General features: G+C 53.7%; 105 protein-coding genes, 1 tRNA gene and 3 pseudogenes (1 of these 109 running past the window's edge). 41 read left to right on the top strand and 68 right to left on the bottom strand.

The window, feature by feature from the left end:
* From COO59_RS12725 to eptB, 3 genes are all read right to left on the bottom strand, one after another.
* Nucleotides 1-302 (bottom strand): peptidoglycan-binding domain-containing protein (locus COO59_RS12725; protein WP_133158606.1); only part of this gene is annotated, 302 nt, incomplete at its 3' end.
* 283 nt (nt 303-585) lie between these two features.
* A tRNA-Pro gene (locus tag COO59_RS12730) sits at nt 586-662 on the bottom strand.
* Between the two features lie 107 nt (nt 663-769).
* Entirely contained in the window at nt 770-2461 is a 1692-nt protein-coding gene (gene eptB / locus COO59_RS12735; protein ID WP_103060169.1) for a kdo(2)-lipid A phosphoethanolamine 7''-transferase, read from the bottom strand.
* Nucleotides 2462-2915: 454 nt separating this feature from the next.
* Between eptB and COO59_RS12740 the strand changes: the two genes are divergently transcribed.
* Nucleotides 2916-3500: an HD domain-containing protein gene (locus COO59_RS12740; RefSeq protein WP_103060170.1), complete on the top strand. Its 585-nt coding sequence runs from the start codon at nt 2916-2918 to the stop codon at nt 3498-3500.
* 164 nt (nt 3501-3664) lie between these two features.
* Here COO59_RS12740 and COO59_RS12745 read toward each other — a convergent pair whose 3' ends face one another.
* Entirely contained in the window at nt 3665-3961 is a 297-nt protein-coding gene (locus tag COO59_RS12745; RefSeq protein ID WP_103060171.1) for an HTH-type transcriptional regulator, read from the bottom strand.
* Between the two features lie 539 nt (nt 3962-4500).
* On the opposite strand from COO59_RS12745, the gene COO59_RS12750 reads away from it, so the two are divergent.
* From COO59_RS12750 to COO59_RS12770, 5 genes are all read left to right on the top strand, one after another.
* Entirely contained in the window at nt 4501-5217 is a 717-nt protein-coding gene (locus tag COO59_RS12750) for a DUF3053 domain-containing protein (protein WP_103060172.1), read from the top strand.
* A gap of 494 nt (nt 5218-5711) precedes the next feature.
* Nucleotides 5712-7631 carry a PTS mannitol transporter subunit IICBA gene (locus COO59_RS12755; protein ID WP_103060173.1) on the top strand — a complete coding sequence of 640 codons (1920 nt, stop codon included), beginning with the start codon at nt 5712-5714 and terminating at the stop codon, nt 7629-7631.
* 70 nt (nt 7632-7701) lie between these two features.
* Nucleotides 7702-8850 carry a mannitol-1-phosphate 5-dehydrogenase gene (gene mtlD / locus COO59_RS12760; RefSeq protein WP_103060174.1) on the top strand — a complete coding sequence of 383 codons (1149 nt, stop codon included), beginning with the start codon at nt 7702-7704 and terminating at the stop codon, nt 8848-8850.
* Nucleotides 8851-8918: 68 nt separating this feature from the next.
* Entirely contained in the window at nt 8919-9464 is a 546-nt protein-coding gene (mtlR, locus tag COO59_RS12765; RefSeq protein ID WP_205960869.1) for a mannitol operon repressor MtlR, read from the top strand.
* Nucleotides 9465-9525: 61 nt separating this feature from the next.
* Nucleotides 9526-9888 carry a YibL family ribosome-associated protein gene (locus COO59_RS12770; protein ID WP_103060175.1) on the top strand — a complete coding sequence of 121 codons (363 nt, stop codon included), beginning with the start codon at nt 9526-9528 and terminating at the stop codon, nt 9886-9888.
* Nucleotides 9889-9906: 18 nt separating this feature from the next.
* On the opposite strand, the gene COO59_RS12775 is transcribed toward COO59_RS12770, so the two are convergent.
* The 3 genes from COO59_RS12775 to fdhD form a co-directional block, all read right to left on the bottom strand.
* Nucleotides 9907-10860 carry a VirK/YbjX family protein gene (locus COO59_RS12775; protein WP_103060176.1) on the bottom strand — a complete coding sequence of 318 codons (954 nt, stop codon included), beginning with the start codon at nt 10858-10860 and terminating at the stop codon, nt 9907-9909.
* A 217-nt stretch (nt 10861-11077) separates the two neighbouring features.
* On the bottom strand, nt 11078-11695 hold the full coding sequence (gene sodA / locus COO59_RS12780) for a superoxide dismutase [Mn] (RefSeq protein ID WP_103060177.1): 618 nt from the start codon (nt 11693-11695) through the stop codon (nt 11078-11080).
* Between the two features lie 724 nt (nt 11696-12419).
* Complete coding sequence (fdhD, locus tag COO59_RS12790; RefSeq protein ID WP_409371601.1) at nt 12420-13223, bottom strand: formate dehydrogenase accessory sulfurtransferase FdhD; 804 nt, start codon at nt 13221-13223, stop codon at nt 12420-12422.
* A gap of 420 nt (nt 13224-13643) precedes the next feature.
* On the opposite strand from fdhD, the gene fdnG reads away from it, so the two are divergent.
* From fdnG to COO59_RS12820, 6 genes and pseudogenes are all read left to right on the top strand, one after another.
* The gene (fdnG, locus tag COO59_RS12795; protein ID WP_103060180.1) at nt 13644-16694 is read left to right on the top strand and encodes a formate dehydrogenase-N subunit alpha; all 3051 of its coding nucleotides are present in this window, start codon (nt 13644-13646) and stop codon (nt 16692-16694) included.
* A 12-nt stretch (nt 16695-16706) separates the two neighbouring features.
* Complete coding sequence (fdxH, locus tag COO59_RS12800; protein WP_103060181.1) at nt 16707-17609, top strand: formate dehydrogenase subunit beta; 903 nt, start codon at nt 16707-16709, stop codon at nt 17607-17609.
* A pseudogene (fdoI, locus tag COO59_RS12805) lies at nt 17606-18255 on the top strand (formate dehydrogenase cytochrome b556 subunit). The gene fdxH and the pseudogene fdoI overlap by 4 nt, the downstream one beginning before the upstream one ends.
* Nucleotides 18255-19184 carry a formate dehydrogenase accessory protein FdhE gene (fdhE, locus tag COO59_RS12810; RefSeq protein ID WP_103060182.1) on the top strand — a complete coding sequence of 310 codons (930 nt, stop codon included), beginning with the start codon at nt 18255-18257 and terminating at the stop codon, nt 19182-19184. The pseudogene fdoI and the gene fdhE overlap by 1 nt, the downstream one beginning before the upstream one ends.
* A gap of 76 nt (nt 19185-19260) precedes the next feature.
* Nucleotides 19261-19872, top strand: a complete 612-nt coding sequence (locus COO59_RS12815; RefSeq protein WP_103060183.1) for a glutathione S-transferase — start codon at nt 19261-19263, stop codon at nt 19870-19872.
* Nucleotides 19873-20256: 384 nt separating this feature from the next.
* Complete coding sequence (locus tag COO59_RS12820) at nt 20257-20922, top strand: hypothetical protein (RefSeq protein WP_133158607.1); 666 nt, start codon at nt 20257-20259, stop codon at nt 20920-20922.
* Between the two features lie 375 nt (nt 20923-21297).
* Here COO59_RS12820 and yfaU read toward each other — a convergent pair whose 3' ends face one another.
* The 6 genes from yfaU to glyQ form a co-directional block, all read right to left on the bottom strand.
* Nucleotides 21298-22104, bottom strand: coding sequence for a 2-keto-3-deoxy-L-rhamnonate aldolase (gene yfaU / locus COO59_RS12825; RefSeq protein WP_103060185.1), 807 nt, complete (start codon nt 22102-22104; stop codon nt 21298-21300).
* 22 nt (nt 22105-22126) lie between these two features.
* Nucleotides 22127-23416: an MFS transporter gene (locus COO59_RS12830; protein WP_103060186.1), complete on the bottom strand. Its 1290-nt coding sequence runs from the start codon at nt 23414-23416 to the stop codon at nt 22127-22129.
* 55 nt (nt 23417-23471) lie between these two features.
* Nucleotides 23472-24677, bottom strand: a complete 1206-nt coding sequence (gene rhmD / locus COO59_RS12835; protein WP_103060187.1) for an L-rhamnonate dehydratase — start codon at nt 24675-24677, stop codon at nt 23472-23474.
* A gap of 14 nt (nt 24678-24691) precedes the next feature.
* Complete coding sequence (locus COO59_RS12840) at nt 24692-25474, bottom strand: IclR family transcriptional regulator (RefSeq protein WP_103060188.1); 783 nt, start codon at nt 25472-25474, stop codon at nt 24692-24694.
* A gap of 226 nt (nt 25475-25700) precedes the next feature.
* The gene (gene glyS, locus COO59_RS12845) at nt 25701-27770 is read right to left on the bottom strand and encodes a glycine--tRNA ligase subunit beta (RefSeq protein WP_103060189.1); all 2070 of its coding nucleotides are present in this window, start codon (nt 27768-27770) and stop codon (nt 25701-25703) included.
* 9 nt (nt 27771-27779) lie between these two features.
* The gene (glyQ, locus tag COO59_RS12850; protein ID WP_103060190.1) at nt 27780-28691 is read right to left on the bottom strand and encodes a glycine--tRNA ligase subunit alpha; all 912 of its coding nucleotides are present in this window, start codon (nt 28689-28691) and stop codon (nt 27780-27782) included.
* Nucleotides 28692-28915: 224 nt separating this feature from the next.
* Between glyQ and COO59_RS12855 the strand changes: the two genes are divergently transcribed.
* Complete coding sequence (locus COO59_RS12855) at nt 28916-29914, top strand: acyltransferase (protein WP_103060191.1); 999 nt, start codon at nt 28916-28918, stop codon at nt 29912-29914.
* 5 nt (nt 29915-29919) lie between these two features.
* Here the strand turns inward: COO59_RS12855 and COO59_RS12860 are convergent, their stop codons facing one another.
* From COO59_RS12860 to xylA, 8 genes are all read right to left on the bottom strand, one after another.
* Nucleotides 29920-30519 (bottom strand): KpsF/GutQ family sugar-phosphate isomerase, encoded by a 600-nt coding sequence (locus COO59_RS12860; RefSeq protein WP_103060192.1) that lies wholly within the window; start codon nt 30517-30519, stop codon nt 29920-29922.
* Nucleotides 30516-32153 carry an FGGY-family carbohydrate kinase gene (locus COO59_RS12865; RefSeq protein ID WP_103060193.1) on the bottom strand — a complete coding sequence of 546 codons (1638 nt, stop codon included), beginning with the start codon at nt 32151-32153 and terminating at the stop codon, nt 30516-30518. Before COO59_RS12865 ends, COO59_RS12860 begins: the two co-directional genes overlap by 4 nt.
* 16 nt (nt 32154-32169) lie before the next feature.
* Nucleotides 32170-33123, bottom strand: coding sequence for an ABC transporter permease (locus COO59_RS12870; RefSeq protein ID WP_103060194.1), 954 nt, complete (start codon nt 33121-33123; stop codon nt 32170-32172).
* Between the two features lies 1 nt (nt 33124).
* Nucleotides 33125-34111 (bottom strand): ABC transporter permease, encoded by a 987-nt coding sequence (locus COO59_RS12875; protein WP_103060195.1) that lies wholly within the window; start codon nt 34109-34111, stop codon nt 33125-33127.
* Nucleotides 34104-35612, bottom strand: a complete 1509-nt coding sequence (locus COO59_RS12880) for a sugar ABC transporter ATP-binding protein (RefSeq protein WP_103060196.1) — start codon at nt 35610-35612, stop codon at nt 34104-34106. Before COO59_RS12880 ends, COO59_RS12875 begins: the two co-directional genes overlap by 8 nt.
* Nucleotides 35613-35720: 108 nt before the next feature.
* Nucleotides 35721-36704 (bottom strand): autoinducer 2 ABC transporter substrate-binding protein, encoded by a 984-nt coding sequence (locus tag COO59_RS12885; RefSeq protein ID WP_103060197.1) that lies wholly within the window; start codon nt 36702-36704, stop codon nt 35721-35723.
* Nucleotides 36705-37098: 394 nt separating this feature from the next.
* Nucleotides 37099-38565 carry a xylulokinase gene (xylB, locus tag COO59_RS12890; protein ID WP_103060198.1) on the bottom strand — a complete coding sequence of 489 codons (1467 nt, stop codon included), beginning with the start codon at nt 38563-38565 and terminating at the stop codon, nt 37099-37101.
* Nucleotides 38566-38586: 21 nt separating this feature from the next.
* Entirely contained in the window at nt 38587-39906 is a 1320-nt protein-coding gene (gene xylA / locus COO59_RS12895; protein WP_103060199.1) for a xylose isomerase, read from the bottom strand.
* Between the two features lie 362 nt (nt 39907-40268).
* Here xylA and xylF point away from each other — a divergent pair, with 362 nt between their 5' ends.
* The 4 genes from xylF (at nt 40269) to xylR (ending at nt 45280) form a co-directional block, all read left to right on the top strand.
* Nucleotides 40269-41261 carry a D-xylose ABC transporter substrate-binding protein gene (gene xylF / locus COO59_RS12900; RefSeq protein ID WP_103060200.1) on the top strand — a complete coding sequence of 331 codons (993 nt, stop codon included), beginning with the start codon at nt 40269-40271 and terminating at the stop codon, nt 41259-41261.
* Nucleotides 41262-41306: 45 nt separating this feature from the next.
* Entirely contained in the window at nt 41307-42839 is a 1533-nt protein-coding gene (locus COO59_RS12905) for a xylose ABC transporter ATP-binding protein (protein WP_103060201.1), read from the top strand.
* On the top strand, nt 42832-44010 hold the full coding sequence (gene xylH, locus COO59_RS12910) for a xylose ABC transporter permease XylH (RefSeq protein WP_103060202.1): 1179 nt from the start codon (nt 42832-42834) through the stop codon (nt 44008-44010). Before COO59_RS12905 ends, xylH begins: the two co-directional genes overlap by 8 nt.
* Before the next feature lie 91 nt (nt 44011-44101).
* Nucleotides 44102-45280, top strand: a complete 1179-nt coding sequence (gene xylR / locus COO59_RS12915; RefSeq protein ID WP_103060203.1) for a D-xylose utilization transcriptional activator XylR — start codon at nt 44102-44104, stop codon at nt 45278-45280.
* 656 nt (nt 45281-45936) lie between these two features.
* On the opposite strand, the pseudogene COO59_RS21275 reads toward xylR, so the two are convergent.
* The 4 genes and pseudogenes from COO59_RS21275 to COO59_RS12935 form a co-directional block, all read right to left on the bottom strand.
* Nucleotides 45937-46068, bottom strand: a pseudogene (locus COO59_RS21275) (ROK family protein); the annotation flags it as partial.
* Nucleotides 46069-46087: 19 nt separating this feature from the next.
* Nucleotides 46088-47530 carry a PTS N-acetylmuramic acid transporter subunit IIBC gene (murP, locus tag COO59_RS12925; RefSeq protein WP_103060205.1) on the bottom strand — a complete coding sequence of 481 codons (1443 nt, stop codon included), beginning with the start codon at nt 47528-47530 and terminating at the stop codon, nt 46088-46090.
* Nucleotides 47531-47532: 2 nt separating this feature from the next.
* The gene (gene murQ / locus COO59_RS12930) at nt 47533-48441 is read right to left on the bottom strand and encodes an N-acetylmuramic acid 6-phosphate etherase (RefSeq protein ID WP_103060206.1); all 909 of its coding nucleotides are present in this window, start codon (nt 48439-48441) and stop codon (nt 47533-47535) included.
* A 153-nt stretch (nt 48442-48594) separates the two neighbouring features.
* A complete protein-coding gene (locus COO59_RS12935) occupies nt 48595-49680 on the bottom strand; it encodes a porin (protein ID WP_476738905.1) in 1086 nt (361 codons plus the stop codon).
* 227 nt (nt 49681-49907) lie between these two features.
* Between COO59_RS12935 and COO59_RS12940 the strand changes: the two genes are divergently transcribed.
* Nucleotides 49908-50765, top strand: a complete 858-nt coding sequence (locus COO59_RS12940) for an SIS domain-containing protein (RefSeq protein ID WP_409371600.1) — start codon at nt 49908-49910, stop codon at nt 50763-50765.
* Between the two features lie 10 nt (nt 50766-50775).
* On the top strand, nt 50776-51858 hold the full coding sequence (locus tag COO59_RS12945; RefSeq protein WP_103060209.1) for a LacI family DNA-binding transcriptional regulator: 1083 nt from the start codon (nt 50776-50778) through the stop codon (nt 51856-51858).
* A 114-nt stretch (nt 51859-51972) separates the two neighbouring features.
* On the opposite strand, the gene COO59_RS12950 is transcribed toward COO59_RS12945, so the two are convergent.
* Both COO59_RS12950 and COO59_RS12955 read right to left on the bottom strand, forming a co-directional pair.
* A complete protein-coding gene (locus tag COO59_RS12950; RefSeq protein WP_133158608.1) occupies nt 51973-52257 on the bottom strand; it encodes a hypothetical protein in 285 nt (94 codons plus the stop codon).
* Nucleotides 52238-52753 (bottom strand): DUF2778 domain-containing protein, encoded by a 516-nt coding sequence (locus COO59_RS12955; RefSeq protein ID WP_103060211.1) that lies wholly within the window; start codon nt 52751-52753, stop codon nt 52238-52240. Before COO59_RS12955 ends, COO59_RS12950 begins: the two co-directional genes overlap by 20 nt.
* A gap of 351 nt (nt 52754-53104) precedes the next feature.
* On the opposite strand from COO59_RS12955, the gene COO59_RS12960 reads away from it, so the two are divergent.
* A complete protein-coding gene (locus tag COO59_RS12960; RefSeq protein WP_103060212.1) occupies nt 53105-56203 on the top strand; it encodes a beta-galactosidase in 3099 nt (1032 codons plus the stop codon).
* Between the two features lie 160 nt (nt 56204-56363).
* Here the strand turns inward: COO59_RS12960 and fliR are convergent, their stop codons facing one another.
* The 13 genes from fliR to fliF form a co-directional block, all read right to left on the bottom strand.
* Complete coding sequence (gene fliR / locus COO59_RS12965; protein ID WP_103060213.1) at nt 56364-57149, bottom strand: flagellar biosynthetic protein FliR; 786 nt, start codon at nt 57147-57149, stop codon at nt 56364-56366.
* A 1-nt stretch (nt 57150) separates the two neighbouring features.
* On the bottom strand, nt 57151-57420 hold the full coding sequence (gene fliQ / locus COO59_RS12970) for a flagellar biosynthesis protein FliQ (RefSeq protein WP_103060214.1): 270 nt from the start codon (nt 57418-57420) through the stop codon (nt 57151-57153).
* Nucleotides 57421-57431: 11 nt separating this feature from the next.
* Nucleotides 57432-58145, bottom strand: coding sequence for a flagellar type III secretion system pore protein FliP (fliP, locus tag COO59_RS12975; protein ID WP_103060329.1), 714 nt, complete (start codon nt 58143-58145; stop codon nt 57432-57434).
* A gap of 38 nt (nt 58146-58183) precedes the next feature.
* Nucleotides 58184-58540, bottom strand: a complete 357-nt coding sequence (gene fliO, locus COO59_RS12980) for a flagellar biosynthetic protein FliO (protein WP_103060215.1) — start codon at nt 58538-58540, stop codon at nt 58184-58186.
* Between the two features lie 25 nt (nt 58541-58565).
* On the bottom strand, nt 58566-58970 hold the full coding sequence (fliN, locus tag COO59_RS12985; protein ID WP_103060216.1) for a flagellar motor switch protein FliN: 405 nt from the start codon (nt 58968-58970) through the stop codon (nt 58566-58568).
* Entirely contained in the window at nt 58963-59976 is a 1014-nt protein-coding gene (fliM, locus tag COO59_RS12990) for a flagellar motor switch protein FliM (RefSeq protein WP_103060217.1), read from the bottom strand. Before fliM ends, fliN begins: the two co-directional genes overlap by 8 nt.
* Before the next feature lie 5 nt (nt 59977-59981).
* On the bottom strand, nt 59982-60491 hold the full coding sequence (gene fliL, locus COO59_RS12995; RefSeq protein ID WP_103060218.1) for a flagellar basal body-associated protein FliL: 510 nt from the start codon (nt 60489-60491) through the stop codon (nt 59982-59984).
* Nucleotides 60492-60630: 139 nt separating this feature from the next.
* Nucleotides 60631-61737 carry a flagellar hook-length control protein FliK gene (locus COO59_RS13000; protein ID WP_103060219.1) on the bottom strand — a complete coding sequence of 369 codons (1107 nt, stop codon included), beginning with the start codon at nt 61735-61737 and terminating at the stop codon, nt 60631-60633.
* A complete protein-coding gene (gene fliJ, locus COO59_RS13005) occupies nt 61734-62183 on the bottom strand; it encodes a flagellar export protein FliJ (protein WP_103060220.1) in 450 nt (149 codons plus the stop codon). Before fliJ ends, COO59_RS13000 begins: the two co-directional genes overlap by 4 nt.
* The gene (fliI, locus tag COO59_RS13010; RefSeq protein WP_103060221.1) at nt 62180-63568 is read right to left on the bottom strand and encodes a flagellar protein export ATPase FliI; all 1389 of its coding nucleotides are present in this window, start codon (nt 63566-63568) and stop codon (nt 62180-62182) included. Before fliI ends, fliJ begins: the two co-directional genes overlap by 4 nt.
* Nucleotides 63565-64266, bottom strand: a complete 702-nt coding sequence (locus COO59_RS13015; RefSeq protein WP_103060222.1) for a flagellar assembly protein FliH — start codon at nt 64264-64266, stop codon at nt 63565-63567. The genes fliI and COO59_RS13015 overlap by 4 nt, the downstream gene beginning before the upstream one ends.
* Nucleotides 64259-65245, bottom strand: coding sequence for a flagellar motor switch protein FliG (gene fliG / locus COO59_RS13020; protein WP_103060223.1), 987 nt, complete (start codon nt 65243-65245; stop codon nt 64259-64261). The genes COO59_RS13015 and fliG overlap by 8 nt, the downstream gene beginning before the upstream one ends.
* On the bottom strand, nt 65242-66906 hold the full coding sequence (fliF, locus tag COO59_RS13025; RefSeq protein WP_103060224.1) for a flagellar basal-body MS-ring/collar protein FliF: 1665 nt from the start codon (nt 66904-66906) through the stop codon (nt 65242-65244). Before fliF ends, fliG begins: the two co-directional genes overlap by 4 nt.
* Before the next feature lie 297 nt (nt 66907-67203).
* Here fliF and fliE point away from each other — a divergent pair, with 297 nt between their 5' ends.
* The 8 genes and pseudogenes from fliE to COO59_RS13065 all read left to right on the top strand — a co-directional run bounded on the left by fliE (nt 67204) and on the right by COO59_RS13065 (nt 74418).
* The gene (gene fliE / locus COO59_RS13030; RefSeq protein ID WP_103060225.1) at nt 67204-67533 is read left to right on the top strand and encodes a flagellar hook-basal body complex protein FliE; all 330 of its coding nucleotides are present in this window, start codon (nt 67204-67206) and stop codon (nt 67531-67533) included.
* Between the two features lie 201 nt (nt 67534-67734).
* A complete protein-coding gene (locus tag COO59_RS13035; RefSeq protein ID WP_409371599.1) occupies nt 67735-68574 on the top strand; it encodes a CheR family methyltransferase in 840 nt (279 codons plus the stop codon).
* Nucleotides 68571-69620 carry a protein-glutamate methylesterase/protein-glutamine glutaminase gene (locus COO59_RS13040; RefSeq protein ID WP_103060227.1) on the top strand — a complete coding sequence of 350 codons (1050 nt, stop codon included), beginning with the start codon at nt 68571-68573 and terminating at the stop codon, nt 69618-69620. The genes COO59_RS13035 and COO59_RS13040 overlap by 4 nt, the downstream gene beginning before the upstream one ends.
* A gap of 59 nt (nt 69621-69679) precedes the next feature.
* The gene (cheY, locus tag COO59_RS13045; RefSeq protein ID WP_103060228.1) at nt 69680-70069 is read left to right on the top strand and encodes a chemotaxis response regulator CheY; all 390 of its coding nucleotides are present in this window, start codon (nt 69680-69682) and stop codon (nt 70067-70069) included.
* 5 nt (nt 70070-70074) lie between these two features.
* The gene (gene cheZ, locus COO59_RS13050; protein ID WP_240614136.1) at nt 70075-70716 is read left to right on the top strand and encodes a protein phosphatase CheZ; all 642 of its coding nucleotides are present in this window, start codon (nt 70075-70077) and stop codon (nt 70714-70716) included.
* A gap of 24 nt (nt 70717-70740) precedes the next feature.
* Nucleotides 70741-71886 carry a flagellar biosynthesis protein FlhB gene (gene flhB, locus COO59_RS13055; protein ID WP_103060230.1) on the top strand — a complete coding sequence of 382 codons (1146 nt, stop codon included), beginning with the start codon at nt 70741-70743 and terminating at the stop codon, nt 71884-71886.
* Nucleotides 71886-73993: pseudogene (gene flhA, locus COO59_RS13060) on the top strand (flagellar biosynthesis protein FlhA). Before flhB ends, flhA begins: the two are co-directional and overlap by 1 nt.
* On the top strand, nt 73990-74418 hold the full coding sequence (locus COO59_RS13065; RefSeq protein WP_240614137.1) for a flagellar protein FlhE: 429 nt from the start codon (nt 73990-73992) through the stop codon (nt 74416-74418). Before flhA ends, COO59_RS13065 begins: the two are co-directional and overlap by 4 nt.
* 53 nt (nt 74419-74471) lie before the next feature.
* Here the strand turns inward: COO59_RS13065 and COO59_RS13070 are convergent, their stop codons facing one another.
* The 3 genes from COO59_RS13070 to fliD are packed head-to-tail and all read right to left on the bottom strand — an operon-like array spanning nt 74472 to nt 76754.
* Nucleotides 74472-74810, bottom strand: a complete 339-nt coding sequence (locus COO59_RS13070) for a flagellar protein FliT (RefSeq protein WP_103060231.1) — start codon at nt 74808-74810, stop codon at nt 74472-74474.
* Between the two features lie 13 nt (nt 74811-74823).
* Entirely contained in the window at nt 74824-75210 is a 387-nt protein-coding gene (gene fliS, locus COO59_RS13075) for a flagellar export chaperone FliS (protein WP_103060232.1), read from the bottom strand.
* A 59-nt stretch (nt 75211-75269) separates the two neighbouring features.
* Nucleotides 75270-76754 (bottom strand): flagellar filament capping protein FliD, encoded by a 1485-nt coding sequence (gene fliD, locus COO59_RS13080; protein ID WP_103060233.1) that lies wholly within the window; start codon nt 76752-76754, stop codon nt 75270-75272.
* Nucleotides 76755-77260: 506 nt separating this feature from the next.
* Between fliD and COO59_RS13085 the strand changes: the two genes are divergently transcribed.
* Nucleotides 77261-78361, top strand: a complete 1101-nt coding sequence (locus COO59_RS13085) for a FliC/FljB family flagellin (protein ID WP_103060234.1) — start codon at nt 77261-77263, stop codon at nt 78359-78361.
* A gap of 371 nt (nt 78362-78732) precedes the next feature.
* Here COO59_RS13085 and cheW read toward each other — a convergent pair whose 3' ends face one another.
* The 19 genes from cheW to flgB all read right to left on the bottom strand — a co-directional run bounded on the left by cheW (nt 78733) and on the right by flgB (nt 97139).
* Nucleotides 78733-79236: a chemotaxis protein CheW gene (gene cheW, locus COO59_RS13090; RefSeq protein WP_103060235.1), complete on the bottom strand. Its 504-nt coding sequence runs from the start codon at nt 79234-79236 to the stop codon at nt 78733-78735.
* Between the two features lie 11 nt (nt 79237-79247).
* Complete coding sequence (gene cheA, locus COO59_RS13095) at nt 79248-81215, bottom strand: chemotaxis protein CheA (protein WP_103060236.1); 1968 nt, start codon at nt 81213-81215, stop codon at nt 79248-79250.
* Between the two features lie 21 nt (nt 81216-81236).
* On the bottom strand, nt 81237-82160 hold the full coding sequence (gene motB / locus COO59_RS13100; protein ID WP_103060237.1) for a flagellar motor protein MotB: 924 nt from the start codon (nt 82158-82160) through the stop codon (nt 81237-81239).
* Nucleotides 82157-83044 carry a flagellar motor stator protein MotA gene (motA, locus tag COO59_RS13105; RefSeq protein WP_103060238.1) on the bottom strand — a complete coding sequence of 296 codons (888 nt, stop codon included), beginning with the start codon at nt 83042-83044 and terminating at the stop codon, nt 82157-82159. The genes motB and motA overlap by 4 nt, the downstream gene beginning before the upstream one ends.
* Nucleotides 83045-83187: 143 nt before the next feature.
* On the bottom strand, nt 83188-83724 hold the full coding sequence (gene flhC / locus COO59_RS13110; RefSeq protein ID WP_103060239.1) for a flagellar transcriptional regulator FlhC: 537 nt from the start codon (nt 83722-83724) through the stop codon (nt 83188-83190).
* Between the two features lie 14 nt (nt 83725-83738).
* A complete protein-coding gene (gene flhD, locus COO59_RS13115; RefSeq protein ID WP_103060331.1) occupies nt 83739-84086 on the bottom strand; it encodes a flagellar transcriptional regulator FlhD in 348 nt (115 codons plus the stop codon).
* 480 nt (nt 84087-84566) lie between these two features.
* Nucleotides 84567-85289, bottom strand: coding sequence for an RNA polymerase sigma factor FliA (locus tag COO59_RS13120; RefSeq protein ID WP_103060332.1), 723 nt, complete (start codon nt 85287-85289; stop codon nt 84567-84569).
* Nucleotides 85290-85457: 168 nt separating this feature from the next.
* Nucleotides 85458-87119, bottom strand: a complete 1662-nt coding sequence (locus tag COO59_RS21500; protein ID WP_103060240.1) for a methyl-accepting chemotaxis protein — start codon at nt 87117-87119, stop codon at nt 85458-85460.
* A gap of 82 nt (nt 87120-87201) precedes the next feature.
* Nucleotides 87202-88125, bottom strand: coding sequence for a flagellar hook-associated protein FlgL (gene flgL, locus COO59_RS13130; RefSeq protein ID WP_103060241.1), 924 nt, complete (start codon nt 88123-88125; stop codon nt 87202-87204).
* 52 nt (nt 88126-88177) lie between these two features.
* The gene (flgK, locus tag COO59_RS13135) at nt 88178-89821 is read right to left on the bottom strand and encodes a flagellar hook-associated protein FlgK (RefSeq protein WP_103060242.1); all 1644 of its coding nucleotides are present in this window, start codon (nt 89819-89821) and stop codon (nt 88178-88180) included.
* A 102-nt stretch (nt 89822-89923) separates the two neighbouring features.
* The gene (gene flgJ / locus COO59_RS13140; protein ID WP_103060243.1) at nt 89924-90853 is read right to left on the bottom strand and encodes a flagellar assembly peptidoglycan hydrolase FlgJ; all 930 of its coding nucleotides are present in this window, start codon (nt 90851-90853) and stop codon (nt 89924-89926) included.
* The gene (locus tag COO59_RS13145; RefSeq protein WP_103060244.1) at nt 90853-91974 is read right to left on the bottom strand and encodes a flagellar basal body P-ring protein FlgI; all 1122 of its coding nucleotides are present in this window, start codon (nt 91972-91974) and stop codon (nt 90853-90855) included. Before COO59_RS13145 ends, flgJ begins: the two co-directional genes overlap by 1 nt.
* A 10-nt stretch (nt 91975-91984) precedes the next feature.
* Nucleotides 91985-92653, bottom strand: a complete 669-nt coding sequence (locus tag COO59_RS13150) for a flagellar basal body L-ring protein FlgH (protein ID WP_240614140.1) — start codon at nt 92651-92653, stop codon at nt 91985-91987.
* A 157-nt stretch (nt 92654-92810) separates the two neighbouring features.
* Nucleotides 92811-93593 carry a flagellar basal-body rod protein FlgG gene (flgG, locus tag COO59_RS13155; protein ID WP_103060246.1) on the bottom strand — a complete coding sequence of 261 codons (783 nt, stop codon included), beginning with the start codon at nt 93591-93593 and terminating at the stop codon, nt 92811-92813.
* Between the two features lie 22 nt (nt 93594-93615).
* Nucleotides 93616-94365: a flagellar basal body rod protein FlgF gene (locus tag COO59_RS13160; RefSeq protein ID WP_103060247.1), complete on the bottom strand. Its 750-nt coding sequence runs from the start codon at nt 94363-94365 to the stop codon at nt 93616-93618.
* Between the two features lie 12 nt (nt 94366-94377).
* Complete coding sequence (gene flgE / locus COO59_RS13165; protein ID WP_103060248.1) at nt 94378-95601, bottom strand: flagellar hook protein FlgE; 1224 nt, start codon at nt 95599-95601, stop codon at nt 94378-94380.
* A gap of 43 nt (nt 95602-95644) precedes the next feature.
* Nucleotides 95645-96304: a flagellar hook assembly protein FlgD gene (locus COO59_RS13170; RefSeq protein WP_103060249.1), complete on the bottom strand. Its 660-nt coding sequence runs from the start codon at nt 96302-96304 to the stop codon at nt 95645-95647.
* Between the two features lie 11 nt (nt 96305-96315).
* Nucleotides 96316-96720: a flagellar basal body rod protein FlgC gene (gene flgC, locus COO59_RS13175; RefSeq protein ID WP_103060250.1), complete on the bottom strand. Its 405-nt coding sequence runs from the start codon at nt 96718-96720 to the stop codon at nt 96316-96318.
* Nucleotides 96721-96725: 5 nt separating this feature from the next.
* Nucleotides 96726-97139 carry a flagellar basal body rod protein FlgB gene (gene flgB / locus COO59_RS13180; protein ID WP_103060251.1) on the bottom strand — a complete coding sequence of 138 codons (414 nt, stop codon included), beginning with the start codon at nt 97137-97139 and terminating at the stop codon, nt 96726-96728.
* A 403-nt stretch (nt 97140-97542) separates the two neighbouring features.
* On the opposite strand from flgB, the gene flgA reads away from it, so the two are divergent.
* The 6 genes from flgA to lldD all read left to right on the top strand — a co-directional run bounded on the left by flgA (nt 97543) and on the right by lldD (nt 102868).
* Nucleotides 97543-98085: a flagellar basal body P-ring formation chaperone FlgA gene (gene flgA, locus COO59_RS13185; protein ID WP_165786517.1), complete on the top strand. Its 543-nt coding sequence runs from the start codon at nt 97543-97545 to the stop codon at nt 98083-98085.
* Nucleotides 98086-98163: 78 nt separating this feature from the next.
* Nucleotides 98164-98460, top strand: coding sequence for a flagellar biosynthesis anti-sigma factor FlgM (gene flgM / locus COO59_RS13190; RefSeq protein ID WP_103060253.1), 297 nt, complete (start codon nt 98164-98166; stop codon nt 98458-98460).
* An 11-nt stretch (nt 98461-98471) separates the two neighbouring features.
* The gene (locus COO59_RS13195; RefSeq protein ID WP_103060254.1) at nt 98472-98915 is read left to right on the top strand and encodes a flagella synthesis protein FlgN; all 444 of its coding nucleotides are present in this window, start codon (nt 98472-98474) and stop codon (nt 98913-98915) included.
* A 349-nt stretch (nt 98916-99264) separates the two neighbouring features.
* A complete protein-coding gene (lldP, locus tag COO59_RS13200) occupies nt 99265-100917 on the top strand; it encodes an L-lactate permease (protein ID WP_103060255.1) in 1653 nt (550 codons plus the stop codon).
* On the top strand, nt 100902-101687 hold the full coding sequence (lldR, locus tag COO59_RS13205; protein WP_240614138.1) for a transcriptional regulator LldR: 786 nt from the start codon (nt 100902-100904) through the stop codon (nt 101685-101687). Before lldP ends, lldR begins: the two co-directional genes overlap by 16 nt.
* Nucleotides 101684-102868 carry an FMN-dependent L-lactate dehydrogenase LldD gene (gene lldD / locus COO59_RS13210; protein ID WP_103060256.1) on the top strand — a complete coding sequence of 395 codons (1185 nt, stop codon included), beginning with the start codon at nt 101684-101686 and terminating at the stop codon, nt 102866-102868. Before lldR ends, lldD begins: the two co-directional genes overlap by 4 nt.
* Nucleotides 102869-102916: 48 nt before the next feature.
* Here the strand turns inward: lldD and COO59_RS13215 are convergent, their stop codons facing one another.
* The 6 genes from COO59_RS13215 to COO59_RS13240 all read right to left on the bottom strand — a co-directional run bounded on the left by COO59_RS13215 (nt 102917) and on the right by COO59_RS13240 (nt 109560).
* Complete coding sequence (locus COO59_RS13215) at nt 102917-104857, bottom strand: methyl-accepting chemotaxis protein (RefSeq protein WP_103060257.1); 1941 nt, start codon at nt 104855-104857, stop codon at nt 102917-102919.
* A gap of 317 nt (nt 104858-105174) precedes the next feature.
* Nucleotides 105175-106086, bottom strand: coding sequence for a bestrophin family protein (locus COO59_RS13220; protein ID WP_103060258.1), 912 nt, complete (start codon nt 106084-106086; stop codon nt 105175-105177).
* A complete protein-coding gene (locus tag COO59_RS13225) occupies nt 106086-107321 on the bottom strand; it encodes an MFS transporter (RefSeq protein WP_103060334.1) in 1236 nt (411 codons plus the stop codon). The genes COO59_RS13220 and COO59_RS13225 overlap by 1 nt, the downstream gene beginning before the upstream one ends.
* A 207-nt stretch (nt 107322-107528) precedes the next feature.
* Nucleotides 107529-108269: a replicative helicase loader DnaC gene (dnaC, locus tag COO59_RS13230; RefSeq protein WP_103060259.1), complete on the bottom strand. Its 741-nt coding sequence runs from the start codon at nt 108267-108269 to the stop codon at nt 107529-107531.
* Nucleotides 108269-108811 (bottom strand): primosomal protein DnaT, encoded by a 543-nt coding sequence (gene dnaT / locus COO59_RS13235; protein ID WP_103060260.1) that lies wholly within the window; start codon nt 108809-108811, stop codon nt 108269-108271. Before dnaT ends, dnaC begins: the two co-directional genes overlap by 1 nt.
* 101 nt (nt 108812-108912) lie before the next feature.
* Entirely contained in the window at nt 108913-109560 is a 648-nt protein-coding gene (locus COO59_RS13240; RefSeq protein WP_103060335.1) for a hypothetical protein, read from the bottom strand.
* Nucleotides 109561-109700: 140 nt separating this feature from the next.
* Here COO59_RS13240 and COO59_RS13245 point away from each other — a divergent pair, with 140 nt between their 5' ends.
* The 6 genes from COO59_RS13245 to COO59_RS13270 form a co-directional block, all read left to right on the top strand.
* Nucleotides 109701-110267, top strand: coding sequence for a DNA-3-methyladenine glycosylase I (locus COO59_RS13245; RefSeq protein ID WP_103060261.1), 567 nt, complete (start codon nt 109701-109703; stop codon nt 110265-110267).
* Between the two features lie 107 nt (nt 110268-110374).
* Nucleotides 110375-111037, top strand: coding sequence for an OmpA family lipoprotein (locus COO59_RS13250; protein WP_103060262.1), 663 nt, complete (start codon nt 110375-110377; stop codon nt 111035-111037).
* A 133-nt stretch (nt 111038-111170) separates the two neighbouring features.
* Nucleotides 111171-112196, top strand: coding sequence for a LacI family DNA-binding transcriptional regulator (locus COO59_RS13255; RefSeq protein ID WP_103060263.1), 1026 nt, complete (start codon nt 111171-111173; stop codon nt 112194-112196).
* Nucleotides 112197-112389: 193 nt separating this feature from the next.
* On the top strand, nt 112390-113115 hold the full coding sequence (locus COO59_RS13260; protein WP_103060264.1) for a sugar phosphate isomerase/epimerase family protein: 726 nt from the start codon (nt 112390-112392) through the stop codon (nt 113113-113115).
* 3 nt (nt 113116-113118) lie between these two features.
* The gene (locus COO59_RS13265) at nt 113119-114078 is read left to right on the top strand and encodes a sugar kinase (protein ID WP_103060265.1); all 960 of its coding nucleotides are present in this window, start codon (nt 113119-113121) and stop codon (nt 114076-114078) included.
* Nucleotides 114079-114161: 83 nt separating this feature from the next.
* A protein-coding gene (locus COO59_RS13270) for an MFS transporter (protein ID WP_103060266.1) crosses the window boundary here: on the top strand, nt 114162-115343 show its 5' portion. 105 nt of this gene lie beyond the right edge of the window; 1182 of the gene's 1287 nt are visible here — the first part of the coding sequence; it begins with the start codon at nt 114162-114164; its stop codon lies beyond the right edge, outside the window.

Here is a 115343-nt window from a genome sequence, read left to right on the forward strand (position 1 = left end):
TGCGGCCGGTTATAGGGCGACATCGCTTTTAACGCAGCCATAAAGTAAACGGAAAGAGGCGTAACCAGGCCGGAAGGAGAAAGGTTAAGCAGGCGCTGATACCAGCGTATCGCTTCCAGCGTCTGATTACCGCAAATGCCATCAATAGCCAGCCTGCGTCCGGTAGCGAGCGTATAGCCCGCGTTCATTACCATACGCTGCAGTTTTTTCACTTCACCGGCCTGATTGGTGCCGCAGGTCCCCACCGAAGTGAACAGACGATTGGGATGCAGCACCAGGGGATCATGATATTTTCTGCTCATTGGAAGCCTTTTCTATGCTGTCCGCCACCCGCGTTATTTGATACAAAACGAAGCAAAAAGGCGTTATCGCAGAGAGAGAAAACAGAGAACGTGACGGAAGAAAAAAAGCGGTGGTTTTGAGCCAGGTCTTATAAAGTTTGCCAGCGGCGAAAGCATCATAACAACCCGCGTTTTCTGCCGGATGGGAAAGAGAGGAAGCCTGGAATTGCGGTTTTGCCAGATGCCGAACCCGAATGGCCTGAAACGCAAAAACCCCAGTCATTGCTGACTGGGGCTGGGAATTTGGTCGGCGAGAGAGGATTTGAACCTCCGACCCACACGTCCCGAACGTGTTGCGCTACCAGGCTGCGCTACTCGCCGATGGGGGCGCATCTTACTGAGGTCGCCGCCAGGCGTCAATGACTTTTTCATGCAGCGCGCAACAATTGCATGAAAAGCATTCACCCAGGCGGGATGCGGCCTCCGCGTTAACTTTTGCCGGCCGCTGCGGTCTCAGGCGCCTGACACCAGTTGTTGGCCGCCTTGATACCGCCATCCGGCGAGGTATAACCCAGGCAGCCAAGAATAGTATCGAAGAACTCAACGTGACGATGGGTTTTCCCAACGCGCTGCTGCGCCTGCAAACGTTCAAAAGCCTGCTTGTTGTGCGGGTCCGCCAGATATTTATCGGACGCCCAAACGATCATCGGCACGCGGAACTGCTCCGGCGGCGCCATTTCACGCGGCGTACCGTGCAGATGCATATTATCGCTGATCGATTCCCCGTGATCGGAAGCGTAAAACACAATCGCTTTCTTATCGCGTAGCTGATCATAAACGCTGTCCAGCACGGTATCGGTATACAGCACGGAGTTATCAAAAGCGTTAATCAGCTGAGCTTTGCTGCACTCATCATCCACGCCCATACATTCCGGCGTATAGCGCGCATAGCTACGCGGATAACGCTGGGAATAAAGATAGTGCGAGCCTTTGGTATGCAGCACTACCAGATGTTTACCGTTCGGATGGCGATCGAGAGAGGCTTTCAGCTCCGGGATCAGCAGCATATCATCCACAGCCTTGCCCTGGTTACGCGGCTCTGAGCCAATCTGCTCGCGGAAAGCGAAATTATCGGCATGGGTATTATCGTAAAACCACACCTCGCTCTGCATGGCGAACAGCTCTGAACTGAAGCCCAGCGATTTCAATACGGCAAAAATATTCTCTTCTTTCAGCGTCCGGCCAGGGTTATCCATGGTGCCGCCTTCGCGTACAAACATACAGCGCAACGAGAGCTTAGTTGCGGTATCGCAGGACTCACCGCGAAAGGCCACCAGATTCTTTTCATGAGAGAGCTTAGGCGTGGTATCGCGCTGATAGCCCAGCAGGCCCATATGATCCCAGCGGGTAGTCTCGCCAATCACAAACACCACGTAAGTGTCATCAATACCCGGCGGGGCAACGTAGGTAAATTTTTTCGCCGGATCGAGCAGCTCTTGCCCGTCAATGGTTTCATCGATACGCGTCCAGGCAAACAGCCCCAGCGCCGACAGCCAGTTAGACGGTAAATAAGAGTGCGCTACTACGCCGCCGTAGCTGGGCAGATCGATATTAGTGATTTCTTCGTTATCTTTTTGCAGCTTGTCAAAATAGCGAATCGGCAGCCAGACCAGCGCGACCGCCAGCAGCATAACGGTCACCGGTTTGAGCCGCTGGCCCGGTGTTTTAAGCTGCTCGATCAATGTCAGGCTCAGCCTGTTACGCCAGATCATCAGCAGCGGCAGCGCGCTGACCAGCATCATCCACAGGATAAACTGGTAGCCCACCACTTCTTTAGAGAGATCGGTATCGGTGGTCATCACCGAAGCCACGATGCCGTAGCCGATCACCACATTAAAAAAGGCCATATAGTAGCCAGCGGCCACCGAGATCAGCACCAGCATAGTGGCCAGAATACGGTAAAACAGTTTCCCGCCCAGCGACAGCAAGCGCATCAGGAAGAAAGTAAGCAGGACGATAGCAACGACTTCTGCCACGGCTGACAGCCAGTCGGAGAAACTAGACTTGCTGAGAAAAGGATCAAAACGACGATAAAAAATAGGGAGATTCAGCAAAATGCCGATGTAGAGCGACAGCAAAAGAGAGAGCTTTTGCTGAGTAAGCGATTTTATGTAATTCATTCGACCTTCTATATTCCCGGCGTAACAGTTACTTTACAAGCTTTCTTCAGACCGCTTCGTTGCGCCAGAGTTCTTATCGGTAATCGCATTATTCATACTGTGTAATGAACAAGAGGATTCTGAACGGAAAAAGGAACCTTTCCCGGTGAAGCGCTGCCAGTTAATCACAGATAGTCGGTAAGATCAGCGAAATTTCGCCATCGTCACGAGAAAGCGCGCCGTTGGTGAGCAATAACGGTTGGGAAACAGCAGGATGGGCGCACAAACAGGCGCGAGCACTGGCGCAGCCCTGCCACCTCCAGCCATTTTTACAGCGCAAAACCGCTCTGGCTTGCCAGCAACAGTGGCGCACCCGACGCTTTTTTGTCATTTTAATATGTACCCATGCGTGACTATGTAAATAGTGCACTACTTAATTGCAGGCGATATTTAAACCAGGCCAGGGGAGGTAGAGATGCAATCATTGGAAGAACGAGCAAGACGCTATGCCACTGAGGTACATGCCGCTGACGGTCAGCGCCGCAAATATACCGATGAGCCTTATATTGTTCATCCTGCGGCGGTCGTAGAGCTGGTGCGCAGCGTTACGGGCAATGAAATTATGCTGGCCGCCGCCTGGCTGCATGACACCGTTGAGGATACCGACACCACGCTTGACGATATTGCGCAGCAGTTTGGCGCTGAGGTGGCCTCGCTGGTGGGCATGCTGACCGACCGCCAGCAGCCGCAGGTAAGCAATCGCGCGGCACGTAAAGTCGCTCACTTTCGTCATACCGCCGCCGCCGCGCCGGACGCGCAGACCATTAAGCTGGCGGACATTATCGATAATACGCGCGCCATTGTGCAGTACGATCCGCATTTCGCCCGAATCTATCTGGTGGAAAAGCAGGTGCAGATTGACTTGCTACAGCAGGGCGACGCCACGCTTTGGCAGCAGGCGCAGGAGACCATTGCACAGGGTATAGCGCAGCTACGTCAGCGCCCTTACAACGTTCCGGAAACCTGGTTTGCGCGTCAGGCGGCGAAATATGCGATCTGACAGCAACAGCTATGCGCAAACAAGCGTCCGGCAAACGTTATGGCAGTGGCCACGGCGATAAAAAACCCTCTCTCACCGTCAATCTCATCCCAGCCGTGCAAAGCCCGTTTAACGCCGCGCATAAAAAAACCCGCCAGTCGGCGGGTTTTTTACTGTCAGCGCATTCAGTCAAGCAGCTGTCGCCCCAGATAGGGATTGGAGTGCAGCAGTTGCATGAGCTTTTGGGCACTACCTGATGGGCGGGTGCGTCTCGCTTCCCAGCTTTTCACTGAAGAGACGCTCACGCCCATCACGCGGGCAAATTCATCAATTTTCATACCGGTCATTTCGCGCAGACGTTGTGGTTCTGGCACTGAAACAGTTTTTTCTTGCTGCGCTAAAGGGGCACTGACGACATTCCGTGTTAATACAATTTGTTCAAGACTGCTAAGTAACTCAACCATGGGATCTTTTACTTCCATAGCAAACTCCTAAAACTCACTTTGAACAACGTGAAGGAAGACAGAGATAAGAGCCTGAAGACCAGACTCAGAAAGCCGGTTTGTTGCAGATTGAAAGGGGCCAGAGCTGTGCAACATAAATCGGGAATTTAATTATTAGATGATTGCTGGCGTTTTGCCGCCCGTTTTATAAAAATTTTTCGATCTTGCTTCCGGCTTTTAATCTTGCCGCCAGCGGGTGCTTTACCTGGCCCGTATCCTGCTTAAAAATAGCGTGCCGCGAGCGGAAACGGCTAACTTCACGATAATTCGCGATTAATTCATTAAGCCCATATTCAGCCTAATCGCTTTGATCTATGCTTTATACCCGTCATACTTCAGGTTGCCGGTGTGTTGGCTGCACTCAGTCACCCGAATCACTTACCTGTGTAAGCTCATCGGGATTCCTTCCTTTGCCGCCTGCCTGCAACCCGAATTATTTAGGGTACAAGCACCTTAAAAAGGCGGCGAGATGCGGCCTTATTAAACAGAAAGTTTGTTAATTTACAGGAGTAAACGCTATGGCGACCGGAGTTTCCCGCGTCTGGACGCGTCTGTGGCTGCCGCTGGCAGCGATGCTGGTCATTCTGCAGCTTACCGGCTGCGGTGATAAAGAAGGTGAGCAGCGTAAGGCCTTTAGTGACTTTTTACAGAATACCGTAATGCGCAGCGGTGAACATTTGCCTGCGCTGAGTGAGGATCAAAAACAGCGCTTTGGTAACTATGCCAGCGATTACGCCATCATTTATGGCTTTTCACAGCAGGTAAACAAAGCGGTGGAGCAAGGTTTGCGTCCGGTGGTGGATGAGCTTTCCGCACTCCGTGTGCCGCAGGATTATCTCACGCGTCGCGATGCGCTGCGCCAGGCGAGCGGTACGCTGAGCGTGCTGGCGCAGCAGCTGCAAAACGCGAAAAGCCAGGCGGACAGCAGCAAAGCCGCGCTGCAACAGCCGGACGATCTGAAGCCGGTTTACGATCGGGCTTATACCCAGGTGGTAACACAGCCAGCGGCTTCGCTGCTGCCGCTGCTGCCAGCGCTGCAATCGCTGAGTCAGGATGTGGTGCAGGCGGGTGATTATCTGCAACAGCAGGGAACCCGCGTTTCCTTCAATGATAACGGCGTGCAGTTCCCCACGCAGGAACAGGCCAGCCAGTACAATACGTTAATGAGCAACGTTTCGGCGAAAGCGCAGGCGCTGACGCAGGCGCAAAGCGCCGTACAGGGCGAACGCCAGTAAAACCGCAGCGGGTGCCGTAACAACCACGGCGCCCGCGTTTCTCTTCCTTTGGTTTACCCTTCTTAACCGCATAGCATGCTTTTTATTTTGGCTGGCGCTTCCGGCTAATTTCCGCCGCCAGGTTTCGGGCCAGGAGAAAGTGTGATCCGCCGCATTTTTATACAAACATTTATTGTGATCAATATCACAATTTGGAAACAAACCCACGCCGACAAAATGTGACTTTCATCACATAAAAGAGCGTTACTACGGCGATAATTTCAGCACGGTCGTTTTCAATAAGCCCTTTTATGTGACTTGTATCACAAAAAACAACCTTTCCCCTCCCTATAAAGCGTGATCTCTCTCACTTCAGGTGGCTCACTACGCAGCATCATAAACGCGTGCTAGAGTCCGCCTGCATACAGTAATTCGACGGTTCCCCGCCGAAACGTCTTAACGAAATCACGCGCTCTCTTATTTGTCAGCGCGTAACAATAAGGGGTGTGTTTTTTATGTCCTCAACAGTCAAGGTCAAGGTTCAAAGCTTTGGTCGCTTTCTAAGTAATATGGTGATGCCCAATATCGGTGCGTTTATCGCCTGGGGTATTATCACCGCGCTATTTATTCCAACCGGTTGGATGCCTAACGAAACGTTAGCTAAACTGGTTGGCCCAATGATTACTTACCTGCTGCCGTTGCTGATCGGTTATACCGGCGGCCGTCTGGTGGGTGGCGATCGCGGCGGCGTGGTCGGTGCTATTACCACCATGGGCGTGATCGTCGGCGCAGATATGCCGATGTTCCTCGGTTCGATGATTGCCGGTCCGCTGGGCGGCTGGGCGATTAAAACTTTTGACCGTGCGGTAGACGGTAAAATTAAAAGCGGTTTCGAGATGTTGGTTAACAACTTCTCCGCCGGTATTATCGGCATGCTGCTGGCTATTCTGGCGTTCCTCGCCATTGGTCCGCTGGTAGAAGGTCTCTCCCATATTCTTGCCGCCGGCGTGAATATCATGGTGCAGAACAACCTGCTGCCGTTGACCTCTATCTTTGTTGAACCGGCGAAAATCCTGTTCCTTAATAACGCCATTAACCACGGCATCTTCTCGCCGCTGGGCATTCAGCAGGCCAGCGAAGCCGGGAAATCTATTTTCTTCCTGATTGAAGCGAACCCAGGCCCAGGTATGGGCGTGCTGGTTGCCTATATGTTCTTTGGCCGTGGCAATGCTAAACAGTCCGCTGGCGGCGCAGCCATTATTCACTTCCTGGGCGGCATCCACGAAATTTACTTCCCGTATGTCTTGATGGCACCACGCCTGCTGCTGGCGGTGATCCTCGGCGGTATGACCGGCGTCTTCACCCTAACGCTGCTGCACGGCGGCCTGGTTTCTCCGGCTTCACCGGGCTCGATCCTCGCGGTGCTGGCGATGACGCCAAAAGGCGCCTACTTCGCCAATATCGCCGCTATTCTGGCTGCTTTTGTCGTCTCCTTTGTCGTTTCCGCCATTCTGCTGAAAACCAGCAAAGTAAAAGAGGAAGACGATATTGAAGCGGCAACCCGCCGTATGCAGGATATGAAAGCGCAGTCTAAAGGTCAGGCGGGCGCGCCTGCCGCTGCCGCCATGAACGGCGACCTGAGCCACGTGCGTAAAATTATCGTTGCCTGCGATGCCGGTATGGGTTCCAGCGCTATGGGCGCAGGCGTGCTGCGTAAAAAAGTACAGGATGCCGGGCTGACGCAGATTTCCGTCACCAATACCGCCATCAATGCCCTGCCGGGCGATGTTGACCTGGTGATCACCCACCGCGACCTGACCGAGCGCGCCATGCGCCAGGCACCGCACGCACAGCATATCTCGCTGAATAACTTCCTCGACAGCGGTCTGTACAACGATTTGACCGCGCGTCTGGCGGAAGCGCAGCGTAGCGCCGTCCATCGCGAAAAGGTGAGCGCCACCCTGAGCGACAGCTACGACAGCAACAACGAGCATCTGTTTAAGCTGGGCGCCAACAACGTTTTCCTCGGTCAGCACGCCGCCAACAAAGAAGAGGCGATCCGCTTTGCCGGTGAGCAGCTGGTGAAAGGCGGTTATGTTGAGCCAGAATATGTCGGTGCGATGCTGGAACGTGAGAAACTGACGCCAACCTATCTGGGCGAATCCATTGCGGTGCCGCACGGAACGGTGGAAGCGAAAGATCGCGTGCTGAAAACCGGCGTCGTGTTCTGCCAGTACCCGCAGGGCGTACGCTTCGGCGAAGAAGAAGATGACATCGCCCGCCTGGTGATTGGTATTGCCGCCCGTAACAACGAGCACATCCAGGTGATAACCAGCCTGACCAACGCGCTGGATGATGAAAGCGTGATTGAGCGTCTGGCTAACACCACCAGCGTGCAGGAAGTGCTGGATCTGCTGACCGGCCAGCCCGCCTGATCTGTCACCTACGTTGAGGGGCCGCGTTGACCGGCCCCTTATCCTTTTCTTGTTTGAAGGTTTAGCAACGATGAAAGCATTACATTTCGGCGCCGGTAATATCGGTCGTGGTTTTATCGGCAAGCTGCTGGCGGATGCCGGTATTGAACTGATTTTCGCCGACGTCAATCAGGCAGTGCTGGACGCGCTGAACGCACGTCATCAGTATCCGGTTCACGTCGTCGGCGAGCAGGCGCAGGTGGAAACGGTTACCGGCGTGAGCGCAGTTAACAGCAGCAGCGACGAGGCGATCGCCCTGATTGCCGAGGTTGATATCGTTACCACGGCGGTTGGCCCACAGATTCTGGAACGCATCGCTGGCAGCATCGCGCGCGGCCTGGCCAAACGCAGTGATAGCGCTAATTCCCGCCCGTTAAATATTATCGCCTGTGAAAATATGGTGTGCGGCACCAGCCAGCTGAAACAGCATGTGCTGGCCGCGCTGCCGGAAAATTACCACGCCTGGATTGAGCAGCACGTCGGCTTTGTCGATTCCGCCGTGGACCGTATCGTGCCGCCGGGCGAAGCGGGCAGCAACGATCCGCTGGAAGTGACCGTTGAAACCTTTAGCGAATGGATTGTGGATAAAACCCAGTTCAAGGGCGAACTGCCGACGATCCCTGGCATGGAGCTCACCGACAACCTGATGGCGTTCGTTGAGCGTAAGCTGTTTACCCTGAACACCGGCCACGCCATTACCGCCTACCTGGGCCAGCTTGCCGGACATCAAACCATTCGCGACGCCATTCTCGATCCGGCGGTACGCGCGGTGGTAAAAGGCGCGATGCAGGAGAGCGGTGCGGTACTGATCAAGCGCTACGGCTTTGATGCGGAAAAGCATGCCGCCTATATCGAGAAGATCCTGGGCCGCTTTGAAAATCCTTATCTGAAAGATGACGTAGAACGCGTCGGTCGTCAGCCTCTGCGTAAGCTCAGCGCCGGTGACCGTCTGATTAAGCCAACGCTGGGCACGCTGGAGTATCAGCTGCCGCACGATAATCTGGTTACGGGCATCGCCGCCGCCATGCATTATCGCAGCGCGCTGGATCCGCAGGCGCAGGAACTGGAAGCGCTGTTGAACTCAGTAGGGCCGCAGGCCGCACTGGCACAGGTTTCTGGTCTTGATGCCAATAGCGAAGTCGTTGCCGCTGTGGTTAAGGCCTATGCTGTAATGCCATAATGCGCACGCTGCCGATGCGGTTTAACGGCGAGCAACAAGGGCACAGCCAGGCTGTGCCCGTGCGCAGAATGATAAATGTACAGGCAACAATGGAAGAGAAGCAGGCTTTTGAAAATCGGGTGCTGGAGCGCCTGAATGCCGGACGCTCGGTAAGAAGCTTCCTGATTGCCGCCGTCGAGCTGTTGACCGAAGCGGTCGATCTGCTGGTGCTTCAGGTGTTTCGCAAGGATGATTATGCGGTGAAATATGCCGTTGAGCCGCTGCTGTTGGGCAACGGCCCGCTGGGCGAAATGTCAGTAAGACTGAAGCTGATTTACGGCCTTGGCGTGATTAGCCGCCACGAATATGAAGACTGCGAGCTGTTGATGGCGCTGCGTGAAGAGCTGAACCATGACGGCAACGAATATCGTTTTAGCGATGATGAGATTCTGGGGCCGTTCAGCGAGCTGCACTGTGTGAACGCCTGGCCGCCTCGCCCCGACTTCTCCAGTGATGATGAACAGCTGCGCGCTATGCAGCAGCAGCGTTATCAGCAGGTGCTGCGCTCAACGATGGTGCTCTCGCTGACCGAACTGATTTCCCGCATCAGCATGAAGCAGGCCTTTAAAAAGTAGCCCCGCGTCCCGCACACTTTTCGTGTATCCTGTTGGTTATTCATCAGTACAGGTAATCGTCATGAAAGAGCAGGAAAAAGCCGAAATCAAGCGCCTCAGCGATCTGCTGGATGCGCTCAATCGTAAAGAGCCGATGTTGCTGGAATCGGGCGATGCGGAGAAGCTCGGCGCGCTGCTGAAAGAAAAAGAAGCGCTGATAAAAGAGATCGAACGTCTGCGCGACGTGCGCGATCAGAAGCTGAGCAAAGAAGCACAGAAGCTGCAAAAATTGCCTTTCCGCCGGGCTATCACCAAAAAAGAGCAGGCGAATATGGGCGCGCTGAAAAAAAGCGTGCGCGGCCTGGTGGTGGTGCATCCAATGACCGCGCTGGGTAAAGAAATGGGCCTGGAAGAGATGACCGGCTTCGCGCCCAAAGCTTTTTGAGCCTGATGGCCGGGTGGGTTAAGCCCGGCCTGATGCGCTACCCGCCGCCACCTCCGCCAGCTGCTGTTCCAGCGTATCCATAAACTTATAACGCCGACGGTATTCCGCACGTTTTTTACTGGCGATCTCCTCCAGCGATTTACGCGGCATCGTCAGCGGCAGCTGATACAAACCATTCGGCAGCGCTTTCCCATTCAACGACAGCCAAAATTCACTGTAGCTGGCGTGAAATACCTCTTTTTTGCTGTGGCGATAGCGCAGGCTGCGAAAAACGTGCGTATCATCGCCCACCGCCTGAATTTGTTTAATCTGACAGTGCGCAGCAAGGCAGAACAGCGTTTCCATTAATACGCGTTTAGGGAACAGGCCGTGGCTGGCTTTTGTTGCCTCGCGGATCATATCGGCGTTTACCGTTTTACGCGGTCCCTGCAGCCCCCCAATTAATAGTGCCGGCTGGCCCTCCTGCTCAATAAAAGAGAAAGAGAGCGAGGCAAGGGTAACCGCGTTATACAGCAGCGCCAGCGTTATTTCGCCTTCACGATCGTAGCGCCCGGTACTGCAAACTATATCAAACCGTTCGTTATTTTTACCCTGCAGGCGCGCCATGACCTGATCGACCGGCGACAGAAATAGCTTATACAACGCATGCGGCAACCGTTGTACGGTGCCGTAATGCGCCAGCAGCGCCTGTGCCCGCTGCTTAACGCTAAACCTGGAGCAGAGGTAAGGACGATGGATTTTCGCTGGCAGCAGGCCCTGAATAAGTAACGCCTGACGCATGGCCGGTAGCTCAGTTAGCTGTTCCATATAGGAAAACGTGGTTAACGGATAAGCCAGCGAGCGCAGCAGGAACTTCAGCCGAAAGCGTCGGCACTCCCAGAGTTTATCTGGCTTATAGTTACCGCGGCTGAGCTGGAAAAATAACCAACCCGTCGATATTCTGGACGTTGGCCTTTCAGTAATAATCGACATAATATTTATCAGGATTGGCGGATCATGTGTCGATATTACGGCAGCGAATATAAACAGGTCGTTAATAGTGCGCTAATAAAGTTAATACATCGTGGAGTTTATTTATTCATGGCGCCAGGAGCATACGTTTATTAAACGGCAGCTCAATAAATCTTTATTTTAAATAAAAAACGGCGGACATCTGCCCACCGTTTCATTATTATATTTCAGCCTGAGCTTATTTTGCGTTAGCAAAACGCGCTGCAGCTTCGTCCCAGTTAACCACGTTCCAGAATGCTTTGATGTAGTCAGGACGTTTGTTCTGATATTTCAGATAATAAGCATGTTCCCATACGTCCAGGCCCAGAATCGGATAGCCGGAAGCGCCGGAAATGGCTTCGCCCATCAGCGGGCTGTCCTGGTTAGCAGTAGAAACTACCGCCAGCTTATCGCCTTTTTTCACCAGCCAGGCCCAGCCGGAACCAAAGCGGGTTGCCGCTGCTTTTTCAAACTCTTCCTGGAATTTTTCAACGCTACCGAAATCTTTTTCGATAGCGGTTTTCAGTTCACCCTGCAGCGTAGTGCCGGTTTTCAGACCTTTCCAGAATAGGCTGTGGTTGTAGTGGCCGCCCGCGTTATTGCGCAGTACGGTTTTTTTCTCTGCCGGAACCTGATCCAGTTTGGTGATCAGCTCATCAACCGGCAGATCAGCGAATTCGGTGCCTTCCAGCGCCGCGTTGGCGTTGTTGACGTAGGTCTGGTGATGTTTAGTGTGATGGATTTCCATCGTCTGCTTGTCGAAATGCGGTTCCAGTGCGTCATATGCGTAAGGCAAGGATGGCAGTGAATAACTCATGTTCATCATCTCCATTTATTGTAGGAGCGGCACTTTTTAGTTGTAAGCACCGCGTAAGCAGTCGGATCATTATAGTTAAATAAATGATCGGGAAAAGGATTATCAATGCCCTTCTCTTGATAAGGTTATAACAGATTTCGCTAACAACCGTGCTGGTTGCTGGCGCAAGGAAAAGTCACCGAATGGACTGCCTGCATATCCTCCGGCGAGCGAACCTACAACCGCACATGCTACACCGCCCGCTCCCGCTGTAGCGATGCCTATAGCGGTGCAAACCCAATTCCGGTTCCAGAAGTTGATTACGTTTATTAAACAGGTTAGCGCCAGGGGTGCGAGTATCACGGAAAAGCGGCCTGGCCTGAAAAACCAGTGAGCCAGGTTGATCCGCAATACAATATCCGGGGTAAATATTACGCGCCATGAATCCATTCTCTATGAATATTATGAAATTTCCGTAATGTTAATAATCCGTGGAAAAGCCACCGCTATCAACGATAATTTAATAAGTACGTTCCGTAAACTTTCTGCCGTTAACTGTTGCCAGTAGTATATATCAACTCTGTCACGAATAAGCACAAAACAGCAGTTACCTGATAGCAGGTAGCCGTCGGGCTGAACGAGTAGCGCAATTAAGCGAATAGCTAAGCTGGATAAAATAAAACTGCCCTGAATATTTTCGGGCAGTTTATGTTAATTCCTGAACGACTATTTCAACGCTTTATTTTTAATCCTGCGAATATATTAGCCGCTGAGGATGCGTATAAACCGTCGCGCGCCCAGGCTTACTGAAACCGACCAGCGTCAGGTTACTGCGTTCAGCCACTTCCACCGCCAGCCTGGTGGCGGCCGAAACGGCAAATAAAATTTCCACGCCGCACATCGCCGACTTCTGCACCATTTCATAGCTGGCACGGCTGGAAACCAGCGCCGCGCCGCGTGCCCAGCCCTGGCGGCTGCGATAGCCCAGCAGTTTATCCAGCGCGACGTGACGTCCAACATCCTCACAGCCGCCCGCCAGCTCGCCCGCTGCCGTTATCCACGCCGCCGCATGGGTACAGCCGGTCAGCTGCCCGACCGGTTGATAATTGTTCAGCTGACGCAGCGCGTTATCCAGCAGGCGTAAATCAAATATCTGGGTGAACGGCAGCGGCTGAATCGGTTTGCCGATCTCATTTAACTGCTCTACGCCGCACACGCCGCAACCGGTGCGTCCGGCCATTGCCCGGCGCTGAGCCTTCAGCGCCATAAAACGGCGGCTGGAAAGCTCAATTTGCACCTCAATTCCGTTACAGCCCGGCACCACATCCATGCCGTAAATATCTTCCGGCGCGGCGATAATCCCCTCCGATAATGAAAAGCCGAGCGCAAACGCCTCAAGATCTTTCGGCGTACTCATCATGACGACATGAGAAATACCGTTATACACCAGCGCCACCGGCACCTCATCAGCCAGCCAGTCGCTGCGTGACTCCGCCAGCGCATCGCGCTGCCATACCTGCACTTCGCTTATGCCGGCGAGAGGCGTTATCGTCCCGGCATTTTGTTGAACTTCAGTTTTCAATTTACGTTTACCCGGTTGTAACAACCACACAAATCAAGTGTGTATCTTAGGCCGCGATGAATGTGGGATTCGTCCCGCAATTCTGAACCTGCGGCCTGCGCATGGCAAAAAAATCGCTGCACATAAAATGCGGATCGCTGAAACGCCTCGCTTTAAATGAAATATTTAAACCGGAGCAACTATGTTAAAAAATTTCAGAAATTTCGCACTCAGTTCCATTTATTTAATGAAACCATTAAATAGTCCGATTTATGATATATACCTCTTTATAATTAAGCATTTAAAAAACATAACAAAATAATTACTTATTGATGATTATCAAAAAAATTAACAAGGAGAGTGTTATTTTCTGGGGTTCTGGCAATGTTTTGAGCAAAAAATAATACTATGCATATTAACAGACGCAGTTTTTTTAAAATCTGTGCGGGTGGCATGGCAGGGACTACTCTAACATTATTAGGCTTTACGCCCTCTGCTGCTCTCGCAAACGTTAGAGAATATAAATTACTTCGGGCAAAGGAGACCCGAAATAACTGTACCTACTGTTCCGTTGGCTGCGGAATGCTGATTTACAGCCGAGGTGACGGCGCCAAAAATGCCGTTTCCTCTATTTATCATATTGAAGGCGATCCCGATCATCCGGTAAGCCGGGGCTCGCTCTGCCCGAAAGGGGCTGGCGTTCTGGACTATATCCATAGCGAACAGCGGCTTAAATATCCCGAATATCGTGCGCCAGGCAGCGATAAATGGCAGCGTATCAGTTGGGAAGAGGCGTTCGATCGTATCGCCCGGCTGATGAAGGCCGATCGCGACGCTAACTTCCAGCAAAAGAATGCGCAAGGCACGACGGTAAACCGTTGGACGACAACCGCCATGCTCTGTTCTTCCGCAGCCAGTAATGAAACTGGCCTGCTCGATCATAAGTTCGCCCGCGCTTTAGGCATCCTCGCCCTGGAAAACCAGGCGCGACTTTGTCACGGCCCAACGGTGGCGGCCCTGGCACCCAGCTTCGGTCGCGGCGCGATGACCAATAACTGGAATGACATTAAAAACGCCAATGTCGTTATGATCATGGGCGGCAACCCGGCGGAAGCCCATCCGGTAGGGTTTAAATGGGTTATCGAGGCCAAAACCCATAATAAAGCCAAAGTTATCGTGGTCGATCCGCGCTTTAACCGCTCGGCTGCGGTGGCGGATACTTATGCCCCGCTGCGCGCCGGCAGCGACGTGGCCTTTTTGATGGGCGTGGTTAACTACCTGCTGGAACATAACCATATCCAGCATGAATATGTCAAAGCCTATACTAACGCCTCACTGATCGTCAGCAAAGGCTACCGCTTCGAAGAGGGCTTGTTCAGCGGCTACGATGAAGCGACGCGGAAATATGATAAAACCAGCTGGCATTATGAGCTGGATGAAAACGGCGAGGCCAGGCGCGACAATACGCTAACCCATCCGCGCTGCGTGTTGAGCCTGCTGAAAAAGCATGCCAGCCGCTATACGCCGAAAATGGTCAGCCGCCTGTGCGGCACGTCGCAGGAAGAGTTCCTCACCATTTGCCAGACGCTGGCCAGCACCAGCGTACCCAACCGCACCGCGACGATCCTCTACGCGCTGGGCTGGACGCACCACACCAACGGCGCGCAAATCATTCGTACCGCAGCGATCGTGCAGCTGCTTCTGGGCAACATCGGCATGCCCGGCGGCGGAATTAATGCTCTGCGCGGCCACTCAAACGTACAGGGCTATACCGATCTCGGCCTGCTGGCGCAAAGCCTGCCTGGCTACCTGCCGCTGCCTTCTGAAAAACAAACCACGCTGTCCCAATATTTGCAGCAGGCGACGCCTTCTTCCCCGCTGCCCGGCCAGGTCAACTACTGGCAGAACACCGATAAATTTTTTGTCAGCCTGATGAAAAGCTTTTATGGCGATAATGCCACGGCGGACAACCAGTGGGGCTACGACTGGCTGCCCAAATGGGACAAGAGCTATGACTGCATGGCGCAGGCAGAAATGATGGAGAAGGGGCAATTTAACGGCTACCTTATCCAGGGCTTTAATCCTCTGGCTGCTTTCCCCAATAAAAACAAAGCCTTTCGCGCCTTATCCCGCCTGAAATATATGGTGGTTATCGATCCTCTCAGCACCGAAACGGCCAGCTTCTGGCAGCACCACGGCGAGTTTAACGATGTCGATCCGGCTAAAATCCAGACGGAAGTGTTTCGCCTGCCCTCTTCCTGCTTCGCGGAGGAAAACGGCTCGGTAGCGAACTCTTCCCGCTGGCTCCAGTGGCACTGGGCCGCCGCCGAGCCGCCGGCAGAAGCGCTGCACGACGGTAAAATCCTCGGCAATATTTTCCTGCGCCTGCGCGAGCTTTACCGTCAGGAAGGCGGCACCGCGCCGGAACCTTTGCTGGCGATGAACTGGGATTATACCGACCCCTCCAATCCAGAGCCGGAGGAGGTGGCACGCGAAAACAACGGTCAGGCGCTGGCCGATATTTATGATGATAACGGCAAGCTGTTGTTGAAAAAGGGCCAGCAGCTTAACTCTTTCGCTGAACTGCGCAATGACGGCACGACCGCCAGCGCCTGCTGGATCTATGCCGGTAGCTGGACGCCGGAAGGCAATCAGATGGCGCGCCGCGATAACGCCGATCCTTCCGGCCTTGGCGCAATATCCGGTTGGGCATGGGCATGGCCCGCTAACCGCCGCATCCTTTATAACCGCGCCTCCGCCGATCCACAGGGCAAAGCCTGGGACCCTGACCGTAAGCTGATTGAGTGGAATGGTCAGCGCTGGCAGGGCTATGACGTACCGGATTACCCGTTAACCGCGGCGCCGGAAAAACAGGTCGGGCCTTTTATTATGCTGCCGGATGGCATGGGGCATTTGTTTGCGCTGGATAAGCTGGCCGACGGTCCTTTCCCTGAGCACTATGAACCAATGGAAAGCCCTACCGGTACTAATCCGCTGCATCCAGCCCAGGTCCACAGCCCGGTGGTGCGTATTTTCCAGCACGATGCCGATACGCTGGGCCAGGCCGATAAATTCCCCTACGTAGCAACGACCTACTCTATTACCGAGCTGTTCCGCCACTGGACCAAGCATGCGCTGCTGAACGCTATCGCCCAGCCTGAACAGTTTGTTGAAATTGGCGTTGAGCTGGCGGCCGATAAAGGTATTAAGGCCGGAGATGAGATCAAAATCAGTTCACAGCGTGGCTATATCAAAGCCAAAGCGGTGGTCACAAAACGCCTGCGCCGCCTGACCATTAACGATAAGCCGGTAGATACCGTCGGCATCCCCTGTCACTGGGGCTTTGAAGGAGCGACTAAAAAGGGCTTTTTAGCGAATACCCTGACCCCGTCGGTTGGCGATGCCAACTCACAGACGCCTGAATATAAAGGCTTTTTGGTTAACATTGAAAAAGTGTAACGGAGAACGATTATGGCTTATCAGTCGCAAGACATTATTCGTCGCTCCGCGACCAACGGTTTAACGCCGCCGCCGCAGGCGCGTGACCATCAACTGGAAGTGGCGAAGCTTATCGACGTAACGACCTGCATCGGCTGCAAGGGATGTCAGGTCGCCTGTTCGGAGTGGAACGATATTCGTGATGAACCCGGTTATAACGTCGGGGTGTACGATAACCCGATCGATATGACCGCGAAATCCTGGACGGTAATGCGCTTCTCGGAAGTGGAAGAGAACGGCAGGCTGGAGTGGCTGATCCGCAAGGATGGCTGTATGCACTGCGCCGATCCGGGCTGCCTGAAAGCGTGTCCGGCGGAAGGCGCCATCATTCAGTACGCTAACGGCATCGTCGATTTTCAGTCGGAACATTGCATTGGCTGCGGCTACTGCATTGCGGGCTGTCCTTTCAACGTGCCGCGTATGAATAAAGAGGATAACCGCGTTTATAAATGCACCCTGTGCGTCGATCGCGTTACCGTCGGCCAGGAGCCCGCCTGCGTGAAAACCTGCCCTACCGGCGCTATCCACTTTGGCAGCAAAGCGGAAATGCAGGAGCTGGCAGCAGAACGCGTCAATGAGCTGAAAACGCGCGGCTATGAAAACGCCGGTCTTTACGATCCGGCAGGCGTCGGCGGTACGCACGTTATGTACGTGCTGCATCATGCCGACAAGCCGCAGCTGTATCACGGCTTGCCGGAAAATCCCGCCATCAGCCCGACGGTAACCTTCTGGAAAGGGATCTGGAAACCGCTGGCGGCCGTTGGCTTCGCGGCGACCTTTGCCGCCTCGGTCTTTCATTACGTGGGTATCGGCCCGAACCGCGTCAGCGAAGATGAGGATGAAGAACAGCAGGAAAAAGAGGATCGGAAATCATGAAAAAACGCGACCTGATCGTGCGCTACAGCGCACCGGAGCGCATCAACCACTGGATTGTGGCGTTCTGCTTTGTGTTCGCCGCCCTCAGCGGCCTGGGCTTTTTCTTCCCATCGTTTAACTGGCTATTAAACCTGCTGGGCACGCCGCAGCTGGCGCGCATTCTGCATCCCTTTATCGGCGTCGCGATGTTCCTGGCCTTTATGCTGATGTTTTTCCGCTACTGGAAGCACAACCTGATTAACCGTGACGATCTGGAGTGGGCAAAAAACATCCATAAAGTTGCCATGAATGAGGAGGTAGGCGATACCGGCCGCTATAATTTTGGACAGAAGTGTGTATTCTGGGCTGCTATTATCAGTCTGCTGCTGCTGCTGGCGAGTGGTATTGTCATCTGGCGTCCTTACTTTGCCGCTGCCTTTCCCATTCCGCTAATCAGGCTGGCATTACTGGTGCATTCGGTGTCGGCAGTGGGCCTGATCGTGGTGATATGGTGCATGTTTACGCCGCGCTGTGGGTAAAAGGCACGCTGACCGCAATGGTGGAAGGCTGGGTTACGCCGCTGTGGGCGAAGCACCATCATCCGCGCTGGTATCGCGCTGTTCGTGAACAGCAGAGCCAACCGACAAAACAGGAAAAACGTCCCTGATGACTATTCGCATCATCCCGCAAGAACAGCTGGAGAAGAGCGACAAAACCACGGCGGATATGATTCCGCCGTTACTTTTCCCCAGGCTGAAGAATTTATACAGCCGCCGCGCCGCACGTTTGCGTCAGCTGGCGGAAAAAAATCCACTGGGCGATTATCTGCGCTTTGCCGCTTTTATTGCCGAAGCGCAGGAAATCGTGCTTTACGATCATCCGCTGCATATGGATCTTCATGCGCGCCTGGTCGAGACCGCCGCCAGCGGGAAGCCGCCGCTGGATATTCATACTTTACCGCGCGATCCTCACTGGCAGCGCCTGCTGCATTCGCTGATTGCGGAACTGAAGCCGGAAATGACCGGTCAGGCGCTGGCGGTGCTGGAAAATCTGGAAAAAACGTCTGCGCCGGAGCTGGATGCGTTGGCCTCCGCCCTGCTTGAGAATGATTTTGCCCAGGTGAGCAGCGACAAAGCGCCCTTTATCTGGGCGGCGCTGTCGGTTTACTGGGCGCAGATGGCGGCCTTAATTCCCGGCAAGGCGCGCGCCGAGTATGGCGAACAGCGGCAGTTTTGCCCGGTTTGCAACAGCGTGCCGGTATCCAGCGTGGTTCATATGGGCACCCAAAGCGGCGGGCTGCGTTATCTGCACTGCAACCTGTGTGAAAGCGAATGGTATGTGGTGCGCGCCAAATGCACCAACTGCGAACAGACGCGCGATTTGCACTACTGGTCGCTGGAGAGTGAACAGACGGCGATAAAAGCGGAAAGCTGCGGCGACTGCGGCACCTATCTGAAAATGCTGTGGCAGGAGAAAGATCCGGCGGTTGAGCCGGTGGCTGACGATCTCGCCTCGCTGGTGCTGGATGCGCGCATGGAGCAGGAAGGTTTTGCCCGCAGCAGCCTTAATCCATTTTTGTTTCCTGGCACCGATTAATCGCTTACGCCAGGCCGATGCTGTTGACGGCAACGGTCTGGCCATCTCAACCATTCGATAGCAGGAGATCACCGTAATGAAACTTATCGGCAATTATACCAGCCCCTATGTGCGCAAAATCTCCGTTATCCTACTGGAAAAAGGCCTTGTCTTTGGGTTTATTAACGAATCGCCCTGGACCGAAGAGAGCCACGTTCCGCAGTACAATCCGTTAGGCAAAGTTCCGGCGCTGGTCGATGATAACGATGAGTGCTGGTATAACTCGTCGATTATCGCCGCGCGGCTGGAAACCCTGCCGCAGACGCCAAAGCTGTTGCCGGACGATGCTTTTCAGGCGGTAAAGGTAAGGCAGCTGGAGGCGCTGGCTGACGGCATCTGCGACGCGGCGCTGATTATCGTGCGTGAGCAGCTGCGCCCGGTCGAGCAGCAATCGCCTGAGGAAATGCTACGCCAGCGCCATAAAATTCAGCGCGGGCTGGATGCGCTGGAGCGCGAAGCGGCCAGTAAAGTGTGGCTTAACGGTGAGCAGCTAAACCTTGCTGATATTGCCGCCGCCTGCGCCATCGGCTACCTTAATTTTCGCCATGTAGCGCCGAACTGGTGCGTTAATCGCCCGGCGCTGGTGGAAATGGTAGAAAAGCTGTTTCAGCGCGAAAGTTTTGCCCGCACGGTGCCGCCAGCCGCCTGAGTGCAGGAATGCCGGGAGCAGGCTTATTAGCCCGCTCGCGGTTATTGATTGCCTGCCGGTTCCCGCCTCTTTATTAATGTCTGTTTTCTGGTTATCAAATTACGTTTCTTGATAACTGTGATCCGGGTAGCTTATCGGGTTAATGAGGTAACTATTTTTAATATTCTCATAAAAATAATTTTACTCTTTTTGTTTAGCGTTATCTGTTAATTAATGGGTTTACTTATTTCCTTATAACTCCCTCCAATAAAGTATGATCTTGCCATATCTCATCACATATATTTTGCAAGGGACTTGCCTCTCTATATAAAGAATTGTATAAGCTCCCTTTATTGGTTTTTTAAACAGGGACATGCCGTTATGAACAGGGAGTTCTTAAGAAGAATGGAATCTGACAGAGTGCTTGCAGGATGTCTGGAAAGGGGGTATGAAGCTTTTAATAATAAATCCAAATATACAATAGAGAACCTATGCTCTGGTTTGCAGCGAATGATATGGTATACCTCCTGTGCGCTGGACGATTACAAACATGTATGCTCTGAGTTGACACACGAAGATATCAGAGCCTTAAAAAACATTAGTTACCATTTTAACCACAGCGACGCTTACTTAAAAACCATTGAGCTATTCTTTGCTTTTTTAATTAAAGGTTTATCTCCCCTACAACTCAATATATTAAAAAGCAAGCTTAAAACTGGCGCCATCAAGGCGCTTATCGGGGTGGCGAGTAGCTATGCAACTACGGGCGCGACAAACAGGGCATTGGTATATGGATTAGCTAGCGCAGCGTCTACGCGTGGGAATTTTGGTGCCCATATTATCCCTTCTCTTAGAAGTATCAACTTGCTAAGCTTAGTTGAACACTATGGTATGTTACAAAAGCGGCTTCAGGCTGCCCATCGATTAGAAAAGCTGGATCCAATTTTCTATAAAGCCCTGTATCATTATAAATTAGAGGGTTTATATTATTACGCCGAACCAAAAATAAAAAAATACCCAAGCGCTGGCAGGCCTCGCTCTGAGCAAGAAGTGTATCAGGCAATAAAATAGATTTTATCATGAGATTATTGAAGAGAATTTTAAAGGATATATGGGCTGATTTATCCGTTTATATAATGATAGGGTTAGTGGCGCTTGTCGCATGGGTTGCAGGGATATTATTACCATATTATGTAGGCATCGTAATATTGATATCTATTGTTGTAGTGATATTTGTTTTTTATAAATATTTAATCAAGTAAGTTAACCTTACGCCATGCTGAAAATATGGCGTTAATAGAATAGCGTTTTCTTTTTTCAGCTATTCGGTAGCAACCTGGGCAGCTTAACGGCCTGACGCCAGGCATTGCCGCTAAAAAAATGCGCCAACAGGGCGTCGGCGCGAGTAGGTTAGCCGCCGCCAGCAACGCTGCCGGCGGCGCTTATTTAATAACTGCCATGATTTTTTTGCGGCGACGCAGAGCTTGGTTTGAACAGCGCCAGCCGACGATCCAGCGCCTCGCTATAGAGCATGGTATCCACCCCGACCGCAATAAAATTGGCGCCCCACTCTAAACATTTTTGCGCCATCGCAGGGTCAACGGCCAGGAAACCGGCGGCCTTCCCGGCGGCACGGATACGCCCAAGGCTTTCTTTAATAATCCGCTGTACCTCCGGATGCCCGGCATTATCCGGATAACCCAACGATGCAGATAAATCCGCCGGCCCGATAAAGATGCCATCAATGCCCTCAACGTCCAGAATGGCATCCAGATTTTCCAGCGCGGTTTTACTCTCCACCTGAACCAGCAGGCAAAGCGACTCGTTGGCCTGCGCCATATAATTTTCAACTCTTCCCCAACGCGCGGCGCGTGCGACGCTGGCGCCCACTCCGCGTTCGCCCACCGGCGGATAACGCATGGCGGAAACCACCTGACGCGCCTGTTCCGCCGTATCCACCATCGGAATCAACAGCGTCTGGGTGCCAATATCCAGCGCCTGCTTAATTAAACTTTTGCTTCCCTCAATCGGCCTGATAACCGGATGGCTGGCATAAGGGGCTACCGCCTGCAGCTGATGATAAAGATCCTGCACGGTATTCGGCGCGTGCTCGCCATCAATCAACAGCCAGTCATAGCCTGCCGTTGCTGCAATCTCAGCCATATAGGAGGTGGTTGAACTTAGCCACAGGCCGATCTGTGTTTCTCCCTGGCGTAACTTTTCTTTAAACGGGTTCGATAATAGGGTTTTCATAATGCTCCTTACAGCCTGAAGATTAACGATGCGCTGCGCCCACCGCTGACGGATGGCGATGAACATTCAGCGTGAAGATAATTAATGTCCCGATAACGGCTATTCCGGCCAGCGTCAGCAAGCCTGCGGAGCCACTGGCAAACAGGGTTTCTGCTTTGACGCGCAGAATAGGCGCCACAAAACCGCCGATGGCCCCGAAGAGGTTGATAAAACCGATGCCAGCCGCCAGCGCCCTGCCGGACAGCAGCTGCCCAGGCATGGTCCAGAACACCGGCTGAACGGCAATAAGCCCGGCTGCGGCGACGCAAAGCGCGATAATCGCCAGCACTGGCGAAACCAGCCCGGAAAGCCCAACGCCAATTCCGGCGGCCAATAACGTCAGCGCGGCAACGTTACGCCGGTCGCCCGTACGGTCGGAATAGCGCGGGATAAGCCAGGTAGCCAGCAGCGCCGCAATCCACGGGATCGCGGTTACCACCGATGCGGCAAAGCCCACTTTAGTGCCGAGCAACGCGGCGACCTGCGTCGGCAAAAAGAAAATCAGGCCATAAACGGCGATCTGGATCGTCAGATAGATAATGGCCAGCTGCCAGACATGGCCGCTGCGTAAGGCATCAGCGAGGCGCAAGGTCATTTTCTTCTGCTCTTCACTCGCCAGCTGCCCCATCAGCACCGCCTTTTCCTCGTCGCTTAAAAAACGCGCCTGCTGCGGCGTATTATCCAGCCAGAAAAAGGTGAAAATCCCGGCGGCGATCGCCAGCAGCCCTTCAATAATGAACATCCAGAACCAACCCGGATGCCCCATAAAACCGTGCATTTCCAGTAGCGCGCCTGAAAGCGGCGAACCCAGCGTTAAGGCCAACGGCGCGCCCATGTAGAACAGCCCCATAATGCTGGCGCGCGTGCGCTGCGGAAACCACTGTGAAGTGAGATAAATCATGCCGGGGAAGAACCCGGCTTCAGCAGCGCCAAGTAAGGTACGAATAATCAGAAATTTGGGCTCGGTATCCGCCCAGGCCATTGCGGCAGACAGCCCGCCCCACAGCAACGTTGTGATACCAATCCAGTTCCTTGCGCCAAACCTGCGCATCAGTAAGTTGGCCGGAACGCCGAGAAAGGCATATACCACAAAGAAAATGCCCGCTCCCAGCGCATAGGCCTCATTACTTAGTCCGGTATCAATCTGGTAAGTCTCCTTCGCGAAGCCAATATTAGAGCGATCGAGAAAGGCCAGAACGTACAGCGCCAGCATAAAGGGAATCAAACGCGCGCGATTCTTCTTAACTACCACATCAAGCAAAGTCATATTCATTGCAGGATCCTCACGGAAATGAGGGCGCCGCCGTAATCAGGCGGCACACAGGCCGTTAGTGGCTATAGGGACGTTGCAGTTGGCAATCCCGGTTGAGTTCCACACCAAAGCCGGGCTTATCAAGCACGCTTTTATGAATGCGGCCCGCTACCGGAACCGGCTCATCCAGCAAAATGGGATCAAACTGCGGGCGCAGCGATGCACAATCCGGGCTGGTCATTAAAAATTCGCTGAACGGCGTGTTGGTGAACGTAATTACCGCATGATGCGAATAGACGGAGGAGCCGTGCGGTACCACCAGCTGTCCACGCGCTTTGGCAATGGCGGCAATTTCCACTAATGTCGTTAAACCGCCGCACCAGCCCACGTCAGGCTGCATAATATCGATCCCGGTTTCCGCCAGAGTGCGGAAAGACTGAAGCGTGCCGTGGTGTTCACCGCTGGTGACCATCATGCCCGGCGGAACGCTGCGCTTCAGCTCCCGGTAGCCTTCATATTGCTGAGGAGGCAGACATTCTTCGATCCATTTGAGGTTAAACGGCGCGCAGGCGTGGGCCAGCTTCGTGGCATAATTCACATCCTGACTCATCCAGCAGTCGAGCATCAGCCAGAAATCGGGACCACATTTCTCACGGAATTCCGCCACCATTGCCGCATCTTTTCGGATGCCCGCATCACCGTCATGCGGCCCCCAGTGGGTTGGCATTTTCCCGCCGATAAATCCCATTTCCTTAGCCAGGTCGGGCCGTGCGCCGGTCGCATAAAATTGAATTTCATCACGAACCGCGCCGCCCAGCAGCTTATAAACCGGTAATCCCACCACTTTGCCAAACAGATCCCAAAGCGCCAGATCAACGCAGGAGACGGTGTTCATCACCAGGCCCCCGGAGCCGGAATAGTACATCGTCGCGCCCAGCATCTGGTCGTGGATCAGCTTTATATCGCTAACGCATTTTCCTTCAATAAAGCGGCTCAGGTGTTTTTCCACTATAAAACAGCCCATTTCGCCAGCGGTTGAGACGGCGAATCCTGTCTGACCGTTATCCGCTTCGACTTCAACAATCAGGGTTCCCAGCACATTAATCCCAAAGGACTGGCGCGACTGTTCATATGCGCGATATTTACTCATCGGCGTAGCAATATGATCGTCAATCCAGTGGTTTTTCCCCTGGTCGTGATAGTCACCGCCGCCTGCGCCTTTATCCGCCGTCGCACCGCCGGTAAACCAGGCACGAATATGTTTAATTTTGGGTAGGGTCATGATGTTCTCCGTAATTAAGAGGCAAGTAAATCGAAGGGGCTTTTCCATCCCAACAGTCGCGAAATATCTTTAGCGCAGGCAATGGCTTTACCGGCCAGATAATCGCGGTTCTCTTCGTTTATTTGTAAGCAGGTGCCGACAACAGAAATGGCTGCCGTCAGTTTATTGTTTGCATCAAACACCGGCGCTGCGACGCAGCGGACATCGGGGTAATCTTCGCCGTTATCGAAGCTCCATCCGCGTTGACGAATACGCTCAAGCTCCTCGCGTAGCTGCTGCGGATGACGGATGGTGGTCGCGGTGGCGGGTTGCCAGTCAAGCTGGTCGATAATGGCGTCGCGCACGGCCGCCGGCTGCCAGGCCAGCAGGCATTTGCCGATGCCTGAGCGATACAGTGACAGGCTTTTTCCCTCATGAGAGCGCACGCTGATGGTCGATGAGGACTCAACCTTCAATATGTAGTAGGCGTTTTCATGATCGAGGATGCCGAGATGGCATAAAAAGCCGGTCTCATCCATCAGCTGCGTCAGACGCGGCCGCGCCAGCTCGCGCAGATCCAGTTTGCTCAGCGCATGCTCCGCCAGCTCAACTAACTTAATCCACAGACAATAGTTTTCCTGCTGGTCGGTGCTGATAAGCCGTTGCTTTTTCAGTTCGTTCAGCAACAGATAGGCGGTGCTTTTGGGGATGCCCAACGTCTCAATGATGGTTGACGCGCTGCACGGGCCGATACGCGCAATAAGATTAATAATGTCCATCGCCCGTGTCAGGGCGGGCACTTTGCTTGATTCCGACATACTGGACTCCAGTCTTAAATACTGGAATCAGTGTTATCGTTCGCGTCGGCTGGAAATGTGAAGGGCGTCAAATCCCGGCCCGTTTCCAACCAAATGGAAAAGTAACGGCCAAAAGCGTGAGGAAACGCACTAATTATTCTGATTCGAGTACAGCTGGCTGGACTAAAAACGACAACGCCGGGCAACCTGTAAAGATTGCCCGGCGTAAATGATGACAGAACGGCGATTACTGCAGCAGGGAAATATCCGCGACCTGCAGGAACAGCTGACGCAGTTTCGCCAGCAGCGTCAGGCGGTTAATCCGCACCGCCGCATCGTCGGCGTTAACCATCACCTTGTCGAAGAAGTTATCTACCGCTTCGCGCAGCTGCGCCAGCTCGATCAGCGCATCCTGATAACGCCCTTCAGCGAACCACGGCTGTAGCTTGCTTTCCAGCGCGGTCACAAAGGTCGCCAGCTTGATCTCTTCATTCTCTTTCAGCAGCGAAGCCTGCACCTTGTCATTCAGCGGCTCGGTGGCTTTTGCCAGAATGTTAGAGACGCGCTTGTTGGCTGCGGCAAGCGTTGCGGCCTCTTCCAGCGTGCGAAAATGCGAAACTGCCTTCATGCGCGCATCGAAATCGGCCGGACGGGTTGGACGACGCGCCAGCACCGCCTGAATCGTATCAACGCTGTGGCCCTCTTCCTGATACCAGGTGCGGAAGCGACCCAGCATAAAGTCGATGACCTCCTCCACCACCTTCTCGTTGCTCAGCTTGCTGCCATACAGGCGCACCGCTTCTTCGGTCAGGGTCTGCAGGTCAAGCGGCAGATGCTTCTCAACGATAATACGCAGCACGCCCAGCGCAGCGCGACGCAGCGCAAACGGGTCTTTATCGCCTTTCGGATGTTGTCCAATACCGAAGATACCGGCCAGCGTATCCATCTTATCGGCGATAGCCAGCGCGCAGGCTACCGGGCTGGAAGGCAGATCGTCACCGGCGAAACGCGGCTGATACTGCTCATTCAGCGCCACGGCGACCTCTTCCGCTTCGCCATCATGGCGCGCGTAGTGCATGCCCATTACGCCCTGGGTGTCGGTAAATTCAAACACCATATTGGTCATCAGGTCGCATTTGGAAAGCAGACCGGCACGGGTCGCCAGGTTCACGTCGGCACCGATTTGGCCAGCAATCCAGCCCGCCAGCGCCTGAATACGGTCGGTCTTGTCGCGCAGCGTGCCCAGCTGCTGCTGGAACAGCACGGTTTCCAGACGCGGCAGATTATCTTCCAGGCGTTTTTTACGGTCGGTATTAAAGAAGAACTCGGCATCGGCCAGACGCGGACGCACTACCTTCTCGTTACCGGCGATAATCTGCTGCGGATCGCTCGATTCCACGTTAGCGACAAAAATAAAGTGCGGCAGCAGTTTGCCGTCGTTGTCGTAGACCGGGAAATATTTCTGGTCGCCTTTCATGGTGTAGACCAGCGCTTCCGCCGGCACCGCAAGGAATTTTTCCTCGAAGGTTGCCGTCAGCACCACCGGCCATTCGACCAGCGAGGTGACCTCTTCCAGCAGGCTATCGCTCAGATCCGGGTTGCCGCCGATCTGACGTGCCGCCGCTTCGGCGTCCGCTTTGATTTTGGCCTTACGCGCGTCGTAATCCGCCATCACTTTGCCGCGCGTTTCCAGAATCTCAGGATACTGGTCAGCGTGATCGATAGTGAACTCCGGCTCGCCCATAAAGCGATGCCCGCGCAGCGTGCGGCCTGATTCGATACCCAGAATGGTTGCCGGGATCGGCTCGTCATCCAGCAGCAGCGTAACGGTATGCACCGGACGCACAAACTGTACATCGCTGTCGCCCCAGCGCATCAGCTTCGGCACCGGCAGCTTCGCCAGCGCCGTGGCGATCATGCCCGGCAGCAGTTTCTGCGCGCTTTCGCCCTGCACCTGGGCGCGATATAGCAGCCATTCGCCCTTATCGGTTTTCAGACGCTCCGCCTGATCGACGGTAATGCCGCAGCCGCGTGCCCAGCCTTCCGCGGCTTTGGTCGGCGCGCCGCTGGCGTCAAAGGCCGCGGCGATGGCCGGGCCACGTTTTTCAACTTCGCGATCCGGCTGCGCCGCGCTCAGGTTGGCCACCTTCAGCGCCAGGCGACGCGGGGCGGCATACCACTTCACCTCACCGTGGGCGAGACCCGCGCTATCCAGTTCGGCGGTCAGCTGAGCGGCAAAAGATTCCGCCAGGTTACGTAGCGCTTTTGGTGGCAGCTCTTCGGTGCCGATTTCCACCAGAAAAGTTTTGTCAGTCATGGCTGCCTCTTATTTGTTGTTATTGCACATCGGGAAGCCCAGCGCCTCGCGGGTGGCGTAGTAGGCTTCCGCCACGGCTTTGGTCAGGGTGCGAATACGCAGAATATAGCGCTGACGTTCGGTTACCGAGATCGCTTTGCGCGCATCCAGCAGGTTAAAGCTGTGCGCCGCTTTCAGAATGCGCTCGTAGGCCGGCAGCGGCAGCGGTTTTTCCAGCGCCAGCAGCGTCTGCGCCTCTTTTTCATACTGCTCAAAGCAGGTGAAAAGGAAATCCACGTCGGCGTATTCGAAGTTATAGGTGGACTGCTCGACTTCGTTCTGATGGAACACGTCGCCGTAGGTGGTTTTACCCAGCGGGCCGTCGCTCCAGACCAGATCGTAAACGCTATCGACGCTCTGGATATACATCGCCAGGCGCTCCAGGCCGTAGGTGATTTCACCGGTAACCGGTTTGCACTCCAGGCCGCCAACCTGCTGGAAATAGGTAAACTGCGTCACTTCCATGCCGTTCAGCCAGACTTCCCAGCCGAGACCCCAGGCGCCCAGCGTCGGGTTTTCCCAGTTATCTTCAACAAAGCGGATGTCATGAACGCCAGGATCGATGCCCAGCTCTTTCAGCGAGCCAAGATAGAGCTCCTGAATGTTGTCCGGCGAAGGCTTAATGATCACCTGGAACTGGTAATAGTGCTGCAGACGGTTCGGGTTTTCCCCGTAGCGCCCGTCGGTGGGACGGCGTGAAGGCTGCACATAGGCAGCGGCGACAGGCTCCGGGCCCAGCGCGCGCAGGCAGGTCATCGGGTGAGAAGTGCCAGCGCCTACTTCCATGTCCAGCGGTTGGACAATGGTGCAGCCCTGACGCGCCCAGTAATCCTGCAAGGTCAGGATCAGGCCCTGAAAGGTCTTGGTATCAAACTTTTGCATGTTGAATTCGCACGCGATACGGGTGAGTTAAAAAAGTGTGCGTCAGTATACCCTTTGACCGGGCGTTATGCAGCCTGTGATCTCGTCTGGCCGCCGCTTTGTTTCGACGCGGTTAAAAGGCGGGCGGTGGCGGGATGAAATCTGATTCCTGACGGCAGGAAGTTGTTGAAGCGCGGTGGCCTGGCTACCCTCATAAACGTAAGTGCACGCTTTATGAGGAAAAAATGTCGGCGCAAAAGATTGGCTGGATAGATAATTTACGCGCGGTGGCCTGCCTGATGGTCATTATGATCCATACCACCACCTGGTATATCACCAACAGCGACCGGGTCGCGGAATCCGCCTGGGATAGCGCTAATCTGCTGAACTCCGCTTCACGCGTCTGCGTACCGCTGTTCTTTATGATTTCCGGCTACCTGTTTTTCGGCGAACGCAGCGCGCAGCCGCGGCATTTTCTGCGCATTGTCCTGTGCCTGCTGTTTTACAGCGCCGTCGCGCTGATTTACATCAGCTGGCTAACGCCGATCAGCGAAAAACTTTCGCTCCTGCATCTGCTGCAAAAGCCGGTGTTTTATCACCTGTGGTTTTTCTTTGCGATTATCACTATCTATCTGTTTTCGCCGCTGATTCAGGTGAAACCGACCACGGCGCGCTACCTCGTCGTGATGGTTCTGGTGGTTGCGGTGCTGGCGAATCCGAATACCGCCGACCAGACAACGGGCCGCTTTCAATGGCTGCCGATTAATCTCTATATCAGCGGAAACAGCATCTATTATCTGCTGTATGCCTTACTGGGCCGCGCGCTTGGCACCATGAATACCGACCGGCGCGGCGTTAGCTGGCTGGCAGCGCTGCTGTTTATTGCCTGCGTGGCGGGCATCTCGGTCGGCACTAAAAAAGAGCTGCATATTAACGGCGCGTTTTCCGATCTCTGGTATCTCTACTGCGGGCCGTTGGTGTTTATCGGCGCGCTGAGCCTGTTTGTCTGGTTTAAAAACTGCCTTAACCAGCGGCCTTTGCCGGGACTGGCGCTTATCTCGCGCCACTCTCTGCCGATTTACGGCTTTCACGCGCTGCTTATCCACTTTATGCGTACGCACTATCTGGACCATAAACAGTGGCCACTGCTGGATATTACGCTGGTTTTTACCGTTACGCTGGCGGGCAGCCTGCTGCTGGCGCTGGCGCTGCGCCGCCTCGATCGGCACCATCTGGTGAGTTAATCAGGCTACTTTTTCTGACTTAGCGTTAACCCCACATCGCCGCCCGGATGCACCGCCAGCAGCGTCTCTTTCGAATAGCCGCTCTCGCTCATCAGGCAGGCGCAGGCCGCATCGAAAATCGCCAGCACCAGAATAATAGAGGTGGTGGCCAGCATATTTAGCGGATCGGCTTCGCGCTGCACGCCAGTTGAGATAACCAGCCTGGAGGCGCGGGCAATCGCCGAATCGGCGTTTTCGGTTACGCTGAGCAAGGGGATATTTTTGGCTGCCAGACCAGGCAGCAGCCGGGTCAGTTCATCAGAATTACCGCCGCGAGAAATCATAATAAGCAGATCGTCGGCGCGTAAAAAACCGAGATCGCCATGCGCGGCATCGGTGGCGTTAAGGTAAATAGCCGGGCGCTCGACGCAGGCCAGCATATGGGCGATTTTCCGCGCCGCGATGCCGGAGGTTCCCACCCCCGTCACCACAATCTTGCCTTTGCAGCTGCGCAACTCCGCCAGCAATGACGCCCAGAGCGGCTCATTTAAATGCTGACCAAGCGTATTTAGCGCTTCGCTGTAGATGCGCCACGCGCCGGTGGCCTGCTGCCACGAGCTGTTCATGCCTCCTCCTGCATAAGCTGGCGGTACTTCATATGATCCTGGTACATCTGATGAAAGACCTGATACTTGCGATCGTAGTAACGCTTGATGTGGTTAGTCTGCGGCGTAACCGTTTTACCAATACGGCTCATTACCGACATCGCCTCCGGGAAGGAGTCGAAAAAACCTGCCGCAACGGTGCCCATCATCGCGCTGCCAAGCAGCATCGCTTCGCTCTCCTCCGGCAGAAGCATGGCGCAGCCGGTGGCGTTGGCATGTTCCTGCACAAACACCGGATTTTTGGTGCCGCCGCCGCTGGCCATAATAGTGTCAATGGTGTAACCGCTTTGGTTCATGGTTTCAATAATATGGCGTGTTCCCAGCGCGATAGCCTGAATGGTCGCCAGATAGTGCAACGCCATATCTTCCGGCGTTCGTGACAATTTAAGGCCGCTAATGACGCCAGTTAAGGTGGGATTCGCGCGCGGCGAGCGATTGCCGTGGAAATAAGGCAGGATATGAATATCGCGGGTCAGGAAGGCAATTTTTTCCGGTTCTCCGGCCATCTTGCGCAGCAGCGCGTTGAGCAGTTCGTAAATGGTTTGTCCCTGGGTTTTTGCCTGCGCCAGCAGCGTGTCATAGCAGGGATGAGACTGGATAATATGATCGATTAACGCGCCGGTGGCCGACTGCCCGCCCTCATTGAGCCAGTATTCCGGCAGCACCGCCGAGTAGTATGGTCCCCAGACGCCGCTGATAAAGCGCGGCTGCTGTGAGATAGCCATATGGCCTGTCGAGGTGCCGCCAATCAGCGCGACACGGCGGTCGAAATCCGCCACCTCGCCAGAGACGCCGCAGGCGCCAAGCGTGCCGAGCGTGCCGGCATGGGCATCGATAATCGACACGCTGACCGCCGTGCCGGGAATCAGCCCCATTTCGCTGGCGGCACGCTGCGTCAGTCCGTAGCCGAGCGGTTCACCCATCGTTTTTACGTAGCGGCCAATTTTTTCCGCATCATGCTCCAGCAAATCCTCCAGCCCAATCTGGCGAAAATAGCTGGCGTCCCATTTATCTTCGTGGCCCATATAGGTCCACTTACAGACGGTAGAGCAGAGCGATCGCGTATCGTCGCCCGTGGCGCGCCAGGTGAGAAAGTCCGGCAGGTCAAAATAGTAACCGGCGTTTGCCCAGGTATTCGGCATATGCTGTTTCAGCCACAGCAGTTTCGGCGTCTGCATTTCCGGCGAGATAATGCCGCCGACGTAATCCAGCACCCGATGATGCAGAGCGTTGATGCGATCGGCCTGGGTAATGGCCCGGTGATCCATCCAGACGATAATGTTCTGCTCACTGCGCCCGGAAGGGCTGATGGTCAGCGGCTTGCCCTCTTTATCCAGCACCACCAGCGAACAGGTCGCGTCAAACCCCAGCCCTTTCACCTGAATCGGGTTAATATCCGCCTGGTTTACCGCATCACGCACCGCATTACATACCGCCTGCCAGATATTGTCGGAAGATTGCTCTACGTAATCAGCCTGCGGACGATAAATTTCAATGGCCCGGCTGGCCTGACCGACCATTCTGCCGTTCAGATCAAACACGCCAGCGCGGGCGCTTCCGGTTCCCACATCCACACCAATGAAGTAACTCGCCATATTTTTTCTCCTGAAATCAGGCTTTACGATTCTGTAATGCGATAAAAAGAATGAGAACGGTGCCCCAGAGCGCCATCGTCAGATAGCTGCTGATCCCCAGCAGATTAAAGCCGCTCTCCAGCATCTGCAGCACAATAAGCGCCAGCACCAGGCCGACGATGCGGCCAAATCCGCCGTCGGGGTTGATGCCACCGAGTACCGACGCGAGGATGGTCACCAGCAGATACGATTCGCCATAGCCAGCTTTCGCAGAATTGAATTTCGCCATCATCAAAATGGCGGCGACCCAGCCGAGCAGGGCGGAAATGACATACACCGCAATCTGAACGCGCACGGTATTCACGCCGCTGTAACGGGTCGCCTGTTCATTAGAGCCGACCAGATAGAGGCTGCGGCCCAGCGTCGTATGTTCCAGCAATACCCACAGCAACACCGCCACCAGTAAAAAGAGCAGCAGCGCGACGGGAATACCGGCTACCGTCGCGTTACCGAGAAACTGGATCGCCGCCGGGAAACCAGAAATAACCGTCCCGTCGGAAAGCAGAATGTTAAGGCCGGAGATCAGCGTCATAGTGCCAAGCGTGGCGAGGATCGGCGAGACGCCTACCCAGGCGATCAGCGCCCCATTCAGCGTGCCGATGGCGACCGCTACCGCGATCCCTGCCAGCAGGGCCAGCAGCAAAAAAAGCGGGTTATCGGGATGGCTCACGATAATCGCCGCCATCACCAGCGAGCAGCTGTTAGCCCCGGCGATAATCGACAGGTTAATGCCGCCCGTCAGCATGGTCATGCCCATTCCCAGCGCCAGCATCCCGAGGATCGGCAGCTGCGAGCCGATAGACTGAAAATTGGCGACGCTAAAAAAGCGGTTGCCCAGCAGTAACGAAAAGGCCAGCGCAACCACGATAATAATCACGCACTGCAGGCGGATGATGGCATCACCGGGCAAAAATCTGGCGAACGATTTCATCTCAAAGCTCCCTTGCAAGTTTGCGTTTTTCATTCCAGGCCGTGGCGCTGATACTGACCAGGATAATGGCGCCGCTGAATACGGTATGCCAGTAAGAGGAGACGCTAAGCAGCGTCAGACCGTTTTGCAAAAAGGCCAGCAGGATGACGCCGAGCAGCGTGCCGGTCAGGGTTCCGCGACCGCCGGTCATGCTGGTGCCGCCAAGCACCACCGCCGCCAGCACCGTCAGTTCAAAGCCGATCAGCGAATTCGGCGCGACAGACTGGGTAATCTGCGCCTGCACCACGGCGGCGATCCCTGCGAGAATGCCCATATAGCCGTAGACGTAAAAGTGCAGCCTGCGCAGGTTCAGCCCCAGGCGCGAAGCCGCGTCGCGGTTGCCGCCCATCGCGTAGATTTGACGGCCGAGGCGGGTGCAGTTCATCAACAGAGCGGTAAAGATAATGGTGGCCGCCAGACACAGCAGAGGCAGGGTGAGGCCATAGTCGTAGCCGTCAGCGGCGGTGAATGACAACCAGTTGATGCCATTCATAAACCAGTCCGGAAAGCCATACAGCCAGACGCCCCTGGTGGCGTAGACCAGCAGCCCGTAATAGACGTTCAGCGTGGCGATGGTAATGATAATCGCCGGAACACGCAGCCAGTAGACCAGAAAGCCGTTGATCAACCCAAGCAGCAGCCCAACGGCGATGGAAATGACCAGCGCCAGGGCGAAATTGCCGCCGTGGGCGATAATCCAGCTCGCCATCGCATACTGGGCAATGGCCGTTATGGCCGGAAAAGAAATATCGATCCCCCCGGAGATCAGCACCACAAACAGCCCGCAGGCGAGGATGCCAAGAATGGCGTAGCTGGTGGCGACATCCGTCAGGTTACCCAGCGAGAGAAACTCATCGGTGCTGACGCTCAACCCGACGGCAAGGGCAATGACCAGTAGTCCAAGCCAGAACTCATGTTGTCCGACTAAGCGAGAAAGGCGGTTATTCATGGATCACCTCCACCACTTCAGCAATCTCCTGTTCCGTGCAGCGATGAGGATTAAACTCCGCCACCAGTTCGCCGCGACGCATCACCAGCACGCGGTGGCTGTTGTAATAGGCCTCCGGGATTTCATCGCAGATCATCAGCACCGCCATACCCTGCTCCGCCAGGTCGCGGGCGATCTGGTAAATCCCCTCTTTGTTAGCAATATCTACGCCGACCGTTGGCGAATCGAGAATTAAGATGCGCGGGTTAGTTGCCACCCATTTGGCAATGGCTATCCTTTGCGCGTTACCGCCGGAGAGCGTTTTTACCGGCAGCTGCGGGTCGGAAACTTTGATATTCAGTCCCCTTATCAGGTCGGCCACCAGAGTGTGGGCTTTGCGGTGATCGAGCAGGCCGCTGCGGGTGTGGAGCCGATCAAACACCGTAACAATGGTGTTGTCGTAGATCGACTGCTCCATGATCAGCCCCTGCGTCAGACGATCTTCTGAGACGTAACCGATCCCATGCTTTATCGCATCGTGATTGTTGCGCAGCGTGACCGGCTGGCCGTTAATGCGCATTTCACCGCTTTCCGGCTGCGTCATGCCAAACAGGCTCAGACAAAGCTCGGTACGTCCCGCTCCCAGCAGACCGACGATGGAGACAATCTCTCCGCTACGCAGCGACAGGTTGATATTGTTGTAGTTTCCTTTGCGGCTCAGGTTGCGCAGCTCCAGCATCGGCTCCTGCTCGATAGGCGGTTTTTCCGGCAGCGGGCTGTAGTGGAAGCGTTGGCCGGTCATCAGGAACGCCAGCTCATGGCTGTTCAGCTCCGGGGCCGGAAAAGTACCCACCAGCCTGCCGTCGCGCATTACGCTGATACGATCCGCCACTTCCATCACCTCATCCAGACGGTGGCTGACAAATACCACGCAGATGCCTGCCGCCTTCAGTTCGTTAACCACCCTCAGCAGGCCGTTAACCTCCTGCCGCGTCAGCGAGGCGGTCGGCTCATCCATAATGACCAGACGGGCATCGGCGGCAATGGCGCGGCAAATGGCGACCAGCTGGCGATCGGCAATGGAGAGTTTTTCTACTTTTTTGTCGGGGTCGAGCCTTATCCCGATGCGTTGCATCGCCGCCAGCGCCTGCTGTTTCATTGCGCCGCGGCGCACCCAAATATCGCCGCCCGGCAGATAGCGGTTAACCGCGATATTCTCCGCCACGCTGAAGTTGGGAAACAGCGAGAGATCCTGATAAATCACCTGGATGCCGTAATGGCTGGAAAGCTGCGGCGTGAGATGATGGAACAGTTTGCCATCCAGCAGTATCCGCGCCCCTTTTTCGGGATGATAAACCCCGGAGATCACTTTAATAATGGTGCTTTTGCCGCAGCCATTCTGCCCCGCCAGACAGTGAACTTCGCCTTTTTGCAGCGTCAGATTGACATTATCCAACGCCAGCACGCCTGGAAATTGCTTGCTGATATTTTCAAGAGTGATAAATGCGGTGGTGTCTGTCATAGACAATACCCCTGCGAGCGCCCATTTGGCCGCTAAAATGCGTCTTTATGATATTGCCGGCCAGACGGCCGGCGTTACGGTTCGGGGGTCGTTGACTAAGGGAAAGCCTTAGAAACCGAGTGATTTCGCGTTATCTTTCGTGACTTCGAGGATTTTATTAAAACGGATCACTTTCTTCTCCATATCGACATCCGCTTTCCCTAAACCGTCAATGGTCAGATCGGACGTCACCTCTTTACCCTGGAGCAGTTGGTCAGCAATGGTTACCAGCGCGTATCCTGCATCTTTCGGGTCCCACAGCAGCGCTTTTTTAATATCGCCGCGCATCAGATAGGGCGCTGCCTGTCCTGGCATAGCGATACCCACCACGGCCATTTTCTCTTTTGCGCGTTTCTTCTGCACCGCCTGGCCTGCGCCAATAGGGCCGAGCGATCCAAAGCCGATAATGCCCTTCATCTGCGGATAGGTTTTCATCAGATCCAGCGTGGTGGCGTAGGATTTATCGATACTTTCCGCCACCGGCAGACGTGAGGTGACTTCAAACATCTGCGGGTATTTTTCTTTCTGGTATTTAATGGCGTAATCAGCCCAGGCGTTATGCAGCGGCACGGTTAATGAGCCAACGTAAATGGCGTAGCCGCCTTTACTGCCCATATCCTTCGCCAGCTCATCCATGTTGGCCTGGGCATATTTTTCACTGTCGATGGTTTCAATATCCCACTGACCAATTTGCTGGTCGGGAGATTCGTGCGTCAGCACGACAATGCCTTTATCGCGCGCTTTTTTCAGCACCGGCTCCAGCACTTTGGCATCGTTTGGCACCACGATGATGGCGTTAACATTCTTGGCGATGAGATCTTCAATCACTTTCACCTGCTGCGCCGGATCTGGCGTGGAAGGGCCGGTTTGATAAGCGTTAACATCCAGTTTTTTAGCGGCTTCGTTGACGCCGGTTTCCATACGGTTAAACCAGGGAATACCGGTAACCTTAGCGACCACGGCAATTTCATATTTTTCCGCCGCAGCGGACGTACCGGACAACATGCATGCAGAAACCAGGGCTGCGCTGATCAGGGCAAGTTTGAATTTCATAGTGTTACCTTTTTTAGGGACCGAGGCATGTCATGGAAAGGAGGTTATCAACGAAGGGAAGAGAGGATGAATTTCAATTGTATGAAATGTGATCGTTGTTTATTTTTGTTAAATTACATCATCTATTTTGTTAATTTTAAGTTAAATTAGACGACTGTATCATACTTATCCTTGATATAAATGTTAAATAACGGCCATTTATTAACTTATATTTAACTTCTAATTATCATTTGCCGTGGATTCGTCCGCTAAATTGTGGATCTTCATTCAACAGTTCGGCAGTTAAATTGCTGGAGTGTGAGCTGAAACGATAAACGAGAAAGAAAACATCGCTACGGAGGCTGTTAGCTTGCTGCGCAACCTATTCCGTTAAGCCTCCGTAGCGGGTAAGGCATTACAACGATTCAGTCGCCATCAGCGGCGCAAGCTGCTGATAAAGCCTGGCGAAATGCGCACGCCGCGCCTGATAGCGTTGATGGCGTTGCGCATCGGGCTGATGGCGCTGCGCTAAAGGCAGAGTGGGCAACAGCGCCTCAGGCGGCCGGTTCGGATGCAGCGCCAGCCGCGCCAGACGCGCGGCGCCCAATGCCGGACCGACGTCGCCGCCGTGGCAGTAATCCAGCGTTTGTCCGCTAATATCCGCCAGCATCTGCCGCCAGTAAGCGCTGCGGGCGCCGCCGCCGATCAGCATAATGCTGGATGGCCTGATACCGCAGGCGTGAACCGCATCCATACCCGCAGCCAGCGCATAGCCCACGCCCTCCAGCACCGCCTGCGCCAGCTCCGCCCTGCCGTGCTGATGCGTCAGCCCAAAGAACACCCCTTTCGCCTGCGGATTATTGTGCGGCGTACGCTCGCCGGAAAGATAGGGCAGGAAAAACAGCGGCGGCACGTCCGCTCGCGCCCGTTCGGCTTCCGCCAGTAGCGCGGGTACATCGGCGCAGCCGGTTAGCGCGGCGGCCCAGTCCAGACAGACGGCGGCGCTGAGCATCACCGACATCAGATGCCAGCGATCCGGCAGCGCATGACAAAAGCTATGTACCGCGCTTTCCGGGTTCGCCAGAAAGCCGTCGCTTACCACGAAGTAAACGCCGGAGGTGCCCAGCGACAGCATGCCCTGCCCGGCGTTAATCATCCCGGTGCCGACGGCGCCTGCGGCATTATCGCCGCCGCCCGCCACCACCGGTACGCTTTCCATTCCCCAACGCTGCGCCAGCTGCGGCTGCAAATAGCCGGTAATCTGGTTGCCTTCAAACAGCGTCGGCATCTGCGCCGAGGTCAGTCCGCAGGCGTTAAGCAACGTCTCGCTCCAGCAGCGCTGCGCCACATCCAGCCACATCGTGCCTGCCGCGTCGGACATATCGCTGGCGAAATCGCCGGTCAGCCGCCAGCGCAGATAATCTTTTGGCAGTAGCACTTTAGCGATACGCGCAAAAATCTCCGGCTCATGCTGCTTCACCCACAGCAGCTTCGGTGCGGTAAAGCCTGGCATCATCAGATTGCCGGTAATTTTCCGCGCCTCAGGCACCGCCTCTTCCAGCTGCTGACACTGGGCCAGGCTGCGGCCGTCGTTCCATAAAATAGCCGGTCGCAGCGGCTGATGCTGCGCATCCAGTAGCGTCGCGCCATGCATCTGACCGCTCAGGCCAATGGCCTGAACCTGGCTCAGCGAATGCTGCTGACGCAGCGCCTGCATCGCCTTATCGGTCGCCTGCCACCAGCTATCGGCATCCTGCTCACTCCACAGCGGCTGCGGACGGGAAACCGTTAGCTTTTCCGTCTGGCTCGCCACCACCTCGCCCTCGTCGTTCAGCAACACCACCTTAACGCCGGAAGTGCCTAAATCGATGCCGATAACCATGCTGCGGTTCCCTTTGATTAATTAACGATACAGCCAGCCGTTCACCAGGTTTTCCAACTGCTCCTGACGCCCGCTCTGATGCTGTGGATTAAACTGATGCTGCTCCGCATGCGAAGCCAGCGCCGCCAGCGACATTTCGCCCTGCAAAATCTGCTGGCCCAGTTCGCCGTTCCAGCCGCTGTAGCGCTGCGCTACGCGACGATCCAGCTCGCCGGCTTCAATCATGCGCGCCGCAACCTTCAGCGCCAGCGCCATCGTATCCATCGCCCCGATATGGCCATAGAACAGATCGTATTTATCGGTGCTTTGACGCCGCACTTTGGCATCAAAGTTCAGCCCGCCGGTAGAGAAGCCGCCCGCCTTGACGATCTCATACATCACCAGCGCATTTTCTTCGACGCTGTTAGGGAACTGATCGGTATCCCAGCCCAGCTGCGGATCGCCACGGTTGGCGTCTACCGAACCGAATATGCCCAGCGCAATGGCGGTGGCAATTTCATGATGGAAGCTGTGGCCCGCCAGGGTGGCATGGTTCGCTTCCACGTTAACTTTAATCTCTTTTTCCAGACCAAACTGCTTCAGGAAGCCGTAAACCGTGCCCACATCGTAGTCGTACTGATGTTTGGTCGGCTCCTGCGGCTTCGGCTCGATCAGCAGCGTGCCCTGGAAACCGCTTTTATGTTTATGCTCCACCACCATTTGCATAAAGCGGCCCAGCTGCTCGCGCTCCTGACGCAGATCGGTATTCAACAGGGTTTCATAACCTTCACGCCCGCCCCACAGCACATAGTTTTCTCCACCGAGCTGATGCGTCGCCTGCATGGCGCTGCAAACCTGGCTGGCGGCCCAGGCGAACACTTCCGGATCGGGATTCGACGCGGCGCCCGCGCCGTAGCGTGGATGGGTAAAGCAGTTGGCGGTGCCCCACAGTAGCTTAACGCCGGTTTGCTGCTGTTTCTCCTGCAGCACCTCGGTCATCAGCGCCAGATTGCGCTGATAGCTTTTTATCGAATCGCCTTCCGGCGAGACGTCAATATCGTGGAAACAGTAAAAAGGCACGTTCAGCTTATAGAAAAATTCAAAGGCGACGTCTGCCTTACGCTTCGCCATCTCCAGCGCATCGCCCGCCTTTTGCCACGGGCGATCGAACGCCCCGACGCCAAACATATCCACGCCGGTCCAGCAGAAGGTGTGCCAGTAGCAGGCAGCGAAGCGCAGATGGTCCGCCATGGTTTTGCCCAGCAGGATCTCCCCAGGATTATAGTGACGAAACGCCAGCGGATCGCTGCCGTCCGGCCCCTGATAGCTAACGCGTTCAATCTGATCGAAATAAGCCTGCATCGTTTACTCCTTAACAAGTTGACCGGAAATGGTCAGCGAAGATGGCTCTATTCTGATAAGCGTCCGCGTCTCTCTCAATTACGTTATTTCACACCGCAATTAAGATAATTATTAACTGTGCGTCGCGTCGCAAAATAAGGCGTCCCGTTATTTTTTCCTCGCGTCAATACGCAAAAAATAACCTTTTTCAATGTCGTTATCGTTAAAAAATCGATCGCCATCATAAAACCAGCAATAAACCAAAAAACGTAACGCCGGGATAAAAATCAGTAATTGAAGAAAACATGCGGTCAGGTCAAGAATCCAACAGCCCGTTCAGGAACGTTCTGATAAAAAACACCTCAACCTACAGGGTAATGATAATGAAAATGAAACATACTTTACTGGCCGTTTGCGCCGCGCTGGCTCTGTTTAGCCAGGCCGGCAACGCTAAAGAGGTAAAGATCGGCATGGCGATTGACGATCTGCGCCTTGAGCGCTGGCAAAAAGATCGCGATATTTTCGTCAAAAAGGCCGAATCGCTGGGCGCCAGCGTATTTGTCCAGTCTGCCAACGGCAACGAAGAAACCCAGATGGCGCAAATTGAAAATATGATTAATCGCGGCGTCGATGTGCTGGTTATTATTCCTTACAACGGCCAGGTATTAAGCAATGTGATTGCCGAAGCTAAGCAGGAAGGAATTAAAGTGCTGGCTTACGACCGCATGATTAATAATGCCGATATTGATTTCTATATCTCTTTTGATAATGAGAAAGTCGGCGAGCTTCAGGCGCAAAGTATTGTTAAGCAGGTGCCGCAGGGGAATTATTTCCTGATGGGCGGCTCGCCGGTGGATAATAACGCCCGCCTGTTCCGCGCAGGGCAAATGAAAGTGCTTAAGCCGCTGATTGATCAGGGCAAAATCAAAGTAGTGGGCGATCAGTGGGTAGACGCCTGGCTGCCAGAAAATGCGCTGAAAATTATGGAAAACGCCCTGACCGCTAACAATAACCATATTGATGCGGTAGTCGCTTCAAATGACGCCACCGCCGGCGGCGCGATTCAGGCGCTTTCCGCGCAGGGGCTGGCGGGCAAAGTGGCTATTTCCGGGCAGGATGCCGACCTGGCGGCTATCAAGCGCATTATGAACGGTACGCAAACCATGACGGTATATAAACCGATCAGCAAGCTGGCCGACGACGCTGCGAAAATCGCCGTTGAATTGGGTAATGATAAACAGCCCCAGTCCAACGCCACGCTAAATAACGGCAAAAAAGAGGTTCCCGCCTGGCTGTTAACGCCTGTTCCGGTTGATAAAAGCAATATCGACAGCACCGTCGTCGCCGACGGCTTCCATAAAAAGAGTGAACTCTAAGCTCGCTGCCGCCGCCCGGCGGCAATTCCCTCGCTGGAGAGTGTGATGACGACGCTACTGGAAATGAAAAACATTACCAAGCGCTTCGGTGCCGTAAAGGCCGTAGACGATATTTCTTTGCGCCTTGAGCCGGGCGAAGTGGTATCGCTGTGCGGCGAAAACGGTTCCGGTAAATCGACGCTGATGAAGGTGCTGTGCGGCCTTTATCCGGCGGGCGATTACCAGGGCGAGATCCTGTTTTCCGGCGAGCCGCTGCGCCCCGCCAATATCCGCGATACCGAGCGCAAAGGCATCGTAATTATTCACCAGGAGCTGGCGCTGGTCAGGCAGCTCACGGTGCTGGAAAACATCTTCCTCGGCAGTGAAATCAGTCGGGGCGGCGTGGTGGATGACGAGACCATGGCGCTACGCTGTCAGCGGCTGCTGAAACAGGTGAAGCTGGATATTTCGCCGCATACGCGCGTCGGTGAGCTGGGTATTGGTCAGCAGCAGTTAGTAGAGATCGCCCGCGCGCTGAATAAACAGGTGCGCCTGCTGATTCTGGATGAGCCGACCTCGTCGCTTACCGAGCAGGAAACCGGCGTGCTGCTGGAGATCGTCAGGGATCTGCGCGATCACGGCATCGCCTGCGTTTATATCTCGCATAAGCTCAACGAGGTTAAAGCGATCTCCGACACCATCTGCGTTATTCGCGACGGTAAGCATATCGCCACCTGCCCGGCGGATGGTCTGAACGAGGACGATATTATTACCATGATGGTCGGACGCGAGCTGACCGCGCTGTACCCGCGTGAGCCGCATGAACAGGGCGCGGAGATTTTACGCGTGGAGAATCTTACCGCCTGGCATCCGGTTAACCGCCATCTGCGGCGGGTTAATAATGTTTCCTTTACGCTGCGGCGCGGGGAAATTCTCGGTATTGCCGGGCTGGTTGGCGCCGGACGCACCGAAACCGTGCAGTGCCTTACCGGTCTGTGGCCGGGACGCTGGGAGGGCCAGGTCACCATCAAAGAGCATCGGGTTAACCCGCGCCGCTGGGACTGCCAGCAGGCGATCCGTCACGGCATCGCGATGGTGCCGGAAGATCGTAAAAAAGATGGCATCGTGCCGCTGCTGGGCGTGGGGAAAAATATCACCCTTGCGGCGCTCGGCCAGTTTAGCAGCCCGTTTTCCGTACTGGATGAGGCGCGCGAACAGGTCGCCATTAATCAGTCTATCCGCCAGCTGCGGGTGAAAACTTCCTCTGCGGAACTGGCGGTGGGCCGTCTTAGCGGCGGCAATCAGCAAAAGGCGGTGATCGCTAAATGCCTGTTGCTTAACCCGCAAATTCTGATTCTGGACGAACCCACGCGCGGCATCGATATTGGCGCGCGCGTCGAAATCTACAAGCTGATCCACCAGCTGGTGCAACAGGGCATCGCCATTATTGTGATCTCATCCGAGCTGCCGGAAGTGCTGGGGCTAAGCGATCGCGTACTGGTGATGCACGAAGGACAAATCAAAGCTGACTTGCCGAACCATAACCTGACGCAGGAACAGGTGATGGAAGCGGCCCTGCGGAGTGAACATTATGCTTAAAACCAATACCGCTATACTGCCCGCCAGCGGCGGCGGCGGCGCGCCGGGTAAGCTGCGCCTGCTTAACCTGCAGGTGCTGGTGATGCTGGCCGCTATTTTATTGATTATGCTGTTTTTTACCTGGATGACCGACGGCGCTTATCTGAGCGCGCGCAACGTCTCTAACCTGCTGCGCCAGACGGCGATTACCGGCATTCTGTCGGTGGGGATGGTTTTTGTCATTATCTCAGCGGAAATCGACCTGTCGGTTGGCTCAATGATGGGGCTACTGGGCGGGGCGGCGGCTATTTTTGACGTCTGGCTGGGCTGGCCGCTGCCGTTGACGATTGCGGCCACCCTGGTGCTCGGCCTGCTGCTGGGCGCCTGGAACGGCTGGTGGGTCGCCTACCGTAAAGTTCCCTCTTTTATCGTTACGCTGGCCGGGATGCTGGCCTTTCGCGGCGTGCTGGTCGGGATTACTAACGGCACCACGGTCGCGCCCACCAGCCCGGCGATGTCGCAAATCGGTCAAAGCTACCTGCCGGACGGCATCGGCTTCGGCTTTGGCGTTATCGGCCTCGGCCTGTTTATCGCCTGGCAATGGCGGCTGCGGCTGCGTCGTCAGCAGATGGGGCTGGAGCAGCAGCCTGCCCGCAGCGCGGTATCACGCCAGACCCTTACCGCTCTGCTGGTGCTGGGCGCTATCTGGCTGTTGAACGATTATCGCGGCGTCCCTACGCCGGTGCTAATCCTGGCGTTGCTGATGCTGGCCGGTATGTTTATGGCGACCCGCACCGCCTTTGGCCGACGTATTTACGCGATTGGCGGCAACCTTGATGCGGCCCGCCTTTCCGGCATCAACGTGGCGCGCAACAAAATGATGGTATTCGCCATTAACGGCCTGCTGGTGGCCGTGGCGGGGTTGATCCTGAGCTCGCGCCTGGGCGCGGGTTCCCCTTCGGCCGGTAATATCGCGGAACTGGACGCCATCGCCGCCTGCGTAATTGGCGGTACCAGCCTGGCGGGCGGTATCGGATCGGTAGCGGGCGCGGTAATGGGCGCGTTTATTATGGCCTCGCTGGACAACGGCATGAGCATGATGGATGTGCCGACGTTCTGGCAGTATATCGTTAAGGGCGCCATTCTGCTGCTGGCGGTATGGATGGATTCCGCCACCCGGCGGCGCGTGTAATCATCGAAGCAGATCACAGGGCTCACTAATTTTTTTCTGCAGCTGGTTTCACTGTGGTAATCAAGATGCAGAATAAAATCCAGGAGTGATCATGTTTGAGAAGCGTTTTCGCATCAGCCTGCTGTTTAATGCCAATAAAATCTATGACCGTCAGGTGGTGGAGGGTGTCGGTGAGTATCTGCAGGCATCACAAACCGACTGGGATATTTTTATTGAGGAAGATTTTCGCTGCCGTATCGATAACATGCACGAATGTCTCGGCGACGGAGTGATCGCCGACTATGACGATAAAGCCATTGAGGCGCTGCTGCACAACGTGGATGTGCCGATCGTTGGCGTGGGCGGCTCTTATCATCGGCCAGAAGATTACCCGCCCGTACACTATATCGCTACCGATAACGCCGCGCTGGTGGAAAGCGCGTTTTTGCACCTGAAAGAAAAAGGCATTAACCGCTTTGCTTTTTACGGCCTGCCCGCCTCCTGCGGCAAACGCTGGGCGCAGGAGCGGGAATATGCGTTTCGCCAGCTGGTGGCGAAAGAGCGTTATCAGGGCGTGGTTTATCAGGGAATGGAGACGGCGCCCGCCTACTGGCAGCATGCGCAAAACCGCCTTGCCGACTGGCTGCAAACCCTACCGCAGCAGACCGGCATTATCGCCGTTACCGATGCGCGCGCGCGCCATCTGTTGCAGGTGTGCGAACATCTGAAAATCCCGGTGCCGGAGAAGCTGTGCGTGATCGGCATCGATAACGAAGAGCTGACGCGCTATCTGTCGCGCGTGGCGCTCTCATCGGTAGCACAGGGCACCCGGCAGATGGGCTATCAGGCGGCTAAGCTGCTGCATCGTCTGCTGGATCAACAAACGTTGCCGCTGCAGCGCATACTGGTGCCGCCGGTCAAGGTTATCGCCCGGCGCTCAACCGATTTTCGTTCACTGCACGATCCGGCGGTTATTCAGGCGATGCACTATATCCGCTTTAACGCCTGTAAAGGGATCAAGGTTGAGCAGGTGCTGGATGCGGTAGGCATGTCGCGCTCCAACCTGGAGAAGCGCTTCAAGGATGAAACCGGCGAGACCATTCATACCATCATCCACAGCGAGAAGCTGGAGCGGGCGCGTTCGCTGCTGGTCTCCTCTTCCATGCCGATTAATGAGATTTCGCAAATGTGCGGCTACCCTTCGCTGCAATATTTCTACTCGGTGTTTAAGAAAAGCTACGCCAGCACGCCAAAGGAGTATCGTCAGCAAAACGCCGAGGTGATAAGTTAAACAAGGCGATCGCCAGAGCGCTAATATGAGGGAAGTCTGGTCCGATAAGGAAAATATCAGGAAGATAAGCGCGGATTTAGCCGATCATCAGACTGTTTACCGCAGCATAAAGGCTCAACGAAGCCGGGGCGGTACTCTGCGCCTCACCTTAGGGTGAGGCTATTTTCTCCGATGAGGCGGCCGGACTTCAAACCCTTTTCTGGATGCCAACCGTGAGAGAACGGTCAGGCTGTTTTAGTTTTCTCAAATCAATAACGCATTAAAAATCACGAAAAGATAAATATTAAAATTCCCCGGCAGGTTTATTGCCAGAGGATAAAACCGGGTTCCTGACGTCCTATTGTGTTGAAAAATATTATATTTCTGTATATCAGGACAAAGCATATGGCTACCACATTGCGAAATAAAATAAAAAATCATTACAACAATCCAGGGATAACTTTTATCCGGATAAGGTAAGTGGTTAATAATGCTTTTCCGTTATTGCCGGTTTAATGAAATTTCTCATCATCTTACGCTAATAAATTTATGTGAATTTTAAACTTTAAAAACTAATTCTGGCTAATTATTCAGTACGGTTAGAAGCTTTACAAAGCTAACTCAATTTCAGGCTCCGCTTATTTCCGCACCCGCCTGCTCAGGTAATTTGCGTCTCGTTGCGATTTTAGCCAGTTACGCGGCTGTTTTTTCAGATAGCTGAACGAGGCGACCGTTTCCAGGCCGCCATAACGTCCGCAGTCGCAGGGCAATCCGTTCGGATTGACAAAGGAATGGCCAATCTGATCGCTGCGTACAGCCTGCCCTTTTTTAATCCAGATCAACGCCTTTATAACCGAATAGCCAGGTTACGCTAAACCCTGCCAGATAGGAAATAACTACGCCCGTGGCGTAAACCACCATCCCGGTATAAATCCCTTCTCCTGAAGTCATCAGCGGCAGTGACACCAGACCCGACGGGCCAAACACGGTATTCAAACCGATCGGCAGGCCGAACCAGGCCACCAGACCAATAAAGAAACCGCCGCAGGCGCCGCCGATGCAGGCGGTCACAAAAGGCTTCACGCGCGGAAGAGTCACTGCGTAGATCAGCGGCTCCCCAACGCCCAGCAGGCCAGGAATAATTGCGCCCTTCACCTGATTACGCGTAATCGAACCGGGCGCAGAGCGGAAGTAGAGCGCCAGTGCCGCACCAACCTGTCCGCCGCCCGCCATCGCCAGGATCGGAAAGAGTGAGTTGAAGCCCTGAACGTCCATCAGCGCAAAGTAGACGGGGATAAAGCCCTGATGAACGCCAAACACCACCGCAATCAGGAACAGACCGGCAAGAATGGCACAGCCAAGGGGATTACCGTTAAGGTGCAAAAACAGCCAGGACATCCCTTTAAACAGTTCGCCTCCAAAAGGCATGATCAGCGTAAACGTCAGCGCACCCGTAATAAGCAACGTAAGCATTGACGTCAGGATCATATCCAGACTATCAGGGATGACCTTACGCAGCTGGCGCTCGATCCAGGCGCCCAAAATTGAGGCGATCAGGACGCCGATAATATTCCCGCGCGGCTCAATTCCCATACCAAAGAAGTTTTCAATACCGGAGAAATAACCCGTTGTCGCTTCCGGGTTGTATCCCAGCAGGAACAGAGAGGCAATAATTGCACCGTTTACCCCGGAACCGCCAAACGCTTTCTGGGCGTTATAGCCAATCAAAACGGGCAGAAAGGTAAAAAGCCCTTTGCCAAAAAGCTTCATATAACCAACGATATGCACAATTGCGGTATTTTTCTCAGCGGCGTTGGTCAGCAGGCTCTGTTCAATTAAGGTGGCAAAACCCAGCAACATCCCTGCAGCAATGAAACCCGGTATCAGCGGCGTAAAGATGGTGGCAAATTTGGCAAGGAACTGATGTACCGGGCTGGTTTGTTTGGCCTTCATCTTTTGTTTGGTATCACTGGCAACCGAGGCAGCCGTCTGCGGATCGGTGGCCGTGGATGCGCCATTTGCCAGCATAGCATTCATCATTTCAGCGGCCGTTTGCGCTTTACCGGGGCCGAGAACGATCTGTAGCTGATCGTCGCCGTTAACGACGCCCAGCACGCCCGGCAGCGCCTTCAGCTTATCCTGCTGGATCAGCCGGGCATCATTGAGCGTCAAACGCAGGCGAGTCATACAGTTACCGCAGGCCTGGATATTATTTTTATTACCAACCAGTTGCAGGATTGAGGCAATCAATTGTTCAGTGATTTTGGCCATGGTTAAATCCCCGCCTTTATCAGCGCCTGGCGAATAAACCCACCGCTGGCGTGCAGGCATTGTTTTGCCTGTTCTGCGTTCAGGTTTGCCAGCACCATGACAATCGCGGTTTTACAATGGCCGTCACACGCTTCCAGCGCTTGTGCTGCCGTTTGCCGATCGCAATCAGCCGCCTCCATAACGATATTGATTTGGCGCTGCACCAGCTTCTGGTTAGTCGCTTCAACATCCACCATCAGGTTGCCGTAGACTTTACCGATACGGATCATCGCGCCCGTAGTCAGCATATTCAGCACCAGCTTTTGTGCGGTGCCCGCCTTCATGCGAGAAGAACCGGTTATAACTTCTGCGCCTACCATCGGTACAATCGCAATATCGGCAATTTGCGTTATCTCGCTGCCTTCGTTGCAGGCCAGCGCAACGGTGGTCGCCTTCAGACTTTTGGCATAATTCAGTGCAGCAATCACATAGGGAGTGCATCCACTGGCCGCAATGCCGACCAGGACATCGTTTGCGTTGAACTGATGATTTTTCAGGTCGTCTTCGCTCGCGCTCAGGCTATCTTCGGCATTCTCAACCGCCTGCAGGATGGCCTGTTGGCCGCCGGCAATTAATGCCACTACCTGCTCCCTCGGCGTACCGTATGTCGGCGGGCATTCGCTGGCATCTAAAATACCCAAACGCCCGGAGGTTCCGGCGCCGCAGTAAAACAAACGTCCGCCCTGCTGAAAAGCCGTCACGATGGCGTCAACGGCCTGAGTGATGGCCGGAATAACTTTCTCAACCGCCAGCGCCACTTTCCGATCTTCGTGGTTAATAACGCGCAGCATCTCTTCTGTCGAGAGCATGTCAATATTCGCACTCTGACTATTGCGGCTTTCAGTGGTAAGCGTGGATAAATCAATTTTCATTAGGGTAATGTCTCCGCTATTTATTGCTGTCGCCAGGCACTTAACGCTCCCTCCCCAACGCAAAGCTGTTTTGCGTTAGGAAGGGAGCCAGGTTTTAACAGTTAACCTAGTACCGTGCCTGACGGCGTCGTTTATTCCTGAGCGGCTGCGTGATTAGAATTCATAACGAAGCCCTAAATGGTAGAAACTTTCTGCGGCGGAGCTACCGCCAAACGATACGCTGCGACCGGTAAGCAGGTTCTGGCCATCATGGCCGTTACGCAGGATCCAGGCGCTGTAGACAGAGCTGCGTGGCGTCAGCCTGTACTGCGCTTCAAAGGTGGTATCCCGCAGCTCCAGCTTGTCGCCGCCCTGGTTGTTGAGATAACGGTAGCCTGCCCGCACCGTCCAGTCGCTATTGATGTCATAAACTGCGGTAAATTCATGATTCTTGTCTTTGCTGTCTGCATTGCCGTTGCTGTAGGTCACCGTATCCTGCGAATAGAGATAACCCAACATCAGTGAGCCAAGATAATAACGGGTGCCTATACCGCCATAGGTGAAACTCTCTGCGCCGTTGGTGCGGCTATTGACGCTCAGTTCGGCGCGCGTTTTCTGGAAAGCGATAACCGGCGCCAGCTTGCCTGCATCGCCCATATCCAGCGTATAGCGCAACGCCGCGTTATAGCCGTAATCCAGATCGGAGGTATTGTTGCCTATGATATAAGCGGTAGAGAAATCCAGCTGACCAAAGCTGTTCTGATATTGAACGGTGCCGTCCTGACGGAAAACCTGCACCGCCGTAGGATCGATATGCCGTGCCTGACGACCGGTGGAAACATCCGAACTGGCAAAGACATCGCCAATATCAGTAAACATGATCAAACCTGATGACACGCGCCCGCCGGTGATCTTGCCATATTCGGCCATATCCAGCCCTGCCCAAACATAGCGGGCAGTCAGGCTGTCATTTTCACCTTCCACATTGTTGGCATACTCAGCGGAATTTACCTGATACTGCGCAAGGCCAATCAATGATAACGTGTCATTCACCGGCTGACGGCCGCTGACGCCAAGCCGTCCATCAAAGTCGCCCTGCACATCACCCGTTTTTTTGTCGGAGATATTGAAGCCCAGACGGCCATAAATATCGACGGCTGAGCCATCTTTTCCTTTATAAACTTCTGCGGCCTGCGTCATAGCTGGTGCCAGAAAAGCCAGCATTAAAAGCATGCAATTCCTTGTTTTCATTATCATCATTTCCTTTGCTTAAGAGTTATCAGAACTAAATTCAGATAAATAATCTATTATTTAGATTTAAATAAAAAGGAATAATTTATTCATTGTAAATAAATGTGACAACCTTCAAAGGCTGGAGCAGACGAAGGGCAACGTGGGCGGGATTCAGGAGTTATCACGCCAGGCGGTTGCCTTTCTGCCCGCAGGAAGAGATGATCGATGAGGATTTTTTGTGGAGAACCATTCTGGTGCTATACCGACAAAAATTGATTGAAAATCTGGAGCGTTTTACGCCCGGAGAGCGCAAAATCGCTGACTTCATTATTGCCAGCCCCGATCTGTTAAAAGAGCTCTCTTCTCAGCAGATGGCTGAAACGCTGGGCGTGAGTCAGTCGGCGATTGTGAAATTTGCGCAAAAACTTGGGTTGCGCGGTTTCACAAAATTTAAAATGGCTCTTGTTGAAGAGTGGGGACAGCAGATTTCTGATCACAAACAGAATTCATCGCACCTGCACAACGACATCAGCAGCCAGGATTCTTTATCCGTTGTTGCGGAAAAACTCCTGAGTGAAAAGCTGAATGCGGTGCGAAAAACCACGGACAGCCTGGATATGGTTCAGCTTAAGACCGTTACCAATCTTATTCAGAGCGCGGCGCGTATCCACATCGCGGCTATTGGCAGTTCCGCCCTGGTGGGTAAAGACCTGGCATGGAAGCTGATAAAAATTGGCTTTAACATCTTCAGTGAATATGACAGTCATGTGCAGCTGACCATTGCTCAGACGTTAACAAAACAGGATGTGCTGCTGGCCATCTCCTTTTCCGGTCAACGCAAAGAAGTGCTGCTGGCCGCAGAGATCGCAAAAAATAAAGGCGCGACGGTCGTGGCCATCACATCATTACAGGATAGCGAGCTCAGAAAACTGGCCGATTACACGCTGGATACCGTGTCTGATGAACCTCGCTGGCGCAGCTCTTCTATCTCTTCACGCAGCGCGCAATTTTGCGTGACCGATCTGTTGTTTATGGCATTGCTACAAATTAACGACAATGAAGGGATAAAAATGATTGAGCAAAGCAGAAGTCATATCAAAAAATTATTGTAAGGAAGCCGGGATGAAAGCGAAGCCGACCACCCTGTATGATGTGGCGCAGCACGCCGGGGTCTCTTACCAGACCGTGTCACGGGTGATAAACCAGGCGGGAAACGTATCAGAAAAAACCCGGCAGAAGGTGGAGTCGGCAATGAGCGCGCTGAACTACGTGCCTAACCGCGTAGCGCAGCAGCTGGCGGGGAAAATTAGTCACACTATCGGGCTTGCCACTGCCGATCTTGCGCTGCATGCGCCTTCTCAAATTGCCGCCGCCATCAAATCCCGTGCCGGAGAAAAGCATTTTAACGTCGTGATCTCAATGACCGGGCAGAGCGGCGCGGCGGCAGCCAGAGCGGCCATTAACAATCTGCTGGCGCAGCGCGTAGACGGGCTGATCGTTAATATTCCTCTGCAGGACGAGGATGCGCAAAGCCTGATGACGCTGTGTCAGGAGGTGCCGGTGCTGTTTCTTGATGTCTCGCCGCAGCTGGACGCCAATAGCGTTATTTTCGATGCTGGCGAAGGCGCGCGTTTGGGCGTGGCGCACCTGCTGGAGCTTGGTCATCGCGAGATTGCGCTGCTGGCCGGGCCACAAAGCTCGGTTTCGGCGCGTTTGCGCTTTGACGGCTGGCAGCAGACGCTGGCGCAACAGCAGCTACGGCCCGTAGCGGTAATGGAAGGAGACTGGAGCGCGCTTTCCGGCTATCAGCAGGTTGCGCGGCTGTTGAATGAAGGCGCCCGGCCCGGTGCGATTCTGGTGGCTAACGATCAGATGGCATTAGGGGCGCTGCGGGCAATTTCAGAGGCGGGCCTCAGGGTGCCAAATGATATATCGGTTATCGGTTATGACGATACCGCCGACAGCGCCTGCTTTATTCCGCCGTTGACCACCATCAGGCAGGATTTCAGGAGTTTAGGTAAAAACAGCGTGGAGCGGCTGGTGGAGATGATTTATCAGCCTGATGCGCCAACGCGTTCCGATCGGCTGCCGGTCAGTCTGGTGGTACGTAAAACCACCGCTTCACCGGAAGAAGAGACGCTTTCCCCGCAGGCGCTGGCGGATGCGCTAATGCAGCTGGCGCACCAGGCGGCGCGTCTGAAATAGAGATTAAGAGAAATGAACCTTAACCATGAGAAAGCAGAGCGGTTAAGGTTTACTAATATTATGGTGTATAAATATCGGCATAGTTATATTGTCAATTATATGCAGCTTTAGATTTTAAATATTATCAACCTTACTGAAGCCATTTTTTCTGGCGTATTGAGCCATTCTAATAATGAGAAAATAAATAAGCGCGGCAAGGGAGAAGATAACGATATAATTAATATCATAATAAACATCATCCAGATCTTCACGGGATGCGCCATCATAAATAAAATTGGCTACAGAAGCCGAAAAATCGCAATTAATGTATTTATAGGGATCGCCAATTAACCTTCCAATACCAATAGCCAGCAAAATAAAAAACAAAAAATTAACTAATCTACGGACAAATCCTGGCATGATGAATAACCTCAATAGTTCCGTATGCCATCAGACCACTACGACCGGGCACAGGCATTTTGCGCGTTCTTAACAGTTCATTACGCAGCAAGGCGTAATGAGTATTACGTACCAGCGTAATACAGCCCCAGGAAACGCTTCCCGGATGCAAACGAAAATGTTTACGCTCAACGCCCTTTATCCAGGTGTAATCAACAATTTTCCCATCGTCACGATAAAGAGCAAACCATTCAGAGCGCATAAATTCAGCGTTTGAAAAAACAATATTCGTAAAATCTTTTATCCAGGCTCTCGTTTTAGACCATACGCCCCCAGCAGGACGGTCAACAATCCAGTATTTACCCGTCGGAATCGGGCCACTGCCAGGAATAATGCTACATCCGCCGTGATTGCGGTACAGGCCATCTCCTGAAAAATCCATAAATGTGCCGATTCCATTAAAAATAAGCGGTGAGAAGTCAGCATCATTAATAACAAACCTTCCATATAAAGCCATAGATGCCTCCATGCTCCCTGATGAGTTATCCTGACTATATCGCCCCATTTATTGCCCCTTCCTTGTGATAAGGGAAAGATATGATTAACTATCGGTCATCAATAATGAATGGCAAAAAATTACAGCGCCACGCCCGTCCATAGCACAGGTATTGCCTGAATCCTGTAAGCTTCGCCCGTTTGCAGCAGGCTGATGCCAGCAAAACCTTTTCCTGAAACTTCTCCGGTTACGCCTTCCACGATTATTTGTGAATTCCATCACCGATTGCGGTTACGTGACTTTACATGCCTGCCCGCCAAAACCATATTGCCGGTAAATGTGAGCGCATCGCAATTGCATAAGGAAAAGGACATGATCGTAACAGCAGGCACGCCCGCCGCCACGCTAAGCGCCATTCTGGCACGCCGCGACTGGGAAAACCCGGCGGTAACCCAACTTAATCAGCTCCCTGCCCATCCGCCATTTTGCAGCTGGCGATCGCCAGTGGCGGCGCGGGACGACTTGCCCTCCGCCAGCCGGCAAAGCCTGAACGGACGCTGGGCATTTAGCTATTTTTCCCGACCGGAAGCGGTGCCGGAAAGCTGGCTACAGCAGGATCTGCCCGCCGCGGATCGGATTAACGTGCCCTCAAACTGGCAAATGGCGGGCTACGATGCGCCAGTTTATACCAATGTTAACTATCCGATTCCGGTTAATCCGCCCTTTGTTCCGGCAGATAATCCTACCGGATGTTACTCGCTCACATTAACGGCTGACGAAAACTGGCTGGCTTCCGGTCGGACGCGTATCGTTTTTGACGGCGTGAACTCCGCTTTCCATCTGTGGTGCAACGGTCACTGGATCGGCTATGCCCAGGACAGCCGTCTGCCCTCAGAGTTTGACCTGAGCGCGGTGCTGCAGCCGGGCGCTAATCGCCTGGCGGTAATGGTGCTGCGCTGGAGCGACGGCAGCTATCTGGAAGATCAGGATATGTGGCGCATGAGCGGCATTTTCCGCGATGTCTCGCTGTTGCATAAGCCACACACCAGCATTAGCGATCTGCAGGTGATTACCCAGCTGAATGAAAGCTTCAGCCAGGCCGAACTTAAAACGCTGGTGGTGGTTAACGGCGAGTCGCTGCAGGATGTGCAGGTAACGACGCAGCTCTGGTTCGGTGAAGAGATGCTGGGCGAGCGTCAGCAGCTGCTCGGCAGCGAGATTGTCGATGAGCGCGGCGCCTGGAAAGATCGCACCACGCTGCGCCTGTCGGTTGCCGCGCCGCAGCTCTGGAGCGCCGAAACGCCAACGCTCTATCGTCTGGTGGTGCTGCTGCATGACCGTAGCGGCGCTCTGCTGGAGGCGGAAGCCTGCGATGTTGGCTTCCGCAAGGTAGAAATCTCGCAGGGCCTGTTGAAGCTGAACGGCAAACCCCTGCTAATCCGGGGTACTAACCGCCATGAACATCATCCTGAAAACGGTCAGGTGATGGATGAAGAGACCATGCGCCGCGATATTCTGCTGATGAAGCAGCATAATTTTAACGCGGTGCGCTGTTCGCATTACCCGAATCATCCGCTCTGGTATCGGCTGTGCGATCGCTACGGGCTGTATGTAGTGGACGAAGCGAATATCGAAACGCACGGCATGGAGCCGATGAACCGCCTCGCCAGCGATCCGGTCTGGCTGCCCGCGATGAGCGAGCGCGTAACGCGCATGGTGCAGCGCGACCGTAACCATCCATCCATCATTATCTGGTCGCTGGGCAACGAATCGGGGCACGGCGACAATCACGACGCGCTCTACCGCTGGATTAAATCTAACGATCCGACACGGCCGGTGCAGTACGAAGGCGGCGGTGCCAACAGCGCGGCGACCGATATTATCTGTCCGATGTATGCACGCGTCGATCGGGATCAGCCCTTCCCGCAGGTGCCTAAATGGTCGATTAAAAAATGGATCGGCATGCCGGATGAGCATCGTCCGCTAATCCTGTGCGAGTACGCGCACGCCATGGGCAACAGCTTTGGCGGCTTCCATAAATACTGGCAGGCGTTCCGTCAGTATCCGCGTCTGCAGGGCGGCTTTGTCTGGGACTGGGTCGATCAGTCGCTGACCCACTATGACGATAACGGCAAGCCGTATGCCGCTTACGGCGGCGACTTTGGCGATAAGCCGAACGATCGCCAGTTCTGTATGAACGGCCTGGTGTTTGCCGATCGCACGCCGCATCCGGCGTTATTTGAAGCGCAGCAGGCGCAACAGTTTTTCCAGTTTACGCTGAAAAACATGGCGCCGGTGCAGCTGGAAATCAGCAGCGAATATCTGTTCCGCCACTGTGATAACGAACAGCTGATCTGGACGCTGGCGCAGGAGGGCCGCACGCTGGCCAGCGGCACGGTTAAGCTGGAAATTGCGCCTGAAGGTACGCAGCTGATTACGCTGAACGATTTGCCCGCCATTACCGCCAGCGGTCAGGCGTGGCTGACGGTGCAGGTGCAGCAACTCGCCGCCACCGCCTGGTCTGCAGCCGGCCATATCTGCGCCTGGCAGCAGTGGCGGCTGGCCTCTCCGCTGACGCTGCCGCCGACGCCGGTTGGCGTGGGCGAAGCGCCAGAGCTCAGCGTCAGCGAGCACGCCTTCGCTATTCAGCTTGGCGAACAGCGCTGGCAGTTCAGCCGTGAAAACGGCCTGCTGACGCAGTGGTGGAAAGCCGGTGAAGCTGCGCTGCTGCAGCCGTTACAGGATCAGTTTACGCGTGCGCCGCTGGATAATGATATTGGCGTTAGCGAAGCAGCGCGTATCGATCCCAACGCCTGGATTGAGCGCTGGAAAGCGGCAGGCTTTTATCAGATGGAGCCGCAGCTGGAGCGCTGCGAAGCGGAGCGTCTCAGCGGCGAAGTGCAGCTGCGTACGGTTCACAGCTGGCGTTATCAGGATCAGATCCTGTTTATCAGCCGTAAAACCTACCGCATCGACCGTACCGGCGAACTGCATATCAGCGTGGATGTGGATGTCGCTACCGGCATACCGGCACCGGCGCGTATCGGCCTCACCTGTCAGCTGGCGCAGGTACAGCCGCAGGTAAGCTGGCTCGGCCTCGGCCCGCATGAAAACTATCCGGATCGTCAACAGTCCGCCCGCTACGATCGCTGGCAGCTGCCGCTGGAGGCGCTCTATACGCCTTACGTTTTTCCCAGCGAGAACGGCCTGCGCTGCGATAGCGAGTGGTTACAGTATGGCGACAGCGAATGGCGCGGCCGCTTCCACTTTAATCTCAGCCGCTACAGCCAGACGCAGCTGCGCGAAGTCACGCACCGCCATCTGCTGCTGCAGGAGCCGGGAAGCTGGCTGAATCTGGACGGGTTCCATATGGGCACAGGCGGCGACGATTCCTGGAGTCCCAGCGTCTCGCCGGAATATCTGCTACAGAACAACCATTATCATTATGAAGTGAGCTGGGTACGTAGTTAACCTGCGCTGAGCGCTAGCCGGGGCAGGTCTGGTCAGTCTGCCCCGCGTTGACCTTAAGGTAAACGTGATGTATTACCTAAAAATAGCAACTTCCGGTTGTTCGGGCGGTTCTGCTGCTTTTACTTTTTCATTATGAGAGCCTGCTTTCCGACAAGCTGGTTTAGCCGGAATGGAACAGCAGCATAATTTGCGCAAGGCGGTTAAAAACCACTTCCATCAGGTGATAAAAGAAAGGCGCGAAGTTATTCATCAACAGCAGCAGCGCCAGCATCCCTACGCTGAGCGTCAGCGGGAAACCGACGACAAAAATTGATAGCTGCGGCGTCAGGCGGTTAAGTAATCCGAGCGTCAGGTTTATTGTCAGCAACAGCGTAATTAACGGCAGCCCCAGCGCAATGCCGAACTGAAAAACCAGCCCGCCCATGTGGGCGACCGCGCTAAACGCATTACGGCTCAGCGGCGCACCGCTCACCGGCAGCAGCTGAAAGCTTTCCGACAGCACTTCCAGCATCAGCAAATGGCCGTTAAACAGCAGAAACAGCAGAATGGCCAGCAGGTTCAGAATGCGGGAAATAACCGGCATATTATCGCCACCGTTAGGATCGTAAAAGGTGGCGAACGAAAGGCCCATCTGTAGACCGATAATCTCGCCGGCGTAGCGCACGGCAACAAACAGAAACTGGATAGTCAGGCCCATCGCCGCCCCGATCAGCAGCTGCTGGCAGCCGACCCATAATCCCATAATTGAGATTAGCGGGATCGTGTTATCGGGCAGATTCTGCCCCAGCAGCAGGGCGATAACCGCCGCCAGCCCAACCTTGACCCGGTTGCCGATCGCCTTGTCGTTAAATACCGGCGCGGTGCTGAACAGCGCCAGCACGCGCATTAGCGGCCAGAAGTAATGGCTCACCAGCAGCGGCAACGTATCCAGCGACAGGCTCTGCATCTTAGCCAATCATCTGCGGCAAATTGGTATAGAGCGCCCGCATATAATCAAGCATCGTTGACAGCATGCTCGGCCCAAGCGCGACAACCACCGCGACAATCACCAGGATTTTCGGAATAAAGCTCAGCGTCATCTCATTAATCTGCGTGGAAGCCTGCAGAATACTGACGACAAGGCCGGTGATCAGCGCCGCCAGCAACAGCGGTGCGGCCAGCATCAGTCCAACCCGGATGGCCTGGAATCCCATAGCCATTACGCTTTCTGGCGTCATCTGTTATCCCGTCAGTTGATAAAGGTCTGGGCCAGTGAACCCATAATCAGCTGCCAGCCATCCACCAGCACAAACAGGATCAGCTTGAACGGCAGTGAGATAGTGGCCGGCGGTAGCATCATCATCCCCAGCGCCATCAGCACGCTGGCGATCACCAGATCGATAATCAGAAATGGAATGAATACCGCGAAGCCGATTTGGAAACCGGTTTTTAGCTCGCTGGTGACGAAAGCGGGCAGCAGAATACGCAGCGGCACATCGTCCTGGCTGGCGTAGTTATCCACTTTCGCCATGCGGGTATAAAGCGCCAGATCGGCCTCACGCGTGTGGCTTAGCATAAAATCACGCATCGGCTTCGCCGCCAGCGGCAACGCCTCTTCCATCGTGATCTTATCCTGCGACAGCGGCACCCAGGCATCTTCATACACCCGGTTAAACACCGGCGACATAACAAAAAAGGTGATAAACAGCGCCAGCCCCAGTAGCACCTGATTAGGCGGCGTGGAGGGCGTTCCTAACGCGTTACGCAGCAGGCCCAGCACGATAATGATGCGGGTAAAACCGGTCATCATCAGCAGAATCGCGGGTAAAAACGTCAGAGAAGTCAGCAGAACCAGCGTCTGGATCGGCAAAGACCAGCTTTCGCCGCCGCCGCCCCGCGTCAGCAGAATATCGCCGTTGGCGGCCCAGGCCGCATGCGGCAGCAGAAGTAAAGGCAGCAGCATCGCCGACCGATAGCGCTGTACAGCGTGCAATAGAAGACTCATTGTTCAGGTTCCGCTTTGCCGCGTTTCAGCAGGCGCTTCAGGGTAAGCTGAAAATCTGGCGTAGCCACGGTCTGCGCCTCTGCGGATTGACTAAGGCGGCCAAGGCGAGTAATCGCGCCGGGCGTGACGCCCAGCAGTAGCCGCTGACCGTCAACCTCGACGACGACCAGCCGTTCGCGCTGGCCAAGCGAATAGCTGCTTTTCACCGCGATCGACGAGCCATGCGCGCGGGCATGTCCGGCCAATCCACAGCGACGCGCCAGCCAGGCGCAGGAAATAATCAACAGGACGACAATCGCCAACGCGCCGCTCACCTGAGTTACCAGCGAGAGAGTCGTAGAAGCATCATTCATGACAGGTCTGCGTTCCGGTTAATTATCACCTGCTTAAACGCTGCATACGTTCAGAAGGCGTAATAATGTCGGTAATGCGGATGCCGAACTTATCGGAAACCACTACCACTTCACCCTGGGCGATGAGATAGCCGTTAATCAGAATATCAAGCGGCTCACCGGCCAGTCCGTCCAGCGTCACCACCGAACCCTGGCTCAGTCGCAGCAGCTCTTTAATCGTCATTTTGGTACGACCCAGCTCCACGGTCATATTTACCGGAATATCAAGGATAAGCTTAAGATCTTCGCTAAATGCGGCAACCTGCGTCTCTTTCGTTATAACCGGTGCGTTGGCCTGACTTTCCGTAGTCTGCTGCTCGGCCAACGCTTCCCCCCAAAGGCTGTCTGTTGACTGATCTTCAGTCTCAGACGGTTGTTTTGCGTCACTCATGGGGATATTGCTCCTTATTTAATGACGGTAAATTAGGGTTTAATAATTTCTCGACTTTGAGGGCATATTGGCCGTTAACACAGCCATAGCTGCCTGACAGAACCGGGTAACCATCAACGAATGCTTCAATACTTTCCGGCTTGTCCAACGGAATAACATCGCCATTTTGCAGCGCGAGAATTTTTGACAGGCGCGTTTGTACGTCGGTGAAATTCGCCACCAGCTCCAGTTCGGTATCTTTTACCTGCGAAGCCAGAACCGTGCGCCACTGATCGTCTTCCTGCTGCGAATTTTCCAGCGGCGGGTTACTTAATAGCTCACGTAGCGGCTCAATAATGCTGAAAGGAATACAGATATCGAACTCACCGCTTTGCGAGCCTATTTCCACATAAAAGGGCGTGGTGACCACGATATCGTTTGGTGACGAGGTGATATTAGTGAATTTAACCTGAATTTCGGCGCGAACGTATTCGGTTTCTAATTTGAAAATAGAGCTCCAGGCGTAATCATAGGCTTCCAGCGCCATCGACAGCATTCGCTTAATAATACGCTGCTCGGTAGGCGTGAATTCACGTCCTTCCACCTTGGTCAGAAAGCGTCCGTCGCCGCCAAACAGGTTATCAACCGCCATAAAGACCAGGCTGGGCGAGAAAACAAACAGCGCCGTTCCGCGTAGCGGGTTCATATGCACTAAATTAAGGTTGGTCGGCACCGGTAGGTTGCGGGCAAATTCATGATAGGGCTGAACTTTTATATTTCCAGCGGTAATATCCGGACTGCGCCGTAACAAATTAAACAACCCTATACGAAACTGACGGGCGAAGCGTTCATTAATGATCTCAAGCGAATGCAGACGTTCGCGCACTACGCGGCGCTGCGTATTAGGATCGTAAGGCTTGATCGCCTCATCGCTAGTCAGGACTTCGTCAATATGTTCAGTTTCACTACTGCCGCCGCCGTTTAACAGGCGATCAATTTCGGCCTGCGATAATATGCTATCAGACATGGGCGTTACCGTAATATAAAGGCGTTAAACAAAACATCCGTGACAACCACTCCCGATTTTTCATCAAGAGGCGTGGTTAATACCTGTTTAATGTCCTGGATTAGCTGTGACTTACCTTCGTTGAGAGATAACTCCTCCGCGCTGTGGCCGGAAAATAACATCAATAAACGGCTACGCACTTCCGGCAGGTATTTTTCAATTTTGCTTTTATCATCTTCATTATTCACGCGCAGCGTTAAGCCTATATAAAGTACCCGATCGTATTCTTCACCGGCTGGCTTCAGGCTAACGGTAAATGTATCCAGCGGGACATAAACAGGCGTTATCGGCTCGGTAACTTCTGTTTCTTCAGGCGGTTCGCTGTCTGACAACATGCGTGCCTGCATATTTTTCATTTCATACATGGTCCAGGCGGCAATAGAGCAGGCGCCTACCGCCAGTAGCAGAATGACAAGAATAAATAGCGAACGTAATTTACTTTTCCCTGTCGTCGTCGACTTTTTCTTATTTGGCATCGAATTAACAATTCCTGTTATAAACTACCTGACGTTCAATTATACAAATCCATTGAATAGCAAATTCTATTACAAGCAAGCTCCTGGACAATTCGCCAAAAAGAAGAAATTACTGATGGTAAATCTTCAACTCACTTTTTCAGGCAAAAATACTTATTCCCACCCGCGAATGGATCCTCTGCGGCACAATTTCATCGTCCACTTCGTTTAGCGCTGAGCCGCCGCTTTCTTTCCGGGAATGTGAAGATTGTCCCGAATGAGAATCCGCTGCGGAACCCCAGGATGGGGCATCGCGTCCGACGCTGCCCTGATCCAGCTGAATGCCGGCATCGGCCAGCGATGTGCGCAGATGTGGCATCGCCGCCTCCAGCGCGGCTCGTACCGGCTGCTGATCGGTAACGAAGTGCAGCTGAACCTGATCCTGCTTCAGCCGCAGATTAATCTGGAGCGGCCCTAAATTTTCCGGGTGCAAACGCAGCTCTGCGTGATGAACGCCGTGGCGGGTAAAGCTGCTAAGCTGCTGACCAAGCGCCTGCTGCCATGCTGATGAGCCGACTTCCGGCTCCAGCGTGCCGTGGACAACCGGTAGCATGACGTTAGCGGCTGGCGTAGCGGCAGCTGGCGCTGCCAGCGATGCCGGAGTGAAAGCCGGCGCGGCAGTAAGCGGCATCGCCTGTGACCGGCTCTCAACGGGAAGAACGGCGTTATCGTTCTCTGCTTCCTGATTCTGAACAGTCGTGACGGCAGGCTTAATGAATACCGCCTGCGCATGGCTCTGCTGCGCCTCGGCAGGCTTCTCGGTGTGATGAGCGGTCTGCGGGCTGGTTATCATACGCAGCATCTCGGCGGCGGCGTTATGACGCCCGGTTTGCGGCGCGGCGCTTTCCAGCAGAGGCTGCGGCGCATCAGCGTCAATATTTAGCGTGCCTTCCGCGCCGGTAAGCCGTGACATTTGCGGTGCCGTGGGGGCTCCTCCCGTCAGGCTGGCGGACGGGAGCGACGCAGCAACGGCTTCAGTCAGGCTGGCAGGCATCAGCCATGCAGCGACCGCCTCAGATACTGCTTCATCCAGTTTATCGCTGGCTTCCCGTTCATTTTCCACCTGCGTTACCAGCACGGCTTCATCAGTGGCGCCAGCGAGCTGAATATCCAGCTCGCTGGCGAAATCAGCATTTTCAGCCATGTCCGCCGAGGCGGCGTTAGTGGGAGCCCTACCCGGCAGGGCGGTGATCATGTTAATCATCATAAACCGCTATTCCTTAAGCTTGCGCGCTGCGCGAATTCATCCATTAGCTTCTGTTCCAGGCGATTTTCTTTCGCCTGCTGTACCGTATCGGCCCGGCTGGCCAGCGTTTCAAAGGCATTCAGCCGCCGCTTATCGTTCTTCCAGCGATCCAGCGCATGGTCAACCGATTGCTGGCAGGCCGCGACATGGCCGGTATGCTGTTTAACGACGCGGCTAAGCGACGAGATAAAAAACTGATGACTCAACAGATTAATTACCGGCATGCCGGTCGCCGACATCGCCGTTTGCAGCTGCCGGCCATATTCCTGTTCATAGTTGGTTAGCTGCTCAAGCTGCGCGGCGGCGTTGGCATGAACCTGGCGCACCTTACCAAGCTGATTCGTGGTATCGCTTAAGGTCTGCTCCGCCAGTTCGCGCAGCACCTTCATTGGGGAACGCTGAGTCATTCGCTACTCTCCCTCTGGTGGTCAGGTAAATCAGGAAACAGCGCAGCAAGCGCGGCGAATGAGGTTTCATATTCGCTGCGGTCATAGATCCCCTGTTGCAAAAAACCCGCCATTTGCGGATAGAGCTCGATTGCCCGATCCAACAGCGGATCGCTACCGGCGGCATAGGCGCCGACGCTAATCAAATCGCGGTTACGCTGCCATGCGGAAAGCAGCTGCTTGAAACGCTGAACTTTTTTATAGTGCGAGGGAGCGATAAGCTCAGTCATGGCGCGGCTGATGGAGGCTTCAATATCAATTGCCGGATAATGTCCCGCCTCCGCCAGCTGACGTGACAGTACGATGTGACCGTCAAGTATCGCACGCGCCGAGTCGGCAATCGGGTCCTGTTGGTCATCCCCTTCGGTCAGCACGGTATAGAATGCGGTAATCGAACCGCCGCCCTGCACGCCGTTTCCGGCGCGCTCGACCAGCGCGGGCAACCGGGCGAAAACCGACGGCGGATAGCCTTTGGTCGCCGGGGGCTCGCCAATCGCCAGCGCAATTTCACGCTGCGCCATCGCGTAGCGGGTTAAGGAGTCCATAATCAGCAATACGTTCAGTCCCTGGTCGCGGAAATCTTCCGCGATGCGCGTCGCGTAGTCGGCCCCCTGCATGCGCAGAATGGGCGAAACGTCGGCTGGCGCAGCAATGACTACGGCGCGGCTTAAACCCTCTTTGCCAAGAATATTTTCAATAAAATCTTTAACTTCGCGGCCACGCTCGCCTATCAGGCCAACCACGATGACATCCGCTTTGGTATAACGCGCCATCATGCCAAGCAGCACCGATTTCCCCACGCCGGAGCCGGCAAACAGCCCCATGCGCTGACCGCGTCCTACCGTTAGCAGGCCGTTAATGGCGCATACACCAACGTCCAGCACGGACTTAATCGGATCGCGCAGCAAAGGGTTAAACGGCAGGGAAAACAGCGCGCCACGCTGACGCGTCTCCGGCGCGGGCAAACCGTCCAGCGGTCGCGCGCGCGCATCCAGCACCCGGCCCAATAGCGCGCGGCCTAACGGCAGCATTTTGCCTTTCGTCGTGCCGGTATCCGGCGCATAAATCCGCGCGCCCGGCAGGACGCCGTCCGTATTTTCCAGCGGCATCAGATAAAGTATCTGTCCGTTGAAGCCGACCACCTCGCTTTCCACGCTGTCGCCGCCGTGCGCGCTGTCACGCTCTACCCGGCACAACGTGCCGATCGGTAGCGTTAAGCCAACCGCTTCCATCACTAATCCGGTGGCCCGCGTTAGCCTGCCGTATCGGCGTACGCCGGATAGCGCAGCTATCCGCTGTTCTTTATCGTCAATGGCCTGAAGCCACTGTGAAAGCCGCTGGCTCATGCGCCGTAATCCTCACGGCTAAGCTGGCACAACGCCTGCCAGCTGCTGGAAACGGTGGCATCCAGTTCACATTCTGCCGAGGTAATGCGGCAGCCGCCGGGCAGCATGGCGTCATCGGCGCGCAGCTCCCAGCCGTGTTTCTTCAGTACGTCGCTCAGCTGTTCCTGCACCGTCGAAAACTCGTCGGCATTGACCCATAGCTGGACAGGCGCCTGAAATAATGGCTCCTGCTGTAGCAGCGACTGAATTTTTTCCAGCAGCAGGTGGTTATCGAGAGCCACGTTTTTACCCAGAGTGGCGCGCGCCGCCATCAGCGCTAACTGCACCAGACGCGAAGGAATGATCTTCTCAAGGTTATCGATCGCCGTCTGGAATGATTGCAACAGCTCGGCGAACTGCGACATGGTTTGTTCCTGCCGCTCTTTGGCTTCCGCCTGGCCCTGCTCAATGCCGGCCTGATGCCCCTGCTGGTAACCTTCGTCGTAACCCTGTTTACGCCCCTCTTCGATACCCTGCGCCTGTCCCTGCGCCAGCCCTTTCTGCTCCGCCTGGCGTCGCAGCCGCTGCAGTTCCGCCTGTTGCTGCTCCGGCGTCGTTTCGCCTTCTATAACCGGCAACTCTTCAGACAGCATGTCCGCCTTGCAAAGATCTTCCGGCTGCCAGATCTGCCAGCCGGTTAACTGCTGAAAATCAGACATAAACATCCTCGCTGCCGCCAATGTTGATTTCGCCGCTTTCCGCTAAGCGACGAACAACCTGCAGAATAGTTTTCTGTTCGGCTTCTACCTGCGACATACGTACCGGCCCGCGGGCGCTGAGATCCTCACGCATAATGTCGGCCTGACGCTTCGACATATTGCGGAAGAACTTATCGCGTAATGGCGGCTCGGCCCCTTTCAGCGCAATGATCAGCGTTTCGTTATCCACATCCTGCAGAATGCGCTGGATGCTGCGATCGTCGGTTTCCAACAGGTTTTCGAACAGGAACATTTCGTCGATGATTTTCTGCGCCAGCTCATGGTCGAACTCACGCACCGCCTCAATTGCCGCCTCTTCCTGTTGCGATTTCATCAGGTTAAGAATCTCTGCGGCCGGACGGACGCCGCCCATTTTGCTGCGCTTGAGGTTCTGGCCGTGCAGCAGATTATTCAACACTTCCGTCAGCTCCTGCAGCGCCGCTGGCTGCACGCCGCCGAAGGTGGCGATACGCAGCATAATGTCGTTACGATCGCGCTCGTCAAAGCGGGTCAGAACGTCCGCCGCCTGAGCACGTTTCAGGTGCACCAGAATGGTGGCGATAATTTGTGGATGTTCTTCATGAATCAGCTCAAATACCGCCAGCGGCTCCATAAAGTTCAGGGTTTCAATGCCGCTGTTATTGCCCTGCGTATCCAGCAGATCTTCCAGCAGGCTGGAGGCGCGCTCTTCACCCAGCGCCTGCACCAGCACATTGCGCAGGTATTCATTGGTATTAACCGTGAGTGCGGCGAAATTGCCCGCATCGAGCTGGAATTCTTTCAACACTTCAGCCAGCTGCTCATGCGTAAAACCACTCATGCTGACCATCCCGCTACTGATTTGGGTCACTTCGTGGGTATTGAGATGGCGAAATACCTCAGCGGCGCGATCTTCGCCGAGCGTTAGCATGATGATCGCGCTTTTTTCGCATGCATTCATGAAGACTGTTCCTTATTCATCCACTGACGGAGTACCAGCGCGATAACCTGCGGATCCTGCTCTGCCAGACTGCGCAGCTGCTGGACATTGACTTCTGTTTCAACGCGCAGCTGCGCTTTAGCCTGCTCACGCATTTCCGCTTTACGTTGCTGTGCATTCAGCTCGGCCTGCCGCGCTTCCTTTTCCATTTCGAGGCGCTGTAGCGCCAGCTCTTGATGCTTCATCCAGAAAGGCTGCAGCATCTTGCGCCACAGCACCAGCGCCACCAGCGCCACCAGCAGATACCGGCCCGCCGTCAGCATCAGATCGATAAAGAAAGCTTGTTGCCAGAAAGGAATTTCAGGTTCGGACGGATCGGTGTTAAACAGGGAATTAACCACGTTTAAGGTATCGCCGCGCTCGCTGGAATAGCCCATCGCTTCTTTAACCAGCGCCTGGATCTGCTCCATTTGTTCTTTACTCAGCGCGACCGGCTTGCCTTCTCCATCCGGCTGATAGTTCACAACCACCGCCACGGAAAGGCGTTCAATATTGCCAGGGCTGCGCTTGGTATGGATAAGCGTACGGTTCAGCTCATAGTTGGTGGTTTCATCTTTTTGTCGGCTGTAAGGCAGCGTCGGTATCAGCGCGCCATTTTCATCCGCCTGCGGGTTATTGGCCGCCGCAGGCTGCTCAATCGGCGCGGAGGTCGGTACGGGCGGCTGATTGCTCAGCGCACCCGGCACGCCGCCCGGTCCCGCTTTGCTGCCCTGCTCGCTACTGTTGGTCTGACGGCTACGTACCGCCATATTTTCCGGCGCGCTGTTCGGCTGATACTGCTCCGCCGTCTGCTCATGCGTGGTGAAATCGACCTGTGCGGTTACCTGTGTTTTAACGTTCGCCGCGCCCACTACCGGCGCCAGGATAGCCTGAATACGCTGGCGGTAATCCGCTTCAATCTCATTGATATATTTGAGCTGGTTGGTCTGGATCGCCTGGGCTCCGCGCTGGGTCAGCAAATTGCCGCTCTGATCGACCAGCGTGACGTTATCGGCGTTCAGGCCGGGCACGGCGCTGGAGATAAGCCAGCTAATCGCATTGACCTGGCCGGCATCCAGTAAACGGCCCGTATTCAGATCCAACGTTACAGAGGCGGAAGGCGACTTTTGTTCGCGCACGAATAGGGTTTGCTTGGGAATGGCCAGATGCACGCGCGCGCTGCGTACCGGCCCCAGCTTCTCAATGGTGCGCGCCAGTTCGCCTTCAAGAGCGCGCTGGTAGTTAATTTGCTCATTAAACTGGCTGAGACCAAACTTCTCCTGATCGAGCAGCTCGAAACCGACCTGCCCACCTTTCGGCAAGCCCTGCTGGGCCAGCTTCAGGCGGGCCTCATACACCCGATCGGCAGGCACCATAATCGCGCCGCCATGCTCCTGAAAACTATAGGGCACGTTCATCTGCGTCAGCTGCGCGACAATGGCGCCGCCGTCTTCATCACTGATATTGCTATAGAGAACGCGGTAATCGGGAGATTTAGCCCAAAATAACAGCGCAATAATCACTGATATAAACGCAGCTGCCAGAATAATAAATATAAAGCGGGGATTAGCGCGAAATCGCTCTAAAATAGAGTTCAAATTTAATGAAGCGTTAGTTTTACTACTGTTATCGCTGGCATCCATGCGGTCATCCTACCTGAATAAAAGATGATGCAACCTGCACCATAAGCCGTTAGTCTGCGCGCCAATTCCAGTACCAGTGTTAACAGGCGTAATGCCTTTTACCGGCAACGCGCCTTTAAACATTATCCGTCATTTTATGAAAATATTAAGCGTTAATAAATGGCAGCTTCTGTCGGCTATTTGCATTATCTATCGCATTCAATATTATGTTATTCTCACTATTAATTAAACGTTAATAAAAGGAAAAAACCTGGCATGACCTTCGCGTCTGTCAGCGTTATTTTATAAGGGAATATTATGTCAATCCAATCTACGGGTGTGCTGGAGCAGATTAAGTTTCAGGCAAATCAGATTGCAGCAGCAGGGAATAGCCTGTCTATTCGCGATACAAAAAATAGCGAACCCGTATCTTTTTCCGGCCTTTTAATTAACAGCCTTAACAACATTAACCAGTTACAAACCAGTGCTAAAAGTCAGTCACAAAATTATCTTGCTGGCGCACCGGGAATTGGCCTTAATGACGTAATGGTTTCCATGCAAAAATCTTCTATTGCGTTAAATCTGGGCGTTCAGGTACGCAATAAATTAGTCAACGCTTACCAGGAAATAATGAACATGTCCGTTTAGCGGGCAATGCCCTTATTTTTTGCAAGGCATTTCTTATCTGTCTGATAACGCAATCGATAGCATTAACCAGCCCGTATTTATTGTCCAGCATCTATGGGTTGCTTTCTGCTGCGGGCTACGTATCGGCTGCGGATACGTCTGCTGTTTATAGTAAATCAACGAAGCGCGATAAGTGAAATCATTGAATTGAATAATGCAACCGTGAATATTCAGAGTGACTTTGTTTTAACCGAAGCGGAACTACAAAAAATCAGCACGCTAATTTACCAGCGAGCGGGCATCGTGCTGACGAATCAAAAGCATGACATGGTTTACAACCGCCTTGCGCGGCGCTTACGTCAGCTGGGCATAAAAACCTTTACCGCTTATTTGAATTTGCTGGAGTCAGATCCTTACAGCGCCGAGTGGCAGCAGTTTATTAATGCCCTGACGACCAATCTGACCTCCTTTTTTCGCGAGGCCTACCATTTTCCGGTTTTGGCCGAACATGCCCGCTCACGACAGAATAATTACAGCGTTTGGTGTACCGCAGCCGCAACGGGTGAGGAGCCCTGCTCAATTGCTATGACACTGCATGAAGCGCTGGGTCAGAGCCTGAGCGGCCCGCGTATTTGGGCGACGGATATTGATACCGAAGTGCTGGCGAAAGCCACCGTGGGCGTTTACCGACATGCCGATATTCAAAACCTGACGCCAGAACAAAAGCGCACCTGGTTTTTACGCGGCACCGGCGCGCAGCAGGAACAGGTTAAAGTGAAACCGGCGTTGCTTTCCGCCATTCAGTATCAGCAGCTTAATTTATTGTCACCTGACTGGCGCGTACCGGCGCCCTTTGAAGCGACGTTTGATGCCATATTTTGCCGTAACGTGATGATTTATTTTGATAAAGATACACAGCATCAGATCCTGCAGCGCTTTGCAAAAATGTTGAAACCGGGGGGCCTGCTGTTTGTCGGCCATTCAGAAAACTTTAGCAATATGAACGGGCCATTTCGCCTGCGCGGACAGTCTGTTTACTGCCTGACTCAGGAGCGATCATGAATAAAATCAAGGTACTTTGCGTTGATGATTCTGCACTGATACGCAGCATTATGAGCCAGATCGTCAACAAACAGCCAGATATGGAAATGGTGGCGACGGCACCCGACCCGCTGATTGCACGCGATCTGATTAAGCGCCATTCGCCAGACGTGTTGACGCTGGATGTGGAGATGCCGCGCATGGACGGGCTGGATTTCCTGGAGCGCCTGATGCGCCTGCGTCCGATGCCGGTCATTATGGTCTCTTCCCTGACCCAGAAAGGATCGGAAATTACTCTCAATGCCCTGGAGCTGGGAGCGATTGACTTTGTCACCAAGCCCCAGACGGGCCTGCAGGACGGTATGCTGCGATATAGCGAGCTGATTGCCGATAAAATTCGCGTGGCTGCGCGGGTGCGTAATTTTCAGCGCTATACCGCCGCGGCGCCCCCGGTTCGCCTGCAGGCCGGCCCGTTAATCGGCAGTGAAAAAATTATCGCTATCGGCTCATCGACCGGCGGGACGGAGGCGCTGCGCCAGGTATTAACCGCAATGCCGCTTAACTGTCCGGGGATCTTGATCACCCAGCATATGCCCGCCGGTTTTACCCGCTCCTTTGCCGAGCGCCTGAATAAGCTGTGCCATATCACGGTGAAAGAGGCGGAAAACGGCGACCGGATACTGCCCGGTCATGCTTATCTGGCGCCCGGCGGCATTCATCTCGTATTGACCCGCAGCGGGGCGAACTATCACGCCCAGCTGCAGGATCTGCCGCCGGTAAACCGCCATTGTCCTTCTGTCGATCTGCTTTTTCATTCGGTTGCTAAATACGCCGGCAAAAATGCGGTAGGTGCCATTTTAACCGGCATGGGCCACGACGGCGCGCAGGGGATGCTGGCGATGCATAAAGCCGGCGCGCGCACCCTGGCGCAAAGTGAGAAAACCTGCGTGGTGTACGGCATGCCGCGCGAGGCCGTTGCGCTCGACTGTGTGGATGAGATTGTCGATATCGAACAGATGTGTCAGCACATCCTGAGCAATGTGGTCGGGCAGGCGCGCCGTATATAGCGTTTTATCGACATGACCAAACCCTGTTATTTCACCTTCAATACGGACCGATAATAAAAATGGCAGACAAGAACTTACGTTTTTTAGTGGTAGATGATTTCGCAACCATGCGTCGTATTGTGCGTAATCTTTTAAAAGATCTGGGTTACAACAACGTAGAAGAAGCGGAAGACGGTAATGACGCCATGAGCAAATTACAGCTTTCGTCGTTCGATTTTGTTATCAGCGACTGGAATATGCCCAACATGGATGGTTTACAACTGCTTAATGAGATCCGTAAAGATGAGCGTTTTAAAGCGATTCCGGTGCTGATGGTGACGGCGGAAGCAAAGAAAGAAAACATTATTGCGGCGGCGCAGGCAGGCGCCAGCGGTTACGTGGTTAAACCCTTCACCGCCGCCATACTGGAAGAGAAACTGACCAAGATTTTCGAAAAACTGGGATGGTAGAAAGCATGGAAGCAGAGTCAAATGCACAATCAGCTGAGAATTTAAGGATCATCTTTTCACAAATTGGACATCTGACGCGTCAGCTGCGCGACAGCCTGAATAATTTGAGCCTTGACCGCGCCATTCTGGATGTGGCGGAGGTGATGCCGGACGCCCGCGATCGTCTGAACTATGTGGTCGATAAAACGTCACAGGCCGCTGACCGCGTACTGACCTGCGTGGAAATCGCCCGCCCTTTACAAGACAACCTCAACAGCACGTCGGACAGCCTGGCCGAACGCTGGGATGAATGGTTTGAAAATCCGATTGAGCTGACGACCGCCCGTGAACTGGTTATCGATACGCGTCAGTTTTTAAAACAGACGCCTGATATTGCGCAGCAAACCAATCAGCAGCTGATGGAGATCATGATGGCGCAGGATTTTCAGGATCTGACCGGTCAGGTGATCAAGAAGATGATGGATATGATCGCGCATATCGAACAGGGTCTGATCCAGATGCTGGTGGACAATATGCCAGAGAAACCGCAGAACAGAGCCGAAGATGCGGGCAACCTGAAAAACGGTCCGCAGCTCGATCATACCAAAGCGGGCGTAGTCGCTTCTCAGGATCAGGTTGATGACCTGCTGGAAAGCCTCGGCTTTTAACAAAAGCACAGAGCGTAAGCGCCGATGTCTGAAGAAAGCGATGTAGAAAAAACGGAAGAACCCACGCCCCATAAACGGAAAAAGGCGCGAGAAGAAGGGCAAATCCCACGCTCTAAAGAGCTGACTTCCCTGATGATGCTGCTGGTGGGATGGTCGCTGATGCTGGCCGGCGGTGAACGCCTGGTCACGCACCTTACCCATTTATTACAGGGTGGGCTGACATTCGACGCGCTGCTGGCGCGCGATCCTGTACGGCTATTCCATCAGCTGCGTAATCTGGGCGAATATGCGGCGCGCGCGCTGTTGCTATTGCTGCCGGGGCTGTTTCTCACCGGCTTAACCACGCCAATGCTGCTGGGCGGCCTGCAGCTCGGCGGCAAATCTTTCAAGCTGGATCTGAAGCGGCTTTCGCCGCTATCCGGCTTTAAACGCATGTTTTCCGCGCAGCTTATCTCTGAACTGTTAAAGGGTTTTCTGAAGGTTACGCTGGTCGGCTGCGTTTGCGGCCTCTATCTGTTTATGCATAAACAGCAGTTTACGCATCTGATGAATCAGCCGCTGGACTATGCCCTGCGTCATTTTGCCCAGCTGATTATGGGCTGCCTGCTGCTGGTGATCCTGTCGCTAATCCCCATGGTGGGATATGACGTCTTCTACCAGATATTCAGTAATCTGAAAAAGCTGCGTATGAGCCGCCAGGAAATACGTGATGAACATAAGCAGCATGAGGGCGATCCCCATATTAAAGGGCGCATTAAGCAGCTACAGCGCGCTGCCGCAACGCGTCGCATGATGGCGGAGCTACCGAGCGCAGACGTGATCATTAATAACCCTACCCACTATTCCGTTGCCCTGCGTTACAAAGAAGGCGCTATGGCTGCGCCCATTTTAATTGCCAAAGGCGCAGGCGAAACGGCCATGCGTATTCGCTCCGTGGCCGAACATCACAACATTCCGATGCTGCAGGCACCGCCCCTGGCGCGTGCGCTGTATCGCCACTGTGAACTTAATGCGCCGATCCCTGCCGCCCTGTATAGCGCGGTGGCAGAAGTTCTCGCCTGGGTTTATAGCCTGCGCCGCTGGCGTAACGCAGGTGGTTTGCGTCCGAAAAAACCCGTCAACCTTCCGGTGCCTGCGGCGCTGGATTTCAAACCTAAGAGCCAAGAGTGATGTCAAATTTAGCCAGCAAACTACGCTTGCCGCAGTTTAAAGAGACACAGTGGCAGATTCTGGCCGGACCGGTATTAATCATGCTGATTCTGGCCATGATGATTTTGCCACTGCCGGCGTTCTTACTGGATATGCTGTTTACCTTTAATATCGTGCTGTCGCTGATGATATTGATGGTGGCGATGTTTACGCAGAAGACACTGGAATTTTCCGCCTTTCCAACCGTGCTGCTGTTTTCGACGCTGCTGCGTCTGGCGCTGAATATTGCTTCCACGCGCGTCATTTTACTGGACGGGCACACCGGCGCGGCGGCGGCTGGCCGGGTAGTCGAGGCCTTTGGTCACTTTCTGGTTGGCGGTAACTTCGCCATCGGCATCATCGTGTTCGCCATTCTGATTATCATTAACTTTATGGTGATTACGAAAGGCGCCGGGCGTATCGCTGAAGTAGGCGCGCGCTTTGTACTGGACGGTATGCCGGGCAAACAAATGGCGATTGACGCCGATTTAAATGCCGGATTGATTGGCGAAGATGAGGCGAAACGCCGCCGTAGCGACGTGACGCAGGAGTCGGACTTTTATGGTTCCATGGACGGCGCCAGCAAATTTGTGCGCGGCGATGCTATCGCCGGCCTGTTGATTATGGCCATCAATATTATTGGCGGCCTGATGATCGGCATGCTGCAGCACGATATGTCATTTGCTCAGGCTGGCGAAACCTACACGCTCCTCACCATTGGCGATGGCCTGGTGGCACAGATCCCGGCACTGATTATCTCAACCGCGGCCGGTGTAATCGTCACGCGCGTTTCTACCGAGCAGGACGTGGGCGAGCAAATGGTCAGCCAGCTGATGACTAACCGCGCGTCATGCTGTTGGCCGCCGGGGTTATCGGCCTGCTGGGTATTATTCCGGGAATGCCAAACCTGGTGTTTTTACTGTTTACCTCTGCGCTGCTCGGCGCTGCCTGGTGGCTGCGCGGACGCGAACTGCAAGCGTCGGCCCTCGGCTCGCCATTAAAAGCCAACCAGGATCGCGATGCGGGGAAAGCCAGAGCGGAAGCGGCGCAGGCGGCGGAAGCGTCCTGGTCAGACGTACAGCTGGAAGATGTGCTGGGCCTGGAGGTAGGCTATCGGCTGATTCCGCTGGTGGATACCGCGCAGGATGGACAGCTACTGGCGCGTATCCGCGGTATCCGTAAGAAATTTGCGCAGGATATGGGCTTCCTGCCGCCGCCGGTTCATATTCGCGATAACCTTGATTTAGCGCCCGGCGACTATCGTATTTTGTTAAAAGGCGTCGAAATAGGCCGTGGCGAAATCCAGCCGGAACGCTCAATGGCGATCGATCCGGGCTGTGCGGAAGGCCAGCTGCCGGGTGTCGCCTGTCAGGAACCCGCCTTTGGCCTGCCAGCGGTATGGATTGACGAGGTACTGCGCGAACAGGCGACGATTCAGGGCTATACCGTGGTTGATCCCAGTTCGGTTGTCGCCACGCATCTGAACCATCTGATTGGCCTGCATACCGATGAGTTGTTTAGCCGCCAGGAAACGCAGCTGCTGCTGGATCAGGTCAGTAAAGAGATGCCTAAGCTGGTTGAGGATTTCATCCCAGCCGTGCTGCCGCTCACCACTTTCCATAAGGTGTTGCAGAACCTGCTGGCGGAGCGGGTTTCTATCCGCGATATGCGCACCATAATCGATACGCTGGCCGAGTTCGCACCGGGACAAACCGATGCCGATGAGCTGACGGCGCAGGTGCGCATTCGTCTTGGCCGCGCCCTCACCCAGCAATGGTTCCAGAACCAGCAGGAAATCCAGGTGATTGGGCTGGATATAGAACTGGAGCGCTTGTTAATCCAGGCGATTCAGAACGGCAGCGCCATTGAGCCGGGCATTGCGGAAAACCTGATTGCGCAAACTGAAAAGGCCATTCAGCAGCAGGAAGCGATCGACGCGCCGCTGGTATTGCTGGTTAATCAGCCGCTCAGGCTGATGCTCTCTCGCTTTCTACGCCGCGTTTTCCCACAGCTGGCGGTACTCTCTAACCTTGAGCTTACCCACAGCTGTACGGTACGCATGTCTTATGTGATCGGTGGCAAAGCATGAAGAGAGGGCTTTTTTTAGCCATGCTGCTGATGGCGGCAGCGCCGTCAACGCTGGCAGCGCACGGCGCCTGGAGCGGCACCGCGGCTGGCCCTCAGCTTAGCGTCGGCAAGCAGACGTATGCCGGACAAGCGCTGCGTTCGTCAGCGCCGTTACCGCCTGATGCCGCGCTGAGCCGCATCAGCTGGCGCATAACGTTGCTTACACCGCCGCCGCCGGGGCTGGAGATAAAACTTTGTAGCGTAACGGCCTGTATTCCGCTGGATCGGCTGACGGGACAGAAGGCGGTGCCGTTACCTTTTTCACCAAACGAGGAATTACGATTTATCTATGCGGTTAACGCGCCAGGGCAGCTGAAGCCGCCCATTCGTGTAGTCAGTAATCAAATAACGGTTAACTACCACTGGCCAAACCGATCCGATCGTTAGCCAGATAATACGCGCGTTGAGAAGACAGGCTTATCATTAATGGCGTGATGGCATTATTGAAAAGGCGAGGTAATTTGTGAGATATAAGCCTTGTTACCCTTTTTTCCCTGATGTAGTGAGGAAATTTCTTTTTTTAATAAATTCATACGCCCTTCCAGCGCCCGGTTTATTTCTTCTTCATTACTCTGTAACGTGATTAAGAAATGACAAAGCTGATCTTTTTCCTCGCTGGACAGCGTGTCAGGAACCCGTTCCAGCGCAGCACGTAAAGTAACGATATAACGCTCTGCCATAGTAACAAAATCGTCCCATTCTCCCTGCTGTGCCATAACCAGCATAGCCTGATTTATTTTATATATATTATTGTATTCTTCAGTAAGGAATATAGTCATAACCTGCCTGTATTTAACGTGGTTCAATTTCTTTCCATGTTTCAGCGATATTCATCAATATCTCATCTACATGCGCTAACTGAGAGGGGTCGTTATTTAAATTAGCGTACAACAGCGTGCGCGAAATATAACTGTAAAGCGCATCCAGATCGCGTGCGATCTGCTGGCCTTTTTCATGATCCAACGCGGATCGCAACCCGTTATCAATGATGTTAATCGCTTTTGAGATCATCTCGCCGCGTTTGGCGATATTGCCGTTTTCGAAATAGAGTCGCGCACGCACAATCGCGCTGTGCGCCCCCTCGAACAGCATGGTAATTAACTGATGCGGCGTCGCACCGGCCACCTTGCTGTGAAGATCGACCTGCGCGTAGGCGTGGGTTCCCTGCTTTGCGTACATGTTAGTCTCCATAAAGAATAAGCAGGTGAGCGCCTGCTTATTCTGGCTGTTTCCGGAAGTTATACCGTGGACAGGATTGAGATCAGCTGGTTGCTCAAGTTGTTCAGTTTCGACATCGTCGCGTCCAGATTCTGGAACTGAACGCGATAGCGCTCTACCTGCGCATCAATCAGCTTCTGCGTTTTGTCGATCTGTTCTTTTACCAGCTTAACCTGGTCATCCAGACTGTCGGTGGTACCTTTAATCACGCCGTCAATCTTCTTGTCTGAATCACCGGCATATTTGGTAATAATATCGCTCAGCACTGAAGCCAGGCCCTGCTTGCCAGCGTGTTCTTTGAACATCATGCCGATTTGATCGGGATCGTCGGCAATCGCTTCGTCCAGCTTTTTCTCATCCAGCGTCATTTGACCGGTGGTGGCATCGAAAGTAATGCCCAGCGAAGTCAACGCGCTGTAATCGGCGTTTCTTTCGCCATAAACATCATTCACGGCGGCGCGCAGCTCGCCCACCAGGCTACGCAGCGTACCATCGCCCATCAGCGCACCATTTTCCTGGTTGGGCTTGGCCACCTGGTCGTCCGTTAAGCCGGAGGTGTCGTTCGGAACGTATTTACTGGAGGAGGTGGTTTGCGTTAGCAGCGCATTGTATTGCTTAACAAAATCTTGCAGCGTACTTTTAATCGCGGAATTATCTACGCTTAGCGTTAGCTGCTCTGACGCGCCGTTTTCAGAAACGGATTTCAGATTTAAGGTAACGCCTTCGATGATGTCAGTAATGTTATTACTGGAGCGGGTGTATTTGATGCCGTCTACTTTCAGCTCCGCATCCTGCGCGTTGGTAACGGAGATCATGCCATCTTTTGCGCCCGGCTCTGTCGTAATGGTGGCGTCATTGTTATCCGCATCAACGTGCCGCCCGCCTTCCTGAGTGTTCAACAGCGCGCCCAGCGCATCATCGCCCTCAACGCTGACCGACATTTCACCTTCCGTACCAGACGTGCGCGAACTTAACACCAGCTGATAGCCGCTGTCCGTTCGCTGCACCGAGGCGCGAACGTCGCCATCCTGCTTATTGATCGCCTTAGCCATCTGATTCAGCGAGGTTTCATCGTCTTTGAGTTCAACCGTAAGCTCTTTGCCGTTTTTTTGCGTAATGGTAATGGTGCGCGTTGAACCTGTGGTTTCGCCCAGGCTTTTATTGGCGTCTTCGTAGCCGGAGGTACGCAGTTTGTGTGAAACCGCCAGTTTCATAACGGTGACATCATGCGCATCGGCTGAGGCATCAGCGGTTGCCGTGGCCTGGAACGCTTTGTTCTCACTTACGAGCAGCGTATTGAACGCCTCGCCGTTGAGTTTTTTAACGCTGCCCTGTAGGGCGGCCAGCGCGCTGGAGATTTTGCCCCAGGCTGAAATTTTGTTTTCGTAACCGCTTTTTAAATTAGTGTAGGGCGTCAGGCGGGTCTGCTCTGCGGCCTTCATCTGCGTCAGCATGCTGGCCGTATCCAGGCCAGAACCGATACCGAGGGAAGATAGGGTTGCCATTATATACTCCTTGGGGAATTATTATTTGTACCTACTCTCTTTTAGCTATCGGTATAAACAGCGCGAAGATAAGCCCTTTTCTTTATTATACTTATTTGTAACAGGATGGTTTCCGTTCTTTTACCGTTTTAATCATCCTGAAACTCATCGCATTTAGATAAGCGTAAGGATTTTATTTCTCTGTATCAGCCAGCTTTATGCTGAATCCCTTATAAAAGCCTTAATTATTGCATCCTTCTCTAAAAAGCAAACCGCCTATAAGGCGCCGTCACTGCTGGCATTTATTCGTTTTAATTTACATTATAAAAAAATCCCGGTTATTTTAAGCCGCTCCTTTACTAAAACATTCGTTTTGCCTGGAAACTGCGCAAAAAACAAAAAATCATGCAATTATTTTTTTAGAGAATTTATCTGAAGCCGATATTTGTAATATGCGCTTGTTAACGCATCATCAAATTGCAGAGAGACTGCAATATAAGAACCTAACCTATATATGAGGGAATAATATGTCACAGGTGATTAATACTAACGCTCTGAGTCTGATGGCTCAAAATAATCTGAACAAATCACAGAACTCACTGGGCTCTGCAATTCAACGTCTTTCTTCCGGCCTGCGTATTAACAGCGCAAAAGATGACGCTGCAGGCCAGGCGATCAGTAACCGTTTCACCTCTAACATTACCGGTCTGACTCAGGCTTCACGTAATGCAAACGACGGTATTTCTCTTGCTCAGACCACTGAAGGCGCGCTGAACGAGATTAACGACAACCTGCAGAACATTCGTCGTTTGACCGTACAGGCTTCCAACGGCACCAACTCTGAATCTGACCGTCAGTCAATTCAGGACGAAATCAACGAGCGTCTGGCTGAAATCAACCGCATCTCTGAACAGACCGACTTTAACGGCGTGAAAGTTCTGAAAACTGACCAGAGCCTGACTATTCAGGTTGGCGCCAACGATAGCGAAACCATCAGCCTGAACCTGCAGCAGATTAACGCCGAAAAACTGTCCATGGAAGATTTCGACGTCAACGCTTATGCCGACCGCGTTGAATACGGTTCAAAAGCCGCCGCCGGTATGACCGTTACCAACACTGCCGACACCACCAAAACGCATGAACTGACTGATGCTAACATCACTTCGCTGAACACGACTGCCTTCGGTGCTGGCGGTAAAGGCGATATCTTTGTTGATGGCAAAGGCGTTATCAGGGCTGTCGGTGAGAAAGCGGACGGTACTGCAGTCAATGTGGAAATCACTACTGCCGTTACAGGGACCGCGCCTGCTACCAATGCGACCTTTACAGTAGGCGCCGACATTGAAGATCCGAGCGCCGCGCTGCTGGAAACCGTTGACGCAGCGCTGAAGCAGGTTGATAGCCTGCGTTCAAACCTGGGTGCTGCGCAGAACCGTTTTGCTTCTGTTATCAGCAACCTGGACAGCACTGTAAACAACCTGTCTGAATCTCGCTCTCGTATCCTGGATGCGGACTTCGCTTCTGAAGTTTCTAACATGAGCCGCGCTAACATCCTGCAGTCTGCCGGTACTACCGTACTGGCTCAGGCTAACCAGGTACCGCAGAACGTTCTGTCTCTGCTGCGCTAAGTTTAACGCGGCAACCATAACGGTTCCGCTGCTTAAGCTGACGCTCTGCCCTTACAGGCAGAGCGTTTTTTTATGCCCGTCGCCAGCGTATTAATCTCTTTCCGGCGGCTTAGCCGGCAATAAAGATACGGCAGAGCAATAGCATAGCGGTAAGCAATAAAGCCTGACCAAAGCGTGAAAGCCACCGCGGAAACAGGCTGCGACATCTCTCCAGCCGTTAAGCGCCACCAGGCAGCCCGGTGGCAGGTAAGCGACATCGGTACAGGAAAAGCGGATACAGAAGGGAAATAAACGGGGGGATAAAAGGCGTAAGGCGAAGCAATAAAAAAGGGCCGTAGCGGCTTATCGCTTGCCGCTGCTGCCCTGAAAAACTACAGCGTCTCGTTGACGCTTTTCTCAACCAGTTCCATCTCTTCGCTGGTCAGTAACTTCTCTATGTCCACCAGGATAATCATCCTTTCATCAACTGAACCCAGGCCCAGCAGATAATCGGTAGAGAGCGTAACGGAAAAGTCCGGTGCCGGTTTGATCTCTTCAGCATTCAGCGACAGTACATCGGAAACGCCGTCTACCACAATGCCCACCACCCGCTGCGTCAGACTCAGCACAATCACGACCGTCTTTTCGTTAATCTCTACGCCTGCCAGATCGAATTTAATGCGCAAATCGACGATCGGTACAATGACGCCGCGCAGGTTGGTAACGCCGGTAATAAATTCCGGCGTATTGGCAAGACGGGTTACCCGTTCGCAGCCGCGAATCTCCTGCACCTTTAATATTTCGATGCCGTACTCTTCGTTTCCCAGCGTAAACACCAGGTATTCGTTGCCATGATTATCGTTTACTATTTTCTTTTCAGATGCGGAAGCAGTCATTTTGTTTGTCCTTAAACAGAGAGCGCTTGCCCGGCTTTCGTCGCGACGCGCTTAGATTTGCACAGTTTTGCCAGCGCAGCGACGTCAAGAATTAGCGCCACGCTGCCGTCCCCCAGAATAGTTGCGGCAGAGATACCGGGAACTTTGCGATAGTTAAGCTCAAGATTTTTTACCACCACCTGATGCTGGCCAATGAGCTGATCGACCATAAGGGCGTAACGTACGCCAGCGCTTTGTAAAATTACCGCAACGCTGTCATTAATCGCGGCCGGCTCATCCATCATGCCAAATACGTACTGCAGCGTAATCAGCGGGATATATTCGCCGCGCACCTGCAGCATCAGCTCGTCGCCCGCCATATGGTAGAGCGAGTCCTCTGACAGCTTCAGCGATTCCATGACTGCGCCGAGCGGCAGCACATAGGTTTCATCGGCAACGCGGACCGACATCCCGTCCAGTATCGCCAGGGTTAAAGGCAAAATAATGCGGATCGTCGAGCCTTTATTCTGCTCGGAGGTGATTTCCACATGGCCGCCCATCTCCTGAATATTACGCCTGACCACATCCATGCCGACGCCGCGCCCGGAGACATCAGTCACCTTTTCCGCCGTGGAGAAGCCGGGGGCAAAAATCAGCATCCAGACATCTTCATTACTGATGTTTTCATTAATCGCCATGCCCTGCGACTGCGCCCGCGCCAGGATTTTTTCACGGTTTAGGCCGGCGCCGTCATCGCTGACTTCGATAACAATATTTCCGCCCTGATGTTCTGCTGACAGCGTCAGGTTGCCCACGGCGGATTTGCCCTTCGCTACGCGTTCCTCGCCGTTCTCAATACCGTGGTCGAGGCTGTTGCGCACCAGGTGCGTTAACGGATCGATAATGCGTTCAATCAGACTCTTATCCAACTCGGCTGAGCCACCAACCAGCGTTAGCTCCACCTCTTTGTTCAGCTTGCCGGCTAAATCATGCACCAGCCGTGGGAAGCGGCTAAAGACATATTCCATCGGCATCATACGAATCGACATCACCGATTCCTGCAGATCGCGCGCGTTGCGCTCCAGCTGGGCGATACTGTTTATCAGCACGTCATTGGCCGACGGTTCTAAGGTAGCGGAAAGCTGTGACAGCATCGACTGCGTGATAATCAGCTCGCCGACCAGGTTAATAATCTGATCGACCTTTTCAACCGCAACGCGGATGCTGTTAGATTCAGCGGCCTGCGCACGGGCGGCTGGCTTGCCGGGCGCGCTTTTTGCCGCAGCCGCTACCGGTGCGGCTTCATTAACCGTGACCGGCTCAGCTGGCTCTGTCGGCGCGCTGCCCGCGGTAATCGCTATCTGTTCCGCTTCGAGAATAAAGCAGAGCACCGCCTCGATTTCATCCGCGCTGGCCGTGGTTTCCAGCTGAATCTGCAGCTGGTTTTCCTGCTGCTGCTGACTAAGGATCTTACCCAGATTAGCCAGCTCATCGGCCAGCAGACGTCCCTCTTCCTCTTTGACCTTTAGCAGCGTGATATTAAGAAAGGCACGATCCGCTTGTACGCTTGCGGGCTGTGTTGTCCCCACCGCTACCGGCTCCGTTGAGCCATCTTTACTTTGCAGCGCAATTTGCCGTAAAGCCTCGCAAATATAATGAAAAGTCTCTTCGTCTGGCTCCTGAGAAGATTTATAGGCATCAAGCTGATCTTGCATAATATCCTTGCTCTCCAGAAACAGATTAATGATGTCGCTGGTTAGTCGCAGCGCACCGCAGCGAGCATCGTCCAGCAGGTTTTCCATTAAATGCGTAGTTTCTTGCAATATTTTAAAGCCGAAGGTGCCCGCGCCACCTTTAATTGAATGCGCGGCGCGGAAAATGGCATCCATCATCTCCTTGTCAGGAGAAACGACATCAAGCTGCAGCAGATATTTTTCCATATCGGCCAGCAGCTCATCGGCTTCATCAAAAAAAGTCTGATAAAAATCGCTTACATCCATATTGTTCAACCTTATCCTGATTTAATTCGCAAGCGCGGCGGCATCTTCATTGGTTTGAGGTGTTATTTTTAGCTCGTCTTTTATTGCATCGATGTTTTCATGGTCGGCAACGCTCTGGATTAAACTATCGTCATTAATCAGTGATTTTTCTTTATTTTGACTTAATACCAGAATGCTGATGCGGCGGTTGATCGCATGCTCAGGCGATGTGTTATCCAGCGCCAATGAATCAGCCATTCCTATCACACGCATAAATTTATTGACCGACAGCCCGGCGCTAATCAACGCGCGACGCGAGGCGTTAGCGCGATCGGCGGAAAGCTCCCAGTTGCTATAGCCAGTATCGCCATGCGCATAGGGAAGAGAATCGGTGTGCCCCGTCAGGCTAATACGATTAGGTAGTTGATTAATTACTGGCACTAAAGATTCAAAAATGCCTTTCAAATACCCTTCCAGCTCTTTGCTGCCCAGCTTGAACATCGGCCGATCCTGGCTATCGATAATTTGGATGAGTAGTCCATTTTCGGTGAGCTGCATGCGCAGATTTGACTGGAAGTTGTTGAGTTTGGGATCGGTTTTAATCATGTTATCTAACCGATCGCGGGCCTTTCTTAGCCGTTTAATATCCGCATTATCGCGCGGCGTAGATCGGGTAACTTCACCCTTTTTATGCACCATATCACTGCCGCCGCCCGGAATGACGCTCTCGCTCAGGCTGGGCTGGTTGCCCTGTGATAGCGCAACCTTTAAAGGCATTTGAAAATACTCAGCAATTCGATGTCGCTGCTGCGGCGTGCTGTTGCTAATCAGCCACATAACGAGAAAAAAGGCCATCATGGCCGTCATAAAATCGGCATAGGCAATTTTCCATGAGCCGCCGTGATGGCCATGCCCATGCTTTTTCCGCTTGCGGACAATAATGACGGGGTGTTTATTTTTACTCATGGCGCGCCTTCCGAATCACTACTTTTATTCGATTTCACCTGGCGCACGTGCTCCTCCAGTTCAATAAAGGTAGGACGTTCCGTTGAGTAAAGGATTTTTCGACCAAACTCGATCGCGATCTGTGGCGCATAGCCGCTCATGCTGGAAAGCAGCGTAACTTTAATACATTGAAGAATTTTAATTTTTTCACTGCTTTTTTGTCGCAGCAGGGCAGCCAGCGGCAGGATAAAGCCGTAAGCCAGCAGGATGCCTAAAAAGGTTCCCACCATCGCGTGCGCGATCAGTTCGCCCAGCTCTGCAGCAGGCCGATCGGCTGCGGCCAGGGCGTTAACCACCCCCATTACGGCCGCCACGATACCGAAAGCAGGAAAAGCATCGCCCACGGAATTCAGGCTGCCGGCAGGCACCTCAAGCTCATGCTCGCAGGTTTCAATTTCTTCATCCATTAAGGCTTCAACTTCATGCGGGCTCATATTGCCGCTAATCATCAGCCGCAAATAATCGACAAGGAAGTTCATTAATAATTTATCGGCAATCAGACGTGGATAGGCAGAAAAAAGAGGGCTGTTCTGCGGATCTTCTATATCATTTTCCAGCGCCATCATGCCGTTTTGTCTCGCTTTTGACAGCAATAAAAACATCAATGCCATTAAATCCATATAGATGGATTTATTATACTGTGCGCCTTTAAATAGCAGAGGGAACGCCTTCATCGTGGCGGAAATAGCTTTACCATTATTTCCTACAATAAAAGCGCCCACGCCAGCGCCGCCAATTATTAGCAGTTCGACAGGTTGAAAAAGCGCGCCAAGATTACCACCAGACAAAACAAACCCGCCAAAAACCGTCAAAAAAACAACCACATAACCCAGAATAACCAGCATGTTCACTCCTTATTATTAACACGCCTGTTTCTTTATATTTATTACTGGTGAATAACGTTTCAGGCGCTAACGTACCCAGATTTACAGATACGTCATTAACGATCCCAGTCCCTTACCATCAACGTTATATTTCAATGCGCTTGTTAACCGGCAATATCATAACTTTCACATTTTTTCGCCGCACGTGAAGGCGGACTGCACAGGCTGCAGGTAAACGGATCTTTTGCATGCTCATGCGTAATAATAAAACCGCCGTGGCAGGCAACACATTCCGTGCGCTCTATCATGCCACACTCAATAAAACGCAATAATGTCCAGGCGCGTGTTAATCCCAGCACGGGTTTTTCGGTAGTTTTAACCGGGCATTGCTCAAGATATAAACGGTAAGCTTTGATTAATGCTTCAATAGGACGGCAGTTTTCTATTTTTCTGATAAACAGGTAAATGTTATAAAACATCGATGAGTGGATATTCTGCTCCCAGGACATAAACCATTCCGCAGAAAAAGGCAGCATGCCTTTTGGCGGGGGACATCCGCGCAGTTCCTTGTAAAGCCTTAAAAGCCGTCTACGGCTTAGGCTGATCTCACTTTCCAGCACCTGCATTCTGGCGCCAAAAGTAATAAGCTCCATTGCCATCTGGACTTCTTTAATTTCATCCAGGATACTTTTTTCACTCATGATTGCTAGCTCCGTCAGCAAGAGGGATGGTTTTGCTCGGGAAGTGAATTGAGCAATTCCGTTGATAAAATAATGCCGGTATGTATTTGTTGCAGCGCATCAATACGTGATGCTTTAGTCAGACAATCAATGATCTCTTTGTCATCTACACGCATACGGCATATCAGCTGGCTGGTTGACGCCATCTTGATAAGCTGCGGTAGAGTAAGATCGCTAAGCGCATCCAGGATGGTGCTGTCCAGCCCCAGACGGAAGCCTGCGGCGAATTTATCTTCCCGGATAAGCCTTTGTGCCAAAAGCAAATAAGTAAGGTTCAGATTATGTATAGATTGAAGCTGATCGTTGGAATCGGAGCTGTGCATATTTTTATTCCACATTGATTTCATGTTAAATAATCCAGCCGGTATTTTAAAATACCAGCCTTAGCTGAGGGCCAAACAATATGGAATGTCCATTTTTTATTTTTCGCATACCTCAGTATAAATAAAAAGTCTGCACATATGGCTAAGTCAGGCAAGTAAACACTAATAATAGTGAGGTGCTGAATATGAAAAGATTTCCGCCTTCCTTAACATTCGGCAAGCTATTTTGCTGATACTGGAATTTTCAAGACATTTCCTATTTGGATCTCGATTATCATATAACCAACTATCATTTTCAAGAACTTTTTAATCTATATTCAATTAGCCCCGCATTTTTAACGCCAAACAACACGATAAAAAACCTTATCGTCCAGATTAACCCGTAAAATTACTATAATCATTAATGGCTGACACCTGAAATGTTATCAGCCTCTTAAAGAACTGGATTAAAAAATCTAAAGCGCTTATTTAATTTAACATTTAACCTAATAATTGTAGCCGCGCACGTATTCTTTTAATACCCTGACTGTGCAATTGGCTTACCCGGGTTTCCGTTATTCCGAGTATTTCCCCGATTTCTTTCATGTTTAACTCTTGCTGATAATAGAGATTCAATAATACCTGTTCCCTCTCAGGTAACGTTTTTATCTCATCAGCGATTTTTGTAAGTAGCTTTAATTGGGTGATTTCATTTAGCGGATTAAGTTTTTCATGTTGCATATCAGGTTGTTCAAACCTGTCCGCCAGCTCTTCCTGCAGTTCGTCCAGTGAGCAGATCTGGCTAATATTGGTATCTGCCAGCATTTGCCTGTAATCACTAAGGGTAACATTCATCTCTGCGGCAACGTCCGCTTCTTTAGCGGCTTTTCCTGTCGCCTGTTCAATACGGTGAATAACTGCGGCAATTTCACGCGCGTTACTGCGTATACGACGCGGCACCCAATCGCGTTCACGCAGTTCATCAATTAAAGCCCAGCGTATACGCTGCGTTATGTAAGTACTAAAAACAATGCCTTTTTTAGGGTCAAAATGATCGATGGCGTTGAGAAGCGCAATCGCTCCAGCCTGAATCAAATCATCCAACTCCACGCTGGTTGGTAAACGCACCTGTAATCTGAGTGCTTCATGTCGCACCAGGAAGCCATACTTTTTCCATAATGCATTTTTATCTACCATACCCTCAGAGGTATATAATTCATTCACAATGACATTGTCCATCCTGTCATGAGTAATAGTTTAATTATCTTTCATTGGCCAGGGTATATATAGCCCAATAAGAGTTCACTATCTTCGCTAATTCCGTGAATGAGCCAGAGTTTCGTGACGCTTGTTGGGCTAATGCACAATTACTGACGTTTAAAGAAAATTAATCTAAAAACTTTCCCATTCCTCTACGGGATTAATATGATCCAGCTCATTTTCTTTACGATTTTTTACAGGCGATTTCAGCGGATGGTCTAATAACGGCTGATGCTCTATAACCGCATAACCCACATCGTCTTTTAATTTAATATGCGCCACCAATTTGCCCAACTGCTCCGCATGGTCTTCCATATTTATCGCCGCTGCCGCTGCCTGTTCGACCATCGTGGCATTTTGTTGGGTAACCAAATCCAGTTCATTCACCGCCTGAGCAATTTGGTTAATACCGGCGCTTTGTTCATCAGAAGCAGACGCTATTTCTGCCATAATGTCCGTCACCTGAGAAACCGACTGGATAATATGCTGCATTGCCGTTCCCGCCTGCTCAACCTCTTGCGAACCGGTATGCATATCCGCCACGCAGGTATTGATCAGCGTGCGGATCTCTTTCGCCGCGTCGGCGCTGCGCTTCGCCAGGTTACGCACTTCTCCTGCCACCACGGCAAATCCACGGCCCTGCTCGCCAGCTCGCGCTGCTTCTACGGCGGCATTCAGCGCCAGGATATTCGTTTGGTTGGCAATGCTATCGATCACGCTGTTAATATCGCCAATCTGACGAGAGCTTTCAATGATTCGGCGCATAATCGCATCGAGACCAGACATCACCTCGCCACCGTTACGTGCGCTGCCGCTGGCGCTTTCGGCCAGCTGACGCGCCGTATGCGCATTATCTGCATTCTGCCGCACCGTAATTTTCAGCTCTTCCATACTGGCGGCGGTCTGCTGTAAAGAGGAGGCCTGTGCTTCGGTACGCGAGGAAAGATCGTTATTACTGCTGACGATTTCCCGTGCTGACGTGTTAATGCGGCTTACGCCATTACGAATAGAGGAGACGGTAGCCGTCACCCACTGACGCAGTTTCTCCAGCTCAATGAACATTAGGCCGATTTCATTAGGCGTACCCACCGGGATCACTTCGTCCAGCTTGCCTATCGCCATACTCTGGAAAGTTTCCACCGTCTCTTCCAGACGTCGGAACAGTTCACATTTCAGCCACAGGCGCGTTAAAATCACCAAACCCAGCGCAATCGCCCCAACGCTAATCGCCAGCAAGTTGAAACGGTAATTATTAGCAGCGGCCTCCATTTCTATTGTTTCGATCAGTTTGGTGATGCGTACGTTATACTGCCCCAGCCCGGCCTCGAAATTAGTGCGGGCGGCAGCGATTTCATTCATATGCTTAATAACGTTACCGGACCGTTGGGAATTTTCCAACCGGGATGCAAGCAGTCCCATTAACTTATCCGCATCTACTTTAAGTTTATCGACGACGCCAGCTTCATCCTGATCATGCTGCAGCGCAAAAAAACGCTTTAATTGTTCCTGGGCTACGGCAAGCAGCTGCTGTCCTTCTCTAATCTGCTGAGCCTGTACTTTTTCTCCCTGGACGGTCGCCAGGGATAATGAGTAAACTTTTTCCATTAAGCTATTAACGTTACGGGACGCGTTATCAAGAATGCGCGAGTTTTCATTTACTTGCATAAAGCTCGTAAATTGCTGACCCGATGTCGATGCGCTAAAATAGCCAAAACCAACAATGCCTAATAACAATAAAATCAGGCTAAAGATGGCTATATTAATTCCCGTGGAGATTTTTAAATGCCTGAGCATAGATTATCCTTAATCATATTGCCTAAATTCTAGGTATATACAGAAAAGTAATAGTTATTCCGTTATTACTTCGTTTAAGGAATTACCTTAGCATATTGAAAATCGACATTTGTTGCATCGACTGAAATACCATATAAGATGAATTTAAGGCGAATTCAACCATTTTTGACTGGATGGACAGCGTGGTAAAGGTGTCTAAATCTGCACCCAGCGTTTCCTGCAAACTGCTTTCAACATCTATTTTATGCTTATCAGCACTGGAGCCCAGCATATCCAGCTGCTGAAGATTCGTTCCCACCCTGGCCTGCACTTTGCCCAAATTATCGATATTCTTTTTAATCGAAACGTTAGCGCGATCCAGCGTAAGCTGCAGCGCTTCGCGGTCGGCATCTTCCGTTACCGGCACTTTCAAAGCTTCAATCGCGCTATCAAGAGCGGCGAAAAGATCGTCCGGCGTGCCGGACATGAAAACGTCATCGCCGGTATGGCTAACCTGCATTGCCGTACTGTCGGCGACCAGTTGCACAATCGGCGTCTTGCCGCCGAGGTAAGTGCCGTCTTTGGCAAAGGGTTCGCTGCCGGTATTATAGCCAGCAAAGATATAGCGGCCGTTACTGTTGCGACTATTAGCGAGGTTCATCAGGTTATCACGAATACCTTCCAGCTCTGTCGCCAGCGCCATGCGATCCTCATCGGAATAAGTCCCGTTTCCGCCAGCTACAATTTTTTCTGAAAGATTTTTGGACAACAGCGAACTGATCGAATTCAGCACGTTGTCCTGTTGCCCCAGCGTATCCTGGGCATACTGGCGGGCGGTTTCATATTGTTCAAGCTTAGCCAGCGAGTTTTGATAAATGACCGCCTGCGATGCGCCTGCCGGATCGTCTGACGGTTTCAGCAGTGATTGTCCTTGCGCCAGTCGGGCGGCAATATCGTTGAAATTGGCGTTGCTATTCGCCAGATTGCTTATCTGACGCTGAAACATATAAAGTGAGCTAATCCGCATCTTTTTTCCCTTACGTTATTTTCGCTGTCCCTGTTGGGTCAATGATAATTTTTTATCGGATATTTAAAAGCGCATCGAAGATAGTGGTTGCCGTTTGTAACACCTGCGCATTGGCCTGGTAATATTGGGTGTACATTTGCATATAAAGATATTCTTCCGTGGGATCGACACCCGCGACATTCTGTTGCTGCTCGGCCAGTTGATCGTAAACGTTTTCCGCAACATCCTTATTGCCTTCCAGCGAATTAACCGCAGAGCCGACTGAACTCACCAGACTGGCATAAGCTTCGGTTAACGTCGCCTTGCCGACCAGGGTTTCATTTTTAATAGCGATCATATCTTTGATATTTTCGTTATTACTTTCTTCTTCGATATCAGCAGAGCTGGAGGCGGCAATTTTATCGCCGCTGCTGATCGCCACGGCAATATTTTCAGCCACGCCGCCAACCGGATTAAGAATAAAACTGTCGCCAGCCTCAGGCGTACCCTGTGGCTGAATAGTGATGCCATCAAAACTCAGCTCACCCTGCGAGCCGATATCTGGCGTAATTTCCCTGCCGCTGCTATCGGTAATTAACCAGTCATTGGCGCCTGGCCCCTGATAAACCACGGTGTAATCCTGCGCTTTAACCTGCGGAATGTCACTAAAGCTAATATCAAGCGACGCATCGCCCTGGTTATTACGATTAACCAATGCTGACGGATCGGCAATAGTGAAAATATCCCCGCCGGCCTCGCCATCAATATCGAAGCCCGCCGTATTCACTTCGTTAAAACGGTTAGCCATCTGTAGCGCCAGCTGATTAAGCTGGTTACGCGCATCGATCAGGTCTTCGTTGCGGAATTTAAACAGGCCACCCAGTTTCCCGCTGCTGATTTTCTCTTCGTCCAGCTTGATGGGATTGCCGGAAGCGTCAATATAGGACACCTCTAATCGCGCCGGATTAGCTGCCGAAGGCGTGGCTTCAAACAGGCAGGTCCGATCGCCGTTAACCAGCGGCAGGCCATTGGAAAGCGAAACCTTTACCTCACCGGTCAGCTGGTTTTCATCCACGGTCACGCCGACCAGATTGCTCAGCTTGTTCAGCAGTAAATCGCGCTGATCGAGCAGGTCCGCTGGCTGTCCGCCGGTTTGCGCATGGATTTTGTACAGCGCCGCGTTAACCGTCGCCAGCTCTTTGGCGCAGGAATTAATGTCGTTTACGGTTTGGTTAATTTGCGTATTGGTGCTTTTTTCCAGCCCGTTTAATGTGCGGGAGCTGCTTTGAAACTGATAGGCGGTCGCTTTAAATTGCGACATCGCTTCCTGACGCGCAGCCATACTCACCGGATCGCTGCTCATTTTTTCCAGTGCGCCAAAAATATTATTAATAGAAACGGAAACGTTGTTGCTTTTGTCGCCCAGCATATTATCAATCTGGCTGAGCTGCTCATAACGGCTGGACAGGGCGCTATATTCTGTTTGCGCGCCGCGTAACTGGTTATTAATAAAAGCGTCATAGGCGCGCTTCACACCGTTAACCTGAACTCCATAGCCAAAAAAGCCATTCGCAGTAGTTTTACCGCCCGCTTCACCCAGAATAATATTCTGACGGCTATAACCCACCGTGTAAGCATTATTCAGATTGTTACCTACAACATTTAATGATGACTGGGCGGCGCTCAGGCCGCTTTGTGCCAGATACATGAGATTCATAAATCACCCGCATTCCATATGTGCGAAATTTCTGAGTTAACCAGAATAAATAAAGCCTTATATATCTATCGGCGCGGGGTGAATTTGCTAAAATTGAAGTCACTAAAATATTGACGTTAGATCGATTTTATAAGCATTCACCGCCTGCGTTAGGTTACTTTTAATTTGTTGCATGATGCCGATCAATTTTTTGGCATATTGTGGATCGGTTGCATAACCTCCATCCTGTAGCGCGTGTGCGGCCTGTTCCGGGGTTTTAGCCAGCGTCACGTTTTTATAACGCGAATTATTCACCAGCAGCGCGCTATAATCATGCAGCGCATCGGTATAGGAATGATAAACGCGAAAAGCCGCCTTTACCTTTTTCGCCACGCCGTTGATATACTCCGTGGTGGTTATTTCTGCCGTTTCGCCTTTCCAGTCCGGCGTCGCTTTTATGCCAAACAGGTTATAGCTTGGCTGACCATTCTCCCGGCGTATTTCTTTATTTCCCCAGCCCGACTCAAGCGCGGCCTGTGCAATAATTAACTGATGCGGGATGCCCGTTCGACGTGAAACTTCTACCGCAGGCGCCAGCAACCGCGAAATAAATCCGCCGCCCACAGCGGATACGCCAGACTGTCCGCCAGAAACGGCCATTTTTGCGACGGGCGGCGGGAAGAATGTCCGTTCGGTGGGGAGTTGACGTGATGAAAACGCGACCGGCGTACCGCCCGTGGTTGAAGCTGGGGGCGCGCCGCCCATTTGTTGCACCATGACATCAGCCAGTCCGATCTTCCCGTGTGCCGCCATATCCTGCGCCAGTTGCTGATCGTACATGGCGGTAAACATTTCTGACTGCTGCGAGTTAAACAAACCATCTTTAAAGCTGGCCGCCCGCATGCTTTTTAACATCATCTGGACGAACAATCCTTCCATTTGCTGCGCTGCGCCCTGCAAACCGCGCTGCGCATCCTTTTGCGCCAGGCGCTTTAGCGTATCCAGAGAACCCGCGTCAAAAGCGGCCCCCTGTATTAAAGAGGTGCTTTTCATTAGTTCATCTCCAGCTTCGCATGCAGGCAACCCGCGCTTTTCATCGATTGCAGAATCGACATCAGGTCGTTTGGCGTGGCGCCCAGACCGTTCAGCGCCCGAATAACCGCATTCAGATCGGCGCTGGTATTCACTCTTTGCAGCGCGCCGCTCTGTTCCCGCAACGAAACCTGGGTGTTGGGCACCACCGCCGTTTCCCCGCCGGCCAGCGGCGTATCCGGCTGGCTGACCTGATTGCTACGGGAAATCTCTACCGTCAGATCGCCCTGCGCCACGGCACAGGCTTCAAGCGTAACGTGGCGATTGATGACCACTGAACCGGTGCGTGAGTTAACCACAATCCTGGCTTCTTTTGGCCCGACCTTAATGGAGATGTTCTGGATACGGGAGATAAAGCGCACTTTCTCCGTGCTGTTGGTGGGGGCGAACAGCTTGATTACGCGTGCATTCTCCGCCATTGCGGTACCCGCGCCGTAACGACGATTGATCTCATCGCTGATGTGCTGGGCCAGCGTGAAATCTTCTTCGTTTAGCTGCAGCCTCAGCACATTTTCCAGGCCAAACTGTGTCGGTACTTCGCGCTCTACGGTTGCGCCGCCGCTGATACGCGCGCCGTTAAGCTGGTTAACCTGCACTCTGCTGCCGCCGCTTTGCGCACTGGCTCCGGGAACTAACAGATTCCCCTGGGCGAGCGCATAAATTTGGTTATCCACGCCTTTAAGCGGCGTCATCAGCAGCGTGCCGCCACGTAAGCTTTTCGCATTACCCATGGAGGAAACCACCACGTCGATTTTTTCACCGGCACGGGCAAACGGCGGCAGATCGGCAGTTACCATCACCGCCGCCACGTTTTTCAGCTGCATATTGGTGCCGGCCGGGACGGTAATTCCCAGCTGCGACAGCATATTATTCAGGCTTTGCGTGGTAAACGGCGTTTGCATCGTCTGATCGCCGGTACCGTCCAGTCCTACCACCAGCCCGTAACCGAGCAACGAATTGCTGCGTACGCCCTGCAGCGTGGTTAAATCCTGAATCCGCTCGGCGTAGCCTGGCGGTATCAGCAGCAGGGCCAGGCTGAGGCAGAGCCCATGCAGACAGAAGAGGGAAAATGAAATTCTCATAGTCAGCCTGTTAAAAAGGAGAAAAGTTAAGGAACAGACGCTGCAGCCAGCCCATTTGCTGAGCCTCGTTGATATAGCCGCTGCCTACGTATTCAATGCGCGCATCAGCAACCTGAGAAGAGACTACCGTGTTGCTGCCGCTGATAGTGCGCGGATTCACCACGCCGGAAAAACGAATAAATTCAGTGCCCTGGTTAATGGCGATCTGTTTTTCGCCAACCACCATCAGGTTGCCGTTTTCCAGCACCTGCTGCACGGTAACGGTAATGGTGCCGCTAAAGGTATTTCTGGCAGCGGCTCCGCCTTTGCCGGTGAATTCGTTGCTGCCTTCAATCGCCGTTTCCGCCCGGTCACCGCCAAATAAGCCGCTCATAAAGCGCGGCATGGCGCTAAAGCTCAGCCCTGTCGAGCCATCCTTCGAGGCGTTAGCCGAGGAGCTTTTGCTGGCGCTGACGTTTTCCTGCAGCAATATGGTCAGGGTATCGCCAATATTGCGCGGGCGACGATCTTCAAACAGCGGCTGGTAACCGTAATTCATTATCTGCCCGGTCTGAAATATCGATCCATTTGCCGTGCCCGGCATCGTCGGCATCGGGCTGGCGCTGGTTATACCGTTCACCAGGGGTTTATGATGAATGCCAGCACAGCCTGTCAGCAGCGCGCCGAGTATCAACAGCATCGGCAAACGAGCGAAACAGAGAGGGGCAGCACGGCGAGTGGCGTATTGATGCACTTCAGACGGCGCAAAGTCAGGCGGATTTATCATGATATTCACTACGTAAGAGCAGATGAAAAGGGCGGCGACTATCACGGCTGCAGCCCTGGTCCCGTTACAGTCAGAGCTGTGTCAGGCGCTGTAGCATTTGATCGGAAGTGGTTACCGCCTTGCTGTTGATCTCATACGCACGCTGCGTCTGGATCATATTGACCAGCTCCTCCGCCACGTTGACGTTTGAGGTTTCCACATAGCCCTGTTTCAGCGAGCCCGCCCCGTTCAGCCCCGGCGTGGATTCATTCGGCGCGCCGGATGACTGGGTTTCGCGATAAAGATTTTCGCCAATACTCTCCAGCCCGGAATCATTGATAAAGGTGGCTAGCGTCAGCTGTCCTACCTGCTGCGGCGCGGTTTGTCCCGCCTGGGTAACCGTAACCAGCCCGTCGCCGCCCACGGTTAGCGTGCCTGCATCCTGCGGTAAGGTGATTGCTGGCTGAATGGGGTAGCCGCTGGCGGTGACCAGCTGCCCGTTCTGATCGATCTGAAATGCGCCATCACGGGTATAGGCCGTCGTACCATCCGGCAACAGCACCTGAAAGAAGCCCTGCCCGCTGATAGCGACATCTTTGGAATTACTGGTTTGCGTCATCCCGCCCTGGCTATGAATACGCTCTGTCGCTACCGGACGCACGCCGGTACCAATTTGCAAACCAGAAGGGATGGTCGTCTGCTCTGAAGACTGGGCGCCTGGCTGACGCAGGGTTTGATAAAGCAAATCTTCAAATACCGCACGCTGACGTTTAAAGCCGTTGGTGCTGACGTTGGCCAGGTTGTTGGTAATGACATCCATATTGGTCTGCTGCGCTTCCAGACCGGTTTTAGCTATCCATAAGGCGTGCATCATGACAGGCTTCTCCTTGCCGTTATTAACTTATGCTAAGCAGTTGATTGGCGTTTTTTTCATTATCATCGACGGCTGAGATGACTTTCATTTGCATATCAAAACCGCGCGCCGTGGCGATCATATCCACCATCGCTTTTACCGGGCTGACATTGCTGCTCTCAAGCGCGCCGGGCATCATCCTCAGCTCTGGATCGGCGGGCAATACCGGGTTTTCTTCAACGGTGGGATCAACATGAAACAGGCTGTCATCACCGTTACGTAGCAGATAAGGCTGCGCCGTGACCATTTTCAGCCGTCCAATCAGCGCCAGCGCGGTCGGTTCATCGCCAGCGCCTAAGGCGGTAATAGACCCGTCTGGCGCAAGGGTAATTTGCGCCTGCGGCGGGATCTCGATTGGCCCGCCGTCGCCCAGTAGCGGATAGCCTTTAACGCGCAGCTGCCCTTCGCTATCTACTTCGATATTACCGTCGCGCGTGTAGGCTTCGCCGCCGTCCGGTAGCTGAACCGCCAGCCAGCCGTTTTGCGGCATCGCCACGTCCAGGCTGCGGCCGGTCTGGTTAACCGAGCCCATGGTGTAATCGTTATAGGGCGTGGATTCAGTCATCAGCACGCGCGTTGCATCGCCAGGACCGTTAACCGGCACCGCACGATAGGCGGTTAGCTGAGCACGAAAACCGTTGGTAGATACATTTGCCAGGTTATTTGCCGTAACGGCCTGGCGATTTAGCGCGGCGTTTGCCGCGCCCATTGCTGTATAAATTGCACGATCCATGTCATTCCGCCATTAACCAAGATTAACCAGCGTCTGTAACAATTCAGACTGGGTTTTAATCGTCTGCGAATTGGACTGATAGTTGCGCTGGAAAATGATCATGTTGACCATCTCCTGGCTCAGATCGACATTGGACGCTTCGACCTTATTACCGTACAGATTGCCCAGGTTACCGGTTCCGGCGATGCCGACCACCGGCTGACCGGAAGCAGGCGTTTCGGTCCAGGCGTTGTTGCCGCTGGAAGCCAGTCCGCCGGCATTGGTAAAGTTCGCCAGCACTACCTGGCCCAACAGCTGCTGTTGTCCGTTGCTGTAAGAGGCAATGATTTGACCATTGTCGCCCACGGTAAAGCCGTTCATCATGCCCGGCGGATAGCCGGTAGTGCTCGGGCTTTCCATTGCGGTCTCGGTAGCCTGTTGCGTCATACCGGTCATATCCAGCTCGAATTCCAACGCATCCGCGCCGTTATAGCCTGCGCCAGCGATGGGCACCCTGGCCGGATTGGTGGTGAGCTGACCGGCGCTGTCAAAATTAATACCCATCTCCTGATACTGCACTTTGCCCGCATCATCGACTACCGGCGAGGTGGTATCACTGGTATAGACTTTCCATTGGTTATCACCGGTTTTAACGAAGTAGACGTTAATGGTATGGCGGTTACCCAGGCTATCGTAGGCGTCAACCTGGCTTACTGAGTTGTAACTGTTGCTGTCTTTCGGATCAAAGTCGAGAGCCGGATCGATCACCTCTGCGCCAGAATCAAGATTCCCTTTCATCGTGCCGCTGTCAGAGGCGCGCGCCGGCATCTGACCGGTCGGAATCTGGATCGGACCAATCGCCGCGCCCGGCTGGATGGTCGGCGGCGTTCCCGTGGCCTGGTAACCGGTTAACTGCATTCCCGTATCGTTAATGATGTAACCATTTTCATTGGTTTTAAACTGGCCGTTACGGCTGTAAAACACCTGCCCGGCTTCACTCACCAAACGGAAAAAACCGTTTCCCTGGATACCCATATCCAGGCTACCGGTGCCCTGACCCAGCACACCGTCGCTAAAATTTTGTCTGACTCCGGAAACCTGTACGCCCATACCGATTTGCGAACCGGCAAAAACATCGGCAAAAGAGATAGAGCCAGATTTAAAACCAATAGTCTGAGAGTTGGCGATGTTATTACCGACAACATCCAGAGCTTGTGAAGCCGCATTCAGTCCGCTAAGACCCTGTGAAAAACTCATACGTAACCTTCCTGGTCGCTAACATTCAACGCTGAAATAAATATTATTCAATCAGATACACTTCACCCAAAGTCGCGCTGCCGCCCAGTCCCAGCTGCAATACCGCACCGGACAAGGTAAAGGAGACGCTTTCTACTTTGGCATGTTTTAACGAGACGATTTTCGGGACGGAGCCATCCTGATTGGCGGCGGTATAGGTCACCTTATAGGTCTCGCCGTTATCGAATCCCGGCTCGGCGGGCTGGAAACCCGTTAAATCATCAAGGGTCAATTTGTGTACGCCCGCCTTAACATCTTTTAAATCGGCGGTATAGCTATTACCGGCACGGTCGGTTAAGACCACGCTGACTTTATCGACGTTATTGTTGAGAGAAAAAGCGAAGGTATCATCGGTAGACGTAACGCTGCTGTCCCCTTCAACATAGATGCTGCGTCCAACCCATTGGGCCGCGTTCATCTGCTGCATACTGTTAACCAGCGTGCCGACATTACCCAACGTGCTGTTCAGCTGCTGGACGCCCGCAGCGGTATTAAACTGCGCCATCAGCGAGGTAAGCTGATTATTATCCATAGGATTGGTGGGATCCTGGTTCTGCATCTGCGCAACAAGAAGATTCATAAAGTTGTTGGTAATATCTTCAATGCTGGAACCGTTGCTGCTACTGGTGGCGTTATAGCTATTAGTTACCGGCGTCACAGCCATTTCAACACTCCTTATTGACCTAACGACAGCGTTTTCAGCATCATCGCCTTGGCGGTATTCATCACTTCCACATTGGCCTGATAGCTGCGCGAAGCGGAGATGGAATTTACCATTTCGCCCACCACGTTTACGTTTGGCATGTGGACATAGCCTTTGGCATCCGCCAGCGGATTGCCGGGCTCATAGACCAGACGATCCGGCGCATCGCTTTCAATGACGTTACTCACCCGTACGCCGCCAATTTCCTGGCCAGGCGCCTGGTTAACGTGAAAAACAACCTGACGCGCGCGATAAGGCTTACCGTCCGGGCCAGCCACGCTATCGGCATTCGCCATATTACTGGCGCTGACGTTTAGTCTTTTTGACTGCGCTGTCATCGCAGAACCTGAAATATCAAAAATACTGAATAAAGACATAATAATTACCCCTGCGTGATGACGTTCATCATCCCTTTAATTTGGGATCCGAGAAGGGTTAAACTGGTTTGATATTTGATATTATTATCCGCGAAATTAACTCGCTCACGATCCATATCAACGGTATTACCATCAGCGCTGGGCTGATCGGGAATGCGATATAATAATTCGTTCCGATTATGAACGGGCGCAGCTGCCGGAATATGTCTTTTTTCCGTCAGGCTGAGTGTTAAAGATTGCGCCTGACGGCGTTCTTGCACTACGGCCTTTTTAAGCTGCTGAGAAAAATCGATATCCCTGGCTAAATAACCCGGCGTATCGGCATTAGCGATATTTGACGCTAAAATATCCTGCCTGCGGGTCAGTAAATTCAAAGCTTCCTGCTGAAAATATAATGCCTTATCGAGTTTATCCATCATGGAAAGACTGGCCTTATTTTGTTACATGAAGATTAACGTAGTGACTATAAGGGGAATTGGAAATAATCTATACCGCGAAAACAAGACGAATCTCTATCTATTTTATGAGGTAATGTAAAAATCGGCGCTATGTTTTTAATAAGCGCCAAAAGCGGCGGCATTTAGCGCATTAACTTATGTCAGGATAGCGTTACACTGGCTTTAGGCGAGACAAGTAAATTACCTTACTCCTAATTATTCATCGGCCCGGTTGCGTATGAAAAAATCACCCCAGGATTGGTGCAGAATAGTATTAACCTTATTTTCTATATTATTTACCCTTACGGCACAGGCTGATAATAATACGCTAACAGAAAAAATTAACACATTATTAAATAGCTCTGACAAAAATATAACGCCCAATATGACTCGCCGTGCGGTTTTATTAACTTCACCAGATAAATTAGCGTCGCTGTGTGCCGATCCGCATCTCTCCCTGAGCGGCGGTCAGCGTCTGACCGGCAACCGAACAGTGGTTGCCCAGTGCGGTAATAAAAAACATTTTTTTCAGGTGCGAATTGAAGCGGAAGGCAGCTGGTGGGTTGCCGCAAGGGATTTGAAAACGGGCAGCATACTTAACCCGGATGATGTGGTTCAGCGCAGCGGATCGCTGGCAAATTTACCCTCCGGCCTCGTTATGAATCTCGGCTCGATTCGCGGCGCCGTATTGACCCGCCCCGTACGCGCCGGACAGCCGTTAACGGAGAATCAGCTGCGTAAAAGCTGGCGTATCAATCGCGGCGAAGAAATAGACGTTATCGCTTACGGTAACGGCTTTCATATTATGGCCAGAGGCAAAGCGCTGGATAATGCCGCGGTTAATGGGGCCGTTCGGGTGCGAATGAAGGGCGGCCAGCTGGTAACAGGTAGCGTTAATAGCGATGGCAGCGTGCGGATAAATTTGTAATTTCATCTTTAGGTATCCGTGCAAACACCGATATTATTAGTAACGTAAGAGGTAAACATCCAGGTTTCGGAGAAAAATATGAGCATTAACCATACGCTGAAAACGCAACCTGTTACGCCAGCCCATGTTCAGCAGGAAGTAAAGCTCGCTCAACGGAATCTGGCTAACAGCACACCAAAAGAAAATACCACGCCTGAGAAAGGGACTGATGTCAAACTCAGCGCGTTAACGCAGCATATTAAAGCCGATAGCCCTCGCGATATCGATATGGAACGCGTCGAGAAAATTAAAGATGCTATCCGTAACGGCGAACTGAAAATGGATTACGATAAAATCGCACAGGCGCTGCTGCAAAATATTCTCGACGATCGGTAAAAGAAATAATAATGGAAACCTTACAGACGACGTTAAATACCCTGCAGGATACGCTTAACGAACTGGAAGCGGTGCTGGCGGATGAGATTAAGCAGCTAAGCTACGCGCAGGTTAATGCCGTCGCGCTGCAGCAGCTCTCTGATACCAAAAGCCGTCTGTTATCTACCCTGGCGTGGCATGATGAACAAAGAAAGCAGACAGAGAAACGCCTGCGGCTGCTCGCGCCCTATACGCATCAGCCAACGCTGGCGGGCTGCTGGGACAGGTTGTTGCAGTCAACCCAAAAAGCCAGCGAAATGAATCTGCAAGCCAGCCATTTGCTTGATATGCACATGCAAAAAGTGCAAAGCCTGAGCAAAGTGATTAATAAAGCCGCCGCCTCGCCTGGGCTGTATACCGCTGGTGGACAGTCCGAAAATAACGGAAAAGCGCGCGCTTACAATATTACTATATAAAAGCAGTACGATTCTCTTGTGTAACTTATCAACTTTCTGAATAGAAAGGTTTTTTTGCTATCGAAAGATTCAGCAAACCTCTAACGGCGGCAGGAAAGCTTTCCTCGCCGCTTTTTTTCTGCAACACCGCATAATTGGTCCTACCAAAAACGCCTGTTTGTGACTCTTCTTCCACCGTTAAATTAAAGCATTAAGCAAAGATTGCATTCTGTTCACCGTCAGATAAACAATAATTTAACATCTGCGCGCCTTTTGGTCCGACCAGGCCTGCGGCTGTGCGTCGTCCGATTACGGCGCTGATAACCGCCGCGTCCGGCAACAAGGCGTAACGCCCCGGAGAACAGTAAGCATGCAAAACTGGCAACAACTCTACGATCCGCTGGATAATATTTGGCTATCAAGTCTGATTGCCGCGCTTCCGATTCTGTTTTTCTTTTTCGCGCTGACGCGGCTGCGGCTGAAAGGCTATATCGCCGGTACGATTACCGTGTTGATTGCGCTGGCCGTCGCCCTGCTGTTTTATCGTATGCCGCTCGACCAGGCGCTGGCTTCTGCCGTTTACGGCTTTCTCTACGGACTCTGGCCTATCGCCTGGATTATTGTCGCTGCCGTTTTTGTGTATAAAATCACGGTGAAAACCGGACAGTTTGCCATCATCCGTAACTCTATTCTCTCCATAACCGAAGATCAGCGGTTACAAATGTTGATCGTAGGCTTTGCCTTTGGATCTTTTCTGGAAGGGGCCGCAGGCTTTGGCGCGCCGGTGGCGATTACCGCCGCGCTGCTGGTCGGGCTGGGCTTTAAGCCAGTTTATGCCGCCGGGCTGTGCCTGATTGTCAACACGGCGCCGGTTGCCTTCGGCGCTATGGGTATTCCAATTATTGTCGCCGGGCAGGTTACCGGCGTAGATGCGATGCACATCAGTCAGATGGCCGGACGCCAGCTGCCGTTTCTGACCATGATCGTGCTGTTCTGGGTGATGGCGATTATGGATGGCTGGCGCGGCGTGAAAGAGACCTGGCCTGCGGTACTGGTTTCCGGCGGCTCTTTTGCTATCACCCAATATCTGACCTCTAACTTCCTTGGCCCGGAGCTGCCGGATGTGATTTCCGCGCTGGTCTCTCTGCTCTGCCTGACGTTATTTTTACGCGTCTGGAAACCGGTACGCATCTTCCGCTTCGATAATCAGGAAAACGACGCAGCCGTAACGCACAGCGCTGCCCGCTACAGCTCGGCGCAAATTACCCGCGCCTGGATGCCGTTTCTGTTTTTAACCATTACCGTCACGCTGTGGAGTATCCCGCCGTTTAAGGCGTTGTTTGCGTCCGGCGGCGCGCTTTACAACTGGGTCTTTTCCTTTGCCGTGCCGTTCCTGGATCAGCAGGTAATTAAGATGCCGCCGGTGGTTGCCGCCGCCACGCCTTATGCCGCGATTTATAAATTTGACTGGCTCTCCGCTACCGGCACCGCGATTTTCATCGCCGCGCTGCTGTCGATCGTTTGGTTACGTATGCGCCCTGCCCAGGCGGTGAGCGCCTTTGCAGAAACGCTGCGCGAGCTGGCGCTGCCGATCTATTCCATTGGCGCAGTGCTGGCCTTCGCTTTTGTCTCCAACTATTCCGGGCTTTCCACTACCCTGGCGCTGGCGCTGGCGCATACCGGCAACGCTTTCACCTTCTTTTCGCCTTTTCTTGGCTGGCTGGGCGTCTTTCTTACCGGTTCTGATACATCGTCCAATGCGCTGTTTGCCGCGTTACAGGCTACAACGGCCCAGCAGATTAACGTGCCCGAAGTGCTGCTGGTCGCTGCCAATACCACGGGCGGCGTAACCGGCAAAATGATCTCGCCGCAGTCGATCGCCGTTGCCTGCGCGGCGGTTGGGCTGGTAGGTAAGGAGGCCGATCTGTTCCGCTTTACCGTCAAGCACAGCCTGATTTTCACCTGTATCGTCGGGGTGATTACTTCGCTACAGGCCTGGGTTTTCCCATGGATGATCCCCTGATGCCGGATGAAATACGGCTGGCCGATCGGCTGGCAGAACAGCTGCGTCAGTTTATTGCTGAACAGCAGCTGCAGCCCGGCGCGAGGCTGCCTGCGGAGCGTCAGCTGGCGCAGCAGCTGGCCGTTTCGCGCTCTTCGCTGCGCGAAGGGCTACAGAAGCTGATTAGCGAAGGCGTGCTGATTAGCCGGCGCGGCGGCGGCAATTTTGTGGCCGGACAGTCCGCCGACTGGTCGTCAACCCGGCTGGTTATGCCGCTCAGTACGCTGCTGGCGGACGATCCGGGTTATCGTTATGACGTGCTGGAAGCCCGTATCGCGATTGAATCCAGCACCGCCTGGCATGCCGCGCGGCGCGCCACGCCGGAAGACAAAGCGCACATTCAACGCTGCTTTCAAATGATGCTGCAAGTCAGCGACCGTGACGATCCCGACCTGGCAGCCCATTCCGACGTGCGCTTTCATCTGGCGATCGCCGAAGCGTCGCATAACCTGGTGCTGCTGCAGGCGATGCGCGGCCTGTTTGATTTACTGCAGTCGTCGGTGATGCAGAGCCGCCAGCGTATGTATACCGCGCCGGAGATTTTCCGCCAGCTGGCGGTGCAGCATGAGGCGATTTGTCAGGCCATTATGGCAGGCGATGCCGACCGCGCGCGCAGCGTAACTATCCATCATCTTGAATTTGTCGACGCCACCATGCGTAACCTGCATGAAGAAGAGGCGCGACGGGCGCGCAGTATGCGCATTCCGGACAGTAAGCGAGGACAACCGTGATTATCTCATCAGCAAAAGATTACCGTGCCGCAGCCAAAGCTAAAATACCGCCCTTTCTGTTTCACTACGCCGACGGCGGCGCCTATGACGAATATACGATGCGCCGCAATAGCGAAGATCTGGCGCAAATCGCCCTGCGCCAGCGCATTTTACGCAATATGTCTTCGTTGAGCCTGGAAACCCAGCTGTTTGGCGAAACCCTGGCGATGCCGGTAGCGCTGGCCCCGGTCGGGCTGTGCGGCATGTATGCGCGCCGGGGCGAAGTGCAGGCGGCCAGGGCAGCGGATAAGAAAGGCATTCCGTTTACGCTTTCCACCGTTTCGCTTTGCCCGATAGAAGAGGTTGCACCGGCTATCCAGCGTCCAATGTGGTTTCAGCTTTATGTCCTGCGCGATCGCGGTTTTATGCGCAATGCGCTGGAGCGGGCGCAGGCGGCGGGCTGCTCGACGCTGGTATTTACCGTGGATATGCCGGTGCCGGGCGCGCGCTACCGCGATGCCCATTCCGGGATGAGCGGCCCAAACGCGGCCATGCGTCGCTATATCCAGTCGGCGCTCTATCCGCAGTGGGCGTGGGATGTTGGGCTGCACGGCCGTCCGCACGATCTGGGAAATATCTCCGCCTATCGCGGCGAGCCAACCAGGCTGGAAGATTACATTGGCTGGCTGGGCAATAATTTTGATCCGTCAATCTCGTGGCGCGATCTGGAGTGGATTCGTGACTTCTGGAAAGGCCCGATGGTGATTAAAGGCATTCTCGATCCGGAAGATGCGCGTGATGCGGTGCGCTTTGGCGCGGATGGCATTGTGGTTTCTAACCACGGCGGACGTCAGCTGGATGGCGTGCTCTCTTCGGCGCGGGCGCTGCCGGCCATTGCCGATGCGGTGAAGGGCGAACTGGCGATTCTGGCCGATGGCGGCGTGCGCAGCGGGCTGGATGTGGTGCGCATGATTGCGCTGGGCGCGGATACGGTTCTGCTGGGCAGGGCTTTTCTCTATGCGCTGGCGGCGGCGGGCGAAGCAGGAGTGACTAATCTGCTGAATCTGGTAGAAAAAGAGATGCGCGTGGCGATGACATTAACCGGCGCGCGTTCGATTGCGGAAATCACCCGCGAATCGCTGGTGCAGGCGGTATCGCCAATGCAGCCTGACGCGCTGGCAAAAGCGGTGGCCAACGGCTAAAGGTGTTGATGCCGGTAAAAAAGCTCCGCCCGTGGGCGGAGCCTGCGATTAGAACTGTTCCCAACTACCGGCAGCCGCAGGCGCGGCCTGTTGGGTGGCGACAACATAGCGTAACTCAGAGGCTACGGAGCTGCGCTCTGCAAGACTCTGCCGGGCCGTTTTGAACACGGCCACCGTCTGTTCCAGCTGCTTCGCCTGTTCTTCCAGCGAAGAGGCAGCGGCAGAAGACTCTTCCACCAGCGCGGCGTTCTGCTGTGTCGTGGTGTCCATTTCACTCATCGCCTGGCCGATTTGCAGAATACCCCGGCTCTGTTCTTCAGAAGCATGAGCTATTTCATGCATGATGCCGCTCACCTGAGTAACCGAACGCAAAATCTCTTCCATTGCCTGACCGGCGCTGCTGACCAGGCGTGAACCGTTATTGACCTTCTCGCCCGCCTGACTAATTAACGTTTCGATTTCACGGGCCGCCGTTGCGCTGCGCTGCGCCAGGCTGCGTACTTCACCCGCCACCACCGCAAAGCCGCGTCCCTGTTCACCGGCGCGCGCCGCTTCTACCGCCGCGTTCAGCGCCAGGATATTGGTTTGGAAAGCGATGCCGTTAATCACATTAATGATGTCAGCGATTTTGCGGGAACTGGTGCTGATCTCTTCCATCGTTACCACCACATCCTGCACGATTTTGCCGCCGCGCCCGGCATTCAGCGAGGCTTCCTGCGCCAGACCGCTGGCCTGACGCGCATTTTCCGCGTTCTGTTTCACGGTAGAAGTTAGCTGTTCCATACTGGCGGCCGTTTCCACCACGGCTGCCGACTGCTCCTCGGTACGTGAAGAGAGATCGCTATTTCCGGCGGCGATTTCCGCCGAGGCGCGCGCCACGTTATCTACGCCCTGCCGCACCTGAACGATAATCTCTTTCAGGTTTTGGTTCATCCGTCCCACCGCCTGCATCAGCAGTCCCGGCTCATCGCTCCGCTGAGTCTCGATATCGGCCGTCAGATCGCCAGCGGCAATTTTATTAGCAACCTGCAGCGTTTCACGCAGCGGCTGGATAATATTGCGGGTGATCCGCCAGGCGATCATTAACCCTGCCAGCACGCCCAGCGCTGCCGCGCCATACATAATAATGTTGGCTTGGGTAATGGCGTCAGTCACATTCTTCAACTGCGACTGGTACAGATCGTTTACCGCCTCGTTCAGTTTTTCCGCCGTGGCGGTCATCTCTGCGGACTGGCTATCCTGATAAGCAAAAGCAGCCTGATAGTTATTCAGCGCCGCGCTCAGGCGCGCCGTATCCAGCATTAACCCAGCGACCCAGCCGATCTTGCCGCCCGGCTGGAGGCTTTTCAACAGTTCGCCACGCTCGTTTATCGCGCTGATTTTATTAATAATAATCGCTTTTTGCGCCTCATCCGGCTTAGCAAGAAAATCCGGCCAGGCTTTTAGCATCTGCTGAATGGCGGCATCGAGGCGGGAGGCCGCCAGCGCGATGCCCGCATCGGAGCTTACCTGGCGGCTTAGCGCCTCACTGCTGCGGCCATAATCGGACAGCGTGTTGGTATTCATCTCTTTTAACCGGGCGCTACGCTGATTAACCGCGCCGACAAAACTGTCTCGCTGGGCAAGGTAGCGTTCTATTTCCTGTTTCATCATATCCAGCTTCGCTTTCCCTTCAGGGTGCCAGCTGAACTGGTAAAGCGACTGGCCCAGCAGCTGTAGTTGCTGTAGAGCTCGCGTATTCTCATCACCGTAGCGGCTGTCGCCGGTATATTGATAAAGAGTACGGTGAAGACGAGCCAGATTAAGCTGCTGCACCATTTTTACGACAATTTGCTGTTTCTGCGTATCCGCCTGGATATTGGCAAAACTTTTAATGCCGACCCCTGCAATCCCAACCGTTATCAACAGCACCAAAATAAAACCGGAGGTCAGTTTTTTGCCCACGCTCCAGTTATTAAAACCTGCCACTAACGCCGCCAAACTGCTCATAGCTCACCTTTATGTTAAAAAAACGGGACGATAGTGTGGTTATCGACATGGTTAAGCGATGCTTTAGTAAATTCCCACATAAAAAGGGGGGATTAGAAAGATGGCATTAAAGAAACAAGGCGCCAGACGGCTAATCACGCCATTTACCGCTAAAAAGCGTAACAATGTTAAGGCGACGGGAAAAAGGGATTGTTAAATTATGTTAACTTTTCTACTGAATAATGATCCCGCTGTTATTAACAGTAGCGATCCGCCTTCCAGCTAATCGAGCTTTGCAAACTGGCCGCCAGCGGTGAAAGGCTGACGGCCAGGCGAGGTTACGTCAGTACACAGTTTGCATCCGGGCGCATTTTTTCCGGTCCCGGCCGATCGAGCATTTCACACAAAATAATTTCAATGCCGTTGCACAGGGCGTTAAGCGGCAAATCGTTAGGCGAACTGCCAAACGGATCTTCCAGCTCCTCCGCCAGTGATTCCAGCGACAAAAAGGTATAGGAGATAAACACCGACACCAGCGGCGTCAGATAATGCAAATCGGCAACCAGCGCAAACGGCAGCAGAGTGCAGAACAGATAAACCGTGCGGTGCAGAATAAGCGTATAGGCAAAGGGAATCGGCGTATTGGCGATACGATCGCAGCCGCCCAGCACATCCGACAGCCGGTTGAGGTTGGCATCGATGCTGGTATAAAGCAGATCGCTGATATGCCCCGCACGGCGCTGTTCGCCCAGCCAGTCGCCCATGCATAAAAGCAACCGGTTGGTGGGCTGGGAACTGGCCTCCACCTGCGATAAATAACGCGCGGGCACCAGACGGCGTAAATCATCCTGCGGACTGGTGTGACGTAGCTGATGCTTCATGCTCCAGGCAAAGGCGATAAGCATCTTACTGAACAGAAGAATCTGCTGTTCATCGGTTAGCGCGCTTTTTACCTGACGCAACAGAGATCGCTGGGTAATCAACAGCGATCCCCACAGCCGACGCGCCTCGGTATAGCGCGCATAGCTGGCGTTATTACGAAAGCCAAGGAAGATAGCGATAGCGATGCCCAGCAGGCTGAAAGGCGCGGTGGTTAAATGAATGCCGATACGCTCATACCAGTGAAAGCAGATAACGGCGATAATCGACATGATCAGGTTCAGGCTCAGCCGGAACAAAATATCCGGCAGGACCGATCCGTGCCAGACGAACAGACGGAAGAACCAATGCTGATGAGGACGTACAATCATTAGGCTACCTCATTTTCAAGACGTTGACGGCGACGCAGCCCTGGGAACCAGCTCATCCATAATCCGACCACTACCAGCGTACCGATACCGCCGAGCGCCGCAGCCGGTACTACGCCCAGCCAGGCGGCCAGCATGCCCGACTCAAATTCTCCCAGCTGGTTAGATGTATTGATAAATATTGAGTTCACCGCGTTAACGCGTCCACGCATTTCATCAGGCGTATCAAGCTGCACCAGCGCGCCGCGAATGACCATGCTGACCATATCGAAACCGCCGGTCGCAAACAGCGCCAGCATGGATAACCAGAAACTGCTGGAAAGCGCGAAAACCAGCGTCGCCGCGCCGAAGCCCGCCACGCAAATAAACATAATCATCCCAACATGTCGCTCCAGCGAGCGATAGCTGAGCCAGAATCCGACCAGCAGCGCGCCTATCGCCGGAGCCGCACGCAGCAGCCCTAACCCCAGCGGGCCGGTATGCAAAATATCCTGCGCATAAATAGGCAACAGAGCGGTAGCGCCGCCGAGCAGCACGGCAAACAGATCCAGCGAAATAACGCCCAGCACATCGGGACGTTCGCGGATAAAGCGCACGCCGGCAAACAGCGTAGAAAGCGTGGCGGGCGTACGCGACGGCTGAGCCTGCTCGTAGCGCAGGCGGCTCACCATCACAATGGAGATTAAATAGAGCAGGCCGGTGGCCATATAGACCACCTGCGCACCTGCGGCATACAGCAGGCCGCCCAGCGCCGGGCCCATAATCATGGCCGCCTGGCCGCCGACGGCGCTGGCGGCGGTAGCCCGCGCCAGCAGGCGCGGCGGCACCAGCGCCGGCAGCATTGACTGCATTGCGGGCGCCTCCATGACCTTCGCCACCGACAGCACGAAGACCAGCGCCAGGATCGTCCAGACCTCGCTGTGATGCAGCAGGGTTAACAGCGTTAACGCCACGATAGCCAGCCATTCAACCAGCTGGGAAAAAAAAACGATACGACGGCGATCGCGCTGGTCGGCAATATGGCCCGCCCACAGCGCCAGCGTTACGGACGGCAGAAACTGCACCAGCCCGATCAGCCCAAGATAGAAGGCTTTGCCGGTAATGGCGTAAATTTGCCAGCCGACAATTATCGACAACATTTGGAAACCAAAACTGGAACAGGTTCGCGCCAGCCAGAATGCAACAAACGAGCGGTGCTGTAACAGCGATTCCGCCCGTGATTCAGCAGGTGAAGCCATAATCATCCTAATTGCAATGATGAAACAGGCTGCACGAACGAGAACGCCGAAAAGGATGCCCCGGCGATGTTATTTTAGAAAGGGACACCGGGCGCAGACGAAGCGGTAGCCTGACAGGTGAAATGCTAGTTTACAATAGTTGACGAAGTTGGGGCCAGCGCCGGGGAAAGGAAAAACGCCCGCGCATTATCTGCCCAGGCGCAAAGATTAATATTCGTTGCCGGTGATGCGCCCGCGATGGCTATCCCAGTTGAAATTCACCCACAGGCTTTGTCCCAGGCGCATGCGGTCCATGACTCGCTCGCCCAGCAGCTTAACCATATTGCCGTGATCAAGGTTCGTTAACATGCCAGTCGGACGCTTCGAGGAGGAACGGCGGTCAACGATCTGGTTGATAATCACTTTTTCATAGCGTGATTCCGTCTGCATCCCGATTTCATCAATCACTAACAGATCCACGGTGCTGAAATCGTGCAGCAGATGCTCTTCCGTGCGATCGCTGTCGCCGCTAAAGGTGCCTTTAATAATCGACATCAGGTCGGCGACCGTGACGATCAGCACGCTTTTACCGCGCAGGATCAGATGGTTGCCGATCGCCGCCGCCAGATGATTTTTGCCGGTGCCGGGACGGCCGGAAAAGACAAAGCTGGCAATGCTGTGATCGAACTCATCAGCATAACGGCGCGCCTGTTCCAGCGCTTTACGCTGCCCTTCGTTTTCCACCCGATAGTTATCGAACGAGCAGTTCATATGCAGCTCGCGGATGCCAGAGCGGCCAAGGATACGCTGCATTTTCATCGCCCGGTTTTCACGCGCTATCGCCTCCGAGCGCTGGCGGCCCTGCTCCTGATTCCAGGCCAGCAGCTCTTCGCCATTCTGAAATTTTGGCTTGATATGGGCCGGCATCATCCGATGCAGACGGTTAAATAACTCAGCGGGCGTTTTCATTATTCACCTCGGAAACCATCGGGGATCGTATGATCGGGTTCAGGCAGCTGATTAATATCGCGCTGCGCTCTGCTGCCGTTAACCGCCCGGCTCTGCTGGACGCTACGCGCCAGTTTTTGCTGCCATTGCATATGATGGAAAGGGCGTCCGTCAGCCTGCCACCAGGTAATAAAGGCGGCCAGCTCGGCGGACGTGACCGGCTCGCTTAGCGCAATGCCCCAAACGGCGGCCTGGCGCTGGAAATCGGCGTCCGGTCGCCAGCCTGGATACATCATAAACTTACCGACCGGCACGGAAACCGGATGCGTCAGCGCATCGTTATACAGCTGCTCATCCAGCGTCACATCGCTTTGCGGCTGTCGTGCCGCCGCCTCCAGCTCCAGAAGCTGTGCCAGCCGGTCAGGCGTTACCGCATACAGCACCGGCGCATTATTATCGAACACGGCAACCGTTCCCGCACCCGCCGCGGAAAGCGCGCCGATCGGGTCCTGGCGAAACGCGTCGAGGCCAATGACAGTTGAGGTTAAGATCTTGACAGACATGGTAATTTCCGGATTCTGTTGCAGGCAAAACGTAACTGGCTGCCGTAGCAACCAAAACAGGCGCTATTCTATCAAGTTTAGCGCCTGGAATCGCCTGTTGCTTAGTACTGAGACTGCCAGGCGATACCGGTTTTTTCCTGTTTCAGACGGCAGACATCCCAAAGATAACGCAGGCTGGCCAGCAGACAAAAACTGTATCCCAGCAGTTCGGTGCTCTCTTCCGCCATATTTTTTACCGTGCGGTTATAGCCGTCGAGCATCAGCGTTTCCCACAGTTCATGCATACCAAACAGGCGCGAGAAGATTAAAATCGTCAGCAGGCCCGCGGCCATCATGTTCCAGCTGGGATGATGCAGGAAATTAACCAGCCCGGAGAGCGTGGCGGAGAGATGCAGAACCGCCGGCCACAGGCAGATAATCGCCACGGCCAGCGCAAGCCAGACCCAGGCGCCGTGGTGGATGCTATCAAACAGGAAATCCATTTCACGGATCAGCATACAGGCGAAAAATCCCCCTATCAGCAGCAGGCTGTAGCGCAGATTTTTCTGCCTGAACGCCTGGCTAAAAAACATCAGCGCGATAGCCCCCAACAGAATTTCCTGGAAAATTTCGGTAAACGAGGTTTCATGCAGCGCGTCGTTCATCCAGTTCACATCAATAAAAACCAACCCCATCATCAGCGCCAGAAAGATCGCGCAGCCAAAAAAGCCAGCAAATTTTAAAACAATAATTTTTATATCATTGGACATGAAATTTCCCTGAAAAATATTAGCGCGCTGATTATAAGCTGGCGAAATCACCGAATTTCTCATTTCATGCGTTAAAACCGCCGCGCGGCGGCATGATAAGATGGCGGCCTTAAACAGACGGACCAATAAGGAAGGTACAGATGCAACGATGTGGCTGGGTTACAACCGATCCGCTTTATCAGACCTATCACGACGGTGAATGGGGCATTGCGCAAACCCGGAGTACAGCGCTGTTTGAAATGCTTTGTCTGGAAGGCCAGCAGGCGGGGCTTTCCTGGATTACCGTGCTGAAAAAACGGGAAAACTACCGCGCCGCCTTTTATCAGTTCGACCCGCAGACGGTCGCGCTAATGAACGAGGCCGATATTGATCGCCTGATGCAAAACAGCGGGCTGATTCGCCATCGCGCCAAGCTCAACGCCATCGTGACCAACGCGCGCGCTTATCTGGCTATGCAGGAAAACGGGGAAGATTTCTCCCGCTTTATCTGGTCGTTCGTTGACGACCAGCCGCAAATTAATCACTTTGCCGATGCGGCGGCCATCCCCACCCAGACGCCGGTTTCTCTCGCCCTGTCGAAAGCGTTGAAAAAGCGCGGCTTTAAATTTGTCGGATCGACTATCTGCTACGCGTTTATGCAGGCCTGCGGACTGGTTAATGATCATATAACTCCCTGTTTCCGCCATCCGGAGAATCAGCCGCGCTGAATCTTTACAAATCTGAGGAAATTCCTGGATATTTCCTGAAGCAATACCTGGCATAATTGCCGCTTTAAGCGGGTGCGCTTGTTGTCAGGTTTTCTAAGGATATAAAGTTGAAAAAAAATATTATTGCCTTGTCGCTGTTATTAAGTGGCGCCGTTGCCCTTTCCGGCTGTACCACTAACCCTTACACCGGGGAGTCGCAGGCGGGTAAATCCGGTATTGGCGCAGGCGTCGGGGCGCTGGTTGGCGCAGGCGTCGGGGTGCTTTCTTCATCGAAAAAAGATCGCGGCAAGGGCGCGCTGATCGGTGCGGCTTCCGGCGCGGCGCTGGGCGGCGGCCTGGGTTACTATATGGATGTGCAGGAAGCCAAGCTGCGTGACAAAATGCGCGGCACCGGCGTTAGCGTGACGCGCAGCGGCGATAATATTATTTTGAATATGCCGAATAACGTGACCTTTGACAGCAGCAGCAGCACGCTGAAACCCGCGGGCGCGCAGACGCTGACCGGCGTCGCGATGGTGTTGAAAGAGTATCCAAAAACCGCCGTTAACGTAGTTGGCTATACCGACAGCACCGGCACGCGCGCGCTGAATATGCGCCTGTCGCAGCAGCGCGCCGATAGCGTTGCCAGCGCACTGATTCTACAGGGCGTCGCCAGCAATCGCGTACGTACCGGCGGGATGGGCCCGGATAATCCGATCGCCTCTAACAGCACTGAAGAAGGCAAAGCGCAGAACCGTCGCGTGGAAATTACTCTCAGTCCGCTGTCCTAACGCCGCTTTACGGGGCAGGATGCTGCCCCTTTTCACCGTTGCGCCTCCCATCCCTTATCGTTCCCGCCCTGATGCTAACTCCCAGCAGTAAGCTGTGTTAGTCTCTCATCGAATTCGCGGAGTGAAGAAAGAAATGAAGCAGAAGGCTATACGCGCCACCATTAGCGACGTTGCCAGAGTGGCAAAAACAGGCAAAACCAGCGTTTCCCGTTATCTTAACGGCGAGCAGCACGCGCTCTCACCGGATCTGAAACAGCGTATTGAGCAGGCGATCGCCGCGCTTAACTACCGCCCTAACCAAATGGCGCGCGGCCTGAAGCGAGGACGCACGCGCCTTATCGGCCTGATTATCGCCGACATTACCAATCCCTATTCGGTCGATGTGCTGTGCGGCATTGAAGCGGCCTGTCGCACTCACGGCTTTACGCTGCTGGTTTGTAATACCAATAACGAAGTTGACCAGGAGCAACATTATCTGCAGCTGTTCAGCAGCTATCAGGTAGAAGGTATTGTGGTGAACGCCGTCGGGATGCGTGAAGACGCGCTGAATCGACTACAGCAGTCGCTGCTGCCGATGGTGCTGATCGACCGTAAAATTCCTGATTTTTCCTGTGATGTGGTCGGGCTGGATAATGCCCAGGCGGCGACCGATGCAACCGAGCATTTAGTGAAGAACGGCTACCGGGCGTTGCTGTTTTTCAGTGAGCCGCTTGGATTGGTTAATACCCGTCTGGAGCGCCTGCAGGCGTTCCGCCAGGTTTGCGCGCGCCAGGAAACGGTAATCAGTGAAAACGTGGAGGTGGCGCTCAGCGACGCCAGCGCGATGGATCGCATTATCCACGACTTTTACCAGCGCCATGCCCGACAGCCAGCGGCGCTGCTGGTGGCTAACGGCGCGCTGACGCTGCAGGTGGCGCGCTCAATGCGGCGGCTGGGCCTTAACTGGGGTCAGCAAATCGGCCTGCTGGGCTTTGACGAGCTGGAGTGGGCTGAGCTGGCAGGCGACGGTATTACCACGTTAAAGCAGCCGACCTGGCAGATTGGCTATGCGGCGCTGGAACGGCTGATCCATCGTATTGAGGGCGAAGCCGCTACGGTTGAAGAAAAGACCTTCAGCGGCGAGTTAGTGATCCGCGGCTCTACTCGTCCTTTAAGTTAATCCTTGTTCCTGCCCGGCCAATGCGCGTTGCGCCGGGTATCCGCCTTTCCGTGACAAATCAGACGATCCCTGGGACAAAATAGTTTACATCGTGAGCGCGATCATAATTTCATACTTTCTGTCTTTGCTTTGGAACCGGTTCCAATTAGCTTTCTTTTTGCGGGTTCAAATGCTGTAGCCCCGGAGGTAAAAGGTGAAACCAGAAATTATTGTCGTGACCGCTGCGTACGGTCATCAAAAAGTTGCCGAGCTGGGCGGTCAGCAGGCGTTATTACCGATCATTGCTGAAGCAGGCGCTGACGGCGTAGAAATTCGACGCGAACTGCTGACGGAATCAGAGCTGCAACGCCTGCCGCAGCTGGCTGAAGCCATTGCTGAACATCAGCTAAAAACTTTCTACTCCGTTCCTGATGCGCTATTTGTCGAAGACGGCTCGGTTAACCCGCAGCTGGATCGCTATCTGCAGGAGGCGGAGCAGCTGCACGCGCAGCTGCTGAAACTGGCGGCTGGCCCCTGGCGTCCGGGTGCCGAAATAACGCTGGCGAACCACGAAATCAGGCTGGTCGTGGAAAACGATCAGACCGAATACGGCAGGCTCGACGCTATTGCCCCCTTCTTTGCCCAGCGCCATGCCACGTCCGGCATGACCTTTGATATGGGCAACTGGCTGTGGACCGGCGACGATGCCGTTGCCGCTGCGCATCTCCTTGCCCCTTACGTCAGCTATATTCATGTGAAAGCGGCCATTCCTTATGGCGACAGCTGGCGCGCTATTGAACTCGACGAGGCCGATAACGTCTGGCGTGAGCTGTTAAAACTGCTGCCCGGCAGCGTGCCGCGCGGTATTGAATTTCCACTCCAGGGTAACGATCTGGTGGCCGTTACGCGCCATTACGTTGACCTGCTGCGTGAGGTATAAATCATGATTAATCAAAGCCAACAGCAGGGGACGCTGGATGTCGTGACCATTGGCGAAGCTATGGCGATGTTCGTCGCCAGAGAGACCGGCGATCTTGCCGCTGCTGAAACCTTTACCAAACGTATTGCCGGGGCGGAGCTTAACGTAGCGATTGGCCTGGCGCGGCTCGGCCTGAAAGTGGGCTGGGTAAGCCGCGTAGGCGATGATGCCTTTGGCCGCTTTGTCCATCAGCAGCTGGAGAAAGAGGGCGTCGATCATCAGCGCGTTATCACCGATAAGCGCTATCCCACCGGCTTTCAGCTGAAATCGAAAGTGGAAGATGGCTCCGACCCGATGGTGGAATATTTCCGTAAAGGTTCCGCCGCCAGCCATCTTTCCGTTGAAGATCTCGACCGCGACTATTTTGGCGCTGCCCGTCATCTGCATTTAAGCGGCGTGGCGGCAGCGCTCTCTGCCAGCTCGCTGGAACTGCTGAACCATACGGCGCAGGAAATGCGCGCGATGGGAAAAACCATCTCTTTCGATCCCAACCTGCGTCCGGTGCTGTGGCCGAGCGAACAGGAGATGGCAAAGCAGCTTAACCAGCTGGCCAGCTATGCCGACTGGGTACTGCCGGGCGAAAAAGAGGGATTAATCCTCACCGGCCACCGTCAGCCGGAAGCGATCGCTGACTTTTACCTCGATAAAGGCGTCAAGGCGGTGATTATTAAAACCGGCAGCGACGGTGCCTGGTACAAAACTGCCGCGGGCGATAAAGGTCAGGTAGAGCCCATCCGTGTCGATAAGGTCGTGGATACGGTGGGCGCAGGCGATGGTTTTGCCGTTGGCGTTATCAGCGCGCTGCTGGAAGGCAAGCCGCTACCGCAGGCTATCCGTCGCGGCAATAAGATTGGCTCGCTGGCTATCCAGGCGATCGGCGATAGCGAAGGTTTACCGACGCGCGCCGAACTGGGCGACTACTGAGCGACAAACCCTACAACTTTTTATAACGATGCACATCGATGACGTCGTCATCAGAATATGCGCCCTCAACAGAGGATAAGCTCATGAATAAGCATACAATCGCTCCGAAACGTTGGTGGTATATCATCCCCATCATCTTTATCACCTACAGCCTGGCGTACCTCGACCGTGCAAACTTTAGCTTCGCCTCGGCGGCCGGTATTAATGAAGATTTAGGCATTACCAAAGGCATGTCCTCTCTGCTGGGCGCGCTGTTCTTCCTCGGCTACTTTTTCTTCCAGATCCCCGGCGCCATGTATGCCGAACGCCGCAGCGTGAAAAAGCTGGTGTTCTGGTGCCTGGTATTGTGGGGCATTTGCGCCTCGCTGACCGGCGTGGTGAGCAATATCCCGATGCTGGCGGCGATCCGCTTTGTACTGGGCGTGGTGGAAGCGGCGGTTATGCCAGCGATGCTGATCTATATCAGCAACTGGTTTACCAAATCGGAACGCTCGCGTGCCAACACCTTTTTGATTTTGGGCAACCCGGTCACCGTGCTGTGGATGTCGGTGGTTTCCGGCTACCTGATCAACGCCTTCGGCTGGCGCGAGATGTTTATTTTTGAAGGGATCCCGGCGGTTATCTGGGCGGTGCTGTGGTGGTTTATGGTGCAGGATAAACCCTCTCAGGCGCGCTGGCTGAGCGAAGATGAAAAAGCCGCGCTGCAGGAGCAGCTGCGTAAAGAGCAGGAAGGGATTAAGGCGGTGCGCAACTATCGGGAAGCCTTTAAATCGCGCAACGTAATTATCCTCTGCGTACAGTATTTTGCCTGGAGCATCGGCGTGTACGGCTTCGTGCTGTGGCTGCCTTCGATTTTACGCAACGGCTCCGAAATGGGCATGGTTGAAGCGGGCTGGCTTTCTGCCGTGCCTTATCTGGCGGCGACCATTGCGATGATCGTGGTGTCCTGGGCCTCTGACCGGATGCAAAACCGTAAGCTGTTCGTCTGGCCTTTGCTGCTGATCGGCGCGCTGGCGTTTCTCGGCTCGTGGCTGGTCGGCTCCGATAACTTCTGGCTTTCTTACAGCCTGCTGGTCATCGCCGGTGCGGCAATGTATGCGCCTTATGGTCCCTTCTTCGCGATTATTCCTGAAATGTTGCCGCGCAACGTAGCGGGCGGCGCGATGGCGTTAATTAACAGCATGGGCGCGCTCGGCTCGTTTATCGGTTCATGGATCGTTGGCTACCTTAACGGTGCGACCGGCAGTCCGGCGGCATCGTATATC

Origin of the sequence: Mixta theicola, from assembly GCF_002895925.1 — a bacterium.
Classification (GTDB): Bacteria; Pseudomonadota; Gammaproteobacteria; order Enterobacterales; family Enterobacteriaceae; genus Mixta; species Mixta theicola.

What these genes read in the sequence shown, in the direction of transcription:
- sodA (WP_103060177.1), bottom strand. Translation starts at nt 11,695, where the DNA reads ATGAGTTATTCACTGCCATCCTTGCCTTACGCATATGACGCACTGGAA.
- fliQ (WP_103060214.1), bottom strand. Translation starts at nt 57,420, where the DNA reads ATGACGCCAGAAAGCGTAATGGCTATGGGATTCCAGGCCATCCGGGTT.
- COO59_RS13265 (WP_103060265.1), top strand. Translation starts at nt 113,119, where the DNA reads ATGATTAATCAAAGCCAACAGCAGGGGACGCTGGATGTCGTGACCATT.
- fliI (WP_103060221.1), bottom strand. Translation starts at nt 63,568, where the DNA reads ATGAGCCAGCGGCTTTCACAGTGGCTTCAGGCCATTGACGATAAAGAA.
- COO59_RS13000 (WP_103060219.1), bottom strand. Translation starts at nt 61,737, where the DNA reads ATGATGATTAACATGATCACCGCCCTGCCGGGTAGGGCTCCCACTAAC.
- COO59_RS12950 (WP_133158608.1), bottom strand. Translation starts at nt 52,257, where the DNA reads ATGCCAGGATTTGTCCGTAGATTAGTTAATTTTTTGTTTTTTATTTTG.
- fliP (WP_103060329.1), bottom strand. Translation starts at nt 58,145, where the DNA reads ATGCTGCTGCCTTTACTTCTGCTGCCGCATGCGGCCTGGGCCGCCAAC.
- COO59_RS12840 (WP_103060188.1), bottom strand. Translation starts at nt 25,474, where the DNA reads ATGTCGGAATCAAGCAAAGTGCCCGCCCTGACACGGGCGATGGACATT.
- COO59_RS12755 (WP_103060173.1), top strand. Translation starts at nt 5,712, where the DNA reads ATGTCCTCAACAGTCAAGGTCAAGGTTCAAAGCTTTGGTCGCTTTCTA.
- mtlR (WP_205960869.1), top strand. Translation starts at nt 8,919, where the DNA reads ATGATAAATGTACAGGCAACAATGGAAGAGAAGCAGGCTTTTGAAAAT.
- flhC (WP_103060239.1), bottom strand. Translation starts at nt 83,724, where the DNA reads ATGAGTGAAAAAAGTATCCTGGATGAAATTAAAGAAGTCCAGATGGCA.
- COO59_RS12820 (WP_133158607.1), top strand. Translation starts at nt 20,257, where the DNA reads ATGGAATCTGACAGAGTGCTTGCAGGATGTCTGGAAAGGGGGTATGAA.
- flgK (WP_103060242.1), bottom strand. Translation starts at nt 89,821, where the DNA reads ATGAATCTCATGTATCTGGCACAAAGCGGCCTGAGCGCCGCCCAGTCA.
- COO59_RS13065 (WP_240614137.1), top strand. Translation starts at nt 73,990, where the DNA reads ATGAAGAGAGGGCTTTTTTTAGCCATGCTGCTGATGGCGGCAGCGCCG.
- fdhE (WP_103060182.1), top strand. Translation starts at nt 18,255, where the DNA reads ATGACTATTCGCATCATCCCGCAAGAACAGCTGGAGAAGAGCGACAAA.
- motA (WP_103060238.1), bottom strand. Translation starts at nt 83,044, where the DNA reads ATGCTGGTTATTCTGGGTTATGTGGTTGTTTTTTTGACGGTTTTTGGC.
- COO59_RS13170 (WP_103060249.1), bottom strand. Translation starts at nt 96,304, where the DNA reads ATGGCTGTGACGCCGGTAACTAATAGCTATAACGCCACCAGTAGCAGC.
- fliJ (WP_103060220.1), bottom strand. Translation starts at nt 62,183, where the DNA reads ATGACTCAGCGTTCCCCAATGAAGGTGCTGCGCGAACTGGCGGAGCAG.
- flgC (WP_103060250.1), bottom strand. Translation starts at nt 96,720, where the DNA reads ATGTCTTTATTCAGTATTTTTGATATTTCAGGTTCTGCGATGACAGCG.
- flgL (WP_103060241.1), bottom strand. Translation starts at nt 88,125, where the DNA reads ATGCGGATTAGCTCACTTTATATGTTTCAGCGTCAGATAAGCAATCTG.
- COO59_RS12815 (WP_103060183.1), top strand. Translation starts at nt 19,261, where the DNA reads ATGAAACTTATCGGCAATTATACCAGCCCCTATGTGCGCAAAATCTCC.
- fliE (WP_103060225.1), top strand. Translation starts at nt 67,204, where the DNA reads ATGTCAATCCAATCTACGGGTGTGCTGGAGCAGATTAAGTTTCAGGCA.
- fdnG (WP_103060180.1), top strand. Translation starts at nt 13,644, where the DNA reads ATGCATATTAACAGACGCAGTTTTTTTAAAATCTGTGCGGGTGGCATG.
- COO59_RS13085 (WP_103060234.1), top strand. Translation starts at nt 77,261, where the DNA reads ATGTCACAGGTGATTAATACTAACGCTCTGAGTCTGATGGCTCAAAAT.
- COO59_RS12935 (WP_476738905.1), bottom strand. Translation starts at nt 49,680, where the DNA reads ATGATGATAATGAAAACAAGGAATTGCATGCTTTTAATGCTGGCTTTT.
- lldP (WP_103060255.1), top strand. Translation starts at nt 99,265, where the DNA reads ATGCAAAACTGGCAACAACTCTACGATCCGCTGGATAATATTTGGCTA.
- COO59_RS13195 (WP_103060254.1), top strand. Translation starts at nt 98,472, where the DNA reads ATGGAAACCTTACAGACGACGTTAAATACCCTGCAGGATACGCTTAAC.
- COO59_RS13255 (WP_103060263.1), top strand. Translation starts at nt 111,171, where the DNA reads ATGAAGCAGAAGGCTATACGCGCCACCATTAGCGACGTTGCCAGAGTG.
- COO59_RS12855 (WP_103060191.1), top strand. Translation starts at nt 28,916, where the DNA reads ATGTCGGCGCAAAAGATTGGCTGGATAGATAATTTACGCGCGGTGGCC.
- COO59_RS13040 (WP_103060227.1), top strand. Translation starts at nt 68,571, where the DNA reads ATGAATAAAATCAAGGTACTTTGCGTTGATGATTCTGCACTGATACGC.
- fliG (WP_103060223.1), bottom strand. Translation starts at nt 65,245, where the DNA reads ATGAATGCATGCGAAAAAAGCGCGATCATCATGCTAACGCTCGGCGAA.
- fliD (WP_103060233.1), bottom strand. Translation starts at nt 76,754, where the DNA reads ATGGCAACCCTATCTTCCCTCGGTATCGGTTCTGGCCTGGATACGGCC.
- flgA (WP_165786517.1), top strand. Translation starts at nt 97,543, where the DNA reads ATGACTCGCCGTGCGGTTTTATTAACTTCACCAGATAAATTAGCGTCG.
- murQ (WP_103060206.1), bottom strand. Translation starts at nt 48,441, where the DNA reads ATGAAAATTGATTTATCCACGCTTACCACTGAAAGCCGCAATAGTCAG.
- dnaT (WP_103060260.1), bottom strand. Translation starts at nt 108,811, where the DNA reads ATGTCTGTCAAGATCTTAACCTCAACTGTCATTGGCCTCGACGCGTTT.
- xylH (WP_103060202.1), top strand. Translation starts at nt 42,832, where the DNA reads ATGCTTAAAACCAATACCGCTATACTGCCCGCCAGCGGCGGCGGCGGC.
- fliM (WP_103060217.1), bottom strand. Translation starts at nt 59,976, where the DNA reads ATGTCTGATAGCATATTATCGCAGGCCGAAATTGATCGCCTGTTAAAC.
- COO59_RS13240 (WP_103060335.1), bottom strand. Translation starts at nt 109,560, where the DNA reads ATGTCCAATGATATAAAAATTATTGTTTTAAAATTTGCTGGCTTTTTT.
- COO59_RS13145 (WP_103060244.1), bottom strand. Translation starts at nt 91,974, where the DNA reads ATGAGAATTTCATTTTCCCTCTTCTGTCTGCATGGGCTCTGCCTCAGC.
- glyQ (WP_103060190.1), bottom strand. Translation starts at nt 28,691, where the DNA reads ATGCAAAAGTTTGATACCAAGACCTTTCAGGGCCTGATCCTGACCTTG.
- flgB (WP_103060251.1), bottom strand. Translation starts at nt 97,139, where the DNA reads ATGATGGATAAACTCGATAAGGCATTATATTTTCAGCAGGAAGCTTTG.
- COO59_RS12865 (WP_103060193.1), bottom strand. Translation starts at nt 32,153, where the DNA reads ATGGCGAGTTACTTCATTGGTGTGGATGTGGGAACCGGAAGCGCCCGC.
- fliR (WP_103060213.1), bottom strand. Translation starts at nt 57,149, where the DNA reads ATGCAGAGCCTGTCGCTGGATACGTTGCCGCTGCTGGTGAGCCATTAC.
- fliF (WP_103060224.1), bottom strand. Translation starts at nt 66,906, where the DNA reads ATGGATGCCAGCGATAACAGTAGTAAAACTAACGCTTCATTAAATTTG.
- flgG (WP_103060246.1), bottom strand. Translation starts at nt 93,593, where the DNA reads ATGATGCACGCCTTATGGATAGCTAAAACCGGTCTGGAAGCGCAGCAG.
- fliL (WP_103060218.1), bottom strand. Translation starts at nt 60,491, where the DNA reads ATGCCAAATAAGAAAAAGTCGACGACGACAGGGAAAAGTAAATTACGT.
- COO59_RS12905 (WP_103060201.1), top strand. Translation starts at nt 41,307, where the DNA reads ATGACGACGCTACTGGAAATGAAAAACATTACCAAGCGCTTCGGTGCC.
- xylF (WP_103060200.1), top strand. Translation starts at nt 40,269, where the DNA reads ATGAAAATGAAACATACTTTACTGGCCGTTTGCGCCGCGCTGGCTCTG.
- COO59_RS12880 (WP_103060196.1), bottom strand. Translation starts at nt 35,612, where the DNA reads ATGACAGACACCACCGCATTTATCACTCTTGAAAATATCAGCAAGCAA.
- COO59_RS12860 (WP_103060192.1), bottom strand. Translation starts at nt 30,519, where the DNA reads ATGAACAGCTCGTGGCAGCAGGCCACCGGCGCGTGGCGCATCTACAGC.
- lldR (WP_240614138.1), top strand. Translation starts at nt 100,902, where the DNA reads ATGGATGATCCCCTGATGCCGGATGAAATACGGCTGGCCGATCGGCTG.
- COO59_RS12745 (WP_103060171.1), bottom strand. Translation starts at nt 3,961, where the DNA reads ATGGAAGTAAAAGATCCCATGGTTGAGTTACTTAGCAGTCTTGAACAA.
- murP (WP_103060205.1), bottom strand. Translation starts at nt 47,530, where the DNA reads ATGGCCAAAATCACTGAACAATTGATTGCCTCAATCCTGCAACTGGTT.
- glyS (WP_103060189.1), bottom strand. Translation starts at nt 27,770, where the DNA reads ATGACTGACAAAACTTTTCTGGTGGAAATCGGCACCGAAGAGCTGCCA.
- xylB (WP_103060198.1), bottom strand. Translation starts at nt 38,565, where the DNA reads ATGGTTATCGGCATCGATTTAGGCACTTCCGGCGTTAAGGTGGTGTTG.
- cheW (WP_103060235.1), bottom strand. Translation starts at nt 79,236, where the DNA reads ATGACTGCTTCCGCATCTGAAAAGAAAATAGTAAACGATAATCATGGC.
- COO59_RS13245 (WP_103060261.1), top strand. Translation starts at nt 109,701, where the DNA reads ATGCAACGATGTGGCTGGGTTACAACCGATCCGCTTTATCAGACCTAT.
- COO59_RS12955 (WP_103060211.1), bottom strand. Translation starts at nt 52,753, where the DNA reads ATGGCTTTATATGGAAGGTTTGTTATTAATGATGCTGACTTCTCACCG.
- COO59_RS13015 (WP_103060222.1), bottom strand. Translation starts at nt 64,266, where the DNA reads ATGTCTGATTTTCAGCAGTTAACCGGCTGGCAGATCTGGCAGCCGGAA.
- fliS (WP_103060232.1), bottom strand. Translation starts at nt 75,210, where the DNA reads ATGTACGCAAAGCAGGGAACCCACGCCTACGCGCAGGTCGATCTTCAC.
- fdxH (WP_103060181.1), top strand. Translation starts at nt 16,707, where the DNA reads ATGGCTTATCAGTCGCAAGACATTATTCGTCGCTCCGCGACCAACGGT.
- COO59_RS21500 (WP_103060240.1), bottom strand. Translation starts at nt 87,119, where the DNA reads ATGCTCAGGCATTTAAAAATCTCCACGGGAATTAATATAGCCATCTTT.
- xylR (WP_103060203.1), top strand. Translation starts at nt 44,102, where the DNA reads ATGTTTGAGAAGCGTTTTCGCATCAGCCTGCTGTTTAATGCCAATAAA.
- mtlD (WP_103060174.1), top strand. Translation starts at nt 7,702, where the DNA reads ATGAAAGCATTACATTTCGGCGCCGGTAATATCGGTCGTGGTTTTATC.
- cheY (WP_103060228.1), top strand. Translation starts at nt 69,680, where the DNA reads ATGGCAGACAAGAACTTACGTTTTTTAGTGGTAGATGATTTCGCAACC.
- COO59_RS12750 (WP_103060172.1), top strand. Translation starts at nt 4,501, where the DNA reads ATGGCGACCGGAGTTTCCCGCGTCTGGACGCGTCTGTGGCTGCCGCTG.
- COO59_RS12740 (WP_103060170.1), top strand. Translation starts at nt 2,916, where the DNA reads ATGCAATCATTGGAAGAACGAGCAAGACGCTATGCCACTGAGGTACAT.
- flhB (WP_103060230.1), top strand. Translation starts at nt 70,741, where the DNA reads ATGTCTGAAGAAAGCGATGTAGAAAAAACGGAAGAACCCACGCCCCAT.
- COO59_RS12945 (WP_103060209.1), top strand. Translation starts at nt 50,776, where the DNA reads ATGAAAGCGAAGCCGACCACCCTGTATGATGTGGCGCAGCACGCCGGG.
- COO59_RS12770 (WP_103060175.1), top strand. Translation starts at nt 9,526, where the DNA reads ATGAAAGAGCAGGAAAAAGCCGAAATCAAGCGCCTCAGCGATCTGCTG.
- dnaC (WP_103060259.1), bottom strand. Translation starts at nt 108,269, where the DNA reads ATGAAAACGCCCGCTGAGTTATTTAACCGTCTGCATCGGATGATGCCG.
- rhmD (WP_103060187.1), bottom strand. Translation starts at nt 24,677, where the DNA reads ATGACCCTACCCAAAATTAAACATATTCGTGCCTGGTTTACCGGCGGT.
- COO59_RS12960 (WP_103060212.1), top strand. Translation starts at nt 53,105, where the DNA reads ATGATCGTAACAGCAGGCACGCCCGCCGCCACGCTAAGCGCCATTCTG.
- motB (WP_103060237.1), bottom strand. Translation starts at nt 82,160, where the DNA reads ATGAGTAAAAATAAACACCCCGTCATTATTGTCCGCAAGCGGAAAAAG.
- COO59_RS13150 (WP_240614140.1), bottom strand. Translation starts at nt 92,653, where the DNA reads ATGCTGTTGATACTCGGCGCGCTGCTGACAGGCTGTGCTGGCATTCAT.
- cheZ (WP_240614136.1), top strand. Translation starts at nt 70,075, where the DNA reads ATGGAAGCAGAGTCAAATGCACAATCAGCTGAGAATTTAAGGATCATC.
- flgJ (WP_103060243.1), bottom strand. Translation starts at nt 90,853, where the DNA reads ATGAAAAGCACCTCTTTAATACAGGGGGCCGCTTTTGACGCGGGTTCT.
- yfaU (WP_103060185.1), bottom strand. Translation starts at nt 22,104, where the DNA reads ATGAAAACCCTATTATCGAACCCGTTTAAAGAAAAGTTACGCCAGGGA.
- COO59_RS13215 (WP_103060257.1), bottom strand. Translation starts at nt 104,857, where the DNA reads ATGAGCAGTTTGGCGGCGTTAGTGGCAGGTTTTAATAACTGGAGCGTG.
- eptB (WP_103060169.1), bottom strand. Translation starts at nt 2,461, where the DNA reads ATGAATTACATAAAATCGCTTACTCAGCAAAAGCTCTCTCTTTTGCTG.
- COO59_RS12870 (WP_103060194.1), bottom strand. Translation starts at nt 33,123, where the DNA reads ATGAAATCGTTCGCCAGATTTTTGCCCGGTGATGCCATCATCCGCCTG.
- flgM (WP_103060253.1), top strand. Translation starts at nt 98,164, where the DNA reads ATGAGCATTAACCATACGCTGAAAACGCAACCTGTTACGCCAGCCCAT.
- COO59_RS13225 (WP_103060334.1), bottom strand. Translation starts at nt 107,321, where the DNA reads ATGGCTTCACCTGCTGAATCACGGGCGGAATCGCTGTTACAGCACCGC.
- COO59_RS13070 (WP_103060231.1), bottom strand. Translation starts at nt 74,810, where the DNA reads ATGACTATATTCCTTACTGAAGAATACAATAATATATATAAAATAAAT.
- COO59_RS13220 (WP_103060258.1), bottom strand. Translation starts at nt 106,086, where the DNA reads ATGATTGTACGTCCTCATCAGCATTGGTTCTTCCGTCTGTTCGTCTGG.
- fliO (WP_103060215.1), bottom strand. Translation starts at nt 58,540, where the DNA reads ATGAATGATGCTTCTACGACTCTCTCGCTGGTAACTCAGGTGAGCGGC.
- COO59_RS12875 (WP_103060195.1), bottom strand. Translation starts at nt 34,111, where the DNA reads ATGAATAACCGCCTTTCTCGCTTAGTCGGACAACATGAGTTCTGGCTT.
- xylA (WP_103060199.1), bottom strand. Translation starts at nt 39,906, where the DNA reads ATGCAGGCTTATTTCGATCAGATTGAACGCGTTAGCTATCAGGGGCCG.
- COO59_RS12885 (WP_103060197.1), bottom strand. Translation starts at nt 36,704, where the DNA reads ATGAAATTCAAACTTGCCCTGATCAGCGCAGCCCTGGTTTCTGCATGC.
- fliN (WP_103060216.1), bottom strand. Translation starts at nt 58,970, where the DNA reads ATGAGTGACGCAAAACAACCGTCTGAGACTGAAGATCAGTCAACAGAC.
- COO59_RS12775 (WP_103060176.1), bottom strand. Translation starts at nt 10,860, where the DNA reads ATGTCGATTATTACTGAAAGGCCAACGTCCAGAATATCGACGGGTTGG.
- flgE (WP_103060248.1), bottom strand. Translation starts at nt 95,601, where the DNA reads ATGAGTTTTTCACAGGGTCTTAGCGGACTGAATGCGGCTTCACAAGCT.
- flhD (WP_103060331.1), bottom strand. Translation starts at nt 84,086, where the DNA reads ATGCACAGCTCCGATTCCAACGATCAGCTTCAATCTATACATAATCTG.
- COO59_RS12830 (WP_103060186.1), bottom strand. Translation starts at nt 23,416, where the DNA reads ATGAATATGACTTTGCTTGATGTGGTAGTTAAGAAGAATCGCGCGCGT.
- cheA (WP_103060236.1), bottom strand. Translation starts at nt 81,215, where the DNA reads ATGGATGTAAGCGATTTTTATCAGACTTTTTTTGATGAAGCCGATGAG.
- COO59_RS13160 (WP_103060247.1), bottom strand. Translation starts at nt 94,365, where the DNA reads ATGGATCGTGCAATTTATACAGCAATGGGCGCGGCAAACGCCGCGCTA.